Origin of the sequence: Streptomyces tamarix (assembly GCF_032423885.1) — a bacterium.
Lineage (GTDB): Bacteria > Actinomycetota > Actinomycetes > Streptomycetales > Streptomycetaceae > Streptomyces > Streptomyces tamarix.
Genome location: NZ_JAWCTQ010000002.1, coordinates 170,095 through 285,437 on the forward strand (window position 1 = coordinate 170,095; position 115,343 = coordinate 285,437).

At 71.8% G+C, this 115,343-nt stretch carries 87 protein-coding genes and 11 pseudogenes (2 of these 98 only partly in view); 49 read left to right on the forward strand and 49 right to left on the reverse strand.

The window, feature by feature from the left end; genetic code table 11:
- Together RND61_RS02840 and RND61_RS02845 are read left to right on the forward strand one after the other, a co-directional pair.
- A protein-coding gene (locus tag RND61_RS02840; protein ID WP_315876113.1) for an ArsR/SmtB family transcription factor crosses the window boundary here: on the forward strand, positions 1–177 show its end. 198 nt of this gene lie to the left of the window's left edge; only the last 177 of its 375 coding nucleotides appear in the window; its start codon lies beyond the left edge, outside the window; its stop codon occupies positions 175–177.
- Between the two features lie 46 nt (positions 178–223).
- A pseudogene (locus tag RND61_RS02845) lies at positions 224–382 on the forward strand (GNAT family N-acetyltransferase); the annotation flags it as partial.
- 19 nt (positions 383–401) lie between these two features.
- Here RND61_RS02845 and RND61_RS02850 read toward each other — a convergent pair.
- The 6 genes from RND61_RS02850 to RND61_RS02875 all read right to left on the reverse strand — a co-directional run bounded on the left by RND61_RS02850 (position 402) and on the right by RND61_RS02875 (position 3,407).
- Positions 402–1,025, reverse strand: coding sequence for a hypothetical protein (locus RND61_RS02850; protein WP_315876019.1), 624 nt, complete (start codon positions 1,023–1,025; stop codon positions 402–404).
- Positions 1,026–1,093: 68 nt separating this feature from the next.
- Entirely contained in the window at positions 1,094–1,309 is a 216-nt protein-coding gene (locus RND61_RS02855; RefSeq protein WP_315876020.1) for a hypothetical protein, read from the reverse strand.
- A complete protein-coding gene (locus tag RND61_RS02860) occupies positions 1,294–1,572 on the reverse strand; it encodes a hypothetical protein (protein WP_315876021.1) in 279 nt (92 codons plus the stop codon). Before RND61_RS02860 ends, RND61_RS02855 begins: the two co-directional genes overlap by 16 nt.
- A gap of 110 nt (positions 1,573–1,682) precedes the next feature.
- Complete coding sequence (locus RND61_RS02865; protein ID WP_315876022.1) at positions 1,683–1,976, reverse strand: hypothetical protein; 294 nt, start codon at positions 1,974–1,976, stop codon at positions 1,683–1,685.
- Positions 1,977–2,245: 269 nt separating this feature from the next.
- On the reverse strand, positions 2,246–2,590 hold the full coding sequence (locus tag RND61_RS02870) for a hypothetical protein (RefSeq protein WP_315876023.1): 345 nt from the start codon (positions 2,588–2,590) through the stop codon (positions 2,246–2,248).
- Positions 2,591–3,305: 715 nt separating this feature from the next.
- Positions 3,306–3,407: a DnaJ C-terminal domain-containing protein gene (locus RND61_RS02875; protein ID WP_315876114.1), complete on the reverse strand. Its 102-nt coding sequence runs from the start codon at positions 3,405–3,407 to the stop codon at positions 3,306–3,308.
- Between the two features lie 1,094 nt (positions 3,408–4,501).
- Between RND61_RS02875 and RND61_RS02880 the strand changes: the two genes are divergently transcribed.
- From RND61_RS02880 to RND61_RS02895, 4 genes are all read left to right on the forward strand, one after another.
- On the forward strand, positions 4,502–6,016 hold the full coding sequence (locus RND61_RS02880) for a 3-hydroxyacyl-CoA dehydrogenase (RefSeq protein WP_315876115.1): 1,515 nt from the start codon (positions 4,502–4,504) through the stop codon (positions 6,014–6,016).
- A 29-nt stretch (positions 6,017–6,045) separates the two neighbouring features.
- On the forward strand, positions 6,046–7,257 hold the full coding sequence (gene hemA, locus RND61_RS02885) for a 5-aminolevulinate synthase (protein ID WP_315876024.1): 1,212 nt from the start codon (positions 6,046–6,048) through the stop codon (positions 7,255–7,257).
- A gap of 97 nt (positions 7,258–7,354) precedes the next feature.
- Positions 7,355–8,563 (forward strand): MFS transporter, encoded by a 1,209-nt coding sequence (locus RND61_RS02890; RefSeq protein ID WP_315876025.1) that lies wholly within the window; start codon positions 7,355–7,357, stop codon positions 8,561–8,563.
- Positions 8,556–9,830, forward strand: a complete 1,275-nt coding sequence (locus RND61_RS02895; RefSeq protein ID WP_315876026.1) for a beta-ketoacyl-[acyl-carrier-protein] synthase family protein — start codon at positions 8,556–8,558, stop codon at positions 9,828–9,830. The genes RND61_RS02890 and RND61_RS02895 overlap by 8 nt, the downstream gene beginning before the upstream one ends.
- A gap of 48 nt (positions 9,831–9,878) precedes the next feature.
- Here the strand turns inward: RND61_RS02895 and RND61_RS02900 are convergent, their stop codons facing one another.
- On the reverse strand, positions 9,879–10,127 hold the full coding sequence (locus RND61_RS02900; RefSeq protein WP_315876124.1) for a hypothetical protein: 249 nt from the start codon (positions 10,125–10,127) through the stop codon (positions 9,879–9,881).
- On the opposite strand from RND61_RS02900, the pseudogene RND61_RS32615 reads away from it, so the two are divergent.
- A pseudogene (locus RND61_RS32615) lies at positions 10,104–10,166 on the forward strand (hypothetical protein); the annotation flags it as partial. The gene RND61_RS02900 and the pseudogene RND61_RS32615 sit on opposite strands and share 24 nt — an antisense overlap.
- Before the next feature lie 327 nt (positions 10,167–10,493).
- Here RND61_RS32615 and RND61_RS02910 read toward each other — a convergent pair.
- Together RND61_RS02910 and RND61_RS02915 are read right to left on the reverse strand one after the other, a co-directional pair.
- Positions 10,494–10,651 (reverse strand): annotated as a pseudogene (locus tag RND61_RS02910) (ATP-binding cassette domain-containing protein); the annotation flags it as partial.
- A gap of 77 nt (positions 10,652–10,728) precedes the next feature.
- Complete coding sequence (locus RND61_RS02915) at positions 10,729–12,363, reverse strand: ABC-F family ATP-binding cassette domain-containing protein (RefSeq protein ID WP_315876027.1); 1,635 nt, start codon at positions 12,361–12,363, stop codon at positions 10,729–10,731.
- Between the two features lie 366 nt (positions 12,364–12,729).
- Here RND61_RS02915 and RND61_RS02920 point away from each other — a divergent pair.
- A pseudogene (locus tag RND61_RS02920) lies at positions 12,730–13,655 on the forward strand (alpha/beta fold hydrolase); the annotation flags it as partial.
- A gap of 108 nt (positions 13,656–13,763) precedes the next feature.
- On the opposite strand, the pseudogene RND61_RS02925 reads toward RND61_RS02920, so the two are convergent.
- Positions 13,764–14,120, reverse strand: a pseudogene (locus RND61_RS02925) (transposase); the annotation flags it as partial.
- Between the two features lie 112 nt (positions 14,121–14,232).
- Between RND61_RS02925 and RND61_RS02930 the strand changes: the two are divergent.
- The 5 genes and pseudogenes from RND61_RS02930 to RND61_RS02950 form a co-directional block, all read left to right on the forward strand.
- Positions 14,233–15,132: a CPBP family intramembrane glutamic endopeptidase gene (locus RND61_RS02930; RefSeq protein WP_315876028.1), complete on the forward strand. Its 900-nt coding sequence runs from the start codon at positions 14,233–14,235 to the stop codon at positions 15,130–15,132.
- A gap of 18 nt (positions 15,133–15,150) precedes the next feature.
- The gene (locus tag RND61_RS02935; RefSeq protein ID WP_315876029.1) at positions 15,151–16,380 is read left to right on the forward strand and encodes a sensor histidine kinase; all 1,230 of its coding nucleotides are present in this window, start codon (positions 15,151–15,153) and stop codon (positions 16,378–16,380) included.
- A 4-nt stretch (positions 16,381–16,384) separates the two neighbouring features.
- The gene (locus tag RND61_RS02940) at positions 16,385–17,077 is read left to right on the forward strand and encodes a response regulator transcription factor (protein WP_315876030.1); all 693 of its coding nucleotides are present in this window, start codon (positions 16,385–16,387) and stop codon (positions 17,075–17,077) included.
- A 113-nt stretch (positions 17,078–17,190) separates the two neighbouring features.
- Positions 17,191–17,475, forward strand: a complete 285-nt coding sequence (locus tag RND61_RS02945; RefSeq protein ID WP_315876031.1) for a hypothetical protein — start codon at positions 17,191–17,193, stop codon at positions 17,473–17,475.
- A gap of 374 nt (positions 17,476–17,849) precedes the next feature.
- Positions 17,850–18,278: pseudogene (locus RND61_RS02950) on the forward strand (helix-turn-helix domain-containing protein); the annotation flags it as partial.
- Between the two features lie 148 nt (positions 18,279–18,426).
- Here RND61_RS02950 and RND61_RS02955 read toward each other — a convergent pair.
- From RND61_RS02955 to RND61_RS02970, 4 genes are all read right to left on the reverse strand, one after another.
- Positions 18,427–18,999, reverse strand: a complete 573-nt coding sequence (locus RND61_RS02955; protein WP_391652736.1) for a DM13 domain-containing protein — start codon at positions 18,997–18,999, stop codon at positions 18,427–18,429.
- Between the two features lie 169 nt (positions 19,000–19,168).
- Complete coding sequence (locus tag RND61_RS02960; protein ID WP_315876032.1) at positions 19,169–19,747, reverse strand: hypothetical protein; 579 nt, start codon at positions 19,745–19,747, stop codon at positions 19,169–19,171.
- A 30-nt stretch (positions 19,748–19,777) separates the two neighbouring features.
- Complete coding sequence (locus RND61_RS02965; protein ID WP_315876033.1) at positions 19,778–22,645, reverse strand: DNRLRE domain-containing protein; 2,868 nt, start codon at positions 22,643–22,645, stop codon at positions 19,778–19,780.
- Positions 22,646–22,793: 148 nt separating this feature from the next.
- Entirely contained in the window at positions 22,794–24,623 is a 1,830-nt protein-coding gene (locus RND61_RS02970) for a DNRLRE domain-containing protein (RefSeq protein WP_315876034.1), read from the reverse strand.
- Between the two features lie 1,022 nt (positions 24,624–25,645).
- Between RND61_RS02970 and RND61_RS02975 the strand changes: the two genes are divergently transcribed.
- A complete protein-coding gene (locus RND61_RS02975; RefSeq protein WP_315876035.1) occupies positions 25,646–26,002 on the forward strand; it encodes a DUF805 domain-containing protein in 357 nt (118 codons plus the stop codon).
- 971 nt (positions 26,003–26,973) lie between these two features.
- Here the strand turns inward: RND61_RS02975 and RND61_RS02980 are convergent.
- The 3 genes from RND61_RS02980 to RND61_RS02990 all read right to left on the reverse strand — a co-directional run bounded on the left by RND61_RS02980 (position 26,974) and on the right by RND61_RS02990 (position 28,892).
- Positions 26,974–27,096 (reverse strand): hypothetical protein, encoded by a 123-nt coding sequence (locus RND61_RS02980; RefSeq protein ID WP_315876036.1) that lies wholly within the window; start codon positions 27,094–27,096, stop codon positions 26,974–26,976.
- An 865-nt stretch (positions 27,097–27,961) separates the two neighbouring features.
- Positions 27,962–28,645: an esterase/lipase family protein gene (locus RND61_RS02985; protein ID WP_315876037.1), complete on the reverse strand. Its 684-nt coding sequence runs from the start codon at positions 28,643–28,645 to the stop codon at positions 27,962–27,964.
- A gap of 112 nt (positions 28,646–28,757) precedes the next feature.
- Entirely contained in the window at positions 28,758–28,892 is a 135-nt protein-coding gene (locus RND61_RS02990; RefSeq protein ID WP_315876038.1) for a hypothetical protein, read from the reverse strand.
- 76 nt (positions 28,893–28,968) lie between these two features.
- On the opposite strand from RND61_RS02990, the gene RND61_RS02995 reads away from it, so the two are divergent.
- The 3 genes from RND61_RS02995 to RND61_RS03005 all read left to right on the forward strand — a co-directional run bounded on the left by RND61_RS02995 (position 28,969) and on the right by RND61_RS03005 (position 30,333).
- Positions 28,969–29,214 carry a hypothetical protein gene (locus RND61_RS02995; RefSeq protein WP_315876039.1) on the forward strand — a complete coding sequence of 82 codons (246 nt, stop codon included), beginning with the start codon at positions 28,969–28,971 and terminating at the stop codon, positions 29,212–29,214.
- A gap of 144 nt (positions 29,215–29,358) precedes the next feature.
- Positions 29,359–29,502, forward strand: a complete 144-nt coding sequence (locus RND61_RS03000; RefSeq protein WP_315876040.1) for a hypothetical protein — start codon at positions 29,359–29,361, stop codon at positions 29,500–29,502.
- Between the two features lie 246 nt (positions 29,503–29,748).
- Complete coding sequence (locus tag RND61_RS03005) at positions 29,749–30,333, forward strand: hypothetical protein (protein WP_315876041.1); 585 nt, start codon at positions 29,749–29,751, stop codon at positions 30,331–30,333.
- A gap of 222 nt (positions 30,334–30,555) precedes the next feature.
- On the opposite strand, the gene RND61_RS03010 is transcribed toward RND61_RS03005, so the two are convergent.
- Both RND61_RS03010 and RND61_RS03015 read right to left on the reverse strand, forming a co-directional pair.
- Positions 30,556–31,230, reverse strand: a complete 675-nt coding sequence (locus tag RND61_RS03010) for a hypothetical protein (RefSeq protein ID WP_315876042.1) — start codon at positions 31,228–31,230, stop codon at positions 30,556–30,558.
- A gap of 344 nt (positions 31,231–31,574) precedes the next feature.
- A complete protein-coding gene (locus RND61_RS03015; RefSeq protein ID WP_315876043.1) occupies positions 31,575–32,093 on the reverse strand; it encodes an RICIN domain-containing protein in 519 nt (172 codons plus the stop codon).
- A 1,178-nt stretch (positions 32,094–33,271) separates the two neighbouring features.
- On the opposite strand from RND61_RS03015, the gene RND61_RS03020 reads away from it, so the two are divergent.
- The 5 genes and pseudogenes from RND61_RS03020 to RND61_RS03040 all read left to right on the forward strand — a co-directional run bounded on the left by RND61_RS03020 (position 33,272) and on the right by RND61_RS03040 (position 38,536).
- A complete protein-coding gene (locus tag RND61_RS03020; RefSeq protein WP_315876044.1) occupies positions 33,272–33,508 on the forward strand; it encodes a biotin/lipoyl-containing protein in 237 nt (78 codons plus the stop codon).
- Positions 33,509–33,791: 283 nt separating this feature from the next.
- Positions 33,792–34,263 (forward strand): annotated as a pseudogene (locus tag RND61_RS03025) (IS5/IS1182 family transposase); the annotation flags it as partial.
- A 456-nt stretch (positions 34,264–34,719) separates the two neighbouring features.
- A complete protein-coding gene (locus RND61_RS03030; RefSeq protein ID WP_315876045.1) occupies positions 34,720–35,631 on the forward strand; it encodes a hypothetical protein in 912 nt (303 codons plus the stop codon).
- Positions 35,632–36,377: 746 nt separating this feature from the next.
- Positions 36,378–37,301, forward strand: coding sequence for an NAD(P)-dependent oxidoreductase (locus RND61_RS03035; protein WP_315876046.1), 924 nt, complete (start codon positions 36,378–36,380; stop codon positions 37,299–37,301).
- A 62-nt stretch (positions 37,302–37,363) separates the two neighbouring features.
- The gene (locus RND61_RS03040) at positions 37,364–38,536 is read left to right on the forward strand and encodes an acyl-CoA dehydrogenase family protein (RefSeq protein ID WP_315876047.1); all 1,173 of its coding nucleotides are present in this window, start codon (positions 37,364–37,366) and stop codon (positions 38,534–38,536) included.
- A 745-nt stretch (positions 38,537–39,281) separates the two neighbouring features.
- Here RND61_RS03040 and RND61_RS03045 read toward each other — a convergent pair.
- Positions 39,282–39,623 (reverse strand): hypothetical protein, encoded by a 342-nt coding sequence (locus RND61_RS03045; RefSeq protein WP_315876048.1) that lies wholly within the window; start codon positions 39,621–39,623, stop codon positions 39,282–39,284.
- 963 nt (positions 39,624–40,586) lie between these two features.
- Between RND61_RS03045 and RND61_RS03050 the strand changes: the two genes are divergently transcribed.
- Genes RND61_RS03050 through RND61_RS03060 form a run of 3 tightly spaced genes read left to right on the forward strand, consistent with a single transcriptional unit; the run spans position 40,587 to position 43,095 of the window.
- Positions 40,587–41,555 carry a hypothetical protein gene (locus RND61_RS03050; protein WP_315876049.1) on the forward strand — a complete coding sequence of 323 codons (969 nt, stop codon included), beginning with the start codon at positions 40,587–40,589 and terminating at the stop codon, positions 41,553–41,555.
- Between the two features lie 20 nt (positions 41,556–41,575).
- Positions 41,576–41,821 (forward strand): acyl carrier protein, encoded by a 246-nt coding sequence (locus tag RND61_RS03055; RefSeq protein ID WP_315876050.1) that lies wholly within the window; start codon positions 41,576–41,578, stop codon positions 41,819–41,821.
- On the forward strand, positions 41,818–43,095 hold the full coding sequence (locus tag RND61_RS03060) for a cytochrome P450 (protein WP_315876051.1): 1,278 nt from the start codon (positions 41,818–41,820) through the stop codon (positions 43,093–43,095). The genes RND61_RS03055 and RND61_RS03060 overlap by 4 nt, the downstream gene beginning before the upstream one ends.
- A 15-nt stretch (positions 43,096–43,110) precedes the next feature.
- On the opposite strand, the pseudogene RND61_RS03065 reads toward RND61_RS03060, so the two are convergent.
- A pseudogene (locus RND61_RS03065) lies at positions 43,111–43,425 on the reverse strand (IS982 family transposase); the annotation flags it as partial.
- Between the two features lie 560 nt (positions 43,426–43,985).
- Between RND61_RS03065 and lanA the strand changes: the two are divergent.
- From lanA to RND61_RS03095, 5 genes are all read left to right on the forward strand, one after another.
- On the forward strand, positions 43,986–44,147 hold the full coding sequence (lanA, locus tag RND61_RS03075) for an SCO0268 family class II lanthipeptide (RefSeq protein WP_315876053.1): 162 nt from the start codon (positions 43,986–43,988) through the stop codon (positions 44,145–44,147).
- Positions 44,148–44,233: 86 nt separating this feature from the next.
- Entirely contained in the window at positions 44,234–47,374 is a 3,141-nt protein-coding gene (locus RND61_RS03080) for a lantibiotic dehydratase (protein ID WP_315876054.1), read from the forward strand.
- Positions 47,371–48,732: a lanthionine synthetase C family protein gene (locus RND61_RS03085; RefSeq protein WP_315876055.1), complete on the forward strand. Its 1,362-nt coding sequence runs from the start codon at positions 47,371–47,373 to the stop codon at positions 48,730–48,732. Before RND61_RS03080 ends, RND61_RS03085 begins: the two co-directional genes overlap by 4 nt.
- 755 nt (positions 48,733–49,487) lie before the next feature.
- The gene (locus tag RND61_RS03090; protein WP_315876056.1) at positions 49,488–50,411 is read left to right on the forward strand and encodes a serine hydrolase; all 924 of its coding nucleotides are present in this window, start codon (positions 49,488–49,490) and stop codon (positions 50,409–50,411) included.
- A 687-nt stretch (positions 50,412–51,098) separates the two neighbouring features.
- Positions 51,099–51,410 carry a VOC family protein gene (locus RND61_RS03095; RefSeq protein ID WP_315876057.1) on the forward strand — a complete coding sequence of 104 codons (312 nt, stop codon included), beginning with the start codon at positions 51,099–51,101 and terminating at the stop codon, positions 51,408–51,410.
- A gap of 426 nt (positions 51,411–51,836) precedes the next feature.
- Here RND61_RS03095 and RND61_RS03100 read toward each other — a convergent pair whose 3' ends face one another.
- The 8 genes and pseudogenes from RND61_RS03100 to RND61_RS03135 form a co-directional block, all read right to left on the reverse strand.
- Complete coding sequence (locus RND61_RS03100) at positions 51,837–52,691, reverse strand: SDR family oxidoreductase (protein WP_315876117.1); 855 nt, start codon at positions 52,689–52,691, stop codon at positions 51,837–51,839.
- Between the two features lie 58 nt (positions 52,692–52,749).
- Positions 52,750–53,418, reverse strand: a complete 669-nt coding sequence (locus RND61_RS03105) for a 2OG-Fe(II) oxygenase (RefSeq protein ID WP_315876058.1) — start codon at positions 53,416–53,418, stop codon at positions 52,750–52,752.
- Between the two features lie 707 nt (positions 53,419–54,125).
- Positions 54,126–55,493 carry an MFS transporter gene (locus RND61_RS03110; RefSeq protein WP_315876059.1) on the reverse strand — a complete coding sequence of 456 codons (1,368 nt, stop codon included), beginning with the start codon at positions 55,491–55,493 and terminating at the stop codon, positions 54,126–54,128.
- A 587-nt stretch (positions 55,494–56,080) separates the two neighbouring features.
- Positions 56,081–56,392 (reverse strand): annotated as a pseudogene (locus tag RND61_RS03115) (IS701 family transposase); the annotation flags it as partial.
- Between the two features lie 32 nt (positions 56,393–56,424).
- Complete coding sequence (locus RND61_RS03120) at positions 56,425–57,759, reverse strand: enolase C-terminal domain-like protein (RefSeq protein WP_315876060.1); 1,335 nt, start codon at positions 57,757–57,759, stop codon at positions 56,425–56,427.
- Positions 57,760–57,805: 46 nt separating this feature from the next.
- On the reverse strand, positions 57,806–58,144 hold the full coding sequence (locus tag RND61_RS03125) for a GntT/GntP/DsdX family permease (protein WP_315876061.1): 339 nt from the start codon (positions 58,142–58,144) through the stop codon (positions 57,806–57,808).
- Positions 58,075–58,293 carry a GntT/GntP/DsdX family permease gene (locus tag RND61_RS03130; protein WP_315876062.1) on the reverse strand — a complete coding sequence of 73 codons (219 nt, stop codon included), beginning with the start codon at positions 58,291–58,293 and terminating at the stop codon, positions 58,075–58,077. Before RND61_RS03130 ends, RND61_RS03125 begins: the two co-directional genes overlap by 70 nt.
- Entirely contained in the window at positions 58,290–59,438 is a 1,149-nt protein-coding gene (locus RND61_RS03135; protein WP_315876063.1) for an SGNH/GDSL hydrolase family protein, read from the reverse strand. Before RND61_RS03135 ends, RND61_RS03130 begins: the two co-directional genes overlap by 4 nt.
- Before the next feature lie 1,062 nt (positions 59,439–60,500).
- Between RND61_RS03135 and RND61_RS03140 the strand changes: the two genes are divergently transcribed.
- The 4 genes and pseudogenes from RND61_RS03140 to RND61_RS03155 all read left to right on the forward strand — a co-directional run bounded on the left by RND61_RS03140 (position 60,501) and on the right by RND61_RS03155 (position 65,842).
- Positions 60,501–61,082, forward strand: a complete 582-nt coding sequence (locus RND61_RS03140) for a phosphotransferase (RefSeq protein ID WP_315876064.1) — start codon at positions 60,501–60,503, stop codon at positions 61,080–61,082.
- Positions 61,083–61,549: 467 nt separating this feature from the next.
- The gene (locus RND61_RS03145) at positions 61,550–62,506 is read left to right on the forward strand and encodes a nitrilase-related carbon-nitrogen hydrolase (protein ID WP_315876065.1); all 957 of its coding nucleotides are present in this window, start codon (positions 61,550–61,552) and stop codon (positions 62,504–62,506) included.
- A 117-nt stretch (positions 62,507–62,623) separates the two neighbouring features.
- Positions 62,624–63,125 (forward strand): annotated as a pseudogene (locus RND61_RS32820) (transposase); the annotation flags it as partial.
- A 482-nt stretch (positions 63,126–63,607) separates the two neighbouring features.
- A complete protein-coding gene (locus RND61_RS03155) occupies positions 63,608–65,842 on the forward strand; it encodes a glycosyl hydrolase family 18 protein (RefSeq protein WP_315876118.1) in 2,235 nt (744 codons plus the stop codon).
- 132 nt (positions 65,843–65,974) lie between these two features.
- On the opposite strand, the gene RND61_RS03160 is transcribed toward RND61_RS03155, so the two are convergent.
- The 4 genes from RND61_RS03160 to RND61_RS03175 form a co-directional block, all read right to left on the reverse strand.
- The gene (locus tag RND61_RS03160) at positions 65,975–66,667 is read right to left on the reverse strand and encodes a nitroreductase family protein (protein WP_315876067.1); all 693 of its coding nucleotides are present in this window, start codon (positions 66,665–66,667) and stop codon (positions 65,975–65,977) included.
- 300 nt (positions 66,668–66,967) lie between these two features.
- Complete coding sequence (locus RND61_RS03165; protein WP_315876068.1) at positions 66,968–67,441, reverse strand: NUDIX hydrolase; 474 nt, start codon at positions 67,439–67,441, stop codon at positions 66,968–66,970.
- Positions 67,442–68,409: 968 nt separating this feature from the next.
- Complete coding sequence (locus RND61_RS03170; RefSeq protein WP_315876069.1) at positions 68,410–70,758, reverse strand: M4 family metallopeptidase; 2,349 nt, start codon at positions 70,756–70,758, stop codon at positions 68,410–68,412.
- A 1,227-nt stretch (positions 70,759–71,985) separates the two neighbouring features.
- On the reverse strand, positions 71,986–72,474 hold the full coding sequence (locus RND61_RS03175) for a hypothetical protein (RefSeq protein WP_315876070.1): 489 nt from the start codon (positions 72,472–72,474) through the stop codon (positions 71,986–71,988).
- Positions 72,475–72,878: 404 nt separating this feature from the next.
- Between RND61_RS03175 and RND61_RS03180 the strand changes: the two genes are divergently transcribed.
- Entirely contained in the window at positions 72,879–74,249 is a 1,371-nt protein-coding gene (locus RND61_RS03180) for an amidohydrolase (protein ID WP_315876071.1), read from the forward strand.
- A 127-nt stretch (positions 74,250–74,376) separates the two neighbouring features.
- Here RND61_RS03180 and RND61_RS03185 read toward each other — a convergent pair.
- Positions 74,377–75,180: pseudogene (locus tag RND61_RS03185) on the reverse strand (transposase family protein).
- A gap of 321 nt (positions 75,181–75,501) precedes the next feature.
- Here RND61_RS03185 and RND61_RS03190 point away from each other — a divergent pair.
- The 3 genes from RND61_RS03190 (at position 75,502) to RND61_RS03200 (ending at position 78,546) form a co-directional block, all read left to right on the forward strand.
- A complete protein-coding gene (locus RND61_RS03190) occupies positions 75,502–75,906 on the forward strand; it encodes a hypothetical protein (RefSeq protein ID WP_315876072.1) in 405 nt (134 codons plus the stop codon).
- Positions 75,907–76,569: 663 nt separating this feature from the next.
- Complete coding sequence (locus tag RND61_RS03195) at positions 76,570–77,145, forward strand: tellurite resistance TerB family protein (protein WP_315876119.1); 576 nt, start codon at positions 76,570–76,572, stop codon at positions 77,143–77,145.
- A 381-nt stretch (positions 77,146–77,526) separates the two neighbouring features.
- On the forward strand, positions 77,527–78,546 hold the full coding sequence (locus RND61_RS03200; RefSeq protein ID WP_315876073.1) for a winged helix-turn-helix domain-containing protein: 1,020 nt from the start codon (positions 77,527–77,529) through the stop codon (positions 78,544–78,546).
- Positions 78,547–79,013: 467 nt separating this feature from the next.
- Here RND61_RS03200 and RND61_RS03205 read toward each other — a convergent pair whose 3' ends face one another.
- From RND61_RS03205 to yczE, 3 genes are all read right to left on the reverse strand, one after another.
- Entirely contained in the window at positions 79,014–79,928 is a 915-nt protein-coding gene (locus RND61_RS03205) for a helix-turn-helix transcriptional regulator (RefSeq protein ID WP_315876074.1), read from the reverse strand.
- Positions 79,929–80,396: 468 nt separating this feature from the next.
- Positions 80,397–81,056, reverse strand: coding sequence for a DJ-1/PfpI family protein (locus RND61_RS03210; RefSeq protein WP_315876075.1), 660 nt, complete (start codon positions 81,054–81,056; stop codon positions 80,397–80,399).
- Between the two features lie 559 nt (positions 81,057–81,615).
- On the reverse strand, positions 81,616–82,323 hold the full coding sequence (yczE, locus tag RND61_RS03215) for a membrane protein YczE (protein ID WP_315876077.1): 708 nt from the start codon (positions 82,321–82,323) through the stop codon (positions 81,616–81,618).
- A 137-nt stretch (positions 82,324–82,460) separates the two neighbouring features.
- On the opposite strand from yczE, the gene yczR reads away from it, so the two are divergent.
- Positions 82,461–83,912, forward strand: coding sequence for a MocR-like transcription factor YczR (yczR, locus tag RND61_RS03220; RefSeq protein ID WP_315876078.1), 1,452 nt, complete (start codon positions 82,461–82,463; stop codon positions 83,910–83,912).
- A gap of 262 nt (positions 83,913–84,174) precedes the next feature.
- Here yczR and RND61_RS03225 read toward each other — a convergent pair whose 3' ends face one another.
- The 7 genes from RND61_RS03225 to RND61_RS03255 all read right to left on the reverse strand — a co-directional run bounded on the left by RND61_RS03225 (position 84,175) and on the right by RND61_RS03255 (position 92,327).
- On the reverse strand, positions 84,175–85,410 hold the full coding sequence (locus RND61_RS03225) for an ATP-grasp domain-containing protein (RefSeq protein WP_315876079.1): 1,236 nt from the start codon (positions 85,408–85,410) through the stop codon (positions 84,175–84,177).
- A gap of 28 nt (positions 85,411–85,438) precedes the next feature.
- Positions 85,439–86,860, reverse strand: coding sequence for a hypothetical protein (locus RND61_RS03230; RefSeq protein WP_315876080.1), 1,422 nt, complete (start codon positions 86,858–86,860; stop codon positions 85,439–85,441).
- A gap of 360 nt (positions 86,861–87,220) precedes the next feature.
- A complete protein-coding gene (locus RND61_RS03235) occupies positions 87,221–88,480 on the reverse strand; it encodes an MFS transporter (protein WP_315876081.1) in 1,260 nt (419 codons plus the stop codon).
- 98 nt (positions 88,481–88,578) lie between these two features.
- Positions 88,579–89,775 (reverse strand): acetylornithine deacetylase, encoded by a 1,197-nt coding sequence (gene argE, locus RND61_RS03240; protein ID WP_315876082.1) that lies wholly within the window; start codon positions 89,773–89,775, stop codon positions 88,579–88,581.
- Positions 89,776–89,933: 158 nt separating this feature from the next.
- Positions 89,934–90,860 (reverse strand): TauD/TfdA dioxygenase family protein, encoded by a 927-nt coding sequence (locus RND61_RS03245; protein ID WP_315876083.1) that lies wholly within the window; start codon positions 90,858–90,860, stop codon positions 89,934–89,936.
- 54 nt (positions 90,861–90,914) lie between these two features.
- On the reverse strand, positions 90,915–91,400 hold the full coding sequence (locus RND61_RS03250; protein WP_315876084.1) for a GNAT family N-acetyltransferase: 486 nt from the start codon (positions 91,398–91,400) through the stop codon (positions 90,915–90,917).
- A 48-nt stretch (positions 91,401–91,448) separates the two neighbouring features.
- Positions 91,449–92,327, reverse strand: coding sequence for a phytanoyl-CoA dioxygenase family protein (locus tag RND61_RS03255; RefSeq protein WP_315876085.1), 879 nt, complete (start codon positions 92,325–92,327; stop codon positions 91,449–91,451).
- A 2,130-nt stretch (positions 92,328–94,457) separates the two neighbouring features.
- Between RND61_RS03255 and RND61_RS03260 the strand changes: the two genes are divergently transcribed.
- The gene (locus RND61_RS03260) at positions 94,458–96,320 is read left to right on the forward strand and encodes an ABC transporter ATP-binding protein (protein ID WP_315876120.1); all 1,863 of its coding nucleotides are present in this window, start codon (positions 94,458–94,460) and stop codon (positions 96,318–96,320) included.
- A gap of 400 nt (positions 96,321–96,720) precedes the next feature.
- On the opposite strand, the gene RND61_RS03265 is transcribed toward RND61_RS03260, so the two are convergent.
- Positions 96,721–97,755: a saccharopine dehydrogenase family protein gene (locus RND61_RS03265; RefSeq protein ID WP_315876086.1), complete on the reverse strand. Its 1,035-nt coding sequence runs from the start codon at positions 97,753–97,755 to the stop codon at positions 96,721–96,723.
- Between the two features lie 164 nt (positions 97,756–97,919).
- On the opposite strand from RND61_RS03265, the gene RND61_RS03270 reads away from it, so the two are divergent.
- Both RND61_RS03270 and gdhA read left to right on the forward strand, forming a co-directional pair.
- The gene (locus tag RND61_RS03270; protein ID WP_315876087.1) at positions 97,920–98,876 is read left to right on the forward strand and encodes a helix-turn-helix domain-containing protein; all 957 of its coding nucleotides are present in this window, start codon (positions 97,920–97,922) and stop codon (positions 98,874–98,876) included.
- 398 nt (positions 98,877–99,274) lie between these two features.
- A complete protein-coding gene (gene gdhA / locus RND61_RS03275; RefSeq protein ID WP_315876088.1) occupies positions 99,275–100,633 on the forward strand; it encodes an NADP-specific glutamate dehydrogenase in 1,359 nt (452 codons plus the stop codon).
- 350 nt (positions 100,634–100,983) lie between these two features.
- Here gdhA and RND61_RS03280 read toward each other — a convergent pair whose 3' ends face one another.
- Positions 100,984–102,048, reverse strand: coding sequence for an alpha/beta hydrolase family protein (locus tag RND61_RS03280; protein WP_315876089.1), 1,065 nt, complete (start codon positions 102,046–102,048; stop codon positions 100,984–100,986).
- Positions 102,049–102,154: 106 nt separating this feature from the next.
- On the opposite strand from RND61_RS03280, the gene RND61_RS03285 reads away from it, so the two are divergent.
- The 6 genes from RND61_RS03285 (at position 102,155) to RND61_RS03310 (ending at position 112,046) form a co-directional block, all read left to right on the forward strand.
- Positions 102,155–102,796, forward strand: coding sequence for a GNAT family N-acetyltransferase (locus RND61_RS03285; protein WP_315876090.1), 642 nt, complete (start codon positions 102,155–102,157; stop codon positions 102,794–102,796).
- On the forward strand, positions 102,793–103,668 hold the full coding sequence (locus tag RND61_RS03290) for a PaaX family transcriptional regulator C-terminal domain-containing protein (RefSeq protein ID WP_315876091.1): 876 nt from the start codon (positions 102,793–102,795) through the stop codon (positions 103,666–103,668). Before RND61_RS03285 ends, RND61_RS03290 begins: the two co-directional genes overlap by 4 nt.
- Before the next feature lie 545 nt (positions 103,669–104,213).
- On the forward strand, positions 104,214–104,468 hold the full coding sequence (locus RND61_RS03295) for a hypothetical protein (RefSeq protein WP_315876092.1): 255 nt from the start codon (positions 104,214–104,216) through the stop codon (positions 104,466–104,468).
- A 1,042-nt stretch (positions 104,469–105,510) separates the two neighbouring features.
- Complete coding sequence (locus tag RND61_RS03300; protein WP_315876093.1) at positions 105,511–106,830, forward strand: GDSL-type esterase/lipase family protein; 1,320 nt, start codon at positions 105,511–105,513, stop codon at positions 106,828–106,830.
- 89 nt (positions 106,831–106,919) lie between these two features.
- On the forward strand, positions 106,920–110,147 hold the full coding sequence (locus RND61_RS03305; RefSeq protein WP_315876094.1) for a glycosyl hydrolase 115 family protein: 3,228 nt from the start codon (positions 106,920–106,922) through the stop codon (positions 110,145–110,147).
- A gap of 1,158 nt (positions 110,148–111,305) precedes the next feature.
- The gene (locus RND61_RS03310) at positions 111,306–112,046 is read left to right on the forward strand and encodes a hypothetical protein (RefSeq protein ID WP_315876095.1); all 741 of its coding nucleotides are present in this window, start codon (positions 111,306–111,308) and stop codon (positions 112,044–112,046) included.
- 227 nt (positions 112,047–112,273) lie between these two features.
- Here the strand turns inward: RND61_RS03310 and RND61_RS03315 are convergent, their stop codons facing one another.
- On the reverse strand, positions 112,274–112,630 hold the full coding sequence (locus tag RND61_RS03315; RefSeq protein WP_315876096.1) for a MerR family transcriptional regulator: 357 nt from the start codon (positions 112,628–112,630) through the stop codon (positions 112,274–112,276).
- Between the two features lie 60 nt (positions 112,631–112,690).
- Between RND61_RS03315 and RND61_RS03320 the strand changes: the two genes are divergently transcribed.
- A complete protein-coding gene (locus RND61_RS03320) occupies positions 112,691–113,257 on the forward strand; it encodes an RBBP9/YdeN family alpha/beta hydrolase (protein ID WP_315876097.1) in 567 nt (188 codons plus the stop codon).
- Positions 113,258–113,441: 184 nt separating this feature from the next.
- Here RND61_RS03320 and RND61_RS03325 read toward each other — a convergent pair whose 3' ends face one another.
- Both RND61_RS03325 and RND61_RS03330 read right to left on the reverse strand, forming a co-directional pair.
- A complete protein-coding gene (locus tag RND61_RS03325; protein WP_315876098.1) occupies positions 113,442–114,245 on the reverse strand; it encodes a phosphatidate cytidylyltransferase in 804 nt (267 codons plus the stop codon).
- Positions 114,242–115,343: the 3' portion of a histidinol-phosphate aminotransferase family protein gene (locus RND61_RS03330; RefSeq protein ID WP_315876099.1), read on the reverse strand. 674 nt of this gene lie beyond the right edge of the window; the window shows 1,102 of its 1,776 coding nt (coding positions 675–1,776); its start codon lies off the right edge, out of view; the stop codon is at positions 114,242–114,244. Before RND61_RS03330 ends, RND61_RS03325 begins: the two co-directional genes overlap by 4 nt.

Here is a 115,343-nt window from a genome sequence, read left to right on the forward strand (position 1 = left end):
GTGTGCGACATCTCCGACGTCGGCGTCTCCCAGCCCACCGTCTCCCACCACCTGAAGAAGCTCAAGGAGGCCGGGCTGCTCACCTCCGAGCGGCGCGGCACCTGGGTCTACTACCGGGTCGAGCCGTCCGTCCTGGCGGCGATGGGAAAGCTGCTGGCCCTGCCGGCCGCGGCCTGACCAGCCAAGGAGGGGGGACATCGTGGGGAACGAATCTGCGAGCGCGGTGATCCTGCCGCCGGCGCCGGAGCACGCCGAACACGTGCAGGCCGTCTACCGGGCCGGAATCGACGAGGGGAACGCCACCTTCGAGGCCGTCGCACCGACCTGGGAGGCGTTCGACGCGACGAAGCTGCCCGAGCACCGCCTCGTCGCCGTCGTGCCGGACGTGACGAATCGGCCTCTCAGTATCTCCAGCTGGCGTAGATGGTGACGTTCCCGGCGTTGTCCTTGGCTCCGACGCACACGTCTCGCCAGTCGAGCAGCCAGCCGCTGGAGTGGCACTTCTCCTGCTGGAGGCCCAGTTCGCGGATGATCTCCGGGCGGGACAGGCCGTCCTCGCTGATGACTGTCGCGGCGCGCCAGCAGCCGCCGGAACCGCAGCTGGTGCCTTCCTCGATCATGGTGATGCCTGGCGGCAATGTGGGGAAGGCCTTGGTCGACGGGGCGTCCGAGCCTTCGCTGATCATCAGCGCGTACAGGAGACCGGCCACGAGGGTGAGGGCGAACTGCATCCCCAGGAAGCCGATCGCTCCATTGCGGCGGGAAATCCATCTCGGAGGAGGGGAGCCTTCGTGCCGTCCTTCCAGTCCCGCGCCGCAGGCGATGAGCAAGGGCGCGAGAACCGTGAACACGAGATGGGCGTCGGGCCTGGGGGCGTCGATCCAGCCCTGCTGGACGCTGATCAGCAGACCGGCTCCGGCGAGCAGCGCGCCGCCGACAGGGAATCCGACGGGGCGGGTGCGGGCGATCGTCATCCAGACGACGGCGGGCGCGACGGCGAAGAGTATCCCCAGGACAGTCAGCATGTACGGGGGGACGCGCGACCCCGAGCGCCCGGTTCCACACGCCCCGGGCTCAGGCGCTCGGGAGGCTCCTACGCCTCCACGTACGCGACGATCGTGATCTGCCGAAGGGCGGTCACGTAGGAGATCACCCGGACTCCGTCGACGTCGTCGACGGAGTCGCGCAGCAGGGTGTCGGGCACCGACGTGCCGAGTTCGGGGTTGACGCTGATCGCGACGATCGCGCGGTCCAGGCGGTGCGTCTCGGTGGCGGTCAGCTTCTCCAGCCGGCTCAGCGCGGGCTCCACCAGGACGGCCTGGGACCGGCGCGGCGCGAGCTCAAGGTGGCACGGGGCCGCTCGCCGACGAGACGCTCCGGGTGGGCGTCGCGGGCTTCCTTCCACCACACGCCGGACTCCGAGGCCGGGTAGCCGTTGGCGGCGATGTCCTCCAGCACCGAGGCGAGGACGTCTGTCTTCGCGCGTTGGGCGGCCGCGTACGCGCGGATCGACGCGGCGGCGTGCTCGTCGAGGGGCTGACGGTCGGGCACGGGGGCCGGCTGCTGGTTCATCGAGGGCTCTTGGGCGTTGCCGGCGTGTGTCCTCACGGTAGCGCCGGGGCGGGGCGCTCCGGGACGGTACGGGCGAAGCCCCGCACCCGCACCGGCGGGTCTGGCCCGGGTCACGGTGGCGGCGTCGCCCCGGGCAGCTGTCCGGCGAAGTCCCACCACTGTTCGATGGTCCACACGGCGACGCTGGAGCGGTCGGTGGACATCCGCAGCCACACCTCTTCTCCACCGGGCATGAGCGCCACTTCCAGGTGCGGCTCGTCCCACGTGCCCAGCGGGTACATCCACCCGATGCCGTCGGGCCAGGTGCGCATCGCCACCGTGCGCACGCTCAGCGCTGCGGCCAGGGCTTCAAGGGCCGCACGGGGTATCCGTACCTCCGCCGGTTCGCGGCCGAACGCTTCCACCAGCCCCCCATTCCTGCGGCGAGACGTCCATCTGCCGCGTCCTATAGCTTGCCAGACGGGAGGTCACATCTGGGCGTACGCCCGCACAGGCACTCCATACCGCGGACCTGGCGGAGGACACGGTGCGTGATCGGCGGGGGCCTGCCGCGACGTGGGGCGTCACGCTGCCACGCGGGATCCGGCCCAGGACGGGGTTCTCAGCCCCGATCCCGCTGTCCTGCGCCAACGAAGATTGGCCCATTGTCAACGAAGTGTGATCGATAATGGCCCTACTCGCTGAGGGTGTTGGCATTCACACGAGGCTTTGATGCTCCGCGGGACAGACGCGCGAGCAGCTGACCTGCAGTAATGGCAACGTACGGCACGATCAGAACCCCGAAGCCGAGGTCCAGCCAGTCATAGGTCGCGCCTCTGAAAAGCGAGGACCATGCCTGGGCACCCGCGACGGATCCGGCAATCACCAGCAGCACCGACGTCATTGCATACAACACCTTTGCGGCTCGGGGCCGCCGCTCTTTGAGCAGTTCACCACCCGCACCCAGTGCCACCACCGCAGCAAAAGCATCATGCGGTTCCAGGCGGCCCGTCCCGATCGCGTCCACGATGTTGATCAAGATCCCGATCGTGCCGACGACCAGTGCACCTTGAGATATACGGCTGCTCATCAACCCTCGCTTGCAGTCAAACTTCGATGGCAATGGATTAATCTTCGATGACACGGGGCCCCTGCCCAAAAACACTCTCATATCGGGACATTGGGTCGGCTTCTGTCACACGGTCGACGGCGGGGTGACAGGGGGCGTGACACCTCACTCGTTACGTTCGGTGATCAGTTCGGGAGTGGTGGCCATACGTGCGGGCCGGTGCACTGTCCGCAGCCGGCGCACTCCGTGTAGAACTGCTTCGGGAGGCGCGGGCACGAGCAGATCGGGTTGTAGTCGGGGGCGTCGTCATCCTCGAACCAGGGCTCCCCGAGCGGCGGCGCGCAGTCGACGTGGACCTGGCCGTCGGCCGCCCTCCTCGTACCGGGTGCCGCAGCTCGTCACCTTCACCCGGGAGACCACCACGCGGTCGGCTGGGCCACCGCCTGCCTGCCCCGCAACCGGAGCCGAGACCGGTCAAGCGGATGCCATGGATTCCGGGGCCGAGACCACGCCGCCGGGGCCGGCGCTGGGTGCGTGGGCTGGGCGCCCCGGCACCGTCGCGGTCGTGGCCGCCCTCCGGGCCGGCCTGGTCGGGGACGGGCGGCCAGGGTGCCGTCGACGGTCGCCGCGCGTGGCTGCGGGGGATGTTTGCGGGCGTGTCTCGTCTCGGCGGAAGCCGGCCTGATCAGTCGGCGATCTGCACGGTGACGTAGAGGTCGCCGGGCGTGCCGCCGTTCTTGCCGGGGCCGCCGAGCTTGCGAAGCCGGATCCTTTGGCCGTCCTTGATCCCCCGCGGGGATACGGATCTGGATGGTGCGCTGGTGAACGATCCGGTCCTTCCCCTCGCACGTGGGGCAGGTAGGTGGCGCTCTCCTGTCGATTCGGGTGACGCAGGCCGGGCAGGTCTTGCGGGTGGTCAGCCGTAGCGAGGTGATCGCGCCGTCGGTGGCCTCGCGCGGGCTGACCCAGAACTCGGAGGTGCTGTCGGGCGAAGCGGGCCACCTGTCGACCGTGGTCTGCCTGCCCGTCGTCGGTGAGGACCTTGACCGCCACCATCCGGTCGACCTCGGGATCGTACGCGCGCCGGACCTGGCCGAACCCACCCGCGCCGATCGGCTCGACCCACTCGTATCGGCCGTCCAACACGGCCCTGCCCGCACAACTCCCCCTCCGAGTACGCGCCGCACCGCGCGGCACACCGCACGGGTACCCGTCACGCCATTCGGGACGAGCCCGGTCGAATCCGTCCTGACACACGCGTACGGAAAGCCACGAGGCCGGCCGGAGCACCCGGCACGTGAACGACGCGCCGGGCACGAATCCCGTGACGCCACGAGCCCGATGCGCCGCAGAACACTCCGGGCTGTTCCCGGGCATCCCGGCGGGCCCCGCGGACCGTGGAAATCCAGCCGTCAGCGGCGCGCCGCCTCGCGGCCGGCCGATCGCGCCGCTCAAGGAACAGGCTCCTCCCGACGGCCGCCCCACCGCCATTGCACCGAAAAGAACACGCTATGGAAAATATCGACCCATAACCGGTTCTTCCACCGAAGGCACCGTTCGGCATTGCCTTTTCTCCTCCTGCTCGCGGAGATCTCCCCTGCGCCCCGCCCGGAACATCGCACAGTTTCCTGTGCCATCGGACTCCATGACCGGACGATGGGCGATCACCACCCCGGCGCAAGGAAATCGACAATGCCTCACGGACCCCCTGTGAACAGCCTTCGATGAACCTTCCATGAACGACATGTTGCACACCCAGGCCATGGCCGAGAGGGTGCATTACGTTGACCGCAGGTGCTGCCACAGAAGGTCGGACGCCACAGCGCAAAATCCCACTCCTCGAGGAATCCTGTGAAGTTGTACAAGCAACCGGGCGATCTTGTGGCCGTCGTCGGAGCCGGCGCCATGGGAACCGGGATATCCCAGGTCGCGCTCCTCGCCGGCCACCGGGTGCTCCTGCTGACCCGCCGCGCGGAGAGCTCCCGCCGAGGCCGGGAGGAAATCGAGAGCCGCATCCTCCGGCTGGTCGACAAGGGACGGCTGGAAAAAGAGGAAGCGCTCGCCGCCCTGGACCGGCTGACCACCTCGGAAGAATTACCGGAAGCGGCATCGGCCGGCCTCGTCATAGAGTCCGTGCACGAGGACATGGCGGCCAAGTCCGCACTTCTGGCGGACATCGAGAAGCACGTGGGCGAGGAAGCCGTTATCGCCACCAACACTTCTTCCCTGTCCGTGACCGCTCTCGCCGCCGGCCTGGAAAACCCGGCCCGATTCGCGGGACTGCACTTCTTCAATCCGGCTCCTTTGATGGCGCTGGTCGAAGTGGTCTCCGCGCCGTCCACGGCCGAGCGCACCACCCGTTTCCTGCGCAGGACCGCAGAACGCTGGGGAAAGACCCCGGTGCTCTCCGCCGACCTGCCCGGATTCATCGTCAACCGGGTGGCACGCCCCTTCTACGGGGAGGCGCTGCGCACCCGGGAACAGCGGGCGGCGTCACCGGCCACCATCGACGCGGTCCTCACGGGGTCGGGGGGCTTCGCCATGGGCCCCTGCGCGCTGATGGACCTCATCGGCCACGACGTCAACGAAGCGGTCACCCGGGGGGTGTGGAGCGCCTTCCACCACGATGCGCGCTTCGCCCCCTCCCTCGTCCAGCGCAAGCTGGTGGAGGCCGGGTACCTGGGGCGCAAGGCGGGCCGGGGGTTCTACGACCACGGGCCCGGCGCCGCCCGGCCCGCTCCCGACACCCGCGCCCCGGTGTCCGTACCGCCGCCGCGTCTGGTACGGCTGCACGGTGACGCCGGGCCCGCCGGAGGGCTCGTGGACGTGCTCGTCGCGGCCGGGATCCCCGTCGAGCGGGTGGCGGCCGACGCCGGCAGCGCGCTGGACGGGATGTTCGAGCTGCCCGACGGGACGCTGCTGCGTCTGACCGACGGGCGCACGGCCGACCGGCACGCCCGGCGTACGGAACGCCCGGTCGTCCTGTTCGACCTGAGCCTGGACTTCGCCACCTCCTCCCGTACCGCCCTGGCGGTGAGCGGCGGGGCGCCCGACGCCTCGCGGGACGCCGCGGTGGGCCTGTTCCAGCTGCTGGGCAAGGACGTCAGCACGGTGGACGACATCCCGGGGCTGCTGGTGTTCCGCACCGTCGCCATGCTCGTCAACATCGCGCTGGACGCGGTGGCCGACGGCCTGGCGAGCGCCCCCGACATCGACACCGCCATGCGCCTGGGCACCAACTACCCGCTGGGGCCGGTCGCCTGGGGCGAGCGGATCGGGCTTCCCTCGGTCCTCGCCCTGCTGGAGAACCTCGACGACGAACACCGGGACGGGCACTACCGCCCCTCCCCCGCGCTGCGCCGCGGCGCGTTGCGCACCGGCCCGCTCGCGGCCTGACCCCCACGCCAGAAAGGGAAACACCACCCATGCAGGCTCTGTCACACCTCGCCCAGGACATCGCGTCGGCCAAGGAGCAAGGGCGCTACCGGACGTACCTGAATCTGGAGCGCCGCGCCGAGACGGCCCCGCAGGCCGTGCTCCACGCCGCCGACGGGCCGCGCGAGATCATCGTCTGGTGCTCCAACGACTACCTCTCGCTGAGCCACCACCCGACGGTCATCGACGCGGTCGCCGACGCGGTGCGCGGCGTGGGCCTGGGCACCGGCGGCGCGCGTAGCATCTCGGGCACCAGCACCTTCCACGAGGACCTGGAGGCCGAGCTCGCCTCGCTCTACCGCAAGGAGCGGGCGCTGCTGTTCAGCACCGGCTTCGCGGCCAACGACACCACCTTGTCGGTGCTGGGCCGGCGCATACCCGGGCTGGTGATCTTCTCCGACGAGCTGAACCACGCGTCGATCATCCAGGGCGTCCGCAACAGCGGCGCACAGAAGAGGATCTTCCGCCACAACGACACGGGCCACCTGCGCAAGTTGCTGGAGGAGACGGACCCGGACGTGCCCAAGCTGGTCGCCTTCGAGTCCCTGTACTCCATGGAGGGCGACTTCTCCCCGATCCGGGAGATCGTGGACATCGCCGAGGAGTTCGGCGCCCTGACCTACCTGGACGAGATCCACTCGGTCGGCATCTACGGCGAGGAGGGCTCCGGCTACGCGGAGGAGCAGGGCGTCCGCGACCGGATCACCGTCTTCCAGGGCGGTTTCGGCAAGGGGCTCGGCGGGGCCGGCGGTTACATCGCCGGGCCGGCCTCGGTCATCGACAGCGTGCGGACCTTCGCGGCCCCGTTCGTCTTCAGCACCTCCGCCCCGGCGCCGCTGGTGGCCGGCGCGCTGTCCGCGCTGCGTCTGGTCCGCCACGACTCCACCCAGCGGGACCTGCCGCGGGCGCGCGCGTCGGAACTGAAGGAGGGACTGGCCGCGCGGGGCATCCCGGTCATCTCGCGGGACAGCCACGTGGTCCCGGTGCTCGTCGGCGACCCGCACCGCAACAAGGAGGTCAGCGCGCTGCTCCTGGGCGACCACGGCATCTACGTCCAGCCCGTGAACGCGCCGACCGTGCCCGAGGGCACCGAGCGGCTGCGCGTCACGCCCACCTCCCGTCACACGGCCGAGGACGTCCAGGTGTTCGTCGAGGCGCTCGATACCGTGTGGTCGGCGGCCGGTCTTCCCCGCAGCCGCTGATCGCACCGGCCAACGGCCGTCGCCCCGGCACGAGTTCCGGAACGGTGCTCGTGCCGGGGCCGCGACCGAACCTGAACACGAGATTTCAAGGATTCCCGTGAAAAACACCACCCCACCCGTGCTCTGGCTGCTCGCGGTGGGCGCCTTCGCCATCGGCACGGACGCGTTCGTGATCGCCGGTGTGCTGCCGGAGATCGCGGACGACCTCCGTGTCTCCCCCGGTGCCGCCGGTCAGCTGATCACCGTGTTCTCCCTGACGTACGCGCTGTTCGCCCCGGTCAGCGCCACGATCACCGGCTCGCTGTCCCGCCGGACCGTACTGGCCTACGGACTGGGGGTGTTCATCGTCGGCAACGTGGTCTCCGCACTGGGCGACTCCTACGCATGGGTCGCGGCGGGCCGGTTCGTCGCCGCGCTCGGCGCCGCCTCGTACACGCCCCAGGCCTCCGCCGCCGCCGCGTCCCTGGTCCCCGAGGAGCGCAGGGGCCGGGCACTGGGCATCGTCATCGGCGGCCTGACCGTGGCCACCGCGCTGGGGGTGCCGATCGGCACCTGGATCGGCGGCCTGGCGGGCTGGCGGGCCACGCTGTGGGCGGTCGCCGCGCTGGGCGCGGTCGCGCTGCTGGGGGCCCTGATGCTGCCGAGGCTGGCGCCCGCGGGCAGGCACCCGCTGGCCGAACGGCTCTCGGGCCTGCGCAACCCGGCCGTCCTGATCACCCTGTCGGTCACCCTGCTCGCCGTCACCTCCGAGCACGTGGTCTACACGTACATCGGCCCGGTGCTCCAGGACACCACCCACGGCGGGCGGGCGCTGTCGGTGCTGCTGTTCGTCTTCGGCGTCGGCGCCGTCGCGGGCAACGCCGTCGCCGGAATCGCCACCGACCGGCTGGGCAACCGGGCGGTGCTCCTGCTCGCGGTCGGCGGCATGGCGGTGGACCTGGCCCTGCTGCCGCTGTGGTCCGGGTCCCTGATCGGAGCGGGCGTCGCGCTGTTCGTCTGGGGCGCCACGGGGTGGATGTACCTCGTGCCCCAGCAGCACCGGCTGCTTTCGCTCAGCGAGGCGAGCGGCCCCTTCACCGTGGCGCTCAACAGCTCCGCCCTGTACCTGGGCATCGCCATCGGCGGCGCGGTCGGCGGCCTCCTCGTCAACGCCTGGGGCCCCGAGTCGACCGCCGTGCCCGCCTTCGTCCTCGCGGCCGTCGCCGTCGCCGTCGCGGCCCTCACCTACGGACGTCCCACCCCCACCGGTCCAGCGCGGGAGACACGCAGTGATCCCGCGCGGCAAGGAGTTTCCGACGATGACTGACCGACCTGCCGACGACCCCGTCGTGATCACCGGGATAGGCACCCTGCTGCCCGGTACCGGATCGGCCGCGGAATTCTGGCAGCACGTCTCGAACGGGCGGTCCCAGATCGGGGCCCTCACCCGGTTCGACGGCCCCGCCGAGGGGCTGCCCGTGCACGCGGCGGCCGAGATACGCGACTTCGACCACACCGCTCGCCTGCCCGGCCTCGACCCCTCCCACGCCCGCAAGTACAGCCGGGAGATCCTGATCGCGATGTCCGCGCTCGTCCAGGCCCGCGACGACGCGGGGCTGGGCCAGGGGGACGTCGACCCCCGGCGGCTCAGTGTGATCTTCTCCTCGTCGCGCGGCCCGCTCTCCTGGTGGCAGCCGGTGCTGCGCGGCGAGGACCCGACGGCGTACGACGACAAGGGCGCCATGTTCCGCGGGCTGCCCGGCACCCCGGCCAGCCTGGCCGCCATCCACACCGGGGCCCAGGGCCTCGTAACGACCGTCAGCAACGCCTGCGTCGGCGGCCACCAGGCGATCGGCCTGGCCCTGCGGGAACTGCGGGCGGGCAGCAGCGACGCCGTCCTGGTCGGCGGCCACGAGTTCCCCATCCTGCCCGAGGTGGCGCACTGCTACCGGGCGCTGGGCAACGGTGTGCTCTCCACGGAGTCCGAGGACCCGTCCCGCGCGGTGCGCCCCTACAGCGCCGACCGCGAGGGGTTCGCCCTCGGCGAGGGCTCCGTGGTGCTGTGCCTGGAACGGGAGTCGACCGCGCTGCGGCGCGGGGCCCGGGTCTACGCCCGTGTCCTCGCCCACGCCTCGATGAACGAGGCCGACCACCCCACCACCATGGACCTGACCGGCAAGGTCACCGCCGGTCTGGTGGTGGAGGCCCTGGAGGAGGCCGGGCGCCGCCCGGACGAGGTGGGCTACTTCTGCGCCCACGGGACCGCGACCCGCTACAACGACCTCGCCGAGAGCCGGGCCCTGCGCGCGCTGTATCCCGACCGTGGCCTCGGGGCGCTGCCCCCGATCAGCTCCAACAAGCCGATCTACGGGCACACCTTCGGCCTGGCCGGGATCATCAACGCGGCCTCCACCGCTTTGATGCTGCACCACCAGCGGTTGGCGCCGACCATCAACCTGACGACGCCCGACCCGGAGTGCGACCACGACCACGTGGCGGAGGGCGCCCGCGACACCTCGTTCGATCTCGCGGTGTCCATGTCGTTCGCCTTCGGAAGCCAGACGTCGGTGTTGGCGATGGGGGCGGCGGCCTGAGATCCGCGCCCCGGCCGCCCCGGAGCACCCCGCCGACGGCACGCGCCGTCAGCCGGTGCCCGTCAGGCGGGCGGGGACCACCACGTTCGCGGTGTGGGCGCCCAGCGCCCGGCGGAAGGTGCCGCCGCAGGTGATCGGGCGCGGCTCGGGGCGACCGGGGTGCCGTCGTCCGTACGCCTGTTCCGGGTCGAACTCGTGTCGGCCGAGGACCCGCACGTCGTCGACGGGGCGCGCGGCGACGACGCCGTCCCCGGCGCCGTGGCCGTCGAGCTCGTGCACACCTTCTCCCTGCTCCACGACGGCAGCATGGACGCCGACGCGCTGCGGCGGCGCACGGCAGTGTGGAAGGCCTACGGGATCGGGGTGGCCGTCCTGGCCGGTGACGCGCTCCTCGCCCCGGGCCGTCTCCTGCCCCGTGGAGACCCCGGGCCGGCACACGGCGGGCGCTGTCCGGTGCCTGTGCCGGATCCTCACCGCGCTCGTGTCCGGCCAGGCGCAGGACCTGTGCTTCGAGGAGCTTCCCTGGTACGGCCCCGTTGCGGTCGGTCCCGACCGGTACCGGTCGATGTCCGAGCGGAAGACCGGCTCCCCCTGGGATGCGCGCTTGCGCTCGGCGCGGTCCTCAGCGGCGCCCCCGACGAGGCCGTGACCGCGCTCGACCGGGCCGGCCCGCACCCTGAGCAGGGTGGACTTGCCGGCGCCGTTCTCTCCGATCAGGCCGATCCGGTGAGCGGGGACACGGTGAGACAGAAGCCGTCGAGGACGCGCCGTCCGCCGAGATCGCGGACGAGGTCGTGGGCGAGCAGAGCGGGTCGGGGCACGGGGAACCGTCCTGGGTGATCGGTGGTCCGCCCGCCGGGCACGGGGCCTCGGACGCGGGCCGCTGGATGCGCCCGGCTCACACCGCCGGCGCTCCGGTCGTCGTGAGCCTTCCGTCGGCCAGCCGCAGCCACCGGTTCACCCCGATCGCCGCGAGGAACCGCTCGTCGTGGCTGACCACCACGAAGGCGCCCCGGTAGGAGTCCAGCGCGCTCTCCAGCTGGCCCACGCTCACCAGGTCGAGGTTGTTGGTCGGCTCGTCGAGCAGCAGCAGCTGGGGCGCCGGCTCGGCGCACAGCACGCAGGCCAGGGTGGCCCGGAGCCGTTCGCCGCCCGAGAGCACGCGGACGGGCAGGTGCGCCCCGGCCCCTCGGAAGAGGAAGCGCGCGAGGAGGTTCATCCGCTCCGCCTCCGGCCGTTCGGGCGCGAACGCGGCAAAGTTCTCCGCCACGGTGCGGTCCGGGTCGAGCAGGTCCAGACGCTGCGAGAGGTAGGCGACGCGGCCGGCGCCGCGCCGGATCTCACCGGCGTCGGGGGTGAGTTCGCCGGTGACGAGCCGCATCAAGGTGGTCTTGCCCGCGCCGTTCGGGCCGGTGAGGGCGATGCGCTCGGGGCCCCGTACGGAGAGGTCGACGCCTCCTTCCGCGAAGACGTCCTTCCCGCCGTGGCACACCCGCATCCCCTTGCCGAGGAAGAGGTCGCGCCCGGCGGGGACCTGGGTGTCGGGCAGGTCCACGGTGATGCGCTGCTCGTCGCGCAGCGCGCGGCCGGCCTCGTCGAGGCGTGCCTTGGCCTCGCCCACACGGGACGCGTGCATCTGTCCCGCCCGGCCCGCCGCTTCCTGGGCGCCGCGCTTCATGTTGCCGGCGAAGATGCGCGGCAGGCCGGCGTTCTTGAGGTTGCGGGCGGCGTTGCTCGCGCGGCGTTCGGCACGCTCGCGGGCCTGCTGGAGTTCCCGCTTCTCCCGCTTCAGCTCCTGCTCGGCGTTGCGGACGTTCTTCTCGGCGGCCTCCTGCTCGGCGCGCACGGCTTCCTCGTACGCGGTGAAGCCACCCCCGTAGAGACGCAGTCGGGAGCCGCCGAGCTCGGCGATGCCGTCCATGCGGTCGAGCAGGGCGCGGTCGTGGGCGACGAGCAGCAGCAGGCCGCCGAAGTCCGTGAGGACGTCGTACAGCCGGTGCCGGGCGTCGCGGTCGAGGTTGTTGGTCGGCTCGTCGAGCAGCAGGACGTCGGGGCGCTTGAGGAGCTGGGCGGCGAGACCCAGCTGCACGACCTGCCCCCCGCTGAGGGTGTCCAGGCGGCGGTCGAGGGCGAGGCCGCCGAGACCGAGACGGTCGAGCTGGGCGCGGGTGCGCTCCTCGATGTCCCAGTCGTCGCCGATGGTGGCGAAGTGCTCCTCGGCGACGTCGCCGGACTCGACGGCGTCGAGGGCGCGGATCACGTCGGCGACGCCCAGCACCTCGGCGACGGTGAGGCCGCCGGTCAGGGGCAAGGACTGCGGCAGGTAGGCGAGCGTGCCGCCGACGGACACCGAGCCGGCGGTGGGCTGCAGCTCACCGGCGATCAGCCTGAGCAAGGTGGTCTTGCCGGAGCCGTTGGGCGCGACCAGCCCGGTGCGGCCGCTGGACAGGGCGAAGGACAGGTCGTGGAAGACGGGGGTGTCGTCGGGCCAGGCGAAGGACAGGTTCGAGCAGACGACGGAGACGTCGGACATGGGAGGACCTCGTGAAGGCGGGGGCGAAGACAGCTCCGCCCCGGGCAGACGTGCGGAAAGGGGGTACGACGAGACAGCCCCCTCAGCAGCGCCTCCTCGGCGCGCCCGGTGGCCGTCGGATCCGGATCTCACCCGGAGATGTCGTCGTCACCCACCACGTCTGTGACTCCTTCGATACGCGGTCAACGTCGTTCCCAGGCTAACAAAGCCTTTCGGGGACCTGCCGGGATTTTCCGCCTCCGCGGGTCGCCCCCTTCCCACCGGCGGCACGCCCCCGGTCCGGGAGGATGCCGGCGGCCGGCGGTCGCCCCCCGCACCTCGCGGGTGCAGCGTGGGCGACGGGCAGACGCGGGACGCGGGGCTGCAGTGGCCGCGGCTGTCGGTGTAGCCGTCGTCCCGGCCGCGTCCTCCGCGCCCGGTCCGGGCGGGAGGCGCCACCGGCGCGCACACGTCCTTCCCCACCCTCAAGCGGGTAAGGGTCGGCGTCCTCGACGTGGGCTACGCCGAGGCCGGCCCCGCCGGGGGCCGGGTCGTCCTGTGTCCGCACGGCTGGTCCTACGACATCCACAGCCACGTCGACGTCGCCCCGCTCCTTGCCCGCCTCGGCTACCGCGTGATCGTGCCGTGCCTGCGCGGCCACGGCTCCGCGCGGTTCCTGTCCCGGCGCACGCCGCGCACCGCCGAACAGTCCGCCGTCGCGCTCGACGTCCTCGCCCTCATGGACGCCCTGGGTATCGAGCGCGCCGTGCTCGGCGGCTTCGACTGGGGCTCCCGCACCGCCGACGTCGTCGCCGCCCTCTGGCCCGAGCGGGTCAAGGCGCTCGTCTCGACCAGCGGTTACCTCACCACCCACCGCCGGTCCCAGCTGGAGCCCGCCGCCCCGGGCGTCGAGCACCTCTGGTGGTACCAGTGGCACTTCGCCACCGAGCGCGGCAGGAAGGCGACGGAGGACCCGGACGAGCGCGTCGCGCTGTGCCGTTACGTGTGGGGGCTGCTCTCGCCCGGCTGGGACTTCGACGACGCCGCCTTCGAGCGCACCGCCAGGGCCTTCGAGAACCCCGACTGCACGGCCGTCGTCCTCTACAACTACCGCTGGCGTATCGGCCTGTTCGAGGGTGATCGCCGCTTCGACCGCTACGAGAGGCGGTTTGCCGCCCGGCCCTCCATCGGGGTTCCGGCCATCGCGCTCGACCCGGCCCTCGATCCCTTCACCCCCGCCCGGTGACGGCTCGACCCACCGGCACCACTTCACCGGCCCCTACGAACACCGCGCCCTGGCTGGTCTCGTCCACGTTTGCCGAGGTCTCCACGCTCTGCGCGTCGATCATGGCCGCGGTCGGCCGGGGGTTGCGGCCGTGGGGTCGGCGGGTCTCGTCCCGGAGCAGGTCGTGGACCTGCTGGGTGGTGCCGTCGGCTTCCCACTTGGCGTAGGGGTCGTAAACGGTCTTGTACGGCGGGAAGTCGTGGGGCAGGTACTCCCACGGGATGCCGGTGCGGTTGACGTACAGGATCGCGTTGACGATCTCCCGCAGGTCGTGCCGCGCCCAGCAGCCGGGTGCAGACGACCCCGAGGAACCACGATGAGCGCCCCCGACGTGAGGAGGTCGGTCATCACCGCGGCCGGATCCTCCCACGGCGGCATGACCAGCCGGTCGCGCTCGGGCAGTTGGCGTGAGCGTGCTGACCCGGTTCTCGTACTCGCGCCGGTCATGGTGCCCGGCTCTCGTACGGGTGCCTGATCCTTTTCCGAGGCGCATCCCCCACGAGAGCTACAGGAGCTGTCCACGTGCGGGTGATTCGCGGACGGCTCCGGATTCCTAGCGTGGTCGTCAGGTCGCAGCCCGTGCGACCGCCACAGGGGAGGCCACGATGAGTACCGCGTCCACCGCACGGCACGCCGGAGGCCCCGGCCCGGACACGGGCCCCGACGGTCACGACGCTCGCGGCGGTCGTCTCGACCGGATCGTCCGCTCCCCGCTCGGCTGGATGCTGACCGGCCTGGTCGGCGTCGGGCTGGTCTCGGGCCTGACCGCCACGGGCCCTGGTCCGGTTCCGGTGCTGGGCGCGGTGGCCGCGGTGGCCGTGTACTGGCTGGTCATGCGCCGTGTCGCGCGACGCTCGACGCCGGAGATCGCCCGGCGGGGAGCCGGCCGGGAGGTGCTGCTGGGCGGCGCGATCGGCCTGGGCTTCGTTCTGGTGTCCGCCTTGCTGATCACGGCGTTCGGGGGCTACTCGTTCTCCTGGGCGGGCCATGGCTTCATGGCGGTCGTCTGGTCTGCGGTCATGGTGCAGATCGGCACCGCGGTCACCGAGGAGTTGCTGTTCCGCGGTCTCGCGCTGCAGGCTCTGGAGCAGCTGTGGGGCAGCCGGGCCGCCATCGTGGTCACCGGGATGTTCTTCGGCATCGCCCATCTGGGCGCTCCGGGAGCCAGTGCGTGGAGCGCGCTGGCGATCGCTTTGGAGGCGGGCGTGATGCTCGGCGCCGCGTTCCTGTGGCGGCGTACCATCTGGTTCGTCGCGGGTCTGCACTTCGCCTGGAACACCACCGAGCAGCTGCTCGGCATCCCGGTCTCCGGGCACACCTCCGAGGGCCTGTTCACCGTAGACGTGCACGGCCCCGCCGTGCTGACCGGCGGTGGCTTCGGCCTGGAAGCGGCGCTGGTGCCCGTCGTCATCGGTGTGCTGCTCGCCGTCCGGATGTTCGTCCTCGCCCGCCGCGGCGACCGTCTGCTACCCCGTCGATCCGCACGACACGCTCAGGCCGGCTGACCGGAGGAAACGGTAGTGATGTCCCCTCAGACGCCCTGGCGCCGTGCGCTGCTCCGGGCGCCGCTCGACTGGTGGGAGGAGCGGGACGCCTTCCTCAAGGACGGTGTCCTCGCCCTGGTGCTGGCCCTGTTGGCCTTCGTACCCACCCTGTCCGACATCGGAGCGCAGATCGGGGATCTGCCCGAGCGGCCGGCGAGCGCGCTGAGCGTCGGGCTGATTCTGTCCCAGACCCTGCCGCTGGCGGCCCGCCGACGGTGGCCCGCGGGCTGTCTGGCCGTCGTCGCGGGCGCGTTCGCCGCGCACCAGGCGCTGGGCTTCGCGACGACGTTCGGGAGTCTGGGGCTGTATCTGGCCCTGTACTCGGCCGGAGCCCACCAGGTCCGCTTCCGCCCCGGTCTGGCGGGCGTGGTGAGTGCGGGCTATGCCGTGCTGGCCCTCGTCCTGGACCACCTCGGCTCACCGCAGGGCATCGCGGACTACCTCGCGTTCCATCTGACTCTGGCCGCGTTCTGGCTGGTGGGGAGCAGCGTGCGCACACGGCGGGCGGAAGAGGCGCAGCGGCGGCGGCTGACCGCCGAAGTGGCCACGGCCGCAGAGCGGGCACGAATCGCCGGCGAGCTGCACGACGTGGTCACCCATCATGTGACGGCCATGGTGGTCCAGGCGGACGCGGCACAGTTCCTGCTCACCTCCGCACCGGACAAAGCCCGCGAGGGACTCTCGGCCGTCAGCGACACCGGCCGTCGGGCGCTGACAGAGCTGCGATACCTGCTCGGCGTGCTGGAGGCGACCGGCGAGTCGGCGTCCGCGGATCCGGCGCGCGCGGACCGGGCACCCGCCCTGGGCCGGCTCGGGGACCTGGTCGAACAGGCCCGCAGGTCGGGGCAGCCGGTCGAGTTCAGCGAGCAGGGCGAGCGGCGAGCGCAGTCCGTGGACGTGGAGCTGGCCGCGTACCGGGTGGTGCAAGAGGCGCTCACCAATGCGATGAAGTACGCCGCCGGGCAGACGACACGGGTCCTGGTCCGGCACGGCGAGGAGCGCATCGAGATCAAGGTGACCACCGACGGGCCCCCCACCTCTCCGGCGGTCGCACCTGCCGTGCGGAAGCCGGACCCTGCGGGCGGGCGTGGACTGGCGGGGCTGCGTGCACGGACGCGGATGGTCAATGGTGAACTGGAGGCCGGACCCCGGCCCGAAGGCGGATTCGAGGTCCACGCCACCATTCCGTCCAAGCCCGCATCGGAGTGATCCCGTGAGCGATGCGCCGCCACCGATCCGTGTGCTCGTCTGCGACGACCAGGCACTGGTGCGCACCGGCTACGTCACCATCTTCTCCGCCCAGCCCGACATGGAGGTCGTCGGAGAGGCCGAGAACGGGCACGATGCGGTCCGGGCCGCAGGGCGTCTGCGTCCCGACGTGGTGGTGATGGACATCCGGATGCCCCTGCTCGACGGCATCCAGGCGACCCGGCAACTGGCCGGTCCCGACGCCGAGGCACCGCCGAAGGTGCTGGTCGTCACCACCTTCAACATTGACGCCTACGTCTACGACGCACTGCGTGCCGGGGCCAGCGGCTTCCTCCTCAAGGACGCGCCCCCGGCGGAACTGGTCAACGGCATTCGGACGGTCGCCAGGGGCGAGGCCCTGCTGGCCCCCGCCGTCACCCGCCACCTCATCGGCCACTTCGCCGAACACCTGCGCCCGGCCGATGCTTCCCGGCCGGCCAGGGAGGACCTGGTACGGGCACTGACCCCGCGCGAGCTGGAGGTGCTCCGGCAGATCGCCGAGGGGCTGTCGAACGCGGAGATCGCCGCGGAGCTCTTCATCACCCCCGAGACGGTCAAGACCTACGTGTCGAGGATCCTGGCCAAACTCGGCCTGCGCGACCGGGTCCAGGCCGTCGTCCTCGCCTACCGGGTCGGGCTGGTGTCCTCCACCGGCTGAACCCACGCGCTCGTCGACCTGGGCACCGAGGTGGGTACGACGCACGCCGACTGGTCGGGCTCTTGTGACCAAACTGCGCGACCGAACCGACCGGAGCCTCGTGCGGTCCTCGCATGAACGACCCTTTCCCGGAGCAGGATCCGAAACAGCCGCGACGGGCGGCCCGGACCTCGGATTCACTGTCAAAGCCCAAGCAGCTCCCCGGCACCGCGCGCCGCGACCTCGCCGTGTGCCTCGTCGACGCCCGAGGCGACCCGCTGGGCTGCTCGGAGCCGTACGGGCAGGACGACGGCACCGTCCGCACCGTCACCCGCGGGCACGTCGCCGCGGTCATCCTCATCGGCCGGGACACCCGCGTCCTCACGGTCCTCGCCCTCGCCTGCGCCGGCCCCGTGTGACCGTGCCTCGTCGGGTACGGCCCCGCTCGGCGGCGGCCACCGTCCGGTGATCGCTCGCCAACACCGCCGCCCCCGGTGCCCCCGAACCCGCTTGGGCCGGGACACCGGACGCCTTCTCCCGCCCACCGGGTGACACGGTGATCATGGCGCTGCCCACCCGCCCCGCAGCTTTGACGGTTCCCGGCCCGGGCCGGCCGGGGACGAAGGAGGATCACCCCCATGAAACCCGAGTCGGCCCTTGACGAACACATGGAGATGGGCTTGGCCCTCGCCTCGGTCGTCCCCGCACCCGCGGGGACGGTCCCCAGTGAACTGGCCCGCGCGGCCCCTTCTTGAGGTCGTCCCCGCACCCGCGGGGGTGGTCCGGGCGGCATCTTCGGATGGATCGCTCGTCGGTCGCGAACACGGTCACCCTGCGCCTGGTCGTACCCGTCCCACCGGGACGGTGGCCGGGCCCAGTTCGTCATCGTCCCGGTGCCCCCCGGACGGCCGTCCCTTCGCCGCGCTGCTCCCCTGGGTGCTGGAACAGATGGACAAGCCGCTGACGGGGGGAAGACCTGGCCCGCCAGGCACGGATGAGCTCGCGCAACCTGGGCCGCCACTTCAGGTTCGTGACCGGTACCACCCCGCTGCAGTGGCTGCCGACCCAACGCATCTGCCACGCCCAGGAGTCGCTGGAGACCGCCGACGTCACCGTCGACAGCATCGCGGCGGCCACCGGAATGGACACCGCCGCGACGCTGCGCCGGCACTTCCACCGCACCGTCGGCGTGCCCCCGGACACCCACCGGCGCACCTTCCGCTCGCGCACCCTCCCCGGCCCGTACGACGACGGACACCACCACCGTCCGGGTGATGAGGCGGAGAAGCCTCACGGAGCGCTGCACGGACCCGTGCCGCCCCATGGCACCGGCCGGGACCCGCCCCCGGGCCCATGCCGCCGGCCGATGGTCAGGCGCGGGCCAGGACGGCGGCTCCGAAGGACACGTCGAACCGGTCGCACCAGATGCTGACGCTCCGGTACTTCGACCAGTCGACGTCCTCGGGCAGGGGGTAGTTCTGGTCGCCCTTGTTGCCCTTCAGCTTGGCGAGGTCGACGTACTCCCCGTCGTCGAAGACGCCCCAGCCGGCCTTGCCCTCCTTGACCGGCGCGTCGCTCAGCCAGACGCGCAGGTCGGGGCCGTTGCTCGTGTCAAGCCCTTCGAGGCGCAGGGTGTGCGTGCCGTCGGCGAGACGCACGACCTTCACCGTCCCGCGGGTGGTGTGCTCGTGGCTGATGAAGGTGCCCTGCGCGACCGCGGTGGGACCGGTCGGCGGGGCGGACGCGGGGGAGGAGGGGCTCGGGCCCGCCGTCGGTGACGCCGTGCCCGCCGCGGCGGGCGGGCTCCCGGACGGCAGCGCCTCGTTGACGGTCTCGTCCACCCACAGCGCCCACGGCTTGAACCACACCAGCCCGGCCGCCACACCGGCCATGACCACCACACCGACGCTCGCGTACAGCAGCCGCTTACGACCCCGTTCCACAGGAGGCCCTTCCTCTTGTCGCCGTCGTTTCCTCTTGTCAGCGTCGTTCCCCCCACATCCAACGTCCCTCCCGACCCTGCGGCAAGCCTTTCGGGGGACGGAGGGAACATCTGGCGGGGGCGGGCACGGCCCGCCGGAGGCGTCCGGCGGGCCGTGGGGTGGAGCGGGATCAGCGCGAGGGGCCGACGCCCGCCCCGTCGTCACCGCTCCCTTCCGTCAGCCGGACGGTGAAGTCGCACCACTCGGTCCACCGGGACGCGGTGGCGCCGTCCCGCACCCGGACGCGCCAGCGGTACGCGCCGTCCGCCAGGCCGCGCGGAGGGAGGGAGAGCACGGCGGTGTGACCCGTCTGACTCCTGGTGTGGCGGCGCAGGACCGGTTCCCCGTCGGCGTCCGTCACCTCGAAGAACACGCCCCGGCCGGGTGAGGTGCCGGCCCCCGGCTTCTCGACGGTGCCGGGCGGCGCAACCGACTCCAGCGTGGCCGCCAGACTCGCACCCCTGGTCGTCACGACCGGCCCGCCCTCCGGGTCACCGCAGAACTGGAAACCCGCGTAGGCGCCGTCGGAGATCCGCGGATCGACGGGAACGTCCAGCAGCAGGGATGGAGTGGCGGTGGCTTCCGCTGCGCTCTTCGACGGGGCGTCCGCGTCGGCGAGCGGCGCCAGGGACAGCCCGACGGCCAGGGCCGCCGCCACCGCTCCCGCCCGCCCGGCCCAGGAACGGAACACCGGTCTCAGCAGGCTCATTCTCGTGTCCTTTCCATGTCGGCCCCGGTGTCACTTGACGTAGAGGCGGTGATCGTCATTGGTGGTGGAGGCCCGGCGGCACTCGTAGGCGGACCAGCGGTGCTCGGCCACCAGCTGTCTGCCGGTGGCCTGACAGCCCGAAAGGTTGTGCAGCAGTTCGTACTCCTTCCAGAGGTCCGAGCTGTTGGGCCCGACGGAGTTGCTGCTGATGTGGTCGGCGACGCTGTTGCCGACCGTGATGCCGTCCGTGCCGTCCCAGGAGTAGTGCACACCGAGCCAGATGCGGCTTCTGGCGTTCTCCTGCGCGGCGTCGGAGAAGCTGGTGAAGGTACGGGTGACCCCGAGGGCGTCGAAGTCCTCCGTGCCGGCCGTGAAACCGATGTCGTCGGTGCCGAACCACCGCTCCATCGTCCTGGCCCAGGCGGCGCCGAAGGTGGCGTGCCCGGAGACGTGGGCGGGGAAGGGCGGGGAGAAGTGCTGTCCCTCCCGGTTGCGTGACAGCGGCTGCCACTCAGGGTCGGCCGAGGTCAGGGGGTTGCCGTCGCCGTCGAGCCGGATCGCGGACTCGGGCCGCCACAGGTCGATGTTCGTCTGGTACTTGGCGTCCCAGGCCGCGATGCCCGCGTCCGCCATGGCGAAGGCGACGAGCGCGAAGAGCTTGGCGTTGGCGTCGACGGTCAACCGGTGCTGGCGGGACACCGTCTGCGTCAGTTCGAAGAGCTGGCCCGGTGGCTTGTAGGTGCCGTCCACGTCGTTCGCCCAGAAGAAGGCCGCCTGCGTCTGGTCGGCGGTCCTGAGCGGGGACTCGACCCCGCCGAGATCGCGGACCTCGTTGACCTGGTTGCTGTAGTCGGAACTCCGGAGAAGGGCCTCCATGGAGCCGTAGTCGGTGAGCCTCCGCTGCCGGAACTGCGAGCCGGACGTCAGACCGAACGGCTTGACCAGCCCCCAGGCCGGCGTGGCGGCCGGGTTGGCGTCCGTGGGCCGCCAGTTGCCCGGGGAGGAACTCCCCGGGTAGGGGGTCGAGGTCTGGGAACCGTCCGCGGCACGGGCGTCCACCATGGCCCTGGCCGCCTGGTGGCCCACGGAGGATCCGGCACGGCGCTGCGTTCCGGTCACGGTCTGCGGGATGCTCTCGCCGGCGGCGGCGAGCTGCCGCGCGAAGTCCATGTTCGGGAAGACCGCTTCCAGCACGAGGTACGCGGCCTGGTCGATGGCGCTGTTGATGTCGGCGTCCGCCGGTGCGGTCGTCTTCACCAGGTACGGCCGGCCCAGGCACCGGGTCTCACCCTCGGAGCACCTGATGGAGTTGGCCGCGTCGTAGACGGCGCCGTGCATCATCGCTCCGGCGCGGGCGAGCGGGCCGGGCGCGCCGCCGGCCGTCCGGTAGGCGCTGAGCAGTACGTCGTTCCAGTACTGCACGTGGTCCGTGGCGGGGTCGGAGGTGGGCCGGTAGGTGACCAGCAGCGCGGGGACGTTCGACACGTTGTCGCCCGAGGCGAAGACCTTGAAGGCGCTGGTGTCGTTCTCGTCGGTGGCGCGCAGGCCCAGCGTGTCGGTCGCGCGGTCGACGGCTGCCCACTGGGAGACCAGCGAGGTGACGTCGAGCGTCACTTCCCGCGCCGGGCAGTCGGCGGAGGCTCCGGACGTGAGCGTCGAGGTGGCCGCCTTCGTCCGCCACGCGGGCTGCGTGCCCCAGCGGGTCGCCGACGAGACGGCGCCGGTGTCCCAGACCTCCCAGGACCTGGGGGCGCACTGCGCGGACGACAGGGGGAAGAGGCTGAGCTGCGCGTCGAGGACCGCACCGCCCGTCATCCCGGGTGTCCTGGGGAACTGCACGAAGGAGCGCGCCGCCTCCTTGCCGGACTCGCGGCCGACCCGCAGGCCCACCGCTCCGGAGAAGTCCTCCTGACTGCCTCTGACGACGGTGGTGTCGACATGGGGGCTCAGGAACACGGCGGGGTCGATGGTCACCGGGTACCTGGTGTCGGGGGAGGCGAGGAAGTCGCGGTCCGGGGTGAGGCGCAGCCCGAGCCGTCCGCCTTCCCGCTCCAGGGTCATGCCGACGGCGGTGCGGCGGCCGTCCTGCCCGCCGCGCTTCTGCCGGCCGGCCTCCCACATGACAGGCGCCGGCAGTCTGCCGACGGCCTTCTTCGTCGAGGGGTCGGTGAACGACAGGGAGCCGTCGGAGTTGCGGGTGGTGGTGAGGCCCTCGGTCCGCAGCGGCAGCGTGAAGCTCTCCACCTCGTCCGCCGCGGAGCGGTCCTTGACCACCAGATACTGTTCGAAGCCGGTGCGCGTCGCCTCCACGACCAGGTCGGTCGCCGGGAGCACGTTCGCGTAGGTGGCCCGGTGGCCGCTGAGCACCGGCTCCGGCAGCGGTCCCTTCCAGCCGAGCGTGACGGTCCGCCCGCCGCCGCCCAGGGTCAGCAGGTCGCCGCCCCCCTCACCGGTCCGCCCGGCGATCCTGAGGCCATGGGGGTGTGCGACCGCGCGTACCGACCCGTCGGCGGCCCGCCGCAGGGTGGGATCGATGTCGACCCACTTGCCGCCCTTCCTGAACCGCACGGGTCCGGCATGGGTCTCGACCGACACGGTGCCGTCCGGATTGGCCCATGTGGTGGTGTTCTCCGTACGCGCGCCGGGTACCTCGACCCGCCGCTGCTGACCGGCGGCCGCCGCACTCGCGGCCGGTGGCCCCTGTGAGAGGGCGCCGTCGTCCGCGGTGTGTGGTGACGGCCGCTGGTTCGCCGAGGGCTGCGCCGCCGGGGCGGCCGAGGCCATCGGCCAGCCGCCCGCCACGGCGAGCAGCGCCGACAGCGGCACCGCGAGCCGTCGCAGCGCGGTTCTCCGGCGGGCGGGCCGTCTGTCGGGCACCAGGTGATGTGTGACGTGCATGTGCTCCCCCCTCTCGGCAGGCCCGGACGCCTCGCCGGACCCGTGCCGAAGTTCGTGGTGTCGTGGTTGTCGTACCTCCGAGGACCGGGCGGCGCCTCCCGCACGCTCCAGGCCCCCGGGGCCGGCCGCTCGTCAGCTCCTGGACCGGTCAGGCACCGGCGGCCGGTGTGTGTCCGGAGGTGCAGTCGAGGAGCACGGTGTCGCGCCAGCCGCAGGCCCACGAGGTGAGACCGTCGTTGCCGACCATCACCGTGTGCTGGTCGGTGCCGGTGTTCACCCTGTCCTCGTAGTAGGCGCCGGCGGAGTTGCGCACGCCGACGTAGTCACCCACGGAGGCACCGAGGATCCTGCCCCACGCGGCGCGGCAGGACGGGCTGTAGCGCAGCTCGATCGTGCGTCCCTGCGCGGGGACCGACTTCACGGTGTACGCGTCCGAGGCGCAGGTCGTTCCGCTCGGCTCGATCCCCGTGCACCCGCTGCCGACGCAGGTGCCCGCGGGCAGCGCGGTCGTGACGACCAGTGTGGGGACGCTGCCGGCCTCGGTGTTTTCCGCCGAGGTGAACACCCGGTAGTTGGCCGAGGCGGTCTCGGTGGGCGACTGCAGCACCAGGCCGTGGTTGGGGGCGGCGCCGCTGAGCCACTTGCCGACGATTCCCGTGACGTTCCAGGTCATGAGTCCGGTGCCGCAGGTCCCGTCCGTGGAGCCCTCGGTGCTCAGCGCGGCGTCCTGCGTGGTACTCGTGGGCTGGCGCGTCCAGGTCTGGGTGGCCGGGTCCCACGTGCTCGTGACGCGGCGGACCTGGATGCCGGCGCCCACCTTCGCGCCGCACGCCGGGGCGTCGACGTTGGGCACCCTGAGTTCGGCGGCGGTCGCCGGCGGCAGGCCGTCGAGGCCGAACTTCAGGTAGGTGCGGGGCTTCTCCCCGTCGGCCTCCGTGCCCGCCTTCAGGTACTGGCCCCCGACGTTGTTCCAGTCGAAGACCGAGTTGACGTCGGTGTCGGCTTCCACGGGCGTCGTCACGGTCGGGGCCACCGTGACCGGATAGACGGTGGCCGGATCGTCGAGGAACGCCCGGTCGGGCTCCAGTACGAGGGTTCCGCCCGCTCCGCCGGAAGCGTTCGCCGAGGTCCTGGCGTTCCCGCCGGGCTCGTAGCGGACGGCGACGGCGCCCTCGCGTGCGGTGCCCTCCCCGGCGCGTACGAAGCCGTCGGCCCTCCCCGGCCGGGTGGCGGGCTGCGCCCGCATGGACGCGGTGGGCGAGATGGTCACCCGGCTCCCGGACCCGTCGGTCAGCCCCAGCCCTCCGTCCGCCCGCCGGTCGATCCGTCCTGCGGCGTCGAGGGGGATCTCCAGCTTGAGCGGACCGGTCGGCCTGGCGCGCAGCACCACCTCGAAGCGCACGCCCGACGGCAGGGCGGTGACGACCAGGTCGCCCGTTCCACCCGCCGCGCGCTCGTACGTCGCCCGGTGACCCCGCACGCGGGGTTCGGGCAGCCTGCTCGGCCACCCGAACTCCAGTTCGCTGCCGGGTGAGGTCCGCAGCCGCGCGAAGGAGAAGTCGCCCCCGGCCGAGAACCGCACGTCCGCCCCGACCGCCTCGGGCCGCAGCACCCCGCCCGAGAGGTTCAGGCGGGTGTCGATGTCCCGCCAGCCGCCGTCGGGTCCGCGGAGCCGGACGGGACCGGCGGAGAGCTCGGTGACGACCTCCCCCTTCGGAGTCACGGCGGAGGTGGAGGACTCCGTGGTCCTCTCCGGAACCGGAACGGTGTCGTGCGTCCTCCTCGCCCGTTCCGCTGCCGCCGCCAGCACCCTGTCCGCCGTGTCGCGGGCGGTCACCGGCCCGGCGGCGGCCGGTCCCGCGGCCAGCGTCGACAGCAGAAGCCCGGGGGCCACCGCGGCGGTGCACAGCGCGACCCACGGACGTGCCGTCCCGGCCCAAGGGCCCGGGACGCGCCACTTCTTCCTACTCGTGCTCAAGGAAATCCCTGCTCCGTTCACGAAGTCGGTCGGCAAAGGCAGCGCGGGCACCGGACGTCGTCTCCGTACGGGGAAGGCGAGGTTTCTCCTCCTCCCATGCACAACTTCACCTCGGTCCCCACGTGTTACGTCCACAAGCCCGCCAAATATGGGATGTCCACACCGAGAGGTCAACGGTGACGGAAATCACAGGACCGGGGTCGTCGCGAAGCGGAAAACCGCGCGCGGAAAGGAACCGGACACCACCGATGTCGGACCTCGCGCCCGGTGCCGCATGCGGGGAGGGAAGACGGAGCCCAGACCGACGGGGCAGGGGCGCGCCGCCGGGACGGCACCGCTTCCCGGCCAAAGCGGAGTAGCGGCCACCGAGACGGCGTCACGAAAGCGACGGCCGGAAAAGTGAACGACTCCCCGGGACCCTGCGGCAGAAGACCGCCCGGACGCCGGAGCGCGCCTCTGTGTCCGGTGGCCCGGGAGGGAGTCGTGGAGTCCCCTGCCGGGGTGTGTGCCGTTCCGGCCGACGTCGGGTTGCCCGGTGGACACCTTCTGGCGCTCTCCCACCAGGCTCCTTCCTGAACGCGTTCGGTTGACCGCGTTCAGGCCAGAGCATCCGCACTCCCCTCGCGCCCCTCCTCGGGGGGTGCCGCGCCGCTACTCCGCCTCCCGTCACCACGCCGGCCCGCGCCCGCACCCCCGCCTCGGCGCCCCGCGTCCGCACCCCGGAGGGGGTCGGCCGGGCCCGTGCCTCCAGCCGGGCCGGGCGGCCGTACGACCCTCGGGCCCCACCCTGGGCCGACCTCGTCGCCCCTACGCGACCGTCTGGCTGATTTATGTCGGTGTGGCCCTCGGTGTCGTGGTCGTGTCCGCGTTCAGACATCGGTATGGGAACGGTTAGATCGCAGGTTGGCGTAGGTTTCTCCGCTGATCCTCATTAGCTTGACGGACACTTACACGCCCTTTAAGTTCCCGATCACTTGGCCGAATATTGACACACCCTTGGTAAGGGCGGTGGAAGGAACCCAGTGAACTGGTACCTGGCAGTACTCAAGAACTACGCGGGCTTCAGCGGGCGTGCGCGCCGCAAGGAGTACTGGATTTTCACCCTCGTCAACTTCGCCCTCACCCTCCTGCTGATCGGTGTCGACCTGGTGATCGGCACGTACTCGGTTCTCTACCTCCTCTACTGCTTGGCGGTGTTCCTGCCGACGCTCGCCGTCACGATCCGCCGCCTGCACGACACCGGACGTTCCGGATGGTGGTCGCTCATCTCGATGGTCCCCTTCGTCGGTGGCATCGTCCTGCTGGTCTTCCTCGTCTCCGAGGGCGAGACCAAGGCGAACCAGTGGGGCGTCAACCCGCACTTCGCGCCCGCCGCCTGAGACATCGCCCCTGCGCGGACTGGAGCCGGGTGCCCTCGACGGCGCCCGGCTCCGGCACGTCCGGCAACGCCGGCGGGCATCCGGATGTGCGAGGCCTCCCACGGAATCACCCGGCTCGACCACTGCACGATCTCCCCGATCCGCTGTACGACGACGGACGGGAAACCGCAGCAACCGCTGGTGCATTCCGGTTTCCCCAGGGTCCGTCTTCAAAGATCGTCCGGGTGGTGGGTCATGGCGCCGTGGTACGCCGTCACGAACTCACCGATCAGAAGGGTGAGTTACTTGCTCCACTGATACCCCGGGCCACGACGGGGCAGCCTCGCGTGGAGGACCGGCAGGTCATCAACGGGATGGTCCGGCAATCCGTCCGAGCGGACGGACGAGCTCGTCGCGCGGCCGGAGGCCGGGGCGGTCGCCGGGCCAGGCGGGAGGGGCGGTGGTGTGCCGTCCTGGTGGGCGGCCTTCCAGCGCTTGTGCAGCTCGCCCTTCCAGCTCTCGGGCAGGGGTCCAGGGAACACTCCGGGCGGCGAGCTGGTCGCGGTTCCAGCCCCCGGCGGACGTGCGGGCGGCCTCGCTCTCCTCCGGTGAGGGCGGGACCGTCATCTGCTCGCTCCACGTCATCGTCGAAAGGGTGACCCTCAGCGTTCCAGGGCAGGCGCCGACGACAGGCCCGTCCTCAAGGAGGGCGTCGCTCACGGAGTGGTGCGGTCCAGGGTGTTCGTCAGGTCGTCGACGGCCGCCAACAGCAGTTCCGTCTGCCCGGGATCGGTGGCCGCCTGCCGTCCGGCGATGAAGGCGAGCAGGGGGTGCGCCGGAGCGCGGCGCGCAGGTCGGCGATGTGCTGGTCGCGGATGTCGGCGGCGAGGGCGGGCGGGGTGACCGCGGGCGGTTCTCCTTGGCGGTCGGTCAGGTGATGCGGGCGATCAGGGAGGGCGCCACGTGGAACCCGACGCCGACCAGCCGATCCGTCAGCCCATCTCCCGACGGGGGAAGAAGCGCCGACGCAGTCGATCACCGGCTTCGCCCACGACGATCACCAGCACAGCACTCACCGCGCAGTCCACGAGGCTCGTCGGCTGGTCGAACACCATCCCCAAGATCGAAAAAGCAGCGGTGACAGCCGCCCACCACGCAACCCACGAGCCGATCACAGACCACCCACGCCGTCTCCTCACGGCATCAGAGTACGTCCCCCTCCCCCCTGCCGGGGGCCAGAGACAGCTGCTGAACGGCGAGGACGCCCGGCGTCAGCCGTTACCCCTCGGTGTGCCGATCGTCGCGCGGCCGGACGGCGACCGGGGCGGGCCGGCCGGAGCGGGGCGGCGCCGGGCACCCCGAACGCGTTCCGGCAGAAAGCCAGCGTGACGTCGTTCGTGGTGCGCCGGTTCGTCGACCGCGGGCTGCTGGTCGACCTGAGCGCGAACCCGGACGGGGGCACCACCGCCCCGGGCAGGTCGTCGAGCTCTGCGCACGGGAGGACCTGGCCGAGCTCGTCGCCGCCGACACCCCGCTCGGACCCGACCAGGCCGCGACCCGCTGCGCGTGAGGAGGGTGGGCTTCGACTGGATGGTCAAGCTCGGGTGGATCCGTGCCGCGGAGTGGGTCGAGGTCCAATTCGGCACGCCGCCGGCCGGGGCGGTCGATGTCACACCGCATGGCTCCCCCGGGTTGGTGGCGCCCAGGAGAGCTGCCTACGCCGCAGCCGGAGCACGAACCCCCACCCCAGCCACAACATCCCGCCCGGCGGCACCGCGACTCCGAGAACCGTCCCGCCGAGCGGTACCGCCCGTCACCGGCGGTACCGGCGAACGTGCGCCGCAGCCCGTGACCGTAGGCGGGTGCGTCGCGGTAGGCGTCGTAGCGCTCCAGCTTGGCAAGCAGGAGGGCGCAGGACATGGTGCGGTCGATCTCCACGAACGCGTGGGAGGACGACCAACGTGGCAGTGCCCTCGGTGTCTACCGAATGTGCGCCTTGACCTGGTTGTAGACCGTCTGGTCGGTGCGCAACCCGCTGTGGTCGAGGCAGGCGGTGGTGGTGTTGACGGCTCCGGTGAGCGCCACGCTGCTCGTGGGGTTGATGACGTTGTCGCAGGGCGAGCGCCAGGTGGCGTAGCGGGGGGAGCCGGGGGTTTCGTCACCGGAGTTGAGGGCGTTGAGGAAGGCAGATCCCGGCCGCATCTCGACACAAGGGGCACCGCCGCACCAACGGGCGGTCTCCGTGCCGTGGTTGGGCCCGGCCAGGGAGACCCACGCGTCGACCTTGCTGGCGCCGCCGAGGTTCTTGAGGTAGTAGCGGGAGGACAGGGCGCCCATCGAGTGGGTGACGACATCGACCTTGGTGGCACCGGTGGTGGCCAGGACGCGCTCGATCTCGTCGGCGAGCTGTGCGGCGGTGGTGGTGTTGGACTGTGCGGCGTTGTACGTCCACGCATCGAGATGGCCGGCCGGCCAGCCGTCGGCCCGGAATCGGTCAGCCATGGCCCGCCAGGTAGAACCGTCGGAGTTCCACCCGTGGACGAAGACGATCGGGTCGGGGCGGACGGCTTGCCGCTGACCGCCGGCCGCGGCCCCGGGGGCGGGAAGAAGGGCCGCGAACGCGAGGAGGAGCGGAGTCAAGCTCCGCGGCAGATTCCTGATCACTCACGGTTTCTAGCGTGCCGGCGACGGCGGTGACACCGTTTGCCCCAACCCCTCACCCACCCGGCGGCAGGAATTCACCGCAGCGACGTGACAACGGTTCGAAGCCTCGGCTCTACTGCGCCGTGCCCGCCTGGCCTCCGCCGTTGAGATCGGCGGCCAGGTACATCTGGAAGTCCGCGACGAATCCGACCGCCGGGCCCGGCTGTTCGAGGTCGGCGGCAGCAAGCCGCGGGCCGTGCTGTGGCACGCCCTCGACGGCGCTCCGAAGGCCCCGTGTCCCGCCCGTGGGAGCCCTGACCGCTTACTCGCCGCCGGAGTTGCCCGTGCTCGCCCTCACGGCCCCGCCCGCGACCGCGCGGCCCGACCTCGCGCCCACCGGGAACCGCGACCCGGTCGAACAAGCCGCGGTCGAGGGTGCGCTCGCCGCGGCCAGGCCCGAGACGCTGGTGCGCACCGACGTGCCCCAGCCCGACGGCTCAGTGCGCCTGTACGCGGCCTGGACCGACGGCGGCGGGCCCCTGGCCGACCACATGGACCGCGTCGCGCTCGCGCGCGGGCTGGACGTCTGATCCTGGGCCGAGATCCTCACCCACACCGCCCACACCACCCACCGCGGTCGGATCGAGGTACGCACCCACCCCCTGCGGCAGGTCCTCGCCGACGTCGAACGCAGGCACCGGGGCAACGAGGAGTACCAGGCCGGCTTCGCCCGGATGCTGGCCGACGACGCAGCACGGACCGGCCGCCCGCCGCTGCCCGCGCCCGGCATCCCCGCCTGGCCCGGCGTTGGCCCCCGGCTGTGGCACCGCTACGCGGGAGACAGCTTCATCGTCGAGCGGCACTGGCTCGACCCCTGAGACCAGGCGCGCCGCCGCACGGCGCCGCGGTCCCCGCCGGCCATCGCGGGCGCGCCGGGGTGCGTGCAGTCCGGTGGAAGTGGAGAAGGGCCGTCCCGCAGGGAGTTCGCCTGTCACCCTGGTCGCAGCCGGGCAGCCCCGACCTTCCGCCCCGCGCGCGGGGACGGCGTCACCAGGCGAACCGCACCGGCCACCGGTGCGGGCCTGGACGCATACCCCGTCCCCTCGCAGCCCGGGAGGGCCGCCGTGCCCGAAGACACCGCCCCACCCAGCTCGCCCAGCCCCCTCGACCAGACCCTGGCCGCGCTCGCCGCGGCACACCCCGGCCTGCGGCAGACCGACCCGTCGAAGTTCGGCGCGGCCCTCGCCGACGTACGGCTCACCCCGCAGCGCACCGCCCGCTTCCTCTGGGCCGGCTACGAGGTACAGGTGTCCGTCGGCCACGAGGACCACCTCGACCGCGACGACCCGGACAGCCCCGTCCTGTACCGGGAAGTCCGCGCCCACGCCACCCTCCTCGTCCCCCAGACCGTCGCGGTCGACGGCATCGGGCACGTCGAGTGGGAAATGACCAACTCCCGGGCAGAGACGGTGTTCCCTGACACGTTCACCGTGGCGGTCGCAGACCAGCACGACCCGCGCTTCGCCGCCACCGTCCTGTCGACCGTGGCCAAGGCCCTCGCGTACGTCCGCCTGGCCACCGAGCACGCGGGCGCCCATGCCGAGCGGGCCGCGGACGAAGTGCGGTGGGAGAGCGAGCGCCCGGCGGGGATCAGTCCGCGCAAGTGGCTCCGGGACGAGAGGGCGCAGCGGGACGCGGCAACGTCATGAGCCCCCGGCCCTCGAACTCGGCCGAACAACTCCGGACAATGTCGAACAACTCCCCTACCAGCAGCAGTACGCGGCACGCCGACGGGGAGCAGCAGAGCCGGCGAGCGGCGGTGCGGGGCCGCCGAAGCCGCCCGGGACCGCGCGGGGCGGGCCCGCGACGGCACGGGCAGGCGGGGAACCGGGACGATCACGTGCCGGCACCGTCCGCCGGGCCCTCGCCCGTCAGCCGGCGGCGCGCCTCGTCGAGGACCGCGCGCAGCCGCGCGCGCTGGCGCGTCTCGTCGGCGAGGCGGGCGTCGAGGACCGCGTTGTCGATGTACGGGGCGACGGCGACCAGGCGCTGGAGCTCGGCCGGATCGAGTGCTTCGACCTCCCACTGCACAGGACGGGCCGCGTCGAGCCGGTATCGGCGGGCGAACGCCGGCCAGCGGGGATCACCACCTTCCCCACCGCCGGCGGCAGCTGGTGCTCGCGGACCTGCTCGTGGGTGAGCAGCACGCGTTCCACCGAGGCCCAGCAGGCGGTACGCGCCACCCAGTCGCGCTCGATGTCGGCGCCGGAGGCGTCGAAGTCCTCGACGTAGAGCAGCACGGCAGGGCGCCGGTCGCGGGCGGTGCGCTCCTTGACGACCTGGACGTAGCCCTGACTGCCGAACCCCCGTACGACCAGCACGGGGACCCCGGTCTTCTCCAGCCAGCCGGTGAACTGGGCGCGCAGGATGTCCTTCTCACAGGCCACGTACACGGCCGTGGCCTGCCCGGCGGTGCGGTCCAGGCAGAACCGGGCGGGCGCCTGCTGGAGGAAGGCGTCGGCGTCCGGCCAGGCCGACGGGACGTGGACCTCGCGCAGCGGGTCGATCAGATCGGGGAAACCCCTCCCGGCGGCGGGCCTGCGCAAGAAGCGCGGGCAGGCGCCGGTAGGCCGGCGCGGTGTGCGGGATCACGGCCTCCGAGACCAGCCGGTGGTAGACCTGGCGCAGGGTGCAGCCGCCGACCGCGTCGTAGCCGGTCACGATGACGGCGGCCCGCTCCACCACGTCCGCCCAGCAGAGCCTGCTCGTACCGGTACATGCACCCCTCGCCCCCACCCGGCACGGCATGACCACGAGGTGTCCGTTCTCAGATCCTCAGATCCAGTGTCCCGTGTGTCCGACATCCAGGGTCAAGGCCCGTCGCCGCGCGAGGTCCGCGCCCGGCCTGCGGGACAGTTCCATCGCGCGGCGCGTGTTCACTGCCGGCGGTTCACAGGAGGCGCCACTCCTGGTACGGCCGATCGGCGGCGCACGTCTGCTGGACCACACCGGCTCCGTTGTAGATGTTCCCTCCCCTGACCTCCAGGCACTTGCCGCTGTGCCGGGCGACCAGGGCGAAGTAGCCGTTGGGGCGCTGGACGAGCTTCCACTCCTGGTTGGGTGTGTTGTAGCACTCCCACTGGTTGACCGTTCCCCCGTCGGCGATGCTCGCGGCCGCCACGTCCAGACACTTGTTGCTGTGCTGGGCGATCATTTTGTAGTAGCCGTTGCCCAGCGAGGTGAGGGTCCAGTTCTGGTTGGGCGTGTCGTAGCACTCCCACTGCTGGACGAATGCTCCATTGGCCGTGCTCGCGGCCGCGACATCCAGGCACCTGCCGCTGTGGTGAGTCTCCAGCTTGGCGCTGAGCGGGGCGGCGCTCGCAGGTGCGGCCGAGCCGGCGGCCAGCATCATCCCGCCGAGCGCGAGGACGGACAGGCGGGCGGTGAATGCTCGCGCGGATGCCTTCACGGTGATCTCCCTTGTCGAGTTGCGCTTTGGGGCGAACCGAACTGTCACCGTTGTACGACAGAAGAGGAAAATAATATAGAAAGCAAGTATTAGTAATATGACCCCATCATACCCTTATCGGACAGTTGTGTGATTTTAATAGGCCGTCACGACGCACTCAATTCCCCCGTCGGCCGACAAAGGGATTACGCGGCGACAACGCAAGCCTGCTGCATGAGAGGAAAGAGAGGACGGCGACTTCGGCTGCGCACAGTGATGCGCAACCCGCGCCTCGCGAGCCCCAGTTGCCCGGCTACCCCACTTTCCGGGTGCACAGAGCAAGGAAACCGTATGCGCTTTCACGGCTACACCGAAGGGTGATCGCATTCGATATCGCCCCGAAACGCTTCGGGTCCACGCTCGTCGGCTGTGCGTGAGTGGTCTGGTCGGGAGGCTCGGACGTGGTCCCTGGACGCGCCGGAGGCTGTGCGTCTGCCGGCGGTGTCCGCGTTGGTGGAGGGCCGGGGGCGGGTGGAGGCCTCGGCCCTGTTCAGGGTGTGGGTCAGGCCCGTGGACAACTGGTGGGCGAGACGGCGGGCGGTCAGGCCGCGGTGGTGGGTGGCGGGGCGTCGAGGACACGAGCACCTGCGGCGTCCCGGTGGACGAACACAGCGCGAAGGAGGACGTGTCGGCTGCGACCGAGGGCGATACGGATGCCGCCTGCCGGGCCTGGCAAAATGAGGGCCACCCGAGACCGGATCAGTGACCGTCCGCCGACTCGCCGACACCCTGGTGCCCCTCCCGCGGTCCACGCGCCGTAGCGGTACGCCCGGTCCCGGCCGTCGGCACTGGGCGCTCGCGGGGACGCAGCGCCGCGCCCCCACCTGCAACGGCTTCTGCTCCCCGGAGCACACCACCGTGTCCGCCGCCGCCCCGGCGCCCCACCGCCGTTGCACATCCGTCCACCGCAGCACCCGGTCGTTCCCTCTGGACCAGTCCCTCCGGCCACACCATGCTCCCCAGGCTCACCCCGCACCGGCCGGGGCGCCCGGCGTGTACTGCGCAGGTGTGGGCCAATGACCGTGCACGGTGAGAAGCACAACGCGTCGGAGCCGACCGCCCACCCCGGCCATCTGGAAGCTCCTGAACAAGGGGCGCGAGATGTGATCAATAAGGTGTCGTGACACCGAGGAGTCGAGATGCCGACCAACGTCTCCGTCCCACCGCTGGGGGAAGGTCTGAACGAAGTCACCATTGACGAGTGGCTCAAGCGACCGGGCGATCAGGTGACCAAGGGAGAACCGTTGGTCGAGATCTCGACCAGCAAGGCGACCATGTGCCTATACGTCCCCGTGGACGGATACCTTGCGGCAGTGGTGGCGGAAGTTGGGGAGACGGTCGAGGTAGGGGCGCTCGTCGCGGTCATCGACACATGAGCATTCCAGGCCACCCTTCGCTCACACGTGGACAACAGCGTCGGGGTCCGATGGAACAGGGGATGACGGTGGCAGTTGTTCCGGTTCGCGCGTCGTAGAAACGACCGGTTGCGAGGACGTTCTGAGGCACTGACGGAGGGCTGCTCCCTGCGGAGATCGGCTCAGCGTTACCGAGCTCTTTCCGACCCGTCGGGTGGGAGGGGCAATTGAGCTGACAACAGGTAAAGCCTCTGGTGGATGGGTTTTCGACCAAGAAATCCGTCTCCTCAGAGGTTTCGTGTGTTTGTCCACCCCCTCGGGCGCCGACGTGCCCGGCTGCGCCCTGCGCTTCCTGTCCGCCAAGTCCCGTCAGCGATGCCGAGGGCTCGGCACCCACTGGCGGCGCCCGAGTGTCGGTCGGCAGGTCCTGCCCGCTCGTGCCCATCTCCGCAACGGCCATCCGCAGGCTCATCTCGTGGCCGGATCCGGCATCGGGACCACGACCGCACACCGGTACGTCACCAAGGCCGTCGAGGCCCTGGCCGCTCTCGCGCCGAGTCTCGCGGAGGCGGTCCGGACAGCATCGTCGAAGGCGTTCGTGCTGCTGGAGGGGGCTCTGCTACCGATCGACCGGACCGCCGCGAACGGGCCCCTCTCGCCGGGGAAGCACAAGAGGCACGGGATGGGCGTGCAGGTCCTCGCCGCCCCCCTCCGGCCGGCTGCTGTGGGCCCCACCGGTCTTGCCCGGGGCCGTCCACGACGTTCCGCGACGACGGTCGCGATCTCGTCCATGGTGACACTCTTTTCCCCGTCTCCAGCGAGCGCATGGGGCGGTTCCAGTTCCGCTGGAGAGATGACCAACGGGGCCACCGGGCGGTGTGATTGATCGGCAGAAGCCGGGATTAACGGCTCGGGGCCCCGCTCGTTGCGCTCCCTGGACCTTCACTTGATCGTTGGGTGCCCCGAAAAGGACCACCGATTCTGGCACGGTTCACACGCATGGGGAGAATCATTTGCACCTCGTTCCTCCCGTGGAGGATCTTTCACCTGCCTGACGCGTGACCGAAAAATACTCTTCTCACGGGTGGGCACGGGCACCACACTTCCGCGTGAAGGGCTCTGACTGATCGGTACCTGGACATCCGGAATGAACCCGACCACGAGTAAGTGGATCAATTCGCGGGTGATCGGTCGGATGACAGGGGAATCTCGATCACCCCGGAGGAGTGAATATGCGACGGATCATGGATTTTCGCGATGAACGTCAGCGTGCGCTCGAACGTCACCCCTTGTGTGATTGGCTGTCCGACGAGCGGATCTCCGAACGAAACCGTCTGGAAATCCTGCCGATCCTCGCTCCTTTCGTCCTGGCCTTCCGGGACCTCAACCGCTGGGTCCTGCCCTTCCCTGAACCCTCGGCCCCCCTGCAGCGGTCCATCAACGTTCACACCGAGGAGGACAGGAACCACGCGGCCCTGTATCTGGAGGACTGGTGCCGCCTGGAAATGGACGAGCGACTGGGGTGGAGCGCGTCCGATGCCCTGTGGTGGATCACTCGGGCGCCGCAGACCCGCGTGCTGCGCGACACGCTGCACCGCTTCGCGGCCCTGCACCGCGCGGACGCCGGAGACCCGGTACTGCGTTTCTGCCAGAGCGAGGCCATCGAGGCGAGCGGCCACGTGTTCTTCCGCCACACCGCCCCGGTCGCCGCCCGGCTGAGCGAGGCCACCGGCCTCGACTACCGCTATCTCGGCCCCCATCACCTGGCTCTGGAATCCGGGCACGTCGAGACCGAGGACGCCTTCGAGACCGTCGAGCTCACCGAACGGCAGTACCGAGCGGGAACGACCCTGGTCGCCGACACCTTCGACGTGTTCGTTCGCATGTTTGACAGCTTCCATGAGTACGCACGCACCTACGCCGAGACAGGGACGGCACCCCGGCCGGACAGTACGCCGGTGATGCCCGTACCGGAGACCTGGAAGGCGTCGGACATGCTCCGCTTCTGCTACCTGCACCCCGCTACCGACGCCCTGCGGTACGACTGGCTCACCGTACTGTCGGGAAGCCGACTGCCGCACGCACGGCCCGCCGACCTCCTGTCCGCGCTCGCCGACAGTTTCCGTGCGTCGGCCGCTCGGTGAAGCGGCGCGTCCCCGCCACGCCGCCGAGGTCTCACCTTGCCCGGCCGCCCACGGCCGACCACGGCTCATCCCCACTTGCCCGATCCCTGGAGCGACGGCCCGTCGTCCCCTGGCACCGCACCAGCCGGCAGCCGCCCCGAGAGGCCCTCATGGACGTCATCACCGCGATCAGCAGCCGAAGGAGCGCCCGACGCCTGGTCGAGTCAGCCCCGAGTGACGAGGAGTTCGCCTTCCTGCCGCGGATCGCCGCCGCGGCACCCGGCCACGGACCGCTGCGGCCGTGGCGGTGGATCCTCGCACGCGGCGACGCGCGCACCACCCCCCGTCGAGGCCCTGGCCGGCGAGGGCGTCCACCCGTACCGCCCGTACCGCGCAACGCTTCACGCCCCCTGCGCGCTGTCCTGGCCTTCGTGCCGCGGCCAGGGCGCCGGGTTCCCGAGTGGGAGCAGCTCCTGACGACCGGTTCGGTCGCCTGCGGGCTGCTTCTCCTGCTGCACGCGCGGGGTCACACCGGGGTGTGACGGACAGGCGCCCTGTGCCGGAGCCGGCGCGGCCCGGGGCCATCTCCGTCTGATCGACGCCGAACGGTTCTCGGATGCCGTCGGCATCGGCACGGCCCGAGAGGACGCTCCGGCGCCCTCGGGCCCGTGATCGACGTGGACGCCCATCTTTCCATCGCAGTCTGACCACCGGCGGGGAGCGTCCCGTGCGCGGCGCAGCCTCGGTTGATCCATTGTGGAGGCGACATGACAAGCTCTGGGCGGCTGTCGAACAAGGGCGACCGGCCGAACGTGACGGTGCTCGGCGCGGGGACGATGGGAAGCGCGGCGGTACGCGCCCTGCTGTCCAGTGGCTGCGGCGTGACGGTGTGGAACCGTTCCCCCGCACGCGTCGCGCCGCTGGCCGCGGTGGGCGCCCGGGCGGCCTCGAGCATCGGGGACGCGCTGGCCGGGCCTGCGCCGGACGTGACGCTGGTGAGCGTCCTGGACTACCCGGCCGTACGAGAGGTCCTGGGGGCTGCCGGCGAACGGCTGGCGGGACGCGTCCTGGTGAACCTGACCACCGGGTCGCCCGAACAGGCCCGTGCCATGGCCGACTGGGCCGGCGAGCGGGAGGCGGCCTACCTGGACGGCGCGGTGATGGCCACGGCGGCCGGAGTCGGCCGGCCGAAGACGCTGTTCCTCTACAGCGGGTCCCGCCGGGCATGGGAGGCGGCGCTGCCGGTGCTGCGCCTGCTGGGCGAGCCCCAGGACCTCGGCCCGGACGCCGGACGAGCCGCGCTCTTCGAGACGGCCCTGCTCGATGTCATGTGGGCGTCACTGACGGGGTGGCTGCACGGCGCGGCACTGGTGGGCTCGGAGGGGACCACCGCGACGGAGTTCACCCCGCTTGTCGTGCGCTGGCTCGAAGAGGTCTCCGGCCTGCTGCACCTGTACGCCCCGCAGGTGGACCAAGGCGTCTATCCGGGAACCGACTCCACCCTGCACCTCCACGCGAGCGCCATCGCACACCTTCTGGAGGCCAGTGAACGACGCGGCGTCGACACCCGTCTCGTGAAGCTGTACGGGGAACTGACCGCGGCGGCGATCCGGTCAGGACACCGCGGGGACGGCTTCGCCTCACTGATCGAACAGCTCCGCGCACCCGGCCCGGCCCACCGGCCGGAGTGATCACCCGGGCGCGACGGCTCCCGCGCCCGCCCCGCCCGTACGTCCCAAGGAGGAACCGGATCGTGGAACGCTCCGACGAACTCGTCGCCAAGGCCGTGTCCCTCCAGCCGCTCCTGCGAGAACACGCAGCTCGGATCGACGCGGAGAGGCGGCTACCCGACACGGTCATCGACGCCGTCACCGAGGCCGGACTGTTCCGTCTGGCCACCCCGAAACGCTACGGAGGCCACGAGAGCGGCCTGCGCACCACGGTGGACGTGCTGGCGGCCCTCGCCGAGGGGGACGGCTCGACGGCCTGGGTCGTCGGACTGATCGGCGCCTGCAACTGGATGACCGGTCTGTTCCCGACGCGGGCACAGGACGAGGTGTACGGGGAGGACCCGGACAGCCGGGTCACCGGAGTGCTCAGTCCCACCGCCACCAGCCGCAGGACCGGCGAAGGCTGGCGCGTCTCAGGGCGCTGGTCCTACAACTCGGGCTCCTGGCACGCGCAGTGGGCCCTGGTCGGTATCCCGATCACCGATGACGGACAGAACGTGGTCGGTCAGGGCCTGGCCCTGATGCCCCGCGACGACTTCGACATCGAGGAGACCTGGTTCGTCGCGGGACTGCGGGGCACGGCCAGCAACACCCTCGTGGCCCAGGACGTCCTGGTGCCGGACCACCGGGTCCTGTCCGTCCCGGACGCCATCGAGGGCCGGTACCCCACGGAGCACGGGGAAGAAGCCCTGTACCGGTCGGCGTTCGTACCCGTCCTCTCCCTCGTCCTCGCCGGGGCACCGCTGGGGCTGGCACGCGCCGCTCTGCGGTACGTCATGGACCGGGCGGCGACGAAACCGGTCACCTACACGTCCTACGCCGCGCAGGCGGATTCCCCGGCTGTCCAGGCCCAGATCGCCAGGGCCGCGCTGGGCATCGACACCGCGCACCTGCACCTCCGTCGCGCCGCGCAGGACATCGACGACGCCGCACGGCAGGGCCGGTATCCCGACCGGCTCGCTCGCGCACGCGCCCGCGCCGACACCGGCTGGGCGGTGCAGCACGCCGTCGAGGCCGTCAACACCCTGGTGACTGTGTACGGTGCGGCGGCGTTCGCCGACGCCAGTCCGCTCCAGCGCATGTGGCGGGACGTGAACGTGGCCGGCCGGCACGCGTTCGTCGTTTCCGCGGTCACCGAGGAACTGTACGGCCGAGCGCTCCTCGGGATCAGCGAAAACATCACCCCCCTCATCTGAGGGGGGACCGAACGTGCTTCGGTTCGGCTGACATTCGGGATCAGGGGTCGAGTCCCCGGGAGGACGTCCACCGTGGAGGGCATGGGGAAGGAGAAGCCACGTCCTCGCTCGTTCACGTCCGAGTCCAGGGCGGGGACCGTCGAGTCGAGCCGGCGGGGTGACCGCTCGATCGGTCGAGTCGTCCGGGACTTCGATCTGACCGGGGCCGCGGTGCGGCCGTGGAGCAACCGGGCCCGGGTCGACGCGGGTCACGGACTCGCCCCGGCCGATGGCCGGGTCTGGTCCAGCAGGGCCACGGCCCGCACCGCGATCTTCGAGTAGGTCGGGGCTGGTACAACGTCCGCCGTCCGCGCAGCAGCCCCGGCTGTCGCAGCCCCACCGATGACGAAGCCGCCCTCGCGACCTGACCGACACAACCACCGTGTCCGTCGAAGCGGAACGAGTTCAGGGGGCGCCGGGGCCGGATCCGAGTGCCCGGCACGCGACGCCGACCCCCACCGCACGTCGCCTTCCCCGTGCCGCACGAACAACTCGGTGGGTTCGACCGGCCCGTACAGGGCTCGCCCTCCCGGCCCGTCCGCGCCTTCCGCCGTGCAGCAGCCGCTGCAGGTACCGAGCACGGTGGACAGGGAGGTACAGCGCCGATCATCCGTTCCTCGGTGACGGCCTCAGCGCACTCGGTAGAAGCGCTGGGTGACCTTGCCGTCGCCGGTGACGCTGCAGTAGCCGCAGGCAGCGACGCCGTTCAGTTGCTCCAAGGTGCTGCGCACGAGGATCCCGCCCTCCCAGATGATGCCTCCGCGACCGTCGGAATGGCCCACACCGTAGCCCGTCCACACCGCGAGGTTCTGACCGTCGGTTCCGGTGACGACAGCCTTGGCCGTACCGTCGAACAGGCCGTCCCCCGCTGCTTCTGCACATAGGTGACCAGGTCGTTCGCCTGTCGCCCGCCGAAGGTTCCGGAGTTGGTCATGGTGATTTCGATCACGGCGTACGGGGTGTCCACGTTCAGGACTCGACGCTCCACGATCTTCCCTGTCAGGTGAGAGAAGAGCCGATTGGCTGCCGCCGCGTTTTCCTCGTCCATTTTTTTCCTCCTTGAGGGAATCTTCCAGTGCCGTTGTACCTTCGCTCCAAGGGCACAGTAAGGCGCTTTCCGGACGCCCGCTCCGGACGGGATGTCAAAAGCAGACCGGCATGCAACAGATGCACCGGCAGCCACTGACGCACCAGGAGAAAAGACGTTCCTCTCTTTCTTGCCCATGACGGAAAGGGGATCACAGGCGTGGATCAATCCCTTCGTCGGGAAGCCTGCGTCATGGGTATTGCGCGGGCCATGGTCCGCGCTACGCTCGTGGTGCCTTCCGGCAACTCCTCCGGAAGTCTGCAGCTCTCTTCGAGGAGCGAAATGAAGCACGCCCAGAACCCCACTCGCTGCGACGGCCGGTGCGGACCCCCTCACGCCGGGCGGAGCGTTTCCGGCCACGCCCACCGCGCAGAACGCTGATCAGGACTGGGACTGCGGGGATTGCCTTGCAGCGAACGGATGAAGCTGCACCGGCCTCAGCCTCGCGTGCCGGACCGGCCCGCTGGACACTCCTGCGGGTCTTGATCCCCGCATGGCAACTTCAACCTTTTCCAGGCGTCCCCGACGGGTTCGCCAACGAATCCTTTAGGTGCGGGTCAGTAATAGCACCCACCGTTTATTCGACATCAGAGCACATCGTGACAGCGCTCCTGACGCGAACATTACCGTCACCGATGGTGCGGTGCGCGAGCAAGCCGAGACAGACCGGTAGGGGGAAGGGAGTTGGCGCCCCGCCCGACGCGAAAGGCCGGGTGGGGCAGAAGCAGGGGTTCCCGGAAGGACGCTCCAGCTTCGATGACGACCGGGAAAAGGCCCGACGGATCATCACGGATCCTCGGACGGTCCCAGAAGTCCTCGTAGAGGCCGGACCGCCCCGGAGCCGCGGAAGAGGTTTCGATGAAAGCGCCAGAAGACATACGCGTAGCCGGAGTCGCCGCATTTCTCCCGCCGGGGCGCGAGTCCGTGCAGGAGGCGCTCGAGCAGGGCCTGCTGAGCGCGGAACACGCGGTCGGCCTGGAACTCGAGCAGGTGCCGGTCATGCCCCTCGGTCACAGTTCCGAGGACATGGCGCTGGCTGCGGCCCGCGGCGCCCTGGCGGAAGCGGGGCAAGCACCGGCCGACCTCGACCTGTGCCTGTACGCCGCGGGCACGGAGTCGGAGAAGGGCTGGAAGATCGCCCCCAGGATCGCACGCCTCCTCGGGGCCAAGCGCGCTGTCGCCTTCAGCGTCCGGCAGATGTCCAACGCCAACGCCATGGCCATCCAGATCGCGCTCGCCCACCTGCTCGCCGAGCCGCGCACGACCAGTGCCCTGGTCGTGACGGGCGACGGTCTCGGCCCGGACAACCCCGAACGCTGGCACGGGCGGACGGAGACCGTGATGGGTGACGGTGCGACCGCCCTCGTCCTGGCGAGACGCCGCGGTCGGCTGGCCATTCGGTCCGTGGCCTCGTACGGCAGTCCCGAACAGGAAGCCGACTTCCCCCACCTGCACCCGTTGCGCGACAGCTCGTACGGGCAGCACCCCGAGACAGTCGCGCGTCCCGGTCTCAGTGAGCTCATGTCCAGGGAGAAGCTGACTTTCCTGATCCGCCGGCGTATGCGGGCGGCTGTGTCGGCCGCCCTGGCCGACGCCGGACTGCCGGCAGATGATCCGCGTCTGGCCTGGGTACTGCAACCCCGGTTCACCTCCCCCGGGTTGCAGCGTCTGATGAGCGAGGCGACGCCGCCCCAGTGCAAGGCCGAGCACCTGCGACCGGTCCACGCGACCGGCCACTTCGCCGCCGGTGACGTCACGCTGAACCTGGAGCACCTGACCAATCGGTGCCCGGTGCAGACAGGCCAGTACACCCTGCTGCTGAGCTTCGGTGCCGGGTTCGCCTGCACCGTTCTCGTCGTCGAGGTGCTCACGGACAGCGAGGTGCGACAGTGACGCGAACCGAGGAGACAGACATGACGCAAGTGGCCCAGGGCGTACGGGAAGTCCTCGCCCACGTTCTGAACCGCACACCGGACGAGATCGACCTGGGAATGCGGATCATCGAACTGCCCGGCATGGACTCGCTCCACCTCGTCGAAGCCGTCACCGTCGCCGAGGCCAGGTGGGGCGTCAAGTTCGACGAGGACGACCTGTTCGACGTCCGTACGGGGCACGACCTGTGCGCACTGATCCAGCAGACGGCCGAAGACCCCTCATGACTCCCCCGCCCAAGCCGGTCCCCTTCGAGCCGCCCCCGCACGCCCCCGAGACCGAAGCCGTCTACCGCGAACTGCGCGAGCGCGCCCCCGTACTGCCCATCACGCTGCCCGACGGCCTCACCACCTGGGTGATCACCCGCTACGCCGACGGAAAGCGAGCGCTGAAGGACCCCCGGTTCATCAAGGACCCGCGGGCGCTGCGGGATCCGCAGCACGGCTTCGGCGGTGTTCGCCACCCCGAGGACCTCATGATCGTGGGTGGGCGGCACATGCTCAACAGCGACGCCGAAGAACACGCCCGGCTGCGTGGCGTGGCCACCACGGTGTTGTCCGCGCGTGCCATGGCCCGGCGCGAACCGGAGATCACGACGATCGCGCACCGTCTGCTGGACCGGGCCGTCCAGGACCGCCGGGCCCCGCACGTCGGCCCGGCTGCCGAACCGGCGGTCGACTTGATGCAGGCCTACGCCCAACCCTTGCCCGAGACCGCGCTGGGCCGCGTCCTGGGGATGTCCGACGCGGCGACAGCCGAGGCCGCCGCCCACATGCGCCGCGTCATCAGCCGCGACCACCCTCTCTCGCCGCCCTGGCAGCGTGCCTACGCCGACCTGACCGACGTGCTCAGGGACGCGCTCGCCACCCCCCAGAACTCCGATGACGGCGACACGGTCATCGCCGCCCTGCAGGCCGCCGTGGCCGAGGGCCGGCTCACCCGGCGCGAGGTGCTCTCCACGGTCTCGATCATGTTCGCCGGCGGGATCTCCTCCACCGCGATCGCCATCGGCCACGGGGCCGCCACCTTGATGCAGACCACGAGCGTCCTGCGCGGTCTGCTCGACGACGAGGAGCGCGCCACCGTGGTGGTCGAGGAGCTCCTGCGCCACCACGCGCCGTTTCCGTTCTCGCCATGGCGCTTCGCCCGCGAGCCGGTCGAGATCGCCGGCACTGTCGTCCCGGAGGGCGCGGTCGTCTTCATCATGCTGGCCGCGACCAACCGCGACCCGGACCTCTACGACGCACCGGACACCGTGATCCCGGAACGTCCGGACGCTCCCCCGCACCTGGCGTTCGGACACGGTCCGCACTTCTGCATCGGGGCCCATCTGGCCCGTATCGAGATCAGGGTGGCCCTGCGCGTCCTGTTCCAGCGCTTCCCTGGCATCGTGCCCGCCGTACCGTACTCCGACGTCATCTGGAAGGGCGTTCTCTTCGACCGGACCCCGGTCGCTCTCCCGGTGCTCCTGGCCGGCCACCCTGGTCCACCCCCCGAATGAGTGGGGCCGATGTCCTCAGCGGTCGTAGGCGATCAGGGATCTCCTGACCGGGGCTCCGGTGGTCCGGTGGTGCCGGATGGCGGCGGTGAGGGCGAGGAGTCGTTGTCCGGTACGGGCGAAGACGCTCGCGGGGGTTCTGCCGCCGTGCTGTTCGAGGCCGAGCCGGTCCTTGAGGGTATCGATGACAGCCTCGATCCACTGGCGGACCCGGGTGATCTCGCCGTGTCGGGCCGACCCGTCCTTGCGGTCCGGCCGCACCGGGTGGACGCACAGGCGCTCGGTGCGAAACGCTTCGAAGTCCCGCCCGGCGAAGCCCTCGTCCACGAGGACCCCTGCCCGGCCCCGCCGTCTTGTGCTCAGCGGACCCGGCCGCACGATGCCGACCCCGGCTCTTCGTCCGCGACGCGGGCGGTGGCGTTGTCCGCGTACGGCTCCGGTAGCGCGTCGAGGCCGGGGGTGCCGATGGCGCTCGGCGGACGACCCGCTGCGGTTCCGGGGCCCCGGCCCACGGATCAGTGCGAACCGGCGCGCGAGCACCGCACCTCCGCGGATGCCGAACTGGCCGAACTGCCACGGCGGTCGGTGCGTGCGTCGGCCGCGCCAGAAGAGGCGCAGGACGAACTGCTTGCGGGGATCGACGACTGGCCGGCTCATGGCCCCTGACCTGAGCAGACGTGCCCGACGCCCGGGCGGTTCAGGCGACGGCGCCCCCTTCGACATGCGAGGGAGACCTTTCCCTCGCCCCGGACCCGGCAGGGGCCGGCCCTTGATCAATGGCTCGATTTCGTCTACCGGGCTGTCAGCGGCGTCAGCAAAGGTGGGGCACGTCCGGGCCTCCATCGGGGCCCTGGATGTTCGAGTCCGTGCACCCCACCATCCAAGGGAGAAGCATGCGTACCGAGATCGTCCTGTCCCACGAAGCCCCCGAGCTCGACCTCGACCTGGATCTGCGCGTCTCCGACCTCCCGGAGCAGGCCGAGTCGTTCGGCCAGGGCACCTACACCTCGCCGAGCAGCTACGCGATCGGCACGCGCTGCCCTGTCTGTTGCTGACGGACTGAGACCCCCCTCGGGGTTCTTCCGAGCGGGGCGGGCCCGGGTCCGCCCCGCTCTTTCGTACGATGGCGAGGAGGACACACGTGGCGCCGGGGCCCGAAGCCCACCGAGCATCTGCAGCATTCGAGGTACGGGAGCCCGTGCTCGTCCGTATGGCGAGCCGGCCGCGCGGCGCCGCTCTGGCCACGGTCGACGCCGCCGAGCCGGTTTCCGGGGCGCGGCAGCTCGCCTCCGATCCCCTGCTCGACCAGGCGGTCCGGGTGGCCAGCGGCTCGCTGGCCCACAGCCTGGCCTCTCTGACCAGTGACGAAGGCGCGAGCGCGCTGGGGCACAAGCGGGTTCTGAGCGCCGCGCGAACCCTGACGCGGTACGCCCGCCGCGCTGGGGCCCGCCCGACGCCGTTCGGCCTGTTCGCGGGTGTCGGTACCGCCCGGTTCGGTTCCGCGGCCAAGGCGGAGCCAGGCACCGGTGAGGTCGCGGTCCGGCTCGACGGGGCGTGGCTGCACCGCCGGGTACTGGCCTGGCTCGCCGAGCCCTCCGTCCGCCGACGCGTGGACGTCGTGCTCAATGACCTGTGCTTCCTGCGGGACGGTCGGCTGTATCTGCGCACCGGCGGTCAGGAGCAGTCGGTGCGCGTCAACGCGCTGGTCAGCGCCGTGCGCGAGCGGGCACGGACCCTCGTGCCGTACGCCGATCTGCTCGTCTCGCTGACGGAGCGCTTTCCGACGCTGGACACCGAACGACTCGACCGTCAGCTGGCCGGACTCCTGCAGCACGGGTTCCTGCTCACCTCGATCACCCCGCACCGCCTCGACACCGCGCTGCTCGACGGCATCGAGGCAGTCCTGGACGCGGCGCTTCCCGACGACGCGCAGGCGCTGCGGGACATCCGGACGGCCTGCGCACGGCATCAGGAGGACCCCCCGGGGCTGGGCGGCGACTCCTGGCAGCAGCTCCTGGACGAGGTCCGCCGGCTCGACGTTCCCGGTACGGACAACGACGCGCACGCCCGGCCGCCCCTTCACGTGGACCTGCACGTACCCGGCGAGTTCGTCATACCGGAGGCGGTCGGCCAGGAGGTGTGCCGGTATGCGGCCGCGATCTGGGCGATCACACCGGAGTGGACGACGTTGGCATACATGCGGGACTACCGCGAGCGCTTCATCGAGCGCTACGGCACCGCCGGCGCCGTGCCACTGGGCGAGCTGGTCGACCCGCACCGCGGACTCGGCCTGCCCCCCGAGTACGGCGCAGAGCCCGCGTACGCGCGCAACGGCCCCGGTGACGAGGCGGACGGTCCCCGGCGCGCGATGATCGGCGAGCTGCTTCAGGAGGCCGTTCTGTCCGGCGGCGACCTGGTGCTGACCGACGACGTCGTAGGGCGTCTCGCCGAAGTCGCCGGGCACGATCCCGCAGCCGCGCCGCCGCGCAGCCTCGAACTCTGCTTCCAGGTGCTCTCCGAAAGCATCGCCGCACTGGACCGCGGCGACTTCCGGCTGCTCGGCAGCCCGCACATCGGCGCCTGGACGGCGGGCGCCACCGCGGGCCGGTTCGCGGCGGCGGCCGGCCTCACCGGCGAACTCGCCCGGCTGGCCGCCGACACCGCCGTCGCCCCCGACGACGCGGTGATCGCGGCACAGGTCGAGTTGATGCCCCGCGAACCGCGCGGCCTCAACATCGTCCAGGTGCCCCGGCTGCTGCCGTACCGCATCCCCGTCGGCGTGCCCGACGACCGGGACGACCCCGGCTGCCTGGACTGGCGCTCGCTGCTCGTCGCCGCCGGCTCCGACGGGCTGCGGCTGCTGCACCCGGAGAGCGGCCGTCCGGTCCGCCCGGTGCTGCCGCACATGCTGGCCCTGGACACACAGGCTCCGCCGGTGGCCCGGTTCCTCATGGATCTCGCGACGGCGCGGCCCCGCGTGTGGTCGGGCTGGGACTGGGCAGGACATGATGCCCTGCCGTATCTGCCGCGCGTCCGGTACGGGCGGGTGGTGGCGGTGCCCAAGCGCTGGCTGCCGGGCCGTCGGCTGCGCGACGCGGCCCGGGAACAGGGCGCCGGGGTGTGGGAGCAGGGCCTCGACGCCTGGCGCCGGCGCCTTGCCGTACCGGACCGGCTGCAGATCGCGCGCAACGACCAGATGTACCCCGTCGACCTGCGCGATCGCTGGGACCGTGACCTGTTGCGCGCCGAACTGACGGCCGCTCAGCCCCAGTTCGTCCTCTACGAGGATTTGACGGCCGACGGTGCGGGGCTCGGCTGGAACGGCGGGCACAGCACGGAGATCGTGGTGCCCCTCGCGGGGGTGCGGCGGCCCGCCGGGCGTACGACGCCGGGAAAGAGCGCCGAGCCGGCGCGGACCGCCCCGCCGCCGCGACCTGCTCCCACCCGGATCCACCTGCCGGGCGAGGACTGGCTGTTCGTGAAGTGGTACGCGGAGCCGTCGGCTCACGAAGCCCTGCTCACCGAGCGTCTTCCGGCCGTGCTCGCCGAGGTCGAGGACGAGGTCGACCGCTGGTTCTTCGTGCGCTACCGGGACCCCGAACCGCATCTGCGGCTGCGTTTCCACGGCGCTTCCGGGGCGCTGAACGGCCGGGTGCTGCCCGCGATCAGCCGTGCGTCACGGGTCCTCGTCGAGAGCGGGGCCCTGCGCACGATGACCCTCGACGTGTACCGGCCCGAAAGCGACCGGTACGGAGGCGAGGCCCTGCAGGAGGCGGCCGAGCGCTTCTTCTGCACGGACAGCCTGTCGGCACTCGTGCAGTTGCGCGCCCTGCGGGGTGTCGCGCGGGGGCTCCCCGCCGCCGTGCTCGCCGGGCTCGGGCACGCGGTGCTCCTGGAGTCGCTCGGGGACTGGGACTGGTGCGGCTGGGTCGACCGCATGTTCACGAAGACCGCGGAGCACGAGGTCTACCAGCGGCACCGCGCCGTCGCCGACCGGCTGATCAGGCCGGGGAGCGCGGTGTCGTCGGCTGCGGAAGCACTTGGGGTGCCGTCCCTCGGCACGCTGTGGTCCGAGTCGCCCGAGCCACGGGCGTACGGGCGGCTGATCCTGTCCGCTCCGGAAGCCGACCGCGACGAGGCCCTGCTGTCGCTGCTGCACATGCGGCACAACCGTCTGTTCGGCATCGACCGGGCGGCCGAGGCCCGCGGGTACGCGGTTCTGCGAGGAGCGGTGCGGGCCCATGTCGGTCGACGGCGGCACGAGAGCAGGAGCGGACGATGAGCGGGACCACCGGGGACGGGACGCGCGAGCGCCCCGCCGGCTCTTCCGCTCAGGACGTGCGGGAGCGTGCTGCCGCCGTCTCCGCCGAGATCCTGAACCGGCTCGCCGATCCCGCCGCCACGATGGCGGCCACGCGCATCCCGGCCCAGGCCGCGGACGACGGGGTCGCCGAGCCGGTCTGGGCCGAGCTCACCCTCGGCAGCGGCAGCCCCGGGCTCGCGCTCGCGTTCGCGGGAGTCGCCCGGGACGCGGCGCGGCAGGTGCCGCGCGCCCACGCGTATCTCACGGCGGGAACCCGCGCCGTCTCGGGCCGGCCCGGCGCCGCAGGCGGAATCTTCAAGGGGCCGGGGGCCCTGGCCTTCGCCGTACTGCTCGCGCACCGCACCACCGGGGGTTACGTCTCCGCGCTCCAGCGCTTCGACGCCTACCAGCGCGATCTCGTACGGACCGTCCTGCCACCCGTCGAGGACCGGCCGCTGCCCACCATCGGGCACTACGAGGTGGTCCGCGGTCTGACCGGCGTCGGCCGCTATCTGCTGGCCCGGGCCGAGAGCTGTGAGGAGCCGCTGACGGCGGTGCTCGACTACCTCGTGCGCCTGTCGCTCGGCACCGTGGAGCACCAGGGGACCCGCGTGCCGCGCTGGTGGGCCCTGGACGCGCCCCGGGTCGGCTCCGAGGCGGCGTTCCCCGGCGGCCACCTCAACCTGGGCCTCTCGCACGGCGTCGCCGGGCCGCTCGCCCTGCTGGCCCTGGCCTGGGAGCGAGGTGCGCGGGTGCCGGGGCAGCAGGAGGCCATGGAGGCGACGGCCGAACTGCTGCGGACCTGGGCGGTGACGGACCGGTACGGCCCGTTCTGGCCCGGCTACCTCTCCTTCGCCCAGTGGCGACGGGGTCCTGCCGCCTACGACGGAAGCGCGAAGTGGCCGGCCTGGTGCTACGGGGCTCCCGGGGTCTCCCGGGCCCTGCAACTGGCCGGACGGGCGCTCGGCCGGACGGACTTCTCGGACCTCGCCCGCGCCTCGGTGGACCGGCTGCTCGTCCTTCCCCGGTCGGCCTGGGGCATCAACGACCATGCGCTGTGCCACGGTTGGGCCGGAGCCCTGCACCAGCTCGGCCGACTCAACGAACTGTGGCGGGACCCCCGACTGGCCGAACTGCGGGACGCCATCGCCGCCGAACTCGTCTCCGCCTTCGACCCGGCGCTGCCTTTCGGACTGCGGTTCACGATGACGAAGGTGCCGTTCGGCTCCGATGTCTCCGGCTACCTCGACGGCGCCGCCGGCGTCGCGCTCGCCCTGGACTCGTACGCGGTGGACGGCACACCGGCCGACTGGGACATGCCGCTTTTGCTGGCTTAGGGGGCGTCTGTTCCTGACGGTTGGTGTTCTGGAGTGGTTGTGTGACGGGTGGCGCCGGCGGTCGTCGCACGGTGTGTGAGTGCTCGTCGTCCGTACCGCAGTGACGTGCCCGATGCCCGCCGGGCTCTGGTCGAGCCGGTCTTCGCCGCCTGGAGGGTGGTGTCCTTTCGGCCCTTGGCTTCGGGTTGCACGTCCGACCTTCGGCCGGTAGGACGCGATGCGCGAGTCGGCATTCGGGACGATCAGAGCCCGGCTGCCGGATGCCGGTCGCCGTGCCCGCACCGCCGCCCCTCGCGGCGCGGGCACGGCGTCTGCTCCAGGTTCCGAGGCTCCCCCTGGGGGCCCGGCTCGCTCGGCGCGGGCACGGCGCAGGGTGGCCGCCTCGGCCACCGCAGCCCGACGGCGACGCTGGACGTCGGCATGCTCGGTGGCGCAGCGGGGTGCTGGGCTGGCCCGCACCGTTATGACTGGGCGTGCCGATCGTGGCCGGAGCAGGCGCCGCCGGGCACGGCCTGACACGCCCGGGGGGAGCCTCCCCTTGCCGGTGCGAGGGGAGAAGTGGGACCGGGAGGGCCGCGCGTGCGCGTTCTGTGATCCGCCCCGGCCCCGAGGCCCGGCGAGAGTCCGGTGAGGAACTCCACTTTTCCGAATGCATGTACAACCGTCGACCGTCCTGGCGAGTCCACTGAGGCAGCGCACGGGTGCGCTCAACGGCGTTCAGGGGGACGCCCGTACGACCTTCAAAGGGACTTTTCATGACTCACCGGACCACCGGCCGGGCCGGCGCGCTCGCGGCCGTCGTCAGTGCCGCGCTGCTCATACCCGCCGTCACCGCCGCCGCGCCGGCCGCAGCCGCCACCCCGGCCGTGACCTGCACGTCGGCCCAGGCGGGCCTCGCCGCCAAGCTGAAGAAGGACATCACGGCCGCCGTCGCGGGCCGCAAGGGAACCATCGCCGTCGGCCTCTACGACCGCAGCACCAAGACCACCTGCACCCTGCGGGCCACCAGCGCCTACGACTCGGCCAGCACCGTCAAGGTCACCGTGCTCGCCGCGCTGCTGTGGGACGCCAAGAAGCACAACCGGTACCTGACGAGCACCGAGCAGTCGCTCGCCAAGGCCATGATCACCAAGTCCGACAACAACGCGACCAGCAAGCTCTGGAAGCAGCTGGGCATGACGAAGATCAAGGGGTTCCTCACGGCCGCCGGCATGACCAGGACCGTGCCGGGCACGGGCGGTTACTGGGGCCTGACCCAGGTGAACGTCAACGACGAGCAGAAGCTGCTGAAGCTCATCACCGCCAAGAACAGCGTGCTGAGCGACAACTCCCGCGAGTACATCCTGAAGCTGATGGGCCAGGTCGTCTCCTCGCAGCGCTGGGGCACTCCGGCCGGCGCGCCCTCCTCCGTCTCCGTGCACGTCAAGAACGGCTGGCTGCAGCGCTCCACGCACGGCTGGCGGGTGCACAGCCTGGGCACCTTCAAGGGCGCCGGGCACGACTACACGATCACCGTGCTGACGCAGGGCAACAGCACGATGACCTACGGCGTGACCACCATCCAGAACGTCGCCAGAGCCATCCACAAGGACCTGGTGCCGATCAAGGCCGGTGTCACCCGCTTCACCCCGACCAGCGAGCCGCGTGAGGCGTTCGTCGCCGTGCCGCCGCAGGGCTGACGCTTCACGGGGCGGCTTCCCGTACGTCACCGGCCGGTTCTACGGCGACGGCCATGCGCCTGAGAACCGTACTCACCGGCCTCACCGCCGGCCCGGTGGCGGTCACCTCGCCGACCGCCACCGGGCCCGCCGCCGCCCACTCGCTTCCGGGCCGCGCCTGTTCGCCGTACGCCACCCTCGACCGCTTCTCCGACGCGCTCGACAAGACGACGTGCGAGTCCACCGGGTTCCCCAGGCGCCGTCTTCCCGTCTCGCGCCCGCATCGCCGCCCCGCCGCCGTACCCGCCGATCCCCATCGGGCGTCGAACCGGTGCGCTCCCGCTGCCGTGCCGTTGTTGCTCGTCCACCGCCCAGCCGCCCGTTGTCACGGGTGTGGGCGCTATGCCGGTTTCGGGGAAGGCGATGAGAGGCAGGGGCATTGGCCCATGGGCTCGCAGGTCAGGAAGTGCGCTCCCCGTCCGCGCGGGGATGGTCCCGCCTCGGCGGCCGTCTGGACGTACTGGATGTGGTGCTCCCCGCCCGCGCGCGGGGATGGTCCGGACTCGCGGTCAGCAGAAGCCGAAGAGGCCGCGTGCCCCTGCCCGAGTGGGGGTGAGCCGGCGCCGCATGGACCAACCGCCCGCCCCGGAGCCATCGGGGTGGGCCGACCCGTCACACAGTCCCCAGCAACCCCACAGGAGCGGTCCCGTGGTCATCGACCTCGTCGTCCTTTACACCACCCGGCTCGACGACTGCCGGGAGTTCTACCGCAGCATCGGCCTCGACCTCGTACGCGAACAGCACGGGACCGGACCGGTGCACTACGCCGCCACCCTCGCGGACGGAACCGTCCTGGAGCTCTACCCCGCCACCCGGCAGCCGCCGACCGGCCCCCTACGCCTCGGCCTCACCGCACCGGCGACCGACCGGCCCGCGGGCCGACACGCCCTGACCGACCCCGACGGACGCACCGTCATCCTGACCCTCCCCGAGAAGAACCCGACCACGACCACCACCTAGACCACCCACCGCATCTTCGAGACGCCGTCCGCACCCGTGGTGTCCCCGACTTCCCCGTCGGCCGGCCCTCCCCCGTCGGCTCAGTGCCTCGGTGCGGTTCTCGGCCCGGTTGGCCCGGGTCAGCCGGACGCCGCCGGGCCGGCCCCACCGACCCGGCTCGTGCCCTGGCCGCCCGATCTGCTCGATTCCCTTCTCCCGGGCCACCTCGGCCGGGCCGTGTGCCTCCGGCCGGCACCTCGACGCACGGGGCGTCTCGCGAGCTCGTTGCTCCGCATCAACGCCCTCTACGCCCTCATGCCGGCCACCTCGGTGATCAGGTCTTCGGCGCGGAGTTGTCGGCTGCCCCGGCGCCGGCCAAGACCCCGGGGCGGCGCTTCCCCCTGACAACCCGGTGCCGGCCCGTCCCCTCCTCACACCGGCAGGGGTTCAGCTGCCGGTGTGAGGTTCCTGTCCGAAGGGAACGAGGTTGATGGTCAGTACGTGCGCCTCCGAGTTCAGCGCGTAGGCGATGGCCCGACCCACTTCTCGAGGCGGCATCTGTGGGATTCTGTCCCCTTCGAAGGTGTACCCGAAAGCCTTGCTGGCGGCGGCCGAAGCCTGGGCCACCGCGGGATTGTCGTAGAGTCCCGTGTCGACGACACCGGGATTCACCTCGGTGACGTGGATTCCGCGCTGGTTCAACTCCAGGGCCAGCGTGCGTACGGCGTGGTGCAGACCGGCTTTGGCGCTGGCGTGCGAATACCCGAAAGGGTAGGCGCGAATACCACTCATGGAGCCTACGACAATCAGCCGCGTGCGTTCCTGTTCTGCGACTCGCGGAATGACCTTCTGCACCAGTAGCAGGAGAGTGGTCACCACGGCGTCGAACTCCTGGGTGGGGAAACCGATGGGTGTCCGTTCGACGGGAAGATACGGATTGTCGTCGGGAATCTTGTAGTTCGCCGCACCCAGCCCGGCGGAGTGGACGACGTCCACGTGCTTTCCCTCAGGAAGGTCGTCCACCATCCTCTGCACGGACGACGGATCGGACAGGTCGACAGGAGCAGTCGAAACCGTCGCGGTTCCGCACATGTCCAGAATGGACTGCCGCACCCGGGACAGTTTGGCCTCCGAGCTGGACGCGATGACCACGGAGCGGCCCGTCATGGCCACTTCCAGGGCAACGCACGCGCCGATGTTCGGCTTGTAGAACCGAGAAGTGTAGATGTTCTCGGTGTCGTTCGATCCTTCGGCCGACCGGAAACCGGCACCGGTCACCAGCACCACACCGTCGTTCGCCATCACGTTCACCCTCCTCGTACGCTTTCCGGACTGCTCCGCGGGGAAGTGCGACCGCCGTCTAGGGCAACAGACCCAAATGGCGATCGAGGGATTCTGGTCGGTTCTTCTCCGGATGGGAGGCCGTGTAGAAGTTCATCGCCAGCACCACGCGGACGTCCTCTTCGTTCCTGAGGGCATTGACGTAGTGGCTGTGGTACCGGCCGTCGAAGAAGAGCGCGTGCCCGGCCACCGGGTAGATGCGCGTGCAGTCGGCGTCGACCTCTTCGCAGCTGTGCACGTCCCCCCTGTTCGAGACCAGGAGTTCACCGCCCGAGCCCCGGGGGTGGTCCGTCACGTAGAGGAGCCCGCTCAACGGGTTCCAGTCGACGTGGCACTCGTACCGTTCCTGGCTGCCCCGCTGCACGTTCAGGGTGAGTCCGGTGCGGACATCCGTCGCGGTCGTCACCTCTTCTCTGGTCAGGGTCTGCGCCATGTCGCGAAGTTGCTGCCGATACAGTGAGTACAGCCACGGCAGTTCTTCGGCGATAGTGACGCCGTCCACGGTGTGCACGGGAATCTGCGATTCACTGTCCGCTTCCCTCGATGTCGCATAGGAGGGCACCAGGTATTTGTCCTCGGCGCTTACGCGTGCCACTTCGAGGATTTCCTGCTGCCACCCCTCCGGAAGGAAACGTGACCTCAGGTCGAAAGAATGCCACGGGAAGGGGAGCGCGTGAGTTTCCGCCATCGAGACCTCCTTGTACAGTACGGGCGCGGCAGCAGAACGGAAACCAGCGGACCGGGAATGTGGCGACCCGGCGCCATTTGCCATTTCTGCTCATTTGAAGTAGAGCACAGGTCGTTCTCTCCGTCCATGGGAGTCAATGAGGATTTCCCCTTACTGTCCTGAGCTAGCCATACGCAGGGCGAGGGCAGCCTGGACGAAGGAGATGATCCGAATAATCGAGCACCGGAGCTTGCGAAGGAATCGTCAAAACTTGCGAATGAGCATGACTCGTTCGATGGAGGCGTGGATCTTCGCATGGGGCCAGTTGACGGCCTTCTGGTCGGCGGAAAGAGGCTCCCATCGTCCCCCATCGGGGGTGCGAACGGTGTTGACGCCCAGAGGTGGACCATTGACACGTCGGGCGCTGGCCGACCTGACGCGTTGCGGTCTTTTTGAGAAGCCGGGCGAACGGCAGCAGCGGGTAGGCCGGGGTGCTTGATCCGTTTTTGTTCACCGAGTGAGGCTGGATGCGCTGAAGGTGCCTTCAGGGCGAAAAGGTCAGGCTGATTTTTTGTCAGTCAAGGCGGTTCTGAATATTTTATGGGTGGGGTTATCGGCGCCTTCTGATGCGGGGGCGGCGGTGGATTTCGGTGATGCGGGGCCGTCGGACCCCGTCTCCGTTCCCCGGCGCCGCGCGGCATCCTGTGCCCGCCGGGCGGTCGACGCGCTCAGGCCTTCCTGGCGCGGGCGACCCCGGCCGTGGCCACCGCGAGCATCACCGTGCCGGCGATCAGGCCGACGCGCATCCCGGAGGCGAACGAGCCGGCCACCAGCACCCCGTAGACCGCGACGGCCACGGCGCCGCCGACCTGGCGGAAGGTGCTCAGCACGCCCGAGGCCAGGCCGGCGCGCTCGGCCGGAACGGAGGCCAGCACCAGCCCGGTCATGGCCGGAACGGCCAGCGTGCCGCCGAAGGACACCGGCATCAGCAGGACCGCGACCGTCCAGACCGGGGTCGTGGACGGCAGCAGGCACAGGACCAACAGCCCCGTCCCCATGACCAGTTGCCCGGCGATCATGGTGCGTCTGGCGCCGAACCTGCGGGTCGCCGCCGCCGAGACGAGGGAGACGCCCACGCAATGCACCGTCATCGGCAGGAACAGCAGACCGGTGGCCAGGGCCGACTGGCCGCGAAAGCCCTGGAAGTACAGGCTGAACAGGAACGTCACCCCGTAGAAGCCGAAGTTCAGCGCGAATCCGGCCGTCAGGCCCGCGACCACCGGCCGCGACCGGAACAGGTCCAGCGGCATCATGGGTGCCCGGCCGCGGGCCTGGCCGGCCAGGAACATCACCAGCGCGGCAGCCGCGACACCCAGCGAGGCCAGGATCACCGGGCTGCCGAAGCCGTCCTGCCCGCCCTCGATCAGGGCGTAGGTCAGGGCGCTCAGCGTCACCACCGCGCTGACCTGGCCGATGAGGTCGAAGGGGACCGCGCGGCGTGGCGAGGTGGCGACCCGGGCCAGCAGCACCAGGGCGACCGCGCCGACCGGCACGTTGATGAAGAAGATCCACTGCCAGTTCCAGGTCGCCAGCGCCCCGCCCACCAGCGGCCCGGCCGCCGAGCCCACCGAACCGCCCAAAGCCCAGATCGCCAGGGCCTGGGTGCGGGCCCGGGCGTCCGGATACGCCTCGCGGATCATGGCCAGGGTCGCCGGCATCATCACGGCGGCCCCGACGCCCTGTACGAAGCGGGCGAGCACCAGAAACGGCAGGCTCGGGGCGAAGCCACAGGCCGCCGAGGCCACCAGGAACACGACGAGCCCGAGGCCGAAGGCCCGCTTCGCGCCGATCCGGTCCGAGACCGACCCCGCGGAGAGCAGCAGCGCGGCCAGCATCAGCGTGTAGCCGTCCACCACCCACTGCAGACCGGTGATCCCGCCGCCCAGGTCCGCGCCGATCGACGGCAACGCCACCGAGACGATCAGCGCGTCCAGCGTGATGACGAAGAACCCCAGCAGCGCCGCGCCCAGGGCGTGGCGCTGCTCCGCAGTCCCGCTGGTGCGGGCCGGGACGGCTGCCTCGGCGGGGGTGGGCATCGTTTCCTCCTGCGGTACTGAAGACGATCTGCTCTCCGGTGGAACGGATGCGTGGTTGCCGCCTCATCGGTGATCAGGGCGGTGAGCAGGGCCATGAGGAACCGCCGGTCCCCGCGGCCCGGGAGGCAGGGGCGGGTCCCGGTGCTCCGCCACCAGAACGGGCAGGACGTCAAGGGGAATCCGACCACCGCGAGGGGGACGGCGATCGGCAGCGAGAAACGCGTGCCGTCGTCGGCGGGCAGGTGCCGGCTCCAGCGGCCTCCCCTGTGGTGAGGGGCCAACCGGTACCACGGGAGGTCGATGACGACGCAGAGCCGCACCACCGTGAGCGGCGCCCGCTCGATGAGCTCGTCCCGTCTCTTCGCACCCTCGGCCATGGCCGGCACCGTACTGAGTCGACGCCTGCCGTATCGGGCGCTTGTGAAAAATCCCCTAGAAGGGGTGAAAACATCCCACACGCGCTCTCGAAACGGCGTTCGCGCGGCTGCGGTCCTCCCTGGTTCGCCGTGGGCGGGTCAGGACCGGGAGCGGGTACGGTGCCTTCCCCTCCAACGGCGGTGCCCTCGACCGGCAGTGGCTGCCGCACCTGCAGCGCGTGATCGGAGGCGCTCGACGACTAAGTCGCGCACGTCGTCCAGGACCTCGTCCGCGTCCCGGTCGATCCGGTTCAACAGCCGGTGGCTCCGGTCCGGACCCGCGCGCCCGGCCTCCTCCGCCAGTGTCCAGCCGTTCTTCCGCCCGGATGGAACGATCGGCCCCCGCACATGCGCAAGCGCCGACTCACGCGGCTCCGACCTGGCGACCCGGTGCACGAACCGATCGTGCAAAGCCTTCAGTTCACCCCTCCACGACCGGGCGCCAACCAGTTCCCCACCCGTGACCAGACCGACGACCCACATGACGGGCCGACACGCCGAAGACCGTTGCGGTACTACCGCACGAGGCAGGGCCGCTTCGGGTCGAACTTCCATCCGGGGATCAGGTACTGCATGCCGACGGCGTCGTCCCGTGCCCCCAGAGCCTTCGTGCGGTAGAGCTCGTGGGCGGCGAGGAGGCGGTCCATGTCGAGCTGGACACCGAGGCCGGGGGCGTCGGGGACGGCGATCTCTCCGCCGATGATGCGGGGCGGGGCGGTGGTGAGCCGCTCCAGGCCCTCCTGCCATATCCAGTGCGTGTCCAGGGCGTTGTACGCGCCGGGCGCCGCGGCTCCGCAGTGCGTGACCATGGCGAGCGAGATGTCGAAGTGGTTGTTGGAGTGGCAGCCCCAGGTCAGTCCCATCGCGTTGCACAGCTGTGCCACGCGCACGGAACCCTGCATGGTCCAGAAGTGCGGGTCGGCCAACGGGATGGAGACCGACTGCAGGGCGAGGGCATGGGTCAGCTGCCGCCAGTCGGTGGCGATCATGTTGGTCGCGGTGGGCAGGCCGGTGGCGCGGCGGAACTCGGCGAGGACCTCCCGCCCGGAGTAGTCGCCCTCGGCCCCGCAGGGGTCCTCGGCGTAGGCGAGCGTCCCGACCAGCGGTGCGCAGAGCTCGACGGCCTCGCGCAGCGACCAGGCGCCGTTCGGGTCGAGGGTGATCCGGGCCTCGGGGAAGCGGTCCTTCAGCACGCGGACGGCCTTGACCTCCTCCGCTCCGTCCAGGACGCCGCCCTTCAGTTTGAAGTCGTGGAAACCGTACAGCTCGTAGGTGGCCTCGGCCTGGCGGACGATCGCCTCGGGAGTCAGGGCCTCCTCGTGCCGGATCCGGTACCAGGCGGTGTCCGCGTCGGGTTCGCGGACGTACTCGAGGTCGGTGTGGTCGGGGTTGCCGACGTAGAAGAGGTAGCCCAGCACCCGTACCGAGTCGCGCTGCTGACCGTCCCCGAGGAGCGCGGCGACCGGCACGTCGAGGTGCTGGCCCAAGAGGTCCAGCAGGGCCGACTCGACGGCGGTGACCGCGTGGACGGTGGTGCGCAGGTCGAAGGTCTGCGCGCCGCGTCCGCCGGAGTCGCGGTCGGCGAAACGGTCCGCGATCTGGCGCGGGACGCGCTTGTAGTCGCCGACCTTCGAACCGATCACCAGCGACTCGGCGTCCCGTAGGGTCTGCGTGATCTTCTCCCCGCCGGGCACCTCGCCGAGGCCCGTACGCCCTTCGGAGTCCGTCAGGACGACGACGTTGCGCGTGAAGTAGGGGCCGTGGGCGCCGGAGAGGTTCAGCTCCATGCAGTCGCGGCCCGCTACGGGGTAGACGGAGAACGCGGTGACGGTCGGCTGGCTCGTGCTCATGTTCTCTTCACATTCCTTGTGTACGGGGAGGGGACAGGGCAGATGGTCACGGTCCGAGGACGTCAAGGGGCCACTCGGCCACTGGGACGCCGTCCGGGCCGAGGGCCGACAGCACCGTCGTGCAGGTGGTACGGACCTTGATCGCTCGCATGACCGAGGGGTTGACGTGCTCCTCGAACGGTCGGAAGCCGGGTTCGTCGGCGTGCGAGAAGGCGGTGGAGCCGCAGGAGACGGCGAGCACCGTCATCCCGGCACGGGCTCCGCCACCGGCGAGCAGGGGCGGCGCCACACCAGGGGCCGTGACCACCGCGGCGGTCACCGGACCCGGGCCACACGGAAGACGGCCGCGACCAGCCCGGCGGGGACGAGGGTGGAGAGGGACCACGAGTCGGTGACGTCCTTGACGCAGTCGGAGGTGCCGGCCTCGACCGGGGCGTTCTCGAAGGCGCCGCCGACCCCGATCACCAGCAGGACCGTCGCCGCGGCCCTGACCGCCGGGGAGTAGGAGTCGTCGACCTCGGGCGGGCTCGTCACCAGTCCAGCGGCAGAGTGGCGAGGTACTGGTCGAGCAGCCCGGAGATGATCTGGTGGTCGCGGAGCGAGGGATGCCAGTCGCAGCCGAGCCGGTCCAGACCGGGATCGTCGTAGTACCAGTAGCCGACCCGGTCGTCCCCCCGCGCGTTGCGCTCTTCGACGATGCCCCGGGCGGTGTCGGCGAAGGCGGTGCCGGCCACCAGGGTGGCGCTGACCACCAGGAACGTCCTGCTTCCGTAGCGGGCCCGCAGCTTGTCGAGGAAGCCGTGGTAGGCGCTCGCGTAGGCGGTGATCAGCTCGCTCTGTGTGGCCCACGGCTCGCCCGGGTGGAGCGGGGTCGAGAAGTCGTTGATGCCGAGGCCGATGACGACGACCTGCGGCCGCCAACTGCGCGGCCTCTGCCAGACGTCGCCGTCGACGTTCAGCAGGGCCCGGTCGTAGTAGGTGCGGTAGTCGGTGCCGGGGTCGCCGCCGTTGTAGTTGCGGACCATGCCGCGGCCGGAGAACGCGTTCTGCTGGTAGTCGGCGCCGAGCTTCCGGGCGGTGAGGGCGCCGAAGGCGAGGTCCGCGTTGCTGTTCCGGTTGACTCCTCCGTTGGCCGAGCAGTCGCGCGTGCCCGAGGCGTTGCCGTACCCGGCGGTGAAGGAGTCACCGATGAACTCGATCTGCCTGCTCCGCGCCGCGGGGGCGGCGAGGACCTTCCCTCCCCGGGCGGCGACGAACCCGCCGAAGCGGCCGGCGGCCCACGGGCTCTCCGTGCGCTTGACGAGCCGCACGGTGTGCTCGGTGTCGGCGAGGCCCTTGACCCAGAACGTGGTGCGCCCGGGAGTCACCACCCTGCTGACGGTCGTCGCGTCGATCTGGACGTCGTAGTCGTTGGCGGAGTCGTCGAGCACGATGCCGACACCGGTGCCGCGGAACCGGCCTTCGAAGGCGATGCCGGGCCAGGTGTACTGCACCGAGCCGTCGGCTGCCCTCTTGACCCGGCCCACCGTCCGGAACCCGGCGAAGGCGGTGGACGGCCGGGAGCGGTGGGCGACGGACACCTGGGAGGGAGCGGCCGCGGCGACGGCGACGCCCGTGGTGACGCTCGCGGCGGCAGCCGTGAGCAGTGCCCGCCGAGAGAGGTGGGGAGCGGTGCGCATGGGCGGTCCTTCCGGTGTCGGCAGATTTGTGCGTGCGGTGGCGCGGGAGCGCTCCCATCATGGCCGTGTCGGCGCGGCGTGGGGAGTGGTCGGTGGCGGTGGGTACGAAAAAACGCTGGTGTGGTGGCCGAGGAGAGGGTGCCTCCGGGGACCGGGCGGGATGCCGTCCGCCGGTGATCCCGCCTCCGGGTCGGCTGCGGCACGGGTGACTCCGAAGCCGCGGTGGTCCACTGTCGGCGTCGCCGTGGCCCGTCGTCTGTTCGCCACTGACGCCTGGTGCGGCCAGAGGTGGTGCGGCCAGAGGCTCTCCCGCCGGGGAGACGACTTGTCACCTCCCTCGCAGTCCAGGTGCGTACGTGACCAGGCCCGCATCCCGCCGCCCGGGGCCCGCGTCAGCGTCGTGTCCCACGTCGGCGTCGTGTCGGGCCGGGCGCGGGCAGGGGATCTCTCCCCCGTCCGTCGCCGGGCCCCGTCCACAGGGCCGGACGTCCCGGTGGCGGGCGTCGGTGCGGCACCGACGCAGGTGGGCGTACGGGGGCCGGGGCGGCACCGTGTGCTTGGGGTGGTGGGAGTCTGGCGACGGTGAACCGCCGCAGCGGTCAGGGCGACCAGTCAGACGCCTTCCGCCGACAGGCGTCCGGCCAGCAGCCGTACGGTGTCTCGACCGTCCGGTCCCACCACTCCCCCGCCTCGCCGCCCTCGGTGGCGACGGTGGGCGGGTGAGTGCGCCTCCGCCACCTTGAAGCCACAGGTCAAAGGGCTGGTGTGACCGGTCCTCGGGGGGCTCACGCCGGTCGGGGACGACTGCCTGCGCGGTGGATCATCTGGCGGAGTTGCCTCGGAGGCGGATGAAGCGTCAGGACAAGTCCATGGCGGTTCGGGCCGACGATCGGGCAGGGTGGACGGATGCCTGAGTCGCCCTTGCCCGGAGGTTTCGTCAATGCGGTCGTTCGTGTCGGGGACACGGTGCGCCGTCCAGCCTCGGCTCGCACGAGGTTCGTGGGTGATCTGCTGAGGTTGCTTGAAGCACGTGGCTGGAGTGGTGCCCCGCGGTACCTCGGTGTGGACGACGAGGGCCGTGAAGTCCTCAGTTACCTTGAAGGGCATGTGGCGTGGGAGCCGCGACAACCTGCTGCTGTCTCATCCGACGAGAGTCTGGTGACGGTCGCCCGGCTCGTACGTGAGTTCCACGACCTGACGGCCGGCACCCCGCTGGCCGGTGACCAAGAGGTCGTATGCCATAACGATCTGTCGCCCAAGAACACGGTCTATCGGCTGTGCGGGGGTGGGCTCCGGCCGGCGGCATTCATCGACTGGGACCTTGCCGCGCCGGGCGCGCGGATCCATGACGTCGCTCACGTCTGCTGGCAGTACCTCGATCTGGGTCCTTCGGTCACCGACGTCGAGGAGGCGGCCCGGCGCATGAGGCTGATCGTCGACAGCTACGAGTTGTCGGACCGGCGCTGTCTCGTGTCCACGATCCTGTGGTGGCAGGACCGGTGCTGGCGGGGCATCGAGTCCCAGGCCGATGCGGGTGACGCCGCCATGGCCCGGCTTCGTGACGCCGGGGCGGCGAGGCAGGTTCGGACAGCCTGTCAGTGGGTTTCCGATCACCGGGATGCGCTGGAACGCTCAGTGCGGTGAGCGCGCGAGCAACGGCCGCGGCCGATCCGCTGGTTCCTTCCCGTGGCGGTCGGACGGCCTTCCACGATCCGGCGCGTGCTGGATCCCGAACTGCTGGAACGGATCACCGCGCGGATCATGCGGACGCGGGGGTACGGCCCGGCGGTGGTACGTGCGGCGGCCACCAGCAGACGCGGCGGGCTTGCCGCTTCGTGCTCGGGTGGCCGCACTGGTGGTGCCCGATCGGCCTTGCCCGGCACGGTCACCCGCCGCGCCCGCACCGGGCTCTCGCCCCCGCCAGGCCCTCGCTCCCCGGTCCGCGTCCGGGTGCAGGGCCGCCGCCACCTTCGTGACACCGCTCTCGCGCGCCGGCGCGACGAGGACCACCAGAAGTTTCAAGCCAGCCGTGCGGAATTCGGCTTCGCCAACGTCGACCCGTGCGAGGATCGGCTTGCTCGACACGCGGCGGGGTTTCTAGCGTCGACGGCATGACCACACTCACTGCGGCCGTCGTCCAGGCCGCCGCTCCCCTCTTCGACACGCCCGCCGCGCTCCGCCGGGCGGAGGAACTCATCCGGGAGGCCGTCGAACGGCACGGCGCCGATGTCGTCGTCCTTCCCGAGGCGTTCCTCGGCGGCTACCCCAAAGGCCTGGACTTCGACATCACCGTCGGCAGGCGCACCCCGGCCGGCCGCGAACTGTTCCGCCGCTACCACGCCTCCGCCATCGACGTACCCGGTCCCGAGGTCGACGCCCTGGCCGCGCTGACCCGGGAACTCGGCTGCCACGCCGTCGTCGGCGCCGTCGAGCGCCAGGGCGGCACCCTGTACTGCGTCGCGCTGTTCTTCGGCCCCGACGGGTACCTCGGCCTGCACCGCAAGCTCATGCCCACGGCCGCCGAACGCTACCTGTGGGGGCAGGGCGACGGCTCCACGATGCCCGTGATCGACACCGGCACGACCCGCCTCGGTGCGGGCATCTGCTGGGAGAACTACATGCCGCTGTTCCGCACCGCCATGTACGCCAAGGGCGTCGAGCTGTGGTGCGCTCCTACCGTGGACGACCGTGACGTCTGGCAGGCCACGATGCGCCACATCGCCCTGGAGGGGCGCTGCTTCGTACTCAGCGCCAGTCAGTACCTGCGGCGCGACGCCTTGCCCGCCGATGTCCGACCCGTCCAGGGCGACGAACCCGACACCGTACTCATCGGCGGCGGCTCGCTCATCGTGTCCCCGCTCGGTGAAGTCCTGGCCGGCCCACTGCGCGGCAGCGAGGGCATCCTGGCCGCCGAACTCGACCTCGACGACCTGCCCCGGGCCCGCTTCGACTTCGACCCGACCGGCCACTACGCCCGCCCCGACGTCTTCACCCTCCACGTCGACCAGACGGCCCGCGCCACCGTCACCGTCACCGGTCCCGCCAACCCGACCCGGGACGGACGATGAGGAACCGCTGAACGTATCCGGCCAAACCGTCGACATCGTGGAGAGCGATGCTCGTCGGGACCGCAGATCGTTCGGTGCGACTCCCGATCGTGGGGATGCGCCGATGACCAGTAGTACGTGACCGAGGCCGAGATCAGCGAGGTGGCCGAGCCTCAGTCGGCGAGTGCAACGGACGACCGGCTGGTCGACGAGCCGCTCTCCCGGGCCCGGGCCGAGGGCCTGCGGCCGACCGGGGAGGGCGCGGGCCGACTCCAGCAGCTGACGAAGCGGTTGCTGGAGTCGGCCCCGGAGGGCGGGGTCACCGACCGTCTTGGCTGCGACAAGCACGACCCGGCCGGGAAGAACGGCGGCGACTCCCGCAACGGCACGCGTGTGAAGACCGTCCTGGACGATGTCGGTCCGGTGGGACGCCCCTCCCCCGCGCCCGCTTCCCCGCGCCCGCGACGGCTCCTTCGAGCCGAAGAGCGCCAAGGAGCGGCCCAAGCGTCCGACCGGGGCGGACGAGCGGGTCATCTCGCCGTCCGCGAAGGGCCTGACCGCCGGAGAGGTCCAGGCTCACCTCGCCGAGGTCCACGACGTCGACGTCTCGCGCCGGGCGATCCCCACGGTCACCGACCGGCGTGGAGGCCCGCGGTCCGATCCGTGCAGCGGCCGGTACTCGGTCGACGCCGCCGGGATGGACCCGGCCGGCGCGGTCCTCGACCTGCGCCACCTCGGGGCGGACGTACAGGGGTGAGGTGGGGCGACCGGGCGGTGGGGGCCTCGGGGCCGGGGGCCGGACAGGCACGTCGGGCCGGATCTCCCGGGTCGTCCCCGACCTGTTGACGCATTGGTCCAGACCTTTTACCTTGTGGACACCTGCCGAAGACGGCATCGGGCCGTACCCCGGCCCGTTCAGCGCACCGGCCCGCCTTCGTCCGGGCACAGCACGCGCACGCGCACGGTTCACCTCACCCCTGTACCACCCCCACCACCACAGGGAGAGCCATGTTCCACAGGCGCAGACCACTTCACGGAAGAAGACCGCTCTCCGGGGCGAGGGCACCCCGCCCCTCCGGCGCCGGACGGCTCCGGCGCTGGATCACCGCCCTGGCGACCGTGATGCTCCTACCACTCGCGGCCCTCACGACCCTCGCGGCACCCGCCCAGGCGGCCGGAACCCTGACGGCGACCTTCACCACCCAGGACAACGGCTCCTGGTGGAAGGGAACGTACGTCATCCGCAACGGCGGTACGGCCGCGGTCAACGGCTGGACCCTGGAGTTCGACCTGCCGGCCGGGATGTCCCTGACCGGGAACTACCACGGCGACGTCACCGTCTCCGGCCGCCACGTGACCGTCAAGAACGCCTTCTACAACGGGAACGTCCCGGCCGGCGGCAGCACCGAGCCGTACAGCTACTGGTTCACCGCGACCGGGACGGCCGGAACCCCGACCGGCTGCACGGTCAACGGCGACAAGTGCGACGGCACCCCCGACGTCCCCCCGACCGCCCCCGGCGCGCCGGAGGCGACCGCGGTCACCGCGCACTCGGTCGCGCTGCGCTGGGCCGCCGCGCAACCGGGCGACCACGCCGTGGCCTCGTACGAGGTGCTGAGCGGCCCGGACACCGTCGCCACCACGAGCGGCACCTCCGCGACGGTCACCGGCCTGACCCCGGCCACGCGCTACACCTTCACCGTCCGGGCCAAGGACAGGCGGGGGAACACCGGTCCGGCCGGCGCCCCGCTGACCGTCGGGACGGTGGACCCGTCGACCGACCCCACCCCGCCGACCGCCCCGGGCAACCTCCGCTCCACCGGCAAGACCGCCTCCAGCGTGACCCTGGCCTGGAACGGGTCCACCGACAACGTGGGCGTGGCCGCCTACGACGTCCACCGGGGCGGCACGCTGGTGAAGTCCGTCGGCGCGGACACCACGACGGCCACGGTGGACGGGCTCTCCCCGGCCACCGCCTACACCTTCACCGTCAAGGCCCGGGACACCGCCGACAACCCGTCGGCCGCCTCCAACGCCGTGAACGTCACCACCGACGACGTGGCCGGCCCGGGCAAGCAGCTCAAGGTGGGGTACTTCGTGCAGTGGGGCATCTACGGGCGCCAGTACTTCGTGAAGAACCTCGACACCTCCGGCGCCGCGGCCCAGCTCGACGTCGTCAACTACGCCTTCGAGAACCTCGACCCGAAGAACCTCACCTGCCAGGCCGGCGTGACCAAGAGCACCTCCGGCAATCCGCAGGACCCCGACGAGGGCACCGGCGCGGGCGACGCGGACGCCGACTACGCGCGCCCCATGTCCGCCGCCCAGTCGGTCGACGGTGTCGCCGACGACGGCTGGGGCAAACTGCGCGGCAACTTCAACCAGTTGAAGAAGCTCAAGGCCAAGTACCCGAAGCTGAAGGTCCTCGTGTCGCTCGGCGGCTGGACGTACTCGAAGTTCTTCTCGGACGCCGCCGCCACGCAGGCCTCCCGGGAGAAACTCGTCAAGTCCTGCATCGACGTATGGATCAAGGGCAACCTGCCGGTCCACAACGGCGCGGGCGGGCCGGGCACCGCGGCGGGCGTCTTCGACGGCATCGACATCGACTGGGAGTGGCCGGGCTCGGAAGGCCACCCGGGCAACCACTACGGCTCCCAGGACAAGGACAACCTGACCGCCCTGCTCGCCGAGTTCCGCAAGCAGCTCGACGCGCTCGGCGGCGAGCACAGGCTGCTCACCGCGTTCACCCCGGCCGACCCGGCGAAGATCGAGGCCGGCTGGGACCTGAGCCGGATCTTCGACTCCCTCGACTACGCCAACGTGCAGGGGTACGACTTCCACGGCGCGGGCAGCGACAACTCCTGGGAACCGGGACGCACCGGTCACGCGTCCAACCTCCGCGCCGACGCGCAGGACCCCTACCCCTTCCACTTCAGCATCGAGAACGCGATCCAGACGTACCTCGACGCCGGGGTCAACCCGCGCAAGCTGACGGTGGGCTTCCCCTTCTACGGACGCGGCTGGCAGGGCGTCGCCGACGGCGGCGCCAACGGCGAGTGGCAGGACGCGAACGGCGCGGCCCCCGGCCAGTTCAGCACCGAGGCCGGCACCCGCGGCTACAACAACCTGATCACCAGCTTCCCGTCCATGACCGTCCACCACGACGAGGAGTCGGTGTCGACGTTCGGCTACACCGGCCCGGGGGGCCAGTGGTGGTCCTTCGACGACACCTGGTCGATCGGGAAGAAGACGGACTGGATCAAGTCCAAAGGGCTGCTGGGCGGCTTCGTCTGGGAGATGTCCGGCGACACCCCGAACGGCCGGTTGATGACCGCGCTGGACAGCGGACTGAAGTAGCGCGGAACGGCCCGGAGAGCCCCGGGCCGCACGGAACCCCCGGGCGGACGTCCCGCCGTCCGCCCGGGGGCACCGCCCCGACGGGTACCGCCCCGACGGGCGACCCGGCGGGTGCCGCCGCCGGCGGCGTGGTCACAGCCGTACCATCACCTGCTCCAGGGGCTTGCGGTGGATGTCGGGGACCCGCGCGTCCTGGGCCGGATAACCGACCGGGATGACGTAGGCGGCCCGTTCCTCCGCCGGACGGTCGCAGACCTCGTTCAGGAAACGCATCGGACTCGGGGTGTGGGTGAGCGTCGCCAGACCCGCCTGGTGGAGCGAGGCCAGCAGCAGGCCGACGGCGATGCCGACCGATTCCTTGGTGTAGTAGGGACGCGGCGTGTCGGGCCCCTTGTGGACCTCGAAGACCACGATCACTACGGGCGCGACCTCCAGGAACGGCTTGCTCCAGTCGGTGCCCAGCGGCGCCAGGGCCTCCAGCCACTCGGCGGAGGCCCGGCGGTCGTAGAACTCCCGCTCCTCCGCCTCGGCCGCCTCGCGCAGGTGCCGCTTGCGCTCCGGGTCGGTGAGGACGACGAAGCGCCACGGCTGGACGTTCGCCCCGCTGGGCGCGGTGGCGGCGGTACGGATCGCCCACTCCACCACGCCCTCGGGCAGGGGGCGGTCGCAGAATTCACGCACGGTACGCCGACGGGCCATCACCTCGTGGAAGGCGCGAGCCCGTTCCTCGGCCTCCCCGGCCGGTACGGCCATCGGCCGGTGCGGAACGGTGGGGTAAGCGGGGCCGGCGGCCGGCGTTCCGTTCAGCTCATTGGTCTGGTCCATAGGGGCAGCACAGCACGCCGGGCGGGCCGCGGTAAAGATCAGAACCGGCTAGCTGTGGGCGTGCATCGGCAGTGCGTGGGGGTGTCCCCGATCCGGCGTTCCGCGTGATGGCAGCCCCCTCGGCCGGTGTTCTCGTCCGATCATGCGGGCGCCGTGTTCTTCGATGACGATGACACCCTCGTCCCGGGCACGAGTTCGTCGGTCTTCCCGGCCGGCTTCCCCGACCATCAGGACGGGTTGACCAAGGCCCCGGCGAACGGAACCGCCTGCGGGACGGGCCGTTCCCAGGGCGATGGCGCCTCAGTGCTGGATCAGACCACCGACCGGGACGGCAGCGACGTGGCCGGTCGCCGGAAGCGTCCGGGCCAGGGCGAGGCCGATGTCGACCAGCGACGACCGGCGCAGGCGAGCGACATCGGGAAGCGGGGTCCAGACCGACTCGGCGATGTCGCCGTTCGGCTCCGGCCGCAGTGAGCCGCCGGTGAGACGAACCCGGTAGAAGACACCGACATTCTGATGCTCCGGTCCGCCGGGGACGGCACGTTCGGCCGCGGGGATCACCCGGGAGTCCACGCCCAACAGGCGTTCGACCACCGCGTCGCAGCCGGTCTCCTCCGCGACCTCCCGGATCACCGCGTCAAACGGATCCTCCGCGTGCTCGACCCCGCCACCCGGGAGGGTCCAGGTGCTCTCGCCCTCCGGCGACACGTGACGGGCGAGCAGTACCCGCCCGCCCTCGATGCACACGGCGTACGCCGCCAGCCGGAAACTCATTCCCCCGCACCTCCCATCGGACCCTATCCCGACGCCCGGGACGCGTGCAGCGCCATGGCGCAGGATGGAGCCGGATCGACTCCTCGCGCCCGGAGCCACTTCCGTTCCCCGCGGCGGAGCCCGGAGAAGTGCTTACGGACGGACCGGGCACGCCGATCGCCGCCCGGCCGGGCGGTCGCCGGAGCACCCAGCGGGAACGGCACGGGCGGGTCGGCGCCCGGGGTGCCCCGAACCGGGCGGACGGCCTCGGCGCCGGTCGACTCCGAGGGCGTCCGCCCACCGCCAAGGGCGCTGACGACACGGCCGGCGGACCGGCGGCCGACCGGGCGTACCGGACGGCGGAGCGGTCCGCGCTGTCCCGGAAGGGGAGCGCCGGGCGCGATCCGTCGGACGGCGGCCGGGACACCGGGCACCGAACCGGCCGGGGAAGCGTGCCTGAGCGGGCCGTGTCCATGCGGCATCCGACGACGTGCTCAGCGGGCACGTACGCGAGTGGCACGGCGAGGAGGGGCGGGGCGTCCTGGTGACCCCGGCCCTGCCGGACGACGCGTGGGCGCACCACGCGGCCGTCGAGGCCGGGGGTCTCCGCGCGCCGGCCGCGGGAGGAGCGGTCGCCTTCGCGGTGGAGCGGGCCGGACAGGACCGTCGGACCTGGAGATCACGTACGACTCCTGACGGGCCCGGGTGGCGAGGTCCGCACGGCCCTCGCCGCCGAACCCCGCTGGCTGCGCCGCTGGAACGGGCAGCCGGAGGAGTGACGCTCCTGCCGGTCGCCCACCGCTTCGGTCTTGTGCCCGCGTCCGCCTCGACGGCCGGCGCGGGCCTCCGGCGGCGGGACGGGAGCGCAGCGGGCGTCCGGGAGGGAACCGCCGCCGAGCACGGGCCGCCCCGGGTCCGCGGACAGGGCGGTGCCCGGTCGTTCGGGGACGACCGGGCCCGGTGGCGTCATGCCCGGGTGGGCAGGAGCGTCAGAAGGTCAGGCTCCAGCCGTCGAGGTAACCGGGGTCGACGGTGAAGATGCCGGGGGTGTTGTCGATGACGCGCAGCTTCCACGTGCCGTTGGCGGGCACGGCCGACGCGTCGACGGTGAACGTGTGGTGGAGCTCCCTGCCCTCGTCCCAGACGAAGTCCTTCACCAGGATCACCGTGCCGTCCTCGGCCACGAGGTTGATCACCTGTCCGCCGATGAAGTCGTGGACGAGGTCGACGGTCACCTTGAGGTCGCCCGGCGCGTTGCCGGTCCGGCCGGTGACGACGATGGGGGACTCGACGGTGACCCAGTTGGGGATGTCGACCCGGGCCGGGTTGGTGAAGAAGTTCCCACCCGAGGCCAGCACGGACCAGGCGAAGGTCACGTCGCGGGACTCCGAGGCGGAGTTCGTGACGGTGACGACCGTGGTGAAGTCGCCCGCCGTCGTCGGGGTGCCGCTGATGACTCCGGTGGCGGTGTCGATGCCCAGCCCGGCGGGCAGGCCGGTCGCGGCGTAGCGGAGGGCGCCGGGGCGGGTCGAGACCGCGTCGATCCGCAACTCGGTCGGCTGGCCCACCGCGGACTCCTGGGCGGGCGGGACGACGGCCGCGATGTTGTTGACGTACGAGGGGCCGACGTTGACCGCGGCCCAGGCGTTGCCGACGGCCGTGTACGCGCCGTTGTCCATGCCGAAGAGGTCGTTGGCGGCCCGGAGGGTGGCGACGCGGGCGCCCGCGTAGTCGGTGCGGCTGGTCATGTAGACCGTGAGGGCCCGGTACCAGATGGCGGCGGCGTTCTCGATGCCGATGCCGGCGACCGGGTTGCCGTCGTGGGTGGGGCTGTCGTACGCGATGCCGTTGATGGTCTTCCGGCCGCTGCCTTCGGCCAGCAGGTAGAAGAAGTGGTTGCCCACGCCGGAGCTGAAGTGGGGGTCGAGCTTCCTGGTCTCGGGGGTCCAGTAGTCCTGGGAGGTGCCCTTGGCGGAGGCGTCCTTGGAGGGCTGGTCCATGTACCGGATCGGCCGGCCGGTGCCGCGCAGGTCGATCAGCTCGGCCATGGTGTAGTCGGGCGTGTCCAGCGGGTTGTCGGCGTAGAACTCCACGGCGGCGGCCATGATGTCGCTGGTCGCCTCGTTGAGGCCGCCCGACTCGCCCGAGTAGTGCAGGTTGGCGGTGGCGTAGGTGACGCCGTGGCTCATCTCGTGGGCCGCGATGTCCATGGAGGTCACGGGCCGGGCGTCGCCGAGGCCGTCGCCGTAGGTCATGCAGAAGCAGAGGTCGTCCCAGAAGGCGTTGGCGTATCCGCTGCCGTAGTGCACCCGGGAGCGAGCACCGACCCCGTCGTTGGCGATGCCGTTGCGGCCGAAGCGGTGCTGGTAGAAGTCCCACGTCTTCTGCGCGCCGTACGCGGCGTCCACGGCGGCCGTCTGCTCGTGGGCGGCGGTGCCGTCGCCCCAGTGGTCGTCGGCGTCGGTGAGCAGTGTCTGCGTGTTGTCCGGGGCGAACGAGTAGGTCCGGTGGTTGCCCCGCGCCGGGTCGGTCAGCTCGTACGCGGTGCCGTTGTGGACCGAACCGATCCGCACGGGGCCGCTGTACTGGCTCTGGCCCTCGCCCGCGTGGATCTGCTCCGAACTGTGCAGCCGCTCACCGGTGGTGGCGTCGGTCACCACCTGGAGGCGGCTCGGGGTGCCGTCCTCCTGGACGCCGGTGACGAAGGTCTCCCACGCCAGTACGGGTTCACCGGATCCCGCCCAGACGACCTGGCGGGGCGCCCGGGAGACGGCCCTCTTGGCGACGCCCTCCTCCTCGCCCGCCGCCAGCGCCTCCTTCCTGGCGGCGCTGGTCGCGACGGCGGGCTCGACCGTGTCCACGGTGATCCGCGCCGGGGTGGCCTTGGTGACGGTCCGGGAGGCACGGCCCTCGTGGACGACCAGGTCGCCGCCGAGCACGGGGAGCCCGGCGTAGGTGCGCTCGTAGCGGGTGTGGACGGTGCCGTCCGCGTCCTTGACGACGTCCTTCGGTACGAGCTTCTCCCGGTCGCCGAGCTTCAGGTGGCGGGCGGTGGCGGTGCTCTGGTCGGAGGCCGCCTCGAGCAGCTTCTTCCGCTGCGGGACGGAGAGTTCGACGTTCCCGGCCCCGGACCGGGGAGCGACCTCGATCTGCCGAGGCGCCCGGTCCGTGTCCGCGGCGAAGGCGGACGGACCCGCCGTCGTCGTGACGGGCAGGAGGAGCGCGCCCGCCGCGAGGACCGCGGTCAGCGCAGCGCGCCTCCGCGGAGCGGCACCGCCCCGGAGGGGACGAGGCCCGGGTATCGATATGTGTCTGGAAAATAACGCTCTGTCAGCCACTTCTGCAGCTCTCCTTGTGTCCGGCCGTACGCGCGACGGCCGGTGACGTGGGTGCCGGAGTGGACCGGCACGACCGTCTCCGGGCGGAGGTGCGGGCCGCTCGGAGCAGGTCGATGCTTTCAAGAAGTGAAGGAGATGGGCAGGGGCGGCCGGGTCGTTGTCCGAAACTCATTGAGGGTTCAACCCGTCCCTCAACTCATGCAAACAAAAAGGCACTTGAGGTGACACTTTCCCACAACACCCTCTTGGCCAGCCCTTTTTGTACGTGCCACATGGACATTTCGAGCCACTGGAGGCCATCGGGCGGCGCACCCAGCCCCTGAACGGCGAGGAGCACCTTCACGCCAAGGGTGAATCCCCCGGCGCCCGCTGTACGTCTGCTCGTAACAGAGTGAAGAACAAGGGCTCTTGACCACCCCTGGAATCCAACTGCTTGAACGCCAAGTCCAGTAAGAGCAGGAAAAGTAGGGTTATTTCGCGCGAGTCGTGAGCGGAGGTGCGCGTCGGGTGCCTGAAGGGTGCTCTTCGCACGAGCGGAGGCGGGCCGGCCGAGGCCGGGACGAGCTCGCGCTGAAGAAGGCCGCCGAGACCTCCCGGCGCGGCGAGGACACTCCCGTACCGGCACCCCCTGCCACCGCCCCACCGCCCCGTGCTGCGGCCCGGTCCTGCCGGGCCGCCCGCTCGACGCGGGCGCGGCGCACGACGGCGGCCTCAGTGACCGCGGCCTGGCGGCGGTGCCGTGCGCGGGCCTGCCCGCCCGGCCATCGGCTCCTGGAGCACCGTGGCGAACGGGTTCGGGTCGTGGGCGTCACGCCGGGCCGGGGCCGGCACCGGACCGGGTGCGCGCCCGGGAAACGCCGCGCTTCTGGCGGCACGGGCGGCGTGCGGCACGGCCCGCGCCTGGTTGGGGCCGGCTGGACCCACCGTTCCCGCGAGCGGCCGAGGGCGCGGGGGCGGGGGCGGGGGCGGCCCGGTGGTGCTGCCCCCAGAGCGCTGGACACCGGTCCTTGCCCGCGCGCTCCTCTACCGGCACGGGCCGGCCCCGGCCTCGACCGCGCTTTCCCCACCTCGCCGCTTCGGGGGTGGGACGGCGGGCAGACCGGGCACGGGCCTGTCGTGGCCGACGCCGGGCACGACAGGCCGCAACCGAAGACCAGGCAGCCGCCGCCCAGGAGCGAGCGCGGCTGCGGACCGGGAGCGGCGGGTCAGTGGGGCAATGGGTCCGTGTTATTCGAACTGGGCGCGTCGCTGCCGCTCGGCTGCGTGTGCGCTCCAGTCGGCCGGTGGATACGTCGCCTGTGGAGCCGCGAGGGCCACGTCGACGGCGATCGCGATCTCCTCGTCGAAGAAGCCGAGGTCCCGAACCATTTCCATCGCCCGTACGGTGGCGTCGCCGAGCGGTCGTGCCATGCGGTCCGCACCGGACGGGAAGGCCACCGGTTTCATCTGCGCCATTTCCAGCGCGTGATCGGCTCGGCGATCCAACCCGAGGACGGAGTAGCCGGCGGCCAGAGCGAGCCATTTGAGCGTCTGGGACATGGCGTTGGACAGGCTCGCGATGCCGTGCAGCGTCTGCGTGGGGCTGCCGGCGGTGATGTCCGTGTACGGTGTCGGCCCGTACTGCTCTTCCAGGCGTTTGCGGTCCGCCTCCAGCAGGGAGTGTGCCTCCTCCAGCACACGGCCGATACGCGCCAGCTCGGTCAGGTCATGGGGCATCTCGTTCGTTTCCTTCCGTCAACTGGCCCGACCCTACGAGTGAACACGGTGCGCGCGGGGACTGTCACGCATAGTCGGCTCGATGTGGTGACGGACAGCCGGATCGTGGATGCGCCGGGCCTTCGCGGGAGGCGCCGTTCCGTCCGATGCCGGTCCCGCCCGCGGCCGGGCTGAGGTGCCGGTGCCGGTGCCGGCCGGACTTTCGGACGTACGCGTCGGAGTTGCCGCCGTCCAGGAGAGCGGGAACCAGGAGCGGCGCGCGCTCTTCGACCACTGCCCCGGCACCGGCCTGTCGGCCCCTTCCTCGGTGCGCATGGCCGTACCGTGTCGCGGTGGTCGTACCGTGTCGTCGCAAGCGGTGTCGAATCCCCGTCGTGCCGTACGACGGCCCGTAGGTTGGTTCCATGAGCGATGTCGGAACCCCGGGCGGTTCTCCCGCCGACCTCGTCGTCACCGGGTGTGCGGCCCTGGTGCACGACGGCGCGGAACGGATCGGATTCCGCGAGGACGCCGCGATCGTCGTCCGCGACCGGGTGATCGACGCGGTCACCACGGCAGCCGCCGCGCGGGACGTGCCGGCCGTGACGCGGATCGAGGCGCACGGGCAGGTCGCGCTGCCCGGCCTGATCAACTGCCATACGCACGCGCCGATGGTGGCCCTGCGGGGGCTCGCCGAGGATCTGCCGACGGCGGAGTGGTTCAACGACGTCGTCTGGCCCGTCGAGACCAACCTCACCGAGCGGGACGTGGCGCTGGGCGCGCGGCTCGCCTGCGCCGAGATGATCCGGGGCGGGGTGACCTGCTTCGCCGACCACTACTTCCACATGGACGCGGTCGCCGACGTCGTCGCCGAGTGCGGGCTGCGCGCCCACCTCGGTCAGGTCTACTTCTCCGATCAGGGGCCCCGGGGCCGGGAGGCGTCCCTGGAGTTCGCGCTCCGCCGGCGCGGCGCCGCCGACGGCCGCATCACCACCGCGCTCGCCCCGCACGCCCCCTACACCGTCACCGACGCCGACCTCGCGGACACCGCCGACCTCGCCCGCGCGCACGGCCTGCCCGTCCACATCCACGCCGCCGAGAACCGCGACCAGACCGAGACCAGCCTGGCCCGGCACGGCCGCACCCCCATCGAGGTCCTGGACCGCGCCGGCCTGCTCGGCACCGACCTGCTCATCGCCCACGGCACCGGCATCCTGGAGCGGGACCTGCCGCTGCTGGAACGCACGGGTGGCCGTACGGCGGTGGCCACCGCGCCCCGCGGCTACCTGAAGTTCGCCTGGCCGACGACCACACCGGTACGGGCCCTGCGCGCGGTCGGCGTCCCCGTCGGCCTCGCCACCGACGGCGCCGCCTCCAACAACTCCCTCGACGTGTGGGAGGCCATGGCGTTGACGTCCCTGGTCCAGAAGTCCGCCGAGGGCGATCCGCGCTGGCTGACCGCCCGCCAGGCCCTGCACCACGCCACCACGCAGAGCGCCCGCGCGGTCGGCCTCGGGGACCGGGTCGGGGCCCTCGCGCCCGGCCGGCGCGCCGACCTCGTTCTCGTCGACCTCACCGCTCCGCACACCCAGCCGGTCCACGACCTCGCCGCCACCCTGGTGCACAGCGCCCGTGCGGCCGACGTCCGCACGACGATCGTCGACGGCCGCGTCCTGATGCGGGACCGCGTCCTGCTCACCCTCGACGTGCGAGCCGTCGTACGGGAACTGACGGAGCGGCTGCCCGGACTGACCGCGCGCGACCACGGACGGCGCATCCAGGAGTACGACACCTGACCCGGCCGCCCACCGGGGCCCGGACGTCGCCGGGGCCCACCGGGACCGACGGGAGACGTTCTCTCGGTCAGGGCGCGAAAAGCCCGACTCGCGCGGACGGGGCCGGCGCACCGGGCCTTTTCCACCTTCAGTCCGGGCCGGCGTGACGCAGGCACAGGGCGGCCTGGACGAGGCTCGCGATGCGGGTGGGCGAGCATCGGAGCGTGTGAAGGAGCCGCCGGGACCCGAGGGTGGCGACGGCCTGTCCGACGAGGGCCCGGCTCGCGACGTGGGAGCGCTTGACCGCCTGTCGGCCTGTGGGCAGGGCCTCCCGTCGGCCCCGGCAGGGGCACGGGCTGTGGCGTCGGCTCCGCGTTGTCCCGTGTCAGCGCAGCACCGGACGCAGGCTCCGGCGAGAACACCGATGATGCCGTTCTCGCGGCCACCCGGACGTCGTGGACGGCTCCGGTCAGGTCGGGTGAAGCCCACGGCGGACGGCCGGAAGGACCGGCGGTGACCTGCACGTTCATCCCGTGCTTCTTGCGCTTGCCGGAGTGGGACGGCTGTGGTCCGCGGAAGGTCGGGGCGATCGGCGGGAGCCTGCCGCCCAGCAGGACGTGCGCCTTCACCGAGGCCGCCCCCAGGGCCGGGGCGGGCGAGGCCAGGAGGTCGACGGCTTCGGTGAGGTAGCAGTAGGCGGTGGTGGTGCCGGTGCGAAGCCAACCGTAAGCTGGGCGTAGGGGTGGTCGTTGCGGAGGTGGACGAGGGCGGGCGAGGCCTGCCGGCCGGCACTCGGGCACCGCCAACGGGCGCCGGGCACCCGGCGGTGTTCCCGCAGGCGAGTGGTGCGGACGCGCAGGGCAGAGCCGGACAGGCCCGATCCGGACGGATGGTCAGGCGCACGAAGCCTCTGGTGGAGACGGTTCTTCCTGGCTGAAAACCCATCGACCAGGGGCTTCGCCATGTCGTCAGACCAGCCGCCGCACCACGCAGACAGGTCGGAAAGAACCCCATGCGCCAGCGCGGCCTATCACCTTCATAACCACTAGTCAATATTATTCACCCTTTCAGGGGTCTTATGGAATGAATATTCCCCTTTTCGTGGGCTGGGATTGCGCCAGAGCGCGGATTAATCTGGCCACCGGTCGGCGGCCCCGCCGCAAGGCGAGGGAACCGAAGAGGGTCCCGTCCGGACACTCGACGGCCGATCGTCCGAAGTGCTTCCATCGATCCGTTCCCCTGTCGCGACTCGACAGGAAGAAGGAGAGGCACCATGTCCAAGCTCTCACGCATCGTTGCAGCCGCAGGTCTCGCCGCGCTGATGGGTGGCGCCGTGGCCCCCAGCGCGGTAGCGGCCTCCAGCAACGAACGCAGTTACGAGTGCGTCAACTGGGGTGGCGGCCCCGACCACAAGGTGGACTGCTCCGACTTCATCGACGTCGGCGGCGTCAACATCGGTAACGTCAACGTCGTCGTCTTCAACGACAAGGTGCTGAGCGACAACCAGATCACCGTCCTGGAGAAGTCCCTCAACAACGTGGAGGTCAACGTCGTCGACCTGACGCTCTACCTCAAGAACCTGGAGGTGTCGGTGATCAACGCGTACAAGAGCTTCAACATCGTCCTTTCGGCCGCCAACATCAAGACCTGCGCCACGGACAAGAAGGTGTGCGTCTGACCCCCTGACCGCCAAGCGCGGCGGCTTGACCGTCACACCCTCCCGGGGAGCCGGTGCACCACCGGCTCCCCCTCTCTTGCTGCCGGCCCCCACCACCGCGCCCTCGGCGAAACGCGTGGGTACGGCGGAGACGAAGAAGGAATGGTGGCTGGAGCGCGAGGACCTGCGCCGGGCAGCCGCCCATTTCGCTCGGGAGGCGAAGTGAAGACCTCTCTCTGGGACTTCGCCTCCGCGTACCCCGCCGACTTCGGCGTGAAGCGGCCGTACCGGGTTCTCGGGTGCCCCGCTTCGGCCGCTCGAACCGGGGTGGTTCGTCCTCGTGCGGCGCGACCCGCACTCCCCCGGCGCGCCGGCCCGGGGAGGACGAGGAAGCCAGCGGGCTTCCCGAGCCCGCGGCGAGCCCGGCGGTTCGGCGGCCACACCGAAAACGAATGCCTCGCCCACACCGGACGGACACCAGGGGCGTGGGGCGGCGAGGAGTCCCGTTGATGCGCGCCGCGGTCCGCCCGCACGGCCGTTTCGCCTCCCCGGTCAGCCATCTTTACGGAATCTTTGCCGTTGGGGAACTCGGCGGCTTCCGGGGGCGTTCCCCCAGTGGGCCGCGACGAAGCGCGTCCGAGCATCACGACCGGACAGACAGCAACAGAAGCCGAGGTGGCACCAGTGGCGATGTGGGACCGGATCAAGGACCAGGCCAAGAACCTCCAGCAGTCCCAGAGCGCTCGGGGAGCGGGCGGGCACGGGCTTCCCGGCCAGGGCCAGCACGGTGGCCACGGCTCCGGGCAGGCCCCCGGTGGTTCCAAGGCCCAGCTGGTCGGACTGTTCAAGTCCCAGCTCGCCTCGGTCAAGACCGAGCTCAAGAGCGGTGCCTACCGGGACGCCAGCATGGCGATGTGCGCGTTGGTGGCCGCGGCCGACGGACATGTGGAGCCGGCGGAACGGCAACGTGTGGAAGAGTTGATCCTCTCCAACGAGGTCCTGCAGAACTTCCCGGCGGACCAGCTCCGCCAGCGGTTCAACCAGCATGTGGACAGGCTCGTCGCCGACTTCGGACCGGGCAGGGCAGAGGTGCTGCAGGAGATCGCCAAGGCCGCCAAGAAACCGACGGAAGCCCGCGCGGTCATCCAGACCGGCATCGTCGTCGCCGGTGCTGACGGGTACTTCGAGCCGTCCGAGCAGCAGGCCGTCCGCGAAGCATGCGCCGCCCTGGGTATCCCGCCCGCGGAGTTCGGCATCTGAGCGCCCCCTTCCGCAGCCGCCCCTCCAGGGCCGGACGACCGCGGCCGTGCCGCCTCCGGCCGGGGCCGACGGTCCCGGCGTGGCCCGTGAGGTCGTCGAGCGGTTCCGTCAAGTGGGGTGCCGGGGTTGGCCCGTACGCAGTTGTGCCCATACCGGCCGCGGATCGCCGCTGGTCATAGTCGCAGCAGGTCAAGTGGGGCCGGGACCTGCGCCGACCGCGCGGCGGGCGGACGCTTCCCGGGCCGTCCGGACCGGGGAGCGGTTCGCGACGAAGGGAGGGACCCGCATGCTCGCGCGCGCGGGGAAGGGCGGGCGGGCGCACGGCGCCCGGCGACGACGCCGTGTGCGCGGCGTCGCCCCGCGGCAGGACGGTGGGGCAGCGTGGTGACGTACACGCGCCTGGCGCTCGGGCCGCTGGACGAGGTTCGCGTCTCCGTGCTCCCGCAGCCGGGAGCGACGCTCATGTCCGTGGTCGCCGACGCCTTCGGCGGCCCCGCGCAGGGCGTGCACCCCGCGTGGCGGCGCAAGGTGCGGGAGGCGGTGCCGGGCGACGCGTCAGCGGTGCTGCAGCCGCTGACCGCACGGGACGCCCTGCGGATCCCGCACTGCCTGTCCGCCGCCGCCCCGTTGTGGGAGACCGACCCGGCGGTGCAGTTGGAGCGCCTGGCGGAGCTGTCGCCGGACGTGCTGCTGCACGAACTGGAGACGTGGCGGGAGGACGGTCCGGACGGGGACGGGGTGCGGACCGGTGTTCCGCCGCGGTGGCGGGCGGTGGCCGCGCGCCCGCGGCCGTTCCTCACGGCGTACGCGTCCCTCCTCCGCGCGGTGTGGCAGGTGCTCGCGCCGGTGTGGGACAAGGCCCGGCCGGTGATGGATCGCGAGACGCAGCGCGTGGGCGTCGCGGCGGTGAGCGGGGCGCTGGAGACCGTGCTGAGCGGGTTGAGCCCGCGGGTGGGCTACCGCCCGGAAACCCTGCGGGTGCCCGATCCGCATCCGCGGTGGTGCGGGCTCGACGGCCGACGTCTCGTCCTGGTACCCGTCGTGTCCGGCCACGGCGCGTCGCTGTTCAGCCTCGACCTGCCCGACGTGGTGTGGCTCGGCTACCCGGTCGCCGAACTGTCCTCCCTGTGGGAGGGGGGCCTCAGGCCCGAGTCGGCGGACGCCTTGACGTTCGTCCTCGGCGACCTGCGCGCGCGGATCCTGCGCGCGCTGACGATCACCCGCACCATGGGAGAGCTGGCGCGGACGGTGGCCTGCCCCCTGGCGACCGCGACGTACCACTGCGGGCAGTTGGAAGCCGCCGCCCTCCTCACCCGCGAGCGGCGCAAACAGCACGTCTGGGTCAGTCGGACGGCTCGCGGTGACGCTCTCGTGGACCTGCTGTCGCACGCGGACCCGTGAAAGGACGGCGCGGGTCGCGCCGAGGCGGTGGCACGCGTACAGGACCGCGCGGAGGACACCGGCTCCCGACCGCAGGATCGGCGTACCGTCCCGGCCGACACACCGGGCGTGCCGAGCAGGTGTCCGGCGGTGACGCACGTGCGGGCCGGCGCCCGGTGGCACGCCCGGGCAACGCCGTGGTCCGCGACGGGCACGTGACGGTGCACCGGCGTCCGTACGACGGTGTGGTGGTGCGCCCCGTCGCCGAAGCCGCCGGTCGGGAACGCCACGGCGATCACCCCGACCGCGGGAAGAGGCCCTCCCGCCCCGTCGCCGGGCCCCGTCCGCCCCGCAGCGGAGCCGTACGCTCCACCGGCCCGGGGCCGGGCCCGGTTCTCGGAGCGGCGGTGGCGGCCGGTCCGGCGTCTCGGCCACCGTCGAAGCGACGGGATACGGCCGGGCCACGGTGCGGTCGAGGGGGTGCGGCCTCACCCCCGACCGTCGCGCGGTACCCCCACGGCTGGACCGCCGCACCGTACCGGCCCGGCCCCGGCGGGCGCGGCGCCGCCCGCGCACCCGGGGCCCGGGCACCGGCACCGGCCGACCGGCAGCAGCCCCAGTTCCTGGGCCCGCAGCACGGCACTGAGCCGGTCGGAGGCGTTCAGCTTCCGGTACACGTTCTGCGCGTGCTTGTGGACCGTGCGCGGGGAGCTGCCGAGACGGCGTGCGAGGGCGGTGGCCGTCAGCCCCTGGGCCAGCAGGGCCAGCACGGTCCGCTCACGGGCGGTGAGCTCCGGTACGGGCATCCCGGGTCGCTCCACCACCGCCGACGCCGGGGGCGGGGGCGGGGGCGGGGAGGTGGTGAGCGTATGCGCGTGGACCATCGCCGCGGCCAGGAGGGGCTGGAGCCGGGCGGCCAGTTCGCGCTCCCGGTCGGTGAAGTCCCGTCCGGCCCGGTGGACGAGGAAGCCCAGCACGTGTCCGTCGAGCTGCCGCAGCGGGACGGCGAGGACGTGTTCCGTGTCGAGGGAGCCGCGTAGCACGCTCGCCGTCTCGCTGTCGCGCCAGGCCCTCCCGCCGGCGATCTGCGCGGCCGTCATCGGGGTACGGTCGCGCCCCGCGCCGTAGTGGCCCGCGAAGGGGAACCCGGCCCGCACCTGACGGGACGTCACCGGGTCCAGGGCGGTGGGCCCCCGGTCCCGGCGCCACACGCGCACCTCACCGGCATCCGGCGTCCACCCGCCGCCCTTCATGACGAGCGCCGTCCCGTCCCACAGGTCCAGCATCGTGTCCGCGACGGCCCTCCACACCTCCTGGCCGCTCGGCGCTTCGAGGACCCGCACCGCCAGGTCCACCACCTGTTCGTACCGGCGATCACGTACGAGCGCCGTCGCGTTGTCCATGCACGCTTCGCCCCCTTCCGTCTCCGTGCCCACACCCGCCTCACGGGGGCCGGCAGTCCACTCCTTTCCCATCGCGGGGCGGCAGGCAACGCGGCGGGCGGCTCCGCCTTCGCCGCGCACCGCGACCGGCGCCCGCGTGGGCCGGTTCACGACGGTCCGGCCGGTCGCCGGAGCGACGTGGCGCTGGTCGACGGCGTGGCACGGTGGAGGAGGGGGGTCGACCCCGGCCGCCGTACAGACGAAAAAGGGCCGGTACCGCACCATCGGCACCACGCCGCGTGCGCGCGAAGCCTCCAAGCGCCCCCGTCCGCGCGGGGAAGGGCCCCTCGGCCCCGGTGCGCTCCCACCGCGGGAGGGCGCACTCCCCGTCCGCGCGGGACGGTCCCACTCGGCGGCTGGGCTCGCGCAGGGTGCGACTCCGCTCCTCGCCCCCGGCCGACGAAGCCGCCGGCGCTGCCGCCGGGCCGGTCAGGTCCCGTGCGGTGAGGCTGTGCCCGGTGGGCCGGCTTGGGCGGGGTGGTGGGCCGTCCACGCGTATTCCATCTGGATGGCGGTGCGGCGGGCGAGGTGGTCGCTGACGAGTCGGCTCACGATGTGCAGGCTGGCGTCGATGCCCGCGCTGATCCCGGCCGAGGTGACGATGTCGCCGTCGTCGAGCCAGCGGACGTCGGTGCGCAGTCGGACGTCCGGCCAGCGGCGGGCCAGTTCTTCCTGGTCTTCCCAGTGGGTGGTGGCCGGGCGGCCGTCCAGGGCTCCGGTGGAGGCCAGCAGGAAGACCCCCGTGCAGATGGTGAAGGTCAGCACGGAGGTCCGCCGACGCCGGGCCAGCCAGGCGATGACGTCTGCGTCCGCTTCGACCGCCGTGGTGACGCCGCCGGGGATCACCAGGACGTCGAAGGGCGGATCCTCGTCGAGGGTGTGGTCCGCGAGGACCCTCAGTCCTCCCCGGCAGCGGACCGGGCGGTTGGTCGGCGCGATCGTCAGGACTCTCAGCAAGGGCTCGTCGGCGGTGCCGGCCAGCCGGCCGGCGGTGCTGAAGACCTCGAAGGGGCCTCCCATGTCGAGGACTTCCACCTCGTCGAAGACGAGCATCCCGAAGGTCAGCGGAGCGGTGGTGTCTACGTGCATGCGGCAAGAACCCAGCTTCGCGGACGGAGGGAGGGGAGCTCGTCGGAACGGGTGGTCGAGTGCCGCGGGAGATCCACGGCGGCACCACACCGCACAATAACCACATCTACGACAAGCTGCGGCGCGTCCGCCCCCTTCGAGGGGGTCACACCACACCTTCGGCCGATCTGCCGCATCAAGAGGGTGTCCTGTTGCGCGTCCCCGCGCTCTCACCGCCGGCTCCCCGCCGCCGCCCGTCCCCACGCCGCGCGGCGCCGTGCGGCGTGGGGACGGTCACGCCGTCCGCTCTAAGCGCTGGGGCCCCGCCCGGCAGCCGGCCCCTTCCGCACGGGCGCGACGCAGGGCCGCGGCCTGCGTCACCGTGGCCTGGCGGTGCGCGCCGGTGCCGGCGGGTGCCGTTCTCTCCGCTTGCTCGCGGGCGTCCACGGCGGCCTGCGCCGGGCGTGAGGTGCTCCCCGTCCGCGCGGGGACGGCCCCCGCGCCTGCCCGGCCCCGTGGAAGGGCGTGGCCGTGCCCCCTGCCCGCGCGGGGACGGCCCCCTTCGCGCCTCTGTGGCGAGTCAGGCCGTCGCGCGCCCCGTGCCGCCGTCGGGCGGGGTGGGGTGGGGGAGGCGGTAGGTGAACGGGGGGAGGAAGAACTGGGTGACGGGGCCGACCAGGAGCGCGTACAGGACGGTGCCGATGCCCACGGTGCCGCCGAGGGTCCAACCGATGGCGAGGACCGAGACCTCCAGCACCGTGCGGACGAGCCGCAGGGAGCCGCCCGTCAGCGCGGCAGCGCCCGTCATCAGGCCGTCCCGGGGCCCCGGCCCGAAGCGCGCGCCCACGTAGACGGCGACGGAGAACCCGTTCAGCAGGATGCCGGCCATCAACAGGCAGGCCCGCGCGGGCAGCCCGAGGTCCTCGGGAACGAGGGCCAGCCCGAGGTCGGAGGAGCAGGCGAGCACGACGATGTTGGCGAAGGTGCCGAGCGTGGGGCGCTGCCTGAGAGGCCACCAGGCGAGGAGCACCAGCGCTCCCACAACGGCGCTGATCGCGCCGAAGCTCAATGACGAGTGGTGTTGCAGGCCCTCGTACAGCGTGCTCCAGGGATTGACTCCCAGCGCCGCCCGGACCAGCAGGGACAGGCTGAACCCGTACAGGGCGAGCCCCGTGAGGAGCTGGGCGAGGCGCCGCGCGGGCCGTACGTCGAGGGGCAGGTAGGTCAAGGGCGGCGCGGTGTCCCGGCCCGTGCGCCGACGCGGTCGCCGCGTGGTGGCGATTCCCATGTGTGCTCCTCCTACGTCCAGGCGGTGCTCCGTGCTGTGCACCTGACGGCAAGTCTGTAAAGTCGACGCCGGGAATCCGCTGGCCAATCAACCGGAAGTGGTATGGGTATGGCGGCTGTCGTGTTCGAGGTGGCCCGGTGAACCAGACCACGCGCGCCCTCACCGGACGTCAGTTGGCCGCTCTGCTGCCCGAGGTGCGCGGGGCCCGGCCCGCCTACCGCCACCTGTCCAAGGCCATCAGCGCGCTCATCCTCGAAGGACAGGTCGCCCTCCACGTCAGGCTCCCCTCCGAGCGGGCCCTCGCGGAGGCGCTCCGCCTCAGCAGGCCGACCGTCACCGCCTCCTACGACCTCCTCCGCGCCGGCGGGTACGCCCGCAGCCGTCAGGGCTCCGGCACCTGGACCGCCCTGCCGGAGGAGGCGCTGCCCCACCACGTCACGCGGGTGCTCCCCGCCCCGGAGTCCACCATCGACCTGGCCAGGGCGGCCCCCTCCCTGCCTCCACGGGTCCTGGAGGAGGCCCTCGGCCGGATCGCTCCGCAACTGGTCCTGCACGCGCGCAGGACCGGGTATCACCCCTACGGGTTGCCGGGGCTGCGGGCGGCCGTCGCCGACAGGTTCACACGGCGCGGCCTGCCGACCGTGCCCGAGCAGATCCTGATCACGGCCGGTGCCCAGCACGCCCTCACCCTCGTCCTGGGGTTGCTGACCGCGCCGGGGGACCGCGTACTGGTCGAGAACCCGTCGTACCCCAACGCCCTCGAAGCCATCCGCCGGGCACGTCTGCGCACCGTGTCCGTACCCGTGTCGGAGCACGGCTGGGACGCCGGGATCATGGAGGCCACGCTCCGCCAGGCGTTGCCGCGGCTGGCCTTCCTCATGCCGGACTTCCACAATCCGACGGGGCTGTCGATGCCCGCGGAGGTCCGGGCCCGGGTCCTGCGCGCGGCCCGGGACACCGGCACCTGGCTGGTGATCGACGAGACCACCGCCGAACTGGCCCTCGACGTCCCGGCGCCCGCCCCGTTCGCCGCCCTCGCCGTGCCGAACGCGGCGTGTCGGGTCATCACCCTGGGCTCGATGAGCAAGACCCACTGGGGCGGGCTGCGCATCGGCTGGCTGCGCGCGCCCTCGCAGGTCGTGACGGAACTCGCCGCCCAGCGCGTCGCCTCCGACCTGGGCGGTTCCGTCCTGGACCAGTTGCTGGCCAACGCCCTGCTCGACGGCGTCGAGGACCTGCTTCCGGCGCACCTGGAACAACTGCGGGTGCAGCGCGCCGCCCTGTCCGGGGCGTTGGAGGAGCACCTCCCCCAATGGTCCTGGCGGCTGCCGTCCGGCGGGCTGTCGATCTGGGTCGACATCGGCGAACCCATCGCGGTCGCCCTCGCCGAGCGGAGCCTGGAGTACGGGGTGCGCATCGAGGGCGGCGCCTGCTTCGCGACCGATCCGGGCGTCCTGGAGAACCGCCTGCGGATTCCGTACACGATGCCGCCCGCCGTCCTGCGGGAGGCCGTGGGCCGCATGGCCGCCGCCCTGGCGGAGGGGCTGAAGGCCCCGTCGGCCACCCGGTGGCCGCCATGGGTCGTGTGACCGGGTCCGACGCGCGGCCTGCCCGGGCTCCGGCCGGGAGGCTGTCCGGCGTACCTGGGCCCGGGCCGGGGACGGATCGCCGCCGGCAGGGACATGCGCGGGGCGATCCGTCCCGGTCCGGTGGCGGGGATCGGCGGGACGCCGGCCTGCACGGGCGGTACCGGGAAGTGGTCGTGACCGTTGCCGGGTACGGGCGCGGTGGCCGGTGCCGTCGTCTCTTCCCTCCGCCGATCCGGGCGGCCCGTGCGCGGCCGAACGGCGGTCAGTGGGTGTAGGGGCCTTCGTCCTCCATGGCCCGCAGGGCCCGATAGTCCCGTGCGATGTCCTGCGGGTCTTCGGCGGCGAGGTACACGTATCCGGGTGAACTGATCAAGTCGCTGGTGTCGGGGAGGTAGTCGCCCGGGACGACTCCGTGCGCGAGGTGGACCAGGGTGGGCAGCGCCCGTAGGCGTTCGGCCCAGTCCAGCGGCTTGGCGACGCCCGCCACCGGGTTGATGAGGGCGACGTTGCGCAGCGCCCCGGACCACGTGACGGACGAATCGTCGAAGTCCCGGAGTCGTGCGGGGTCGAGCAGCGTGTCGGCCAGGAGGCGGGTCTGCGAGACGCCCGAGTGGTTCTCCACCACGTCGGGCGCGGTACCGCCGCCGAGGCGGGCGCCGGTCTCGATGAGGACGGGCCCGCGCGCGGTCATCATCACCTCGGTGTGGGCCGCGCCGGATGCGATTCCCAGGGCGTCCAGGGCCGCGGTGACGAAGTCCAGCAGCGGCGCCGCCTCGGCCGAGCCGAGCGTCACCGGCTCCTCGTAGTCGTAGACGGGGTAGCCGTCGGTGCCGGTCCGCTTGGTGTACCGCCACAACTCCGCGAACCGGTGGGTCCCCTCGTGCGAGACGGTGTTGGCGTAGTACTCGACGCCGTGCACGCGTTCCTGGACGAGAGCGGCGGTGTTGGCCTGCCCGAAGAGGTTGTGGGAGGTGAGGACCGCCTTGCACGCCTCACCGACCTCGTGCGCGGTGCGGCAGAACCGCACGTTGTCGGTGCCGGCGCTGTTCAACGGCTTGACGACGGCCTCGGTCAGGCCGACGTCGGTGAACCAGCGCGCGGCCTCGTCCGCGTCGTCGAAGGACCTTCCCCGCGGCACGGCCACGCCCGCGGCCGCGGCCGTCTGGGCCATCAGCCGTTTGTCGCGCCGCGCGGCGAGCGTCTCGTGCCGGTTTCCCGGCAGGCCCATGAGGTGGGTGAGGGTGTCGGCGAGGATCACGCCCGACTCGGTGCCCGCCACCACCCGGTGCACGCCCAGTTCCGCGAGCCGGGCGGCGAGCCCGGCGGGGTCGCCGCCGCCGTCCAGGAGGGCCTCGTAGTGCCCGGCGTCGAAGCCCCGGGTGAAGTACTCCGGCATCCACCGGGCGGACTGCACGTGCACGCAGACCCCTCCGCGGGCACGGAGGGCGGACACGAGTGCCCGCCCGGTGGAGTAGCCGTCGATCACTGCGATCTTCATCAGTGCCTCCTCACTGGTGTTCCGACCGTCAGGACGGCTCGACGGCTTCGCCGGTCTCGTGGAAGGAGCAGGCGACGCGTGCCCCGCCGGACATGCTCACGACGCCCACCTCGGGGTCGGTGCTGCCCCGCACCAGACACCCGTTGTAGCCGTCCCCTCCCGTGACCTGCGGGTCGGTGAGGAAGACCCCCCAGTTGAGGAAGAGGTCCTGTGTGCCGTCGCCGTCGTCGGCGGGGAAGACCTCCGGGATCGGCCGGATGCGCTCCTGAACCACGTAGGGGCCGTCCATCGCCGCCGTGAGCCGAGCCCGCCACTCCTCGGGGCCGACGGTCCAGCCGGGCACGATGCCGCTGCCGCCGTGCAGCAGGGTCGGCTTCAGGATGAGGTCGGCCCGGTGCTCGACGGCGTACGGCAGGAGGGCGACCTCCTGCGCCGCGCGGTCCGTGGTGGTGGCCCTGACGTGCCGGGTCCACGGCAGGAAACGGTCGATGCAGGCCCGTTCCTCGGCGGTGAAGGCGGAGCGGTGGCGCTCGTCGGAGAGCATGGCCAGTGTGCCCTTGTTGCCGTACAGCTCCGAGTCGAGGCGGCTGAACATGCCGACCCCGCCTTCCTCGAAGGCGCGCAGCAGGGGCTCGACGGCCGCCGCGTCGGCGGGGGTGGCGATCTCCTCGACGAGGAAGAAGCGGTACACGACGTCGATGGCGCGGCCGGCGACTTCCAGGCGGCCTCCGCGTTCGGTGATCTGACCGACGTGGCAGGGCACGGCGTCGATCCCCATGCCGTCGAACAGCGCTGCCATCACTCGCAGGCGGGGTTCGTACGAGACGAAGCTCTCCGGCCAGTCGACCAGGGCGACGACGGGTCGTCGGCCGTCCGTGTCCATGTGCGCGGCGCACTCCGCGTACAGCGTCTTGACGATGCCGCCGAAGGTGTCCGCGTAGCCCAGGTTCCGCTCCGCGACGAAGCCGGCCAGGACGGGGTGCCGGAGCATGGCCCGGTTGATGCCCGCGTTCTCGAAGCCGCCCAGGGCACTGGTGATGTTGAGTTCGAGCAGCTTGAAGCCGTCGGCTCCGCGGTAGAGGTCGGAGCGGGCCAGGGGCATCAGCGGTGCGTCCGCCGTCGCGGCACGCCGGACGATGTCGGCCTGGGTGCCGGTCATCCCCACGCCGCGGGCCAGCCCCTCGATGTCGCCCCCGAAGAGCCTCCGGGGCAGTTCGGACAGCAGCCGGTGGATCTGGAGGAGGTCGGCGGCCACGGCGCGGCGCTCGGCGGCCGAGAGGAAGACCGGCGAGGCGAGGAAGCGGCCTCGGTAGGCCACCGTGACGAGGTCGTCGGCCACCACGTGCTCGATCAACGCGGCGGGAGCGGCCCCCTGCCGCTTCAGCAGGTCGAGGTACTCGGCCCCGAGTCCCGACCGGGGAGCGTGCGGGGCGATGGGCGGCTGCGTCATGGAAGGTTCCCTCAGAAGGTGGGCGGTCCGGGAGGACCGGGTGTGGCTGACGGCTGGTTGCTGTCGACGGTTCGGGGAGAACGGCCGCCCGGTCCTCCGGGGCGCTCCGACCACCGGTGGGGAGCTGCGGTCGCCGCTGGTGGGGGACCTGTCGGCGGAGTGTTTCCCGGACCGGGGAAGGCTGGTCACGGCGGGGCGGGGCGACGGGCTCGGGCACGTCCCACGCGCGGGTACGGGTCGGCGTCGACGCCGGCACGGGGCACCACCGGGCGGTGACGGCCGACGCGCAGGCGGCGTTCCGGGTGCGTGAGTGCGGTGAAGGTACAGAAGCGGAGGCCTGGGGCGTCCGCCTCGCGCGGGTCAGGCACGGGAGAACCACGTGCGGACGCCGAAGGCGAGGCGGACCGCGACGGCGGCCATGACGCCGACGCCGAGCGCGTACACGGCGGGGGTGCCGTAGCTGTTGGAGATCACGCCGGCCAGACCGGCGCCGATCGGCAGGGCGCCCCAGGCGAACAGCCGGTAGATGCTGTTGACGCGACCCTGCAGTTCCTTGGGGACGAGCGTCTGCCGGAGGACGACGGTGACGGTGTTCCAGGTGACGCTGGCGCAGGCGCCCAGTGCGAGGGCCGGTCCGACGGCCCAAGCCGAGGGGAACAGCCAGATGATCAGGTTGCTGCAGCCGAACGCCGTGACCACGCTCACCAGTGTCCGTCCGTGGCCTATGCGCCGGACCAGCGGTGGCGACAGCTTGGCGGCGCCGATGGCCCCCACGGCCTGGCAGGCGACCAGCACCCCGTACCCGACGTCGGACAGGCCCAGTTCGTGGTGCGCGTAGACGACGAGCACGGCCAGGGCGCCGGTGTAGACGAGGTTGACCGCCCCGGCCGTCAGCGACAGGTTGCGCAGCAGCCGGTGCCGCAAGAGCCAGCGCAGGCCGGTGGCCATGTCGGTGAGGAGCCGGGGGCGTTCTTCCGCGGAGGGGCCGGGGTCGCCCCCCGCGGAGAGGCGCAAACAGGTCAGCAGGGTCGCCGAGGCGAAGAAGGTGGCCGCGTTGATCCCGAAGGGAACGGCGGGCGCGAGCACGAACAGCGAGGAGCCGATGAGCGGTCCGACGAACTGGTTGCCCACCGTCTCGGAGCTCATGATGCGTCCGTTCGCCGCGACGAGGTGCTTTTCGGAGACGACGGAGGGAACGAGGATCTGGGCGGCGTTCCGGAAGAAGGTCTCGCACGTTCCGATGAGGAAGAAGCACGCGTACAGCGCCCCCAGGCCGGCCGAGTCCAGCGCCACCAGCAGGACGAGCGCGGAGATGACCAGCCCGCGGAAGAAGTCGATGCGCACCATGGTCCGGCGCCGGTCGACCCGGTCGACCAGAACACCCGCCGGGATGCCGAACAGCGCGTAGGGAAGCGTCAGGGCCACGCTCACCCCCGCGATGAGCCGGGGGTCGTCGGTCAGCGTACTGGCCATGAGGGGTGCGGCGGCCAGCGAGACGCCCGCGCCCACGGCCGAGGCGGAAGTCGCGGCCCACAGCTTCGTGAACTGCCGGCCGAGCCGGGACCGCTGCACCACGGTGTCGGGCGTCGTCTCCGTATCGAGCGCGCCGTCACTTCTCACGCGGTTCTTCTCCTTGTCGGACGCGACGGTCGCCGCGCGGGTGTGTACGGGTCGCGCGCCGACCGGGCCGGTGCGTGGGAACCCGGGCGGGTGGAGCTTCAGCCGAGGGGCAGGGACCGCAGGTGGTCCAGGCACTGCTGGAGCTGGTCCAGCGAGACGAACTCGTCCGCGACGTGTGCCTCGGTGATGAAGCCGGGGCCGCAGACGACGGCGGGGATCCGGCCGTGTCCCCAGATGAGGCCGGCCTCGGTGCCGAAGGGCACGAACTGCGGCTCGTCGGCCGCGCCGAACGCCTTCTGAACGAAGGCGACGAACTCGTGCGCCGGGTCGATCGAGAAGGAGGGGGTGTCGGAGAGCCGTTCGGCGCGGACCTCGGCGAGGCCGGACTTCGCCCGCATGTCCTCCTGCACCTCCCCGGTGGCGAGGCGGGTGAGTTCGGAGGCGATGGAGTCGCAGTCGTGGCCGGGGACGCTCCGGACCTCGTACTCCACGGAACAGTGCTGAGGCACGATGTTGGGCTTCACCCCGCCCTCGATTCGTCCGATGTTGATCCACGAGTGGCTGATGTCGAAGCGTTCGTCGTGGGGGCCCGTTGTTCGGAACGTCTCGTTGAGCGCCGTCGCGCGGCCGATGACCGCGGCGGCGGCGGCGATCGGGTTGGGCATCAGCGGAGCCAGGGCGGCGTGCTTGGGCTCCCCGTCGAAGGTGAGCCTGTGGTTCTGCTTGCCCTTGTGGCCGACGACCACCCGCAGCCCGGTCGGCTCACCGACGATGCAGCCCTTGACCTTCCCCTCCCAGGTGCGCATCTCCTCGACGAGGCGGCGCGCTCCGACACACCCGATCTCCTCCTCGTACGTGAGCATCAGGGTGAGGGGCGTGGTGAGGCGCTCGTGCTCCACCTGGGTCAGGATGGCCAGGCAGCAGGCGATGAAGCCCTTCATGTCCGCCGTTCCACGACCGATGGCGACGGTGTCGGTGACGCGGAGCGCGAAGGGGTCCGCCGACCACGCCTGGCCTTCGACGGGTACGACGTCCGTGTGCCCCGACCAGACGATTCCGCGGTCGCCGTCCGCCGCAGGTCCCGCGGTCGCGACCAGATTGGCCTTGGTGTGCTCCTCGTTCCAGTGCAGGTGGCTCGTGATGCCGTTGCCCGAGAGCAGGTCCTGAACGTAGTGGATCAGTTCGAGATTCGACCGGTGGCTGGTGGTGTCGATGCCCACCAGCCTCTCGAGAATCGCGAGCATGTGGGCGTAGAGGTCTTTGCCGGAGAGGCGGACGGGGATACCGGATGACATGGCGGCTCGCTTCGAGGTCGGCTCGGTCGGACTGGGACGCGGCGCTTCCACGGGAGCAGCGGGACGGACACCCCGGCGAAAGGGGAGGATTCGGGCGCCCGCTGCTTCGGGGTGCCCGGCCCGGTGACGCGGGGAGCCACGCCGCCGGGCCCGGCCGGTCAGTCTCCGGACTGGGCGGACAGCCGGCTGTGGCCGACCTCCGGCAGCGACGGGGTCACCGGCTGCCCGTGCGTGGTGAGGCGCAGCAGCCGCCGCACGTGCCGCTCGTCCAGGTCCTTCGTCGTCGCCGAGTGCAGGAGGCAGCGGTTGTCCCAGACCACCACGTCCAGGGGGCTCCACTTGTGCCGATAGGTGTAGGGGGCGCTCGTGATGTGCGCGATGAGCTCGTCGATCAGGGCTGTGCTCTCGGATTCCTCCATCCCCTCGATCCCCACCACGCTGCCGATGACGTGGGGCTGGATGAAGAGGCACTCGCGGCCGGTGTCCGGGTGCCGGCGCACGAGCGGGTGGGTGATCTCCGGGGTCTTCCTGCGTTCCTCCGCACCGATGTACTTCCAGCGGGCCCACGGGTCCTCGCGGTTCGGCGACCACCGGTACTGGTGGCGCACCCGTAGCGTCCGCAGGTACGCCTTGCGTTCCTCGGGCAGGTCGGCGAACGCCGCCTCGGCGTTGGCGAAGAGGGTGTCCCCGCCGTTCGCCGGAATCTCCAGGCCGTGCAACATCGTCGCGCTGGCCGGCACCAGTTTGTAGGAGTAGTCCGAGTGCCAGCCCTGGCCTGAGGTCTTCATTTCCTTGTTCCGGCCCGGCTCGTCCTGGTTCGAGAGGTAGGTGAGGGTCGGCTCCTCGGGGTGGCGCAGTTTGATGACGTGGTGCTCCTCCGGCCGCCCGAAGATCGTGCCGAACTTGGCGAACACGCCGGCCGCGATGTCCTGGGCACGGAACACCAGAACCTTGTGGTCCAGGTAGGTCTCGTAGATCGCCCGCCCGTGCTCGTCGATCACCTCCGGGGTGATCGGCAGATCCTTCACCTCCGCGACGAAGGTCTCGGTAAGCCGGGTCGCGACGACCGTGGAATCAGCAACCACTTTTTCCCTTCCAGCTCGTTTCTGCTTCGCAAGCGTGTTTCGACGTGCGGGGGGTCAATCCCGGCGTGAGCTCGATTCCTTGCAGAGGAACACGCGATGCGCGTGCTCGTTGCGTTCAGCGTGTGTGATGACGTAGCCGAGACGCCTGTAAAAGGAGATGTTCTCGACCATCTCGGCCCGGGTCCAGAGCCGGACGCCCTTCAGCCCGGCCGATCGAGCCATTTCCTCCACGAACTCGACCAGTTTCTTCCCGATTCCCTGCCCTTGGCAGACCGGGTGCACCGCGAGGTTGCGCAGGATCAGGTACGGGTCGTCCGGTTCGACCGTCACCATGCCGATGACCCCGTCGTCCGAGACCGCGACATGGGTGCGGCCGGATGCGGCGACCTCGCGGTAGTCGAGGAGCAGGGGGGCCGGTGGTTCGTCGACCAGGCCGAGGTACTTCCCGTACGCCTCCCGCGCGATCTCCTCCAGCTGCCTGCTGTCCTGGACCGAGGCCGGACGAAGTCCCGTGAGAGCACTGTGCTCGGTGATCGCCATTTCTTTCCAGTTCTGAACAAGGGACGGCGGAACCGTTCCGGGACCGGGTCAGACGGCGTCCAGGGTGCGGGCTTCGCGGGTACCGCCGAAGTATGGGCTGGCATAGACCAGTTCGCCCTGCTCCGAGGCCACCTTCTCGTTGAAGTCGCTTCCCACGTCGTAGTTGAAGGCGACCCGCGGGTAGGCGAGAGCCTCGACGCGTTCCTTGTCGTATTGGGCGTCGACCGAAGAGAAGCGCAGGGCATAGGCCAGGCGGGACGGGATCGGGCCCTCGCCGAGTTGGACGCTGCGGTGCAGTACGTACTTGTCGAAGATGAGGGCATCGCCGGGCTCGAACGAGTCCTCCACCGCGAAGTGGTCCAGCAGGCCCTTCATTTGAGGCGAGTTCAGCAGGCTGTTCTTCAGGTCGCTGAAGTCGTCGTAAGTGAAGTCACGGCCGGATTCGGCCTGGCTGCTCATGTACTCGGGCAACAGGTTGATGTGCTGGTACACGAATTCACCGGACAGCAGCTTCTTGGAGACGTACTTCATCCCGCCGCGCTGGCCATCGGCGACGATGTCGCACAGGGGCGTCCAGATGGTGTACCCCGCGTCCTCGCGGCGCTGGAACCCGAAGCTCTGGGTGCCGACGTGCCAGGGGAACCCAGTGCTCTTGTTCTTCTCCAACTCGAAGCCGAGACCCTGGGTAAAAAAGACCCGCTGCCCGATGATCTTGTTCATCGCCCCGCAGAAAGCGGGGTCACTCATGAGCCCGAGAATCTCCGGGTCGTCGTTGCCGATGTCGTACTTCAGCTTGCTGAAGCCCGATCCGTAGTTGCCCGAGGGCGGTGCGACCTCCGAAGTGCCCAGCTTCCGCATGTGTTCAACGAGCTCTGGCGAGAAGATCTGCCTGAGCTTCAGGAAGCCGTGCTCGCGAAAACTCTGCACGTCTTTGTCTGTGACAGAAAACTCCGGATTTATCATTGAGAACTCCCGAAACACGGTCCGCTTGGCCCCAGCGCTGTTTTCTGCCTCACCCGTCACTTGATGAGGCGTACACGACAATAAAAGATCCAGTGCACACCCGCCATCGAATGAAGAACCGTTCGGAAAGGGGTGGACGCCTTCCACCTTGGATCCCCGTCGGGCTTACTCGATCCACCAACCGGGCAGCCACAGGGGAGCGTCAGGGCGTGCGAGCACAGAGGTTCACCGGCACGAAGAGACGTGCGGGAACCCCGGCCCGGGACCACGGGAAGGCGACGGGCCCTGAAGGGTGCCACCAGTTCGCCGGGAGGGAAGGACGACGGGGCCCTCGCCCCGCAGGAGCGGCCGGGCGAGAGAGGGAAGGCCGATCGCCCGGGGGTGTCGCGCACCGGACACGCTCAGCACCGGACGACCCCTTCGCCTTCCTCAAGGACCTTGGCGCACTCCGGCCACCGCGGGACGTACTGCCAGATGGGTTCCCTCACCAACGCCTCGCAGCGCGGGGGAACGACATCCGCCGGCCCCCGCCGTTCCGGGAGGGCGTCGCGCTGAAGCGACCCGGGCAGTTCACGGCCCTCTTCGCGTGGACGGAGAGAGGGGTCACGGCAGAGCATCGTCAGCGCCTCGCCAAACCACCACAGCCGCCGCTGCGGCCCATAATCGACTCTCAGGAAATTTCACCGTTTCCCCAATGAGGTTTGATTGGAAATCGCAACGAAATTTTCTTGGCGTATGGCTTGCCTGGAGAACCCGTAGGCCGCAGGCCACGCGACGCACCCCTCGGCGTGGTCGCGAAATGGATCAGAGAAAGTGCCAGGTCTCGCGTGCGCCCCCGCGGAGCATTGCTGATCGATCAATTCCGGCACGGCCACGGTCGGGACATCAACGGGCCTGCGAAGATCAGCGCGGGAGGGTACATGCCCGCCCGCTTTCACCCCGCCACTCAGGATCAATTCGTGCGTTTAATCTCGGCTAACACTCTTGACCATGGCATGTCCGTGCCACGGTGTCAACCGGCGTTATTGCAGATGCCCCACGGCTCCCTGCAATACAAGATCTGCCGGCCTGCTGTCCGCACGAAACACGCCAGTCAATGGATTGATCGAGCCAAGTTGGGAGAGTTTTTCCCAGCGAAATGATCGTCGTGGCTGCCGACGCGCCGGAGCGGAGGTGGGACGGCCGGAGGAGTCACCGGGCGTGACGACGAGAGGGCCGCGGGCGGGAAGGAGAGGATCCGGCCGGAGGCAAAAGGACGACGGCGGTCTTCGGGGCCCGGATCCTCTTCGGGAACGGATCCGACCAGTCGACATCGTCGGCTGCGGCGGCTTCTCCCAGGGCGCCCACCACGCCCTTGCCGGGGCCACCGTCGAGCAACACCTCCTCACCGTGTCGTACGACGCGATCGCTCCGGGCAACCGCGGCCGGCGGCTTCGCTCGCTCCCGGCGCCCGCATCCGGTCGATCGGAGCCTCCTCCCCGGGAAGGGGGCCGGTCCTTGCCGGGGAGCCGAGGGGACAGAAGGTTCAGCCCGCCACCGGCGAGCATCGGCGTTTCGGCCACCCCCCTTCCTTCGCACTCCCGTTGCCGGGGGCGGGTCGGTGCATCGTCCACGCTCCACCGCCCGCTTCGCTTCGGGATGTCGAGAGCGACCGAAACACACGCGTTCGATGCCTCGGCCGGGTCGTTGAGCACCACGACCACGCCAGAGGACCGCCAGAGGCCGGAAGGGGGACCACCGTCGTCCCCCGCCGGAGAACCCCCGCGGGGCGCTCTGGACTCGCCCAGGCCCCTTGCGCACTCCTGTGGAGGAATCCGTGAATCCCGTACCCGTTCCCGCGCATCGGACTGCCGAATTCGAACAGCGGCAGCCCGCCCCGGGCCCTGACACCCACCGCGCGCAGCACGTCGGCAGCGGTGCCCGCCGCTCGGCACGACCGAGTACGAGGTGGGCGGCATGAGTGGACCCACCGATGCCTCAGCCGACAGGGTCCCCGGTCCGCGCACCACCCCCGCGGCGCCCTCCGCCCAACCGCACGACCGCCCCGAAACCACGTCGGACGGCGCCTCCGAGGCGGCCGTCGCAGAGCCGCAGATGCGCTACGTCGATCTGACCGGCAGCCGTGAAGCGGCCGGCCGGTCCATCCGGATGCGCGACATGGCCCGACGCCTGCCCCGTCTGGTGCGCCGCTCGCTGGCCCTGGCCTGGCGGGTCGACCGCCGGGCGACCATCGGCCTGCTGCTGTGCCAGGCGGCCGCCGGCGTGATGCAGGCCCTGGGCCTGGTCGCCGTCAACGGCACCCTCACCGCCCTCCTGGCCGACGGGGACGTCTACCACCGGCTCCTGGAAGCCTGGCCGTCCGTGGCCCTTTTGGCCGGCGCCTCCGCGGCACGCGCCCTTTTGGGAATCACCGTCAGTTGGCTGTCCTCCCGCCTGGGCCCGCAGATGTCGCGCGAGGCCGAACAGATGCTGCTCGCCGGCTGCGCCGAGGTGGAGCTGTGCGCTTACGACGAACCCGACTTCAACCGCGACCACGAGGCCGCCGACCGCGGGGCGCAGGTCACCGGCGACCTGATCGACGAAGGCCAGGACCTGATCGCTTCGAGCGCCGGCTTCCTCGCCGGGGCGATCGTGCTGGCCGGCGTGCACCCCGTCCTCCTCCCCCTGCTGGTGGCGGCCAGTCTGCCCCAGGCCCTGGCCCAGGTCAGCGCCGCCCGCGTGCGCTACCTGGCGAACCTGCGCAGCAACGGCGACCAGCGGATGCTGTCGGTGCTGCGCTGGCACATCTACACCAGGGAGGCCGCCGACCAGATCCGCGCCGGCACCATGGCCGGCTTCCTGTCCGGCCGGTACCGGCAGACGGTCGCCCGGATCAACCGCGAGGACCGCGCCGCGGCCGACAAGGGCGCCCGCATGTCCCTGGTCGGTGCAGTGTGCGGAGGGCTGGGATCGGCGGTCGTGTGGGCGGCGGTCGTGTGGCTCCTCGCCACCGGCCGGATCACCGTCGGGTACGCCGGGACGGCCGTCTTCGCCCTGCAAACGGTGGGCCAGTCGGTCCGTGGCCTGGTGGCCGTCGGGGCGCGCGCCGTGCGCACGGGCCTGTACATGGACGACTGGAGCGGCTTCCTGGACAAGGCCGGGGGGTTCCGCATGCGCCGCGGCCCGCACCGGCCCGGACCGCCGGAGACGATCGAGATCAAGTCGGTCACCCACCGCTATGCGGGCAAGGACCGCGACGCGCTGTCCGGTGTCTCGCTGACCTTGCGCCGCGGGGAGGTCACCGCCCTGGTCGGCTTCAACGGCTCGGGGAAGTCGACGCTGTCGAAGCTGGTCAGCGGCCTGTACTTGCCCACGGGCGGGCAGGTGCTGTGGGACGGCGTCCCCACCGGTGACGCCGACCCGCAGGCGCTGTGGCAGCGGGTCGCCCTGGTGCCGCAGGATTACGCGCGCTGGCCGCTGACCGTACGCGAGAACGTCACCCAGGGGCAGCCCGCGGCGCGCGGGGACGCGGCGGTGCACGAGGCGTGCGAGGCGGCCGGCGCCGACGAGGTGGTCGACCAGCTCGGCGCCGGGCTGGACACCCTCCTGGCCCGCGAGTGGCTCAACGGGGAGGAACTCAGCGGCGGTCAGTGGCAGCGCATCGCTCTGGCCAGGGCGTTCTTCCGCCAGGCCGGGCTGCTGGTCCTCGACGAGCCGACGGCGAACCTCGACCCCCGCGCCGAATACCGGATCTTCCAGCGGCTGCGGGACGTGGCCCGGGACCGGGTGGTGCTGCTGGTGACCCACCGCATCACCAACGTCGCCGTCGCCGACCGGATCGTGGTCCTCGACGAAGGCAGGATCGTCCAGGAGGGCACCTACACCCAGCTCGCCCAACAGTCGGGCTTGTTCCAGCGGTTGCTGTCCTACCAGGTCACGTCCGAGTCGGGTGGCGAGAAGCACGGGACGCACGCATGAGCGGCCCGGTGCCGCCTCGGTGCACCCCGCCGAGACGGCCGTGCCCACGGCCGGGGATCTCTCCGCCCCTCCCCCGCCGTCCCGAGGTGACGACGCGCCGCCCACCCGCTCCCCCGCCCGCGCGACCACCGGGGCGTCCCTGACACGGCACCCGCACGGGCGGGAGGCCCTGGCCGGACTGCTGTCCGTCCCGGACGGCGCCGGCGTGCCGGCCAACCGTGCCTCACCGCCCGGACACGTCACGTGCAGCGCGGTCGTCGCGGGCCGTGGGGCTGCGCGGCGCCCCACCACCCCGTACGGCCCTCCGGTCAGAAGCGTGACGACTGCGCGATTCCACTGATCGGCGGCAGCCCCGGTCCACCTGGGCGTGGAGCGGGTGGCGGTGTCCGGACGCGGGAGGTCAGGGACGGGGGCGCAGGGTGATGTGGGGGGTGAGGGCGGTGAGGAAGTCGGGGGCGTCGAAGATGCGGCCGGCGGAGGCGACTCCCGTGGTGCGGACGCGTCCGGTCAGGACACGGTCGAGGGCCTCGACGACCAGGGGCGCGGTGACGGCGTAGATGTCGCGGCCTTCGGCGGCGGCGCGGCGCTCGGTGCCGCCGGAACGGACGACGACGTCCACCAGGAAGGTCTGGTCGGAACGGCCGAGGTCGTCGGTCGGGGTGGGCGCGGGGGTGTCGGGTGAGGCGATGTCCTGGACGGCGTCGACGGCCATGTGGGTGTGGACGTCGCGGATGGAGAGGTGGTCGGTGACGGTGACGACATCGGCCATGGTGAACTCGGTGACGACGGGGCGGGGACCCATCGGGGCGGGGAAGGGCCACTGGACGGTGGGCGGCGTGTCGGTGCGGCGTTCCCACCTGCCGCCCGCGTAGCGCAGGCGGTGCTCGCCGCGCCGTTCGCGGGAGACCGCGCCGGACCGGCGGGTTCCGGTGGTGGGGTGCCAGTCGCTGAGGCCGTAGGCGATGTGGGCCTCGTCGGCGTGGGTCCAGTCGCCCATCGCCGCGGTGACCAGGAGGTCGCCCAGGCCGCCGAAGAACGCCATCGCCGGGACGACGGTCGCCTTCTCCTCGCGCGCCCGGTCGGCGTAGTGGGCGAAGGTGTCGAGGTTGGCCTCGAGTTCCGCTGCCACGTCCAGGTACGGGATCCCCGCCCGCAGAGCCGCCTCGATCACCGGGCCGGCCGTGGCGGCGAACGGGCCCGCGCAGTTGATCACCGCTGCCGTACGGGCCACCGCCCGGTCGAGAGCGGCCGCGTCATCGACCGGGGCGGGGTGGGCCTCCAGCCCGGTGGCACCGGCCACGGCGGTCAGCTTCTCGCCGTCGCGGCCCGAGAGGACCGGCACGTACCCGCGGGCGACCAGCTCGGCCACCACGAACCCGCCCGTGTGCCCGTACGCGCCGTAGACCGCCACCGTGTTGTGTGCCGTGCCGCTCACGAAACCGCTCCCTCTGACTCTCATGCCAGCTCCCGTATCCGCGCGACCGGCCGCCCTCTTCTCCTGCTTCCGGCGGGTCGGTGCGCTGTGACGGGATCCATCCTGGCCGGGTCCCCACCACCCCGACGACGGTCCGGAACGACATGGGCCGTACAGTTTCGGACATGCGAAGCGTCGCGTTGGCCGTCGCGGACGGCATGCTCCCTTTCGAGTTGTCCCTGGCCTGCGAGGTCTTCGGCTCGGACCTGACCCATCTGGTCGATCCCTGGTACCGGTTCTCCCTGTGCGGTGCGGGACCGGTGACCGTGGGCCGCTTCCGGCTGGAACCCGACGAGGGATTCGACGGCCTGGCACGAGCGGACACCGTGATCGTGCCGGGTTGGGCCGACGTCGACGTCGACCCGCCGGGCGAACTCGTCGACGCCGTCCGTGCCGCCCACGGGGCCGGGGCACGGGTGGCCTCCCTGTGCACGGGCGCGTTCGTCCTGGCCGCCGCCGGGCTGCTCGACGGCCGGCGCGCCACCACCCACTGGGCCCACACCGACGAACTCGCCCGGCGTCACCCCGAGGTCACCGTCGATCCCGACGTCCTTTACGTCGACAACGGCGGCGTCCTGACCTCCGCGGGAAAGGCCGCCGCGATGGACCTGTGCCTCCACCTGGTCCGCCTCGACCACGGCACCACGGTCGCCAACACCGTCGCCCGCCGCCTGGTCACCCCGCCCCACCGCGACGGCGGCCAGGCCCAGTTCGTCCGCACTCCCCTCCCCGCCCCGGGCAACCACCCCCTGGCCGAACTCCTCCCCTGGGTCCTGGCACACCTGGACGAGCCGCTGACCGTCGAAGACCTCGCCCGGCACGCCGGCATGAGCTCCCGCCACCTGGCCCGGCACTTCAAGACCATCACCGGGACCACCCCCCTGCAATGGCTTCACACCCAACGCATACGTCACGCCCAGGAACTGCTGGAAGCCACCGACGCCACCATCGACACCATCGCCGCCGCCACCGGAATGGGCACCGCCACCACGCTCCGCCGTCACTTCAACCGCACCGTCGGCGTCCCACCCGACACCTACCGCCGCACCTTCCGCACCCACCACACCGGACGGGCCGACTGACGGCCCGCGCGCGGCGAGGGCCGCCCTTGCCGGCCGTACCCGTGGGAGCGGCTCCGGCGGGATTCTCGGAGCCGGAGCTCACCCCGGTGACGCGGTCGGCCGGTCCGCGCAGCGGGCAGCCCCCGGCTGAGCCTGCCGAGCCGGCAGGTCCGTCCCCCCGGCGGCCGCTGTGTTCGTCGACTCGGCCGATGTGGCGGAGTCTCAGAATCCGGACAGTGACACACCCGTGCTGGCCTCGGGCTTTACACAGGGGTAACACTGAGGGGCCGGCCGTTTCCCGGGTGGCCAGTGCGATGCGCTGACGAGTGGCCCGGGACGGCCCGTCCTGCGCGCGGCAACGGCGCCGAGCGCCCATCACCGGTCTCGTACCGGTAGCAGCCGTGTCAGAGAGGGACCCCGTGACGACCCGAGACGACAGCAAGACCCGGCTCGACGCCCTGCGCGTCGAGATCGAGCGGCGCAACCCCGCCCAGCCGGAGTTCCACCAGGCCGTGCACGAGGTGCTGGAGACGCTGGCGCCCGTGCTGGCGGCGCGGCCGGAGTACGCCGAGCCGGGCCTCATCGAGCGGCTGTGCGAGCCGGAGCGCCAGGTCATCTTCCGGGTGCCCTGGCAGGACGACCAGGGCCGCGTGCACGTCAACCGGGGCTTCCGGGTGGAGTTCAACAGCGCGCTCGGCCCGTACAAGGGGGGCCTGCGCTTCCACCCGTCCGTCAACCTCGGGATCATCAAGTTCCTCGGCTTCGAGCAGGTCTTCAAGAACGCGCTGACCGGTCTCGGCATCGGCGGCGGCAAGGGCGGCAGCGACTTCGACCCGCACGGCCGCAGCGACGCGGAGATCATGCGGTTCTGCCAGTCGTTCATGACGGAGCTGTACCGGCACATCGGTGAGCACACCGACGTGCCGGCCGGTGACATCGGGGTCGGTGGACGCGAGATCGGCTACCTGTTCGGACAGTACCGGCGGATCACCAACCGCTGGGAGGCCGGCGTCCTCACCGGCAAGGGAGTCGGCTGGGGCGGTTCGGCGATCCGGCCCGAGGCCACCGGGTACGGGAGCGTGCTGTTCGCGGCGGCGATGCTGCGCGAGCGCGGCGAGGACCTGGAGGGGCAGACGGCGGTCGTCTCCGGCTCCGGCAACGTCGCCATCTACACCGTCGAGAAGCTGCTCGCCCTCGGCGCCAACCCGCTGACCTGCTCGGACTCCAGCGGGTACGTCGTCGACGACAAGGGCATCGACGTCGATCTGCTCAAGCAGGTCAAGGAGGTGGAGCGCGGGCGGATCAGTGAGTACGCCGAGCGGCGCGGGGCCTCGGCGCGGTTCGTGCCCGGCGGACGGGTCTGGGAGGTGCCGGCGGACATCGCGCTGCCGTCCGCCACCCAGAACGAGCTGGACGAGAACGACGCGGCCACGCTCGTGCGCAACGGCGTGAAGGCGGTCGCCGAGGGCGCGAACATGCCCACCACGCCCGAGGCGGTGCACCTCTTCCAGCGCGCGGGGGTCGCCTTCGGCCCCGGCAAGGCGGCCAACGCGGGCGGGGTCGCGGTGAGCGCCCTGGAGATGGCGCAGAACCACGCGCGTACGGCGTGGTCGCCGGCCCGGGTGGAGGAGGAGCTGACGCACATCATGAACGACATCCACACCACCTGCCACGAGACCGCCGACCGCTACGGCGCTCCGGGCGACTACGTCACCGGCGCCAACATCGCCGGCTTCGAACGGGTCGCGGACGCGATGCTCGCCCAGGGGGTCATCTGACGCGGACGGCCGCTGTCGTCCGCCCCTGACGCGCCTCTGACGTTCCCGCGGCACGGAGGCGTACGTCCACGCCCGCGTCCCGCCCCGCCCCGGGTCGGGGCGGGGCGGGGCGGGGTGCGGTGGGGCCGCGACGCCGGACCGGCATGGAACAGGCGCGCCGGGCGGCGACGGCGCAAGGACGCCGGGTGGGGGCCGGGGCCGGGCCGGTACACGACGGTGGCCGGCCGGAGCGCCGGACGGCGACGACACAAGGGCGCCGGGCGGGCGCGGACGACGTCGAGGGGCGGCGCCGGGCCCCGGGTCGTACGCGCGAACGCGCACGACGCGCCGTGGCCGACTTCGCGGGACGGTCATGGGGCGTCGTTGCCGCCTCCGTCGGATTCCCGCAGGAACTGCCGCTGGTCGTCCAGGAATCCGTTCGCGAAGAGCGAGCGGGGGGAGAAGATCGCGGTGAGCGCGGTCTTGACGTCCGACTGCTCGATGGACCGCTTGAGCAGGGAGTGGGTCGCGTGCGGGTAGCGCTTGACCGTCAACGCACCGCTCGCGTCCAGCACTTCGCGGTAGACGCGCTCCGTGTCGGCGGTGTCCACGTTGACGTCATGGCCTGCGAGGATCAACAGCACCGGTGTGCCGCGCAGGGCGCGCAGGTCTCGCGTGGCATCCGCCGTGTAGTTCCTGGAGACGAAGCCCCAGCGGTCGGCGGTCATGCCGTCCGTGTCGCCGCGCGTGGCCTTGACGTACTCCTCGAAGGTCGCGCGGCGTTCCAGCAGTCGGCGGGTGGTGTCGCTCCTGGCGATCGCGGCCTCGGTGCGGGCGGCCGACGCGCCGTCGGCGCGCAGCTCGGCGAGGAGGTTGTACCGGCCCTGCCGGAGCCAGTTGATCGCGGGTGAGACGGCGATGACGAACCTCACCGGGGTCTTGGTCGCGATCTTCGGCAGGACCCAGCCCGCCTGGCTGGCGCCCCAGAGCCCGATCCGGTCGCCGTCGATGTCCGGGCGGGCGCGCGCCCAGGCGATGGCGGCGGCCGCCTCGTCGGCCCGGTCGTCCATGGACTGGTCGAGCCAGTTGCCGGGGGCGCCTGCGACGCCGGGCTTGTCCCAGGACAGGGAGGCGTACCCGGCCTTGGCGTTCGCTTCCCACAGGGGCTTGTACCCGTCGTCGTGGGTGGCGTCGACGGGGCCGTCGCCGTGGACGTACACAACCAGGCCGTGGCGCGCGCGGCCGTCCTTGGGGGTGGCCAGCACGCCGTTGAGGGTGTGGCCGCCGTGGCGGATCGAGACCCGCTGCTCGTCCATGTCGTAGGAGTGCTGCCACAGCACCACACCGGCGAGGCCGGCGGCCACGACCAGGACCGTGGCGAGCGACCACGTCGCGATGCGGAGCCCGCGCCGTCGGGGCCGGGTCTTCGGACACATGGGATGACCGCCTCTGTTCGGGTGTGCACGGGCGCTCAAACTATCATCAGGAGAACGATCGTCGGCTATCTGATAGATTTCAGTCTCGGAGAGAAGGAGGCGCGGCATGGGACTGGACGTGACATCCGGGACCGGACCGGTGGCGGTCCGGCGAGGCGTCCCGGTCGGAGCCGAGCGGCGGGCGGCCGAGCTGTACTGGGACGCCTTCGGCCGCAAACTCGGCCCCGCGCTGAACCCGCCGGGCAAGGCGGTGCCCTTCATCGCCGCCCACCTGAACGCCGACCGCGCGGTCTGCGCGCTCCTCGGCGGGCAGCTCGTCGGTCTCGCCGGCTACCAGCTCGGCGGACGGGCCCTCACCGGGGGGTCGGCCTCCGCCGTGCTGCGCGCGTACGGACGGCTCGCAGGGCTGCACCGCCTCCTGCTCCTCGCCCTGTTCGAACGCCGGCCGGCCCCCGGGCAGCTCGTCATGGACGGCATCGCCGTCGCCCCGGACGTGCGCGGTCGCGGCGTCGGAAGCCTGCTCATCGAGGAAGTGGCCGCCGTCGCGGCGGAGCAGGGCTGCCGGGAGATCAGACTGGACGTGATCGACACCAATCCGCGCGCCAGAGCCCTGTACGAGCGGCGCGGCTTCACGGCCGTACGGACCGAGCGCACGCCCTGTCTCCGCGGGCTGCTGGGGTTCGGCGCCGTGACCACCATGCACCGTCCCGTCGAGGCGGGCGGGCCGAGAGGACAGCGCACACCGTGACCGACCACGTCGAGATCCCCACCCGCATGCTCGTCCACGCGCTGATCCGGGAGGACGGCACGGTCAGCGCGGACGAGCTGTACACCGTCGCCGCTGCCCTCGGCATGAGCGACCAGCAGGTACGGCTGTGCGTCAAACGCCTCGTGGCCGAGAACCGGTTCACCCACGAAGGCCGCGGTCGCAAAGCCGTGCTGCACGCCACGGAGGACACCACACAGGCCCTGGCGCCCAACGCGGACTTCCTGCGGCACGCGTTCCGCCAGGACGCCGGGCTCGCCCCCTGGGACGGCGTCTGGCACCTGGCCGCCTTCGCCGTGCCCGAATCGGCGCGCACGGCCCGGGACGCCCTGCGCGAGACGCTCGTCCACCTCGGCGGCGCCCCGCTCCAGGGCGGACTGTACGTCTGCGCCAACGCCTGGGAGCCGTACGTCGAAGACGCGGCGCACCGCCTTGGCGCCCACGGCGCGCTCACCCTCCTCAGCACGACGGACCTGCGCAGGGGCGGCATCCGAGAGCCTGCCGAACTCTCCCGCCACCTGTGGCCCCTGGAGGAGATCGCCGACCGCTACCACCGCCTCAGCCGCATCGCCCGGCCCCGCCTCGACCGGCTCACCGACCCTGCCGGGCTCCCCCCGTCCGAACTGCTCACCATCGCTGTCGAGCTGGCGGCCGAACTCACCCGTGCCATGGAGCCCGACCCGCTGCTGCCGCCCCAGCTCCTGCCCCGGCCCTGGCCCGGCACCCAGGCCCGGGAGCTCATCGCCCGGTGCTGGGCGGCCCTGTCCGAACGCGATCACGGCGAAGCCCGCCCGACCCTCTTCCGCCTCTACGCCGACGTCACCCGAGAAGCAGCGGACCGGGCCGTGCGCTGAAGACGCGGCAGCCGGCGCAGTCGTCCCCATGGGGCGAAGGCGCCGAGAGAGCGCCCGCTCCCGGGGCAGGGGGCCGAACAGCGCATCGTCGGCCGGCCACCCCGAGGGGTGCCGCTGCGGCCCGCACCACGGGTCGGGCCGCCCGCCTCCCCCACCGGCGGCCCCGGCCGCGGTGTGCCGGTCGGTCCCAACGCGTTCACGTCAGTCGTTCCCGGCGCCGCCCCACCGGTCGGAGAACACGGCCGCGCGGCCTGGCCGAGCACCGCCGCCGCTCCTCCCTCTCCCCCCACGACGCTCCGGGCCGAACCGCACCTGCCCCGGGACCGCCCGGAACGGTGACCGCGGGTCCGAGCGGAACGGCGGAACGGCACAGGCCGGCGGCGGGGACGGAGCGGGGTGGCGAACGCTCGACAGGCCGGTGGCGGAGGGGTTCCCGGCGCGCTCTCCCAAGTCCCCGTGTTCGCCACGGCCTTCGGGGTACCCGGGTGGCGGGCCGGTCCGCCTCCGGATCAGGTCTCAGGGTGATCGTCCTGAAGGAGTGGCAGATGACCACGCAGTACAGCAACCAGCCCACCGGACAGCAGCGCACGTCGGCCAACAACACGTTGAGCATCGTCGCGATCGTGCTGGGTGTGGTCGCTTTGATCTTCCTGCCGATCGTGTTCGGCGTGATCGGCCTGGTGCTGGCCATCATCGCCAAGGCCGTCCGGCACGAGCGACTCGCCACGGTCGCGATCGTGGTCAGCGCCGTCGGCCTGGTCGGCGGCATGATCCTCGGCGCACTGGTCGTCGGCGCCTGAACGACCCCCGCGCCGAAGCCGCCCCGGCCGGTGCCCGGGCCCCCTCCGCGGTGGGCCGGACACCGGCCGGGGCGTTTTCGTGCGGGGTTCGAGCCGGGCCAGCCGCCGGACGCGGCGCACGGAGCGTCTCGGGCGGGATGCCCGCGCGCCGACGAGGTCGACCGCGAGGGGGGCGAACCTCGCGACGGAGCCGGTTCGCCCCACGCCTCACCGGGTGGCGCCGGCCGGGCGACGGGACGGGTTCCACCGCGTGCGGACGGCTCCGCGGTCCGGGCAGAGGGCCGGTCCGCGGGCAGCGGGGCGACGGCGGCGGACGGCCCGTGGTCCGCGACCGGTCCCGCGGCCGGTTCGCGGCCCGGACGGCCGGGTGACAGCGTGTTCCGGCCCCGCGGGCACCGTTTCGACCGGTGGGGCGGCGGGGCGCCGGGGGCGACCGTTGCGGACCAGCGCGCCTGCCGCCGCTTTCCGAAGGGCCGTTCCGAAGGGCCGCGCTGAAGAGCCGTTCCAAAGGGCCGCGCCGAAGCCCGCTGAAAGGCCGTCCTGAAGGACCGTTCCGAAGGGCTCGGGCTCGCGGCCGACTCGCCGTCAGGACGGTGGCGCATCGCGCGAGCAAGGCCGGCCGGTCCCCCGCCCCGGCCGGGCGCCGGGCCGGTGACGGCGGGCGTGGCCCCTGCGGCACCCCCCCCCCGGCGAGGAGGCGCCCCTCCGTGGGATGGGAGCGGCCCAGGGCGAACGCGCGTACCGGCCGCCCCTCGAACACCGGTGACCACCGGCGGTCACCAGCCCCGGAGTACGGCCCCTCGACCGCACCCGGCGAGGACGAGTTCCAGACGTTCAGCGCGCCTTACGGGTTTCGACCGCCGATTTCGAAAACATTTCGGCGGTACGCGCCTTGACGTGCCGAAAGATGGTTGCCTAACGTCGTCGTCGCTCCGCAAGAGACCGCGTGAACACACCTTTCCGAAATGTTTCGCCGTCATACCCGACTGCGCGGTCCACGGGGCTGCGCTGACGGTCGGCGCCATGAAGGGACGGCACCACCGTGCGAAGAACGTCATCCCACAGCAGTCTCGCCGCCGTGGGCCTCCTCGTGATCGCGCTCCTGGCCACCGCCTCCACCGGCGGAGCGTCGGGTGCGTCGGGCACGGGAAGCACCGCCCCGGGAGGGCGGCACTGGGTGAACACCTGGACGGCCATGCCGCAGTTGACGGAGCCCGGCAACATGCCGCCCGCGCCGTTCACCCAGGAGGACGCCGTCCTCGTCGACAGCACCCTGCGCCAGACGGTGCGGGTCACGGTCGGCGGGGAACGGATCCGGTTGCGCTTCTCCAACGCCTTCGGCGGCGCTCCCCTGCCGCTCACCTCGGTGTCGGTGGCGCGCCCGACCGGCGGCCGGGCCGGGGTCGCCGGGATCGAACCCGGCTCCGCCCGCCCCGTCACCTTCCAGGGGAGCACCTCGACGACCGTGCCGGTGGGCGCGCAGGCCGTGTCCGACCCGCTGCCGTTCGACGTGGCGGCGGGGAGCAACCTCACGGTGACGACGTACCTGGCCGAGGGCCAGGCGTCGCGCGACATCACCTCGCACCCCGGGTCGAGGACCACGTCCCACCTGCTGGCCGGTGACCACACCGACGCCGTGGACCTGCCGGGGGCCACCCCCACCGACCACTGGTACTTCCTGAGCGGGATCGAGACGTGGGCGCCGGCGCGCACGACCGCGGTCGCAATCGTCGGGGACTCGCTGACCGACGGGCGGGGGTCGACCACCAACAGGAACGACCGCTGGCCCGACCAGTTCTTCGACCGCCTGCTGTCGCGGCCCGGCGGCACGGTGGACACCGCCGTCCTCAACCAGGCGGCGGGCGGCAACCGCGTGCTGAACGACGGTCTCGGCCCGAACCTCCTCGCCCGCCTCGACCGCGACGTGCTGGCGCAGAGCGGCGTGGAGCGGCTCGTCGTCTTCGAGGGGATCAACGACATCGGTACGGCGCCGGCCACGCCCGCCGCGCAGAAGGACGTCGCGGCGCGGCTGATCGCCGCGTACGAGCAGATCGTCGTCCGCGCGCACGCCCAGGGCATCGAGGTGTACGGGGCGACCCTGCTGCCGTTCGGCGGCAACGGGATGTACGACGACGCGGAGGGCTTGCGGGAGGAGACCCGGCGGACGGTGAACGCGTGGATCCGTGACAGCGGCCGCTTCGACGCGGTGATCGACTTCGACGCGGCGGTGCGGGATCCCGCCGCTCGGGAGCGGCTGCTGCCCGCCGCCGACTCGGGCGACCACCTGCACCTGAACCCGCACGGCTACGGCCTGCTGGCCGACGCGGTGCCCGTCCGGCTGTTCCGGGGCGCCCGCGGCTAGGCGACGCGCCCCGCACACGCCCCCGCCCCTCCCTCCCTTCGCCCACCCTTCCGCCCCGTCCCGATCGTTCTGTTCCGGAGGTCGAGTTCATGAGCAGGTCCCTCGGAGGAAGCACGCCCGCTTCCCCCTCCCCCCGTCGGCGTACGGTGCTGGCGGCGGCCGTGGCCACCGCGGTGACCGCCGTCGCCGCCCCCTCCCCCGCGGCGGGCGCCGCCCCGGCCTCGCCGTTCGGGCCGGGGGCCGCCGGGAGGCCGGGGTCCGGCCCCGGCCCGCACCGCCGGTTCGTGTCCTTCGTCCCCGTCCGGGACGCCTTTCCGCTGGTGGCGGGCGGACGGGCGGCGCCGCTGGTGGTCGACGAAGGCGACCATCCGGGCGTGGTGCGGGTCGTCGGGGACCTGCGGACGGACATCGGCCGGGTGACCGGCACCGAGCCCGCCGTCGCGCACGGCCTGCCGGGGGCGGGGGCGCGCGACGTCGTGCTGGTGGGCACGCTGGGCCGCAGCCCGCTGATCGACGGTCTGGTCGGGGCCGGGAAGCTGGACGTGTCCGGCATCGCCGGGAAGTGGGAGACGTCCCTCCAGCAGATCGTGCGCGATCCGCTGCCGGGCGTGCGGCGCGCCCTCGTCGTCGCGGGCAGCGACCAGCGCGGGACGATCTTCGGGGTGTACGAGGTGTCGCGGCAGATCGGGGTGTCGCCGTGGCACTTCTGGGACGACGTGCCGCCGCACCGCCACGACGAGCTGTACGTGCTGCCGGGCCGCCACACGCAGGGCACCCCGGCGGTGAAGTACCGCGGTTTCTTCGTCAACGACGAGAACCCGGCGCTCGGCACGTGGGCCCCGGCGTACTTCGGCCCCGGCCTCGCGCCCGGGCACCCCAACGGCTTCAACAGCAAGTTCTGGGAGAAGGTCTTCGAGGTCATGCTGCGGTTGAAGGCCAACTACCTGTGGCCCGCCGTGTGGGGCCGGGCCTTCGCGGAGGACGATCCGGAGAACCACGCGACCGCCAAGCGCTACGGCATCGTCATGGGCACCTCCCACGAGGCGCCCATGATGCGGGGCATCGAGGAGTGGAACCGCCACGCCGTCGCCGCGCAGCGCGACGCCGCCGGGAACATCACCGTCCCGGGCCGCGACCCGTACGGCGGCACCGGCGAGTGGAGCTACCGCCGCAACCGCGCCGCCATCGAGGCGTACTGGCGCGACGGCGTCCGCCGCATGGTGGAGCAGGACTTCGAGGGCGTCGTCACCCTCGGCATGCGCGGCAACGGCGACGTCAGCCTGCCCGACGGCGACGGCATCGAGCTGATGGAGTCCATCCTCGCCGCCCAGCGCCGCATCCTCGCCGAGGAGGTCGGGGCCGACCGGCTCACCGACATCCCGCAGGTGCAGACGCTCTACAAGGAGGTCCAGCGGTACTGGGACGAGGGCCTGCGCCCGCCCGAGGACGTCACGGTGATCTTCTGCGACGACAACTGGGGCAACATGCGCAAGCTCCCGGACCCGTCGATGGAGCCGCGCGCGGGCGGCTACGGGATCTACTACCACTTCGACTACGTCGGCGTCGGCCGCAACTACAAGTGGGTCGACACCGTCAACCTCGCCTCCACCTGGGAGCAGCTCCACCTCACGTACGCGTACGGCGTGGACCGGCTGTGGGTGGTCAACGTCGGCGACATGAAGAACCACGAGCTGCCGCTCCAGTTCTTCCTCGACTACGCGTGGGACCCGGCCCGCTGGCCGCTGGAGCGCCTGGAGGAGTGGGAGCGGGCGTACGCGGAGGAGAACTTCGGCCCCCGGTACGCCGCCGCGATCGCCGAGGTGCTGCACGCGTACGGCGTGCTCCAGGCGCGCCGCAAGCCCGAGCTGCTGAACCGCCGGATCACCCTGGACCCGGCGAAGGACCCGGCCACCGACTCCTCGGCGGTGGTCTACGACGACCAGCAGAGCCCGTACCACCTCAACCACTACCGGGAGCTGGAGCGGGTCACCGACGAGTGGCGGCGGCTCGCGGCGCGCGCCGAGCGGATCGGGGCGCGGCTCCCGGCCGAGCGGCAGGGCGCGTACTTCCAGCTCGTGCTCTACCAAGTGAAGGCGACGGCGAACCTGTACGCGCTGCGCGAGGCGGAGTTCACCAACCTGCACTACGCGGCGCAGGGCCGGGCGGCGGCGAACGCGCTGGCGGACGTCACCGACGCGCGCTTCGCCGACGACCGGGCGCTGTCGGAGCACTACGACACGCTGGCCGGGGGGAAGTGGAAGGGCTTCCAGAGCCAGCCGAAGATCGGTTACGGGGACGTGGCGCGGTACGGCCCGGACGCGCCCTGGCAGCAGCCGCAGACGCCGAACCACGTGGCGCTGCCCGACGAGGTGTTCCCGGCGGTCAAGCGCGTCGAGGTCCCGGCGGGGGCGGAGATGGGCGTCGGGATCGACGGTTCGGACGCGTGGTGGCCGGCCTCGGACGCGCCCGCGGTGCTTCCCGTGCTGAGCCCGTACCGGACCGCGCCCGATCCGTACGTCGAGGTGTTCAACCGGGGCCGGGAGGCGTTCGCGTACCGGATCGAGTCGCCGGTGCCGTGGTTGGCGGTCGAGCCCGCGCGGGGTCGGGTGACGGACCAGGTGCGGGCCACGGTGCGGGTGGACTGGCGGCGGGCGCCGCGCGGGACCGCCGAGGTGCCGCTGACGGTGCACGGGCCGGGCGGCCGGACGGTGCGGGTGACGGCGCGCGTGGAGAACCCGCGGCTCGGAGTCCGCGAAGGGCGCCGGGGATTCGTGGAGGCGTCGGGGTACGTGGCGATGGAGGCGGCGCACGCCACCCGGGCGGTGGGGGCCGGCGGGGTGACGTGGCGGGAGATCCCGGACATCGGGCGGACGGGGTCGGGCATGACGCCGTGGCCGGTGACGGCGCCGAGCCGCGCGCCGGGTGGGAACGGCCCGCGCCTGGAGTACGAGGTGACGCTGACGACGGACCCGGGGACGGTGCGGGTGCTGGTGTACCTGTCACCGCGCAACAACGTGCTGCCGACGGAGGGCCTGCGGTACGCGGTGTCGTTCGACGACGCGCCGCCCCGGACGGTGAACGTCACCCGCGTCACGGGCGCCGACGACACGTCGATGAACAAGCAGTGGCAGCGGAACACCTCGGACAACACCAACCTCACGGTCACCGAGCACACCGTGGCCGGGCCGGGCACCCACACCCTGAAGCTGTGGATGGTGGACCCGACGGTGGTGGTGCAGAGGCTCGTGGTCGACACGGGCGGGCTGGAGCCGAGCTACCTGGGGCCGCCGGAGAGCCACCGGGCCGACCGCCGCTGACGCCGCGGCGGGCCCGGCCCCGCGGGGACCACGCGTGGTTCGGCTCGGCACGCTCGGCGGCGCCTTCACCTCGTCCTTCGCGGTTTCGCCGTCGACGGGGCCCCGGTGTCCGGCCGGGGCGCCCTCGTGCGGCCGTACCGCGGCTTCCCGCTGTCGTCGCGCGAGGCAGCGGAGCCGCGGAGCCGATGGTCGAGCGCGGCGGGCCGTCCCATGCGGGGCGGCCCGCCGCCGGTCTCCGGAGTCCGGCGGATCCACGCCGACGCGCCGCGCCGCCAGGTGCTCCCCGCCCGGGCGGGGTGGCCCTTTCGGAATCCGCCACCCGCAGGGGGGCGGTCTGCCGAACCTGCGGACGGCGAATCCGCCTCATCGCCCGTCGTGGTCACCGCTCCGCTCGGCGGCGTCCACGAACCGATCGTGCGCCCGCAACTCGCGCCCCCTGCCCAAAACGTCCTGAACACCGCCCGGCCGAACCTGCTCCCCCACCCGCTCCCGGTCCCCCGCCACCCGGTGCAGCAGCCCGGAGGCACCGCGGCGAACGACGTCCACCCACCCGTCGTCCGCGCCCCGCCCCGTCCCTGATCCGTCCATCAAGGGGAGCCTTCCGCGTCGTCCTCGTCTCCCCGCCTGCGACGGGGGTGTCCACGCACCCCGACGACGGATTCCCTGCTCACTGCCGGCGTGCTCGCCCGGCACGCCGCCAGGTGCAGGAGCGAGGTCGCTGCGGCCGGTCGCCCGACGGGCGCCACGTGCCACGCCCGCTCGACGGACCGTCTTCCGCGCAACCGGCCGCCTCCTCCGACGAACGCGGCACCGGCGGCGTCCGCCACCCACACCTCCCAAGGAGCCCCCGCGCACTCCCTCACCCGTGGAAACCCAACGCCAGTGACCGGACGGTCGACGGCTCCTCCGCGCGGCAGCGGCCGGTGCCGGCCCGGCGGCGTGTGGTGAGGGTCAGCTCGTGGCCGCTGAGCCAGGTCAGGAACGTTGTCGTGGGCTCGAACCGTCCCGTGGGAAGGGCCCGCCGTCAGCGGTGCCTCGGGCTTCGTGTCTTGCGTAATGGGCAGAAGAAGGACGTCACGGCGCAAGTAGACCTATGCTGCACTGCAGTCACACGACTACCAGTGCAACAAACACAGCACGGGAATGGAAGGCGACATCGTGAGCTCTACGAACGGCATGCCGGGCAGTATCGAGGCGACCATCGCCCTTCTCCAGGCCGAACTTCCCCGCTTGGAAGAGCGCCAGCAGGACCTTGAGAAGGAACTCGTCGCCGTCACCGACCGGTTGGAGTCCGTCCGCGGCGCGCTCACCGCCTTGCAGACGCTGTCCGCCACCGGTCCGGTGCGGCAGCCGGCCTCCGCCCTCAGCGAGCCCGACACCAAGCCCGCCCCCTCGGCGAGCACGGAAGCGGAACTCGCCACCGGTCCCAAGGCCACCACGTACGAGGAAAAGCACCCCGCGGACGAGGCGGACACCCCTCCCGCGCCGCAGACCGACACCCCCGCCGCACCGCAGACCGACACCCCCGCCCGGCCCACCCCGCGCAAGGCCACCACGCGCACGGAGGGAAAGCCGCCCGCGAAGAAGACCTCCCAGCAGAAGCAGACGCGCCGTTCCGCCAAGACCGCTCCCGCCAAGCGCGCGAAGACCCCACCGGCGAAGAAGACCACCGCCGCCGCATCCGGTGAGGCGGGCGGAGGACTCACCGAGCAGGTGCTGAGCGCGCTGAAGGACTCGGGCAGCACCCCTGTCCGCGCCCGCGACGTCAACCAGGCGCTGAAGCGCGACGACACACCCGGCAGCATCAACGCCGTGCGCAGCACGCTCGACCGCCTCGTCGCCACCTCCCGGGCCCACCGCGCCGGCCGCGGCCTCTACCAGGCCGCCCCCGCCGACTGACCGCACCGAGACGGTTCACTCCCGCCTCCGCCGGCACGCGCTCCGACGTTGCCGGCGGAGTTCCCGGTCGGTACGGCGAAGCCCGAACAGCCGGGCCGTCGGGGGCTTTCCGTCCCCGTGCGGCACGTGCCGCGTGACGGCGCCGCCGCGCGACGGGCCCCGGGGACCGACCGAGTCCCGGACGCGGGCGGCAGCGCGGCGTGAGCGCGGTGGACACACCGCGGAGGCTACCGAAGGGGTGGTGACACGAGCCCGTCCAACCGGCTTCGCTTTGCGCGGAGTTCTGCCTGCTCGGCGTCGAGCCGGCGGGCCAGGGCGTCCAGTTCGGCCCGCAGGTCCGGGCACATTTCGAGGAACGTGCCGTGATCGCCGGTGCGCGCGCAGTCGAGGTACCGCTGGATGGTCGAGGTTCCCAGGCCAGCGGAGATCATCGTCCTGATCTGGGCCACCCGCGTGACATCGGACTCGGCGTACTCCCGGTACCCGTTGCTGTTGCGGGCCGGGGCCAGCAGGCCGCGTTCCTCGTAGTGGCGCAGCGCACGCGCGCTCACGCCGGTCAGTTCGGCGAGTTCGCTGATCAGCACCCGCAATCCTCCTCATCGGCTTGACCTTCACGCTGGCGTGAACCCATACCGTCCTGTGGCATGGCAACAGGAACAACCCGGCGGCGCGCCTCGATCATCCACGGCTACGGCGCGTCCCCCGGAGACCACTGGTTCGGCTGGCTTGCCGAACAGCTCGAAGCCGACGGCGTCCCGACCACGATTCCCGCGCTTCCGAACCCCCTGGCCCCGGACCCCGCGCGGTGGGCAAAGGCCGTACGCGCCGACGTGGGCACCGTCGACGAGAACACGATCCTCGTCGCGCACAGCCTGGGCTGTCTCACCGTGCTGCGCCACCTGCGCTCCCTCCCGGGCCCCTGGCGCCTCGGCGCGCTCGTGCTGGTCTCCGGATTCGTCGACCCGCTCCCCGCGCTCCCGGTCCTGGACTCCTACATCGGTGACGGCTGTGAGGTGGAGGGGCTCGGCGACCGCATCGATCGACTCACGGTCATCCGGTCGGACGCGGACCCGTACGTTCCCCCCGGTCACACCGATCGTCTCGCCGGCCTGCTCGGCGTCACCGCGGACGTGGTCCCCCGCGCCGGTCACTTCCTCGCTTCCGACGGTGTCACCTCGCTGCGCGAAGTGCTCGTCGCCCTCTCGCCGTAGGGGTCGTGGAGGGGGAGGTGGCCCGCGCGTCGACCCGCTTCCCGGGACGCCCCCGTCCCGGGGCGGGGCACCCCGGGGCGGGAGCCGGCCCTCCACCGGTGCGAACCGCTCTCCCCCGCGGGGTTCGTCCGTCGGGGTCGGCCCTTCGCGGCCGTGTACGCCGTCCGGCCGGGGGCGGCACGGGTCAGCGCAGGACGAGCAGGACGGCCAGTGCGACGAGCAGCGAGTCGATCCGGTCCAGCAGGCCACCGGAGCCGGGGAGCCAACGCCCGGCGTCCTTCGCCCGCGCCCCCCTTTTGACCATGGATTCGAGGAGGTCGCCGACCGGACCGCCGACCGCCACGGCAACCGCCATCGGCCAGCTCGGCGCGGACAGCACGGCGAGCGTGCCGAGGCCGGCCGCGGCCCCGGCCAGGGTCCCGCTCCACCGCTTGGCCGGTGACAGGGGCGACAGCCGCGGCCCGCCCAGCCGCCGACCGGCGAAGTACGCCACGATGTCGGCGACCGAGACCGCCGTGAAGAGCGCGAGCGCGCTCGCTCCGAGCGGCACCAGCGCGGCCAGCACGCTCAGCCAGGCCAGCCCGAGCAGGCCGGTGCCGAGCCGCCGCAGGCCGTGGTCGGCGTCGCCGGACAGGAGCGGTACCGCGGCCACCGCGAGCGCTCCGATCCCGACCGCCCGGAGCACCTGGCCGGGTGCCCACCAGGCGGTCAGCACCACGCCCGTCACCGCCGCGGCCAGCACCACCCGGTCCGCCCGGCCCAGCCGCATCAGCCCGCCGAACTCCATCACCGCGATCACCCCGGCCGTGATGGCGACGGCTGCGGCGCCCGGGCGGCCCCACCAGAACGCGCCGGTGACCAGCGGCACCCCGACCGCCCAGGCACACCACCGGACCAGCAACTCACGGCGTCGGGACGCCACCACCGCGACACCGCCCAGCGCCAGCGCCCCACCGAGGTAGGGCGCCAGGGAGGCCGTGGTGATCACCGGGCGGATCCGGCGGGGACGCCAGGAGGCGTGGGGACGGGCGAGGACCGCCCCGGCCGCAGCGCCTCCAGGGCCGCCCGGCACGCGGCCACGACGCGCGCGTTCTCGGCGGTGTCCCTGACCGCGACACGCACGGTGCGCCCCTGGTACTCCGGCGACAGCGGCGACAGGTCACGCAGGTACACGTCGTGGCGGCGGCACTCGTTCACCAGGCGCGCGGCGCTCGGCCCGTCGGGCGGCAGGGTCACGTTGAGGAAGTTCGCCACCCCTTCCTCGACCACCACGGCCTCGTCCAGCCCGGCCAGGTCGACGGCCAGTCGCCGGCGCAGCGCGTGGGTGCGGAGCCAACGGTCGCCGTAGTACGCCGGGTCGCGCAGGGCCGCCACCGCGGCCAGTTGCGCCGGGAGACTGACCGGCCAGGGCGGCGTCCACCGGCGCAGCCGCGCCGCGGTGGTCGGCTCGGCCACCAGGTACGCGGCCCGCACACCGGACAGCGCGTACATCTTCGACAGGGAGCTGCAGACCACGACCCGCGGGTCCGTCGCGGCGAGGTCGGCGAGCGACTCGGTCAGGCCGACGTAGCCCAGGTACGCCTCGTCGATCCACCACCGGGTTCGGTCCGGCGCGGCGGCGATCAGCGAGCGCAGCTCCGCGGCCGGCGCGTGGCGTCCGGTCGGGTTGTTCGGGTTGACCACCACCACGAGGTCGTAGCGGCCGGTTCCGACGGCGGCGGACAGCCGGGCCGGGTCGATCCGCCAGCCGTCTTCGCGGCGCAGCCGGAACCGGTCCACCCGGCATCCGATCACCCTCTCCGTGACGTGGGCGTACTCGCCGTAGCCCGGGTCCATGAGGAGCACCCTGCTCTCCGGTGTCAGCCACCGGGCGAACGCCCTGAAGATCAGGTCCGATGAACCGGCGCCGACCGCGAGTGCCTCCGCCGGCAGCGCCCGGGCCGCGGCGATTTCCGCCAGCAGGCCCTCGGCGCCGGACGGCGGCGAGGTCCGGGCGGCCCAGGCCGGGTCCTCCGCGAGTGCCGCCCGCACCCCGGGGGCCGGTGGGAACCAGGCGTCCAGCACGTCGGCCGCCACCACCCGGTGG

Excerpts from the sequence above, each read along its gene's own strand:
- RND61_RS02850 (WP_315876019.1), bottom strand. The coding sequence starts at position 1,025 with ATGCTGACTGTCCTGGGGATACTCTTCGCCGTCGCGCCCGCCGTCGTC.
- RND61_RS02860 (WP_315876021.1), bottom strand. The coding sequence starts at position 1,572 with ATGAACCAGCAGCCGGCCCCCGTGCCCGACCGTCAGCCCCTCGACGAG.
- hemA (WP_315876024.1), top strand. The coding sequence starts at position 6,046 with ATGCAGGCTCTGTCACACCTCGCCCAGGACATCGCGTCGGCCAAGGAG.
- RND61_RS02895 (WP_315876026.1), top strand. The coding sequence starts at position 8,556 with ATGACTGACCGACCTGCCGACGACCCCGTCGTGATCACCGGGATAGGC.
- RND61_RS02915 (WP_315876027.1), bottom strand. The coding sequence starts at position 12,363 with ATGTCCGACGTCTCCGTCGTCTGCTCGAACCTGTCCTTCGCCTGGCCC.
- RND61_RS02930 (WP_315876028.1), top strand. The coding sequence starts at position 14,233 with ATGAGTACCGCGTCCACCGCACGGCACGCCGGAGGCCCCGGCCCGGAC.
- RND61_RS02935 (WP_315876029.1), top strand. The coding sequence starts at position 15,151 with ATGTCCCCTCAGACGCCCTGGCGCCGTGCGCTGCTCCGGGCGCCGCTC.
- RND61_RS02945 (WP_315876031.1), top strand. The coding sequence starts at position 17,191 with ATGAACGACCCTTTCCCGGAGCAGGATCCGAAACAGCCGCGACGGGCG.
- RND61_RS02960 (WP_315876032.1), bottom strand. The coding sequence starts at position 19,747 with ATGAGCCTGCTGAGACCGGTGTTCCGTTCCTGGGCCGGGCGGGCGGGA.
- RND61_RS02965 (WP_315876033.1), bottom strand. The coding sequence starts at position 22,645 with ATGCACGTCACACATCACCTGGTGCCCGACAGACGGCCCGCCCGCCGG.
- RND61_RS02980 (WP_315876036.1), bottom strand. The coding sequence starts at position 27,096 with ATGGTGTTCGACCAGCCGACGAGCCTCGTGGACTGCGCGGTGAGTGCT.
- RND61_RS03000 (WP_315876040.1), top strand. The coding sequence starts at position 29,359 with ATGCTGGCCGACGACGCAGCACGGACCGGCCGCCCGCCGCTGCCCGCG.
- RND61_RS03020 (WP_315876044.1), top strand. The coding sequence starts at position 33,272 with ATGCCGACCAACGTCTCCGTCCCACCGCTGGGGGAAGGTCTGAACGAA.
- RND61_RS03030 (WP_315876045.1), top strand. The coding sequence starts at position 34,720 with ATGCGACGGATCATGGATTTTCGCGATGAACGTCAGCGTGCGCTCGAA.
- RND61_RS03035 (WP_315876046.1), top strand. The coding sequence starts at position 36,378 with ATGACAAGCTCTGGGCGGCTGTCGAACAAGGGCGACCGGCCGAACGTG.
- RND61_RS03045 (WP_315876048.1), bottom strand. The coding sequence starts at position 39,623 with ATGGACGAGGAAAACGCGGCGGCAGCCAATCGGCTCTTCTCTCACCTG.
- RND61_RS03055 (WP_315876050.1), top strand. The coding sequence starts at position 41,576 with ATGACGCAAGTGGCCCAGGGCGTACGGGAAGTCCTCGCCCACGTTCTG.
- RND61_RS03060 (WP_315876051.1), top strand. The coding sequence starts at position 41,818 with ATGACTCCCCCGCCCAAGCCGGTCCCCTTCGAGCCGCCCCCGCACGCC.
- lanA (WP_315876053.1), top strand. The coding sequence starts at position 43,986 with ATGCGTACCGAGATCGTCCTGTCCCACGAAGCCCCCGAGCTCGACCTC.
- RND61_RS03085 (WP_315876055.1), top strand. The coding sequence starts at position 47,371 with ATGAGCGGGACCACCGGGGACGGGACGCGCGAGCGCCCCGCCGGCTCT.
- RND61_RS03090 (WP_315876056.1), top strand. The coding sequence starts at position 49,488 with ATGACTCACCGGACCACCGGCCGGGCCGGCGCGCTCGCGGCCGTCGTC.
- RND61_RS03100 (WP_315876117.1), bottom strand. The coding sequence starts at position 52,691 with ATGGCGAACGACGGTGTGGTGCTGGTGACCGGTGCCGGTTTCCGGTCG.
- RND61_RS03105 (WP_315876058.1), bottom strand. The coding sequence starts at position 53,418 with ATGGCGGAAACTCACGCGCTCCCCTTCCCGTGGCATTCTTTCGACCTG.
- RND61_RS03110 (WP_315876059.1), bottom strand. The coding sequence starts at position 55,493 with ATGCCCACCCCCGCCGAGGCAGCCGTCCCGGCCCGCACCAGCGGGACT.
- RND61_RS03120 (WP_315876060.1), bottom strand. The coding sequence starts at position 57,759 with ATGAGCACGAGCCAGCCGACCGTCACCGCGTTCTCCGTCTACCCCGTA.
- RND61_RS03135 (WP_315876063.1), bottom strand. The coding sequence starts at position 59,438 with ATGCGCACCGCTCCCCACCTCTCTCGGCGGGCACTGCTCACGGCTGCC.
- RND61_RS03145 (WP_315876065.1), top strand. The coding sequence starts at position 61,550 with ATGACCACACTCACTGCGGCCGTCGTCCAGGCCGCCGCTCCCCTCTTC.
- RND61_RS03155 (WP_315876118.1), top strand. The coding sequence starts at position 63,608 with ATGCTCCTACCACTCGCGGCCCTCACGACCCTCGCGGCACCCGCCCAG.
- RND61_RS03160 (WP_315876067.1), bottom strand. The coding sequence starts at position 66,667 with ATGGACCAGACCAATGAGCTGAACGGAACGCCGGCCGCCGGCCCCGCT.
- RND61_RS03165 (WP_315876068.1), bottom strand. The coding sequence starts at position 67,441 with ATGAGTTTCCGGCTGGCGGCGTACGCCGTGTGCATCGAGGGCGGGCGG.
- RND61_RS03175 (WP_315876070.1), bottom strand. The coding sequence starts at position 72,474 with ATGCCCCATGACCTGACCGAGCTGGCGCGTATCGGCCGTGTGCTGGAG.
- RND61_RS03180 (WP_315876071.1), top strand. The coding sequence starts at position 72,879 with ATGAGCGATGTCGGAACCCCGGGCGGTTCTCCCGCCGACCTCGTCGTC.
- RND61_RS03190 (WP_315876072.1), top strand. The coding sequence starts at position 75,502 with ATGTCCAAGCTCTCACGCATCGTTGCAGCCGCAGGTCTCGCCGCGCTG.
- RND61_RS03205 (WP_315876074.1), bottom strand. The coding sequence starts at position 79,928 with ATGGACAACGCGACGGCGCTCGTACGTGATCGCCGGTACGAACAGGTG.
- RND61_RS03210 (WP_315876075.1), bottom strand. The coding sequence starts at position 81,056 with ATGCACGTAGACACCACCGCTCCGCTGACCTTCGGGATGCTCGTCTTC.
- yczE (WP_315876077.1), bottom strand. The coding sequence starts at position 82,323 with ATGGGAATCGCCACCACGCGGCGACCGCGTCGGCGCACGGGCCGGGAC.
- RND61_RS03225 (WP_315876079.1), bottom strand. The coding sequence starts at position 85,410 with ATGAAGATCGCAGTGATCGACGGCTACTCCACCGGGCGGGCACTCGTG.
- RND61_RS03230 (WP_315876080.1), bottom strand. The coding sequence starts at position 86,860 with ATGACGCAGCCGCCCATCGCCCCGCACGCTCCCCGGTCGGGACTCGGG.
- argE (WP_315876082.1), bottom strand. The coding sequence starts at position 89,775 with ATGTCATCCGGTATCCCCGTCCGCCTCTCCGGCAAAGACCTCTACGCC.
- RND61_RS03250 (WP_315876084.1), bottom strand. The coding sequence starts at position 91,400 with ATGGCGATCACCGAGCACAGTGCTCTCACGGGACTTCGTCCGGCCTCG.
- RND61_RS03260 (WP_315876120.1), top strand. The coding sequence starts at position 94,458 with ATGCGCTACGTCGATCTGACCGGCAGCCGTGAAGCGGCCGGCCGGTCC.
- RND61_RS03270 (WP_315876087.1), top strand. The coding sequence starts at position 97,920 with ATGCGAAGCGTCGCGTTGGCCGTCGCGGACGGCATGCTCCCTTTCGAG.
- RND61_RS03280 (WP_315876089.1), bottom strand. The coding sequence starts at position 102,048 with ATGTGTCCGAAGACCCGGCCCCGACGGCGCGGGCTCCGCATCGCGACG.
- RND61_RS03285 (WP_315876090.1), top strand. The coding sequence starts at position 102,155 with ATGGGACTGGACGTGACATCCGGGACCGGACCGGTGGCGGTCCGGCGA.
- RND61_RS03295 (WP_315876092.1), top strand. The coding sequence starts at position 104,214 with ATGACCACGCAGTACAGCAACCAGCCCACCGGACAGCAGCGCACGTCG.
- RND61_RS03305 (WP_315876094.1), top strand. The coding sequence starts at position 106,920 with ATGAGCAGGTCCCTCGGAGGAAGCACGCCCGCTTCCCCCTCCCCCCGT.
- RND61_RS03320 (WP_315876097.1), top strand. The coding sequence starts at position 112,691 with ATGGCAACAGGAACAACCCGGCGGCGCGCCTCGATCATCCACGGCTAC.